This is a genomic window from Caballeronia sp. INDeC2 (genome assembly GCF_023631325.1).
In the GTDB taxonomy this organism is placed as follows: Bacteria; Pseudomonadota; Gammaproteobacteria; order Burkholderiales; family Burkholderiaceae; genus Caballeronia.
Genome location: NZ_JALQDG010000027.1, coordinates 282975 through 396415, shown reverse-complemented (window position 1 = coordinate 396415; position 113441 = coordinate 282975). Strand labels below are relative to the sequence as shown.

Below are 113441 nucleotides of genomic sequence, written 5' to 3'. Positions count from 1 at the left end.
GCCGCGCTGGCGCTCGCGACCGGCATGAGCGTCGCGGTCAGCGTCGCGGGGCCGCAAGGGCCGACCGTCGTGCGTTACGAGCGCGGCGGCTATCCGCTGCACGTCAATGTGCATGTCGGGACGGTCATGTCGCTTTCGGCGACGTCGACGGGACGCGTATTCCGCGCGTTCGACGATGACGCCCGCGTCGCCGCGATGCTCGCGCATCAGGCGGAAGCCGACGCGCCGGAGATGCGTGAGCGCATCGGCGAGCTTCGGGCGCGCGGCATCGAACGCAGCGTCGATACGCCGAGCCCGGGCGTGAGCAGCATGAGCGTGCCGGTGTTCGACGGCGCGCGCCGATTGCAACTCGCGCTAACGGTAATCGGCCCGACCGGCCTGTGCGACGTCGACTGGGACGGCCCGCTCGCGCACGCGTTGAAGGATGCGGCACGCGATATCACCGGACTGCTCTCATGACGATGCTCGAAGAAGACGCCAAGCCCCAGCGCGGCATCAACGCGCTCGACGCGACCGGCGATCTGCTACGCGCACTGGTCGCGGCGGGTCAGCCGCTCTCATTGCGCGACCTGGCAGCCGCCGCCGGCATGCCGCCCGCGAAGGCGTTCGCGCATCTGGTGAGTCTCGTGAAGGTCGGCCTGCTCGCGCGGGACGACGCGGGGCTCTTTCACGCGGGCCAGTTGAGCCGCGAGCTCGGGCTCATCGCGCTTCAACGTCTCTCGCCGATCCGCGATGCGGAAAGCGAGATCGTCGCGCTCGCCGCAAGCACGTCGATGACGGTCGCCGCCGCCGCGCTCGGACCGCTCGGCCCGACCGTGATCCGGCTGGAAGAATCGGCGCGGCCGCAGCACGTGAGCTTGCGCGTCGGCACGGCGATGTCCCTCGTCAATACGGCGATCGGGCGCGTCTACGCCGCGCATCTGCCGGCGGACATGCTCGCGTCGCTGATGGAGCAGGACCGTATCCGTCTCGCGGGCGCGGCGGCGCATGAAGGAATGGACGCCGCGTATCGCGCAAGGCTCGACGAGATCAGGCAGCGCGGCCTCGACACGGCGCTCGGCGCGCCGGTGCCCGGCATCCATACCCTGGCCGCGCCGGTGTTCGATCACACCGGCAGCGTGTGTCTCGTGATTGCGTTGATCGGCTCGTCGGGCGGCTTCGACAGCGCCGCCGACGGCCCGCTGGCGCACGCCCTTCTTGCGGCGACGCGGCGCCTGTCGTGGCGTTTCGGCCTCATGGAAGCGAATGATCAGGCAGGCTAGCGGCCCTTGGCCGTCTGCGTGCCGGTCACGCGGATCGCAGGAAAACGGTCGGTCGGCTTCGCGATCTCGTCCTGCGACGCGACGATTTCCAGCTCGTAACGCCCCGCATCGTACGTCGCCTTGACGACCGCGTTCACGGCCGCGAGCGTGTGCTCCAGCGCCGTGCGCAACGAATCGCCTTGCAGCGTGCGCGCGACGAACACCGCGCTCGTCAGATCGCCGACGCCCACCGGCTGCCGCGCGAACGGATAGAGCGGACGTTGCGCGAACCACGCCTCACTCGGCGACACGGCGAGCATGTTGAAAGTGTCGGCGCGGCTGTTGCGATCGAGCAGATGCTTGACCAGCACGATGCGCGGGCCGCGACCGATCACCTCCTGACAGGCATCGACGGCTTCCTCCACCGTCTCGATGCTGCGCCCGACGAGCTTTTCCAGTTCGACGTGATTGGGCATGATCGCATCGGCGATTTCAGGCATCGTCGTGACGAGGAAATCCTCGATGCCGGGCGCGACCGTGCAGCCGCCCGTCTGCCCCATGACCGGATCGCAGAAGTAGAGCGCGCGCGGATTCACCGCCTTCACCATCTTCACGATTTCGACGACCGCGCGAGCCTGCTCCGGCGCGCCGAGATAGCCGGACAGCACCGCGTTGCAGCGCGCGAGCACGCCGATCGCGCCGATGCCCTCGATCACGTTCTGAAGCTCGTCGGCATCGAACGCGCTGCCGGTCCAGCGGCCATACTGCGTGTGATTGGAGAACTGCACGGTGTTGAGCGGCCAGACGTTGACGCCCAGACGCCGCATCGGGAAAACCGCCGCGCTGTTTCCCGCGTGGCCGAACACCACATGCGATTGAATACTCAGGACGTTGTTCATGTTCTGCTTCCCGATTGATCGTGTCCGGTCAGGTAAAACGACGTCGCGCCGGCGCTCGTGGAGCGCAGCGCAACGGTGCCTTCTGGGAGAATGCCCGTGAACGCCATGTGCGGGCGGCGCGGGCATCGCAACCTTCATATTGTGCCGTGCCTCGACGCACTGCGGCATGGCGCTATCGATATAAATTGCCCAGTCGCGTTCAATCAAGCAATCCGGCCGACGAGAAGCGCAAAAGGTCGCGTGGTTGCAACACCGCCGCCTTCGCCAGGACAGCGCAGCACGTTCGTGCGCCGTTCGGCACGCGGCTTGCTCGGTCCGCCCGGTCGCATCGATCATGCACATTCGAGAAAAAAACGGACGACTCAGGCACACGGATTCGAATGCGCGCCGGATAATGCTTCATCGACATAGAGCGAAGACCCACGAGGACGAACACACGGCAATACATCAATAGTCGCAGGTCAAATCAGGAGGCTGGCATGGAGACGCTGTCCAAGAATCGCACCGATTTGCAGAAGTCGACCCTCGCAATCGTTCTCGCCGGCGGGCGCGGCACCCGCCTCGGACCACTCACCGACAAGCGCGTGAAACCGGCCGTGCACTTCGGCGGCAAGTACCGCATCATCGACTTCGCGCTGTCCAACTGCCTCAACTCCGGCATCCGCCGCATCGCTGTCGTCACGCAGTACAAGGCGCATTCGCTCATCCGCCATCTTCAGCGCGGCTGGGGTTTCCTGCGCGGCGAGTTCAACGAGTTCATCGATATCTGGCCGGCGCAACAGCGCGTCGATTCGAGCTGGTATCGCGGCACGGCCGACGCGGTCTATCAGAATCTCGACATCGTCCGATCGATCGGGCCGGAATTCGTGATCGTGCTGGCGGGCGATCACATCTACAAGATGGACTACACGCGCATGGTGCTCGACCATGTGGAGAGCGGCGCGGACTGCACGGTCGGCTGCATCGAGGTGCCGCGCATGGACGCCGTCGCGTTCGGCGTGATGCACGTCGACGAGACCCGCCGCGTCACGGCCTTCCTGGAAAAGCCCGCCGATCCGCCCGCTATGCCCGGCAAGCCCGACATAGCGCTCGCGAGCATGGGCATCTACGTGTTCAGCGCGAAATATCTCTACGACCTGTTGCAGGAGAACATCGAGACGTCGAACACGGATCACGACTTCGGCAAGGACATCATTCCGCGCGTCGTCACGACGGGCAAGGCGATCGCGCATCCGTTCGGCATGTCGTGCGTCACGTCGAGCAGCGATCCGGAAGCGCCCGCCTACTGGCGCGATGTCGGCACCGTCGACGCGTACTGGTCCGCCAACCTCGACCTCGCATCGACGATTCCGGAGCTCGATCTGTACGACCGCAAATGGCCGATCTGGACGAATCAGGAGCAACTGCCGCCCGGCAAATTCGTGCGCGACCTGAACGGCCAGCAAGGCGCGATCACCAATCTGCTCGTCTGCGGCGGCTGTGTGATTTCGGGATCGCAGGTGTCGAAGTCGGTGTTTTCGTCGGCGGTGCGGGTGCACTCGTTCTGTAACATCAATGAGGCAGTCTTGTTGCCTCAGGTGACCATCGGGCCGAATTGCCGATTGCAGCGCGTCGTGATCGACCGCGGCTGCACGGTGCCCGAGGGTCTCGTGGTGGGCGAAGATCCCGACGACGACGCCGCTCGCTTCTTCCGGACGGAGTCGGGCGTCACGCTCATCACGCGCGATGCGCTGGCGCGGCTGTCGCAGAGTTAGACGGCGGCGCGCCGAACGAACACGACAACACGAATCCATTCGACGGGAGCGCCGATGACCGTATGCGTGCTGCATGCCGCAGCAGAAATGTTTCCGCTGTTGAAAACCGGCGGCCTCGCCGATGTAGTCGGCGCGCTGCCGCCCGCGCAGTCGCAACTGGGCACGCATGCGCGCGTCGTGCTGCCGGGCTTTCCCGCCGTGCTCGCGGGCCTCGACGACCTTCAGCCCGTCGCCGATCTGGGCGCCGCGTTCGGCGCGAGCAACGTGCGGCTCGAGCGCGGCGTGCTCCAGCCGCACGGCGTGGTGGTGTACGCCGTGCGCGCGGACCAGTTTTACGATCGCCCGGGCAATCCGTATCTCGATGCCGCACATCGCTCATATGCCGACAACGACCGCCGCTTCGCGCTGCTCGGCTGGGCGGCGGCGCGCATCGCGACCGGCGCCGATCCGGCGTGGAAACCGCATATCGTCCATGCGCACGACTGGCACGCGGGGCTGGCGCCCGCGTATCTGCGTGCGTTCGAGCGCGGCGGCGCGGCGAGAGTCGCGAGCGTGATGACCGTGCATAACCTCGCGTACCAGGGCGTCTTTCCGGCGTCGGAGTTCGGCGCGCTGCAATTGCCCGGCGACTTTTACGCGGTCGACGGCGTCGAGTTCTACGGTCACGTCTCGTTCCTGAAGGCGGGTCTCTACTACGCGGATCGCATCACGACGGTGAGCCCGACATACTCCCGCGAAATTCAGACGCAGGCGCACGGCGCCGGGCTGCACGGCTTGCTGCAAACCCGCACGCACGACATTACCGGCATCCTGAACGGCGTCGATTATTCGATCTGGAGTCCGTCGGTCGATGAGTCCATCGCGGCGAAGTACACCGCGTCGAAGCCATCGGCAAAATCGAAGTGCAAGACGGCGCTGCAGGAACGCATGGGACTCACGCGCGACGACGACGCCCTGCTCTTCGGCGTCGTCAGCCGGCTGACCGAGCAGAAGGGACTGGATCTGCTGCTCTCGGCCGTGCCCGATATCGTGCAGCGCGGCGGCCAGCTCGTCGTGCTCGGCACCGGCGATCCGGCGCTCGAAACCGGCATGAAGAACGCGGCGGCGGCGCATCCGGGCGCGGTCGCGATCGAACTCGGTTTCGACGAGACGCTGTCGCATTCGATCATCGCCGGCAGCGACGTGGTGATGGTGCCGTCACGCTTCGAGCCGTGCGGCCTCACGCAGCTCTACGCGCTGGCGTACGGCTCGCCGCCCCTCGTGCATCGCGTGGGCGGGCTGGCCGATACCGTCGTCGACAGCTCGCTCGAAAATCTCGCCGACGACCTCGCGACCGGCTTCGTCTTCGATACCTTCGATCGCCCGGGCATCGTCGGCGCGATCCGGCGCGCGTTCGCGCTGAAGGCGCGGCGCACGGACTGGAAGGCGGTCGTCAAGCGCGCGATGAACCAGAACTTCAGCTGGGAGTCGGCGGCGCTCGCCTACGCGGACGTCTATCAGGGATTGATGAGCCGCTGAAGCGTCGCGTTCCGTGGGCGCACGCCTTGCTGCTCGGGAAGAACTGACCATCACGGAAAACGCACATGCACAAACCCCTCGCAGGCCAGATCGCGCTCGTGACGGGCGCGAGTTCGGGCATCGGCGCGGGCGTCGCCACGGCACTCGCCGATGCGGGCGCGCGCGTCGCGATCAACTACCATTCGCACGCGGAACCGGCTGAGAAGCTCGCCGCCGAGATCGCGGCGAAAGGCGGCGAAGCGTTCGCCGTCGGCGCCGACGTGTCCGACGAATCCCAGATCGACGCAATGTTCGATGCCGTCGTGAAGCGCTTCGGGACCATCGATATCGTCGTCGCGAATTCCGGGCTGCAGAAGGACGCGAAGTTCTCCGCGCTCACGCTCGCGGACTGGCACACGGTGATCGAAACGAATCTCACCGGCCAGTTCCTCACCGCGCAGCGCGCCGTGCGCACGTTCGAGCGGCGCGGCATGCGCGACGTCTCGAAGGCGCTCGGCAAGATCATCTGCATGAGTTCCGTTCACGAGGTCATTCCGTGGGCGGGACATGTGAACTACGCCGCGTCCAAAGGCGGCATCCAGATGATGATGAAAACGATCGCGCAGGAAGTCGCGCCGCAGCGCATCCGCGTGAACGGCATTGCGCCCGGCGCGATCCGCACGCCGATCAACAAGGACGCGTGGGACACGCCGGAGAAACTCGACAAGCTCCTGACGCTGATTCCGTACGGGCGCGTGGGCGAAGTGGAGGATATCGGCCGCGCGGCGGTCTGGCTCGCGTCCGACGACAGCGATTACGTCGTAGGCACGACGCTTTTCGTCGATGGCGGCATGACGCTTTATCCGGGATTCGCGGATAACGGCTGATCGCGCATCGACCAACAATACGGGAGCGGAATGAAGGAAATCAAGGTTGACGTCGCCGTGATCGGGGCGGGCACGGCGGGCATGGCCGCGTTGCGCGCGGCGCGGCTCGCGGGCGCGAACGCGGTGCTGATCGAGAGCGGCGAACTTGGTACGACCTGTGCGCGCGTCGGCTGCATGCCGTCGAAGCTGCTGCTCGCGGCGGCCAACGGTTTGCACGATGCACATGCGCTGGCCGCGCGCGGCATCGAAGGCACGCACGCGCTCGAACCGGACTACGCGCGTGTGCTCGACTACGTGCGGCACGAGCGCGATCACTTCGTGAAGGGCGTGCTCGAAGAAGTCGACCGGTTGCCCGACGGCATCCTGATGCGCGGCGCGGCGCGCTTCGAAGCGCCGACGCGGCTCGTCGTCGGCGACGACACGCGCGTCGAGGCGAAGAGCGTCGTGATCGCGACGGGCGCCGCGCCGAGCGTGCCCGACGAGCTGAAGGTGTTCGGCAACAAGCTCATCACGAGCGACGATCTCTTCGAGCTGCACACGCTGCCGAAACGCATCGCCGTGTTCGGCGCGGGACCGATCGCGCTGGAGCTGGGACAAGCGCTCGCCCGTCTCGATGTCGATATCTTCATGTTCGGCAAGGGCGGCGGCGTGGCGGCGCTCAGCGACACGCCCGTGCGCGATGCTCTCGCCGCCGCGCTCGCCGACGAGTTCTATTTCGATCCCGACGCGAAGTTCGACGAGATGTCGCTCGAAGACGGCCTGCCGACGCTGCGCTTCAAATCGCCGGATGACGAGCAGCATGTCGAGCGTGTCGATCTCGTGCTCGCCGCGACGGGCCGCAGGCCGAATCTCGAGCCGCTCGCGCTCGGCAACGCGGGCATCGAACTGAATGAAAAAGGGGTGCCGCTATTCGACGAGTCCACGATGCAATGCGGCACGAGTTCCATCTTCATCGCGGGCGATTGCGACGGCACGCGCCCCTGGCTTCACGACGCCGCCGACGAAGGCAAGCTCGCCGGAGACAACGCTGCGCGCTTCCCCGACGTGCAGGCGGTCAAGCGCAAGGTGCCCTTCTCGATCGTGTTCAGCGAGCCGCAGGTGGCGATCGTCGGCGCATCGTACGACGACCTCGACAAGCAGATGACGGTAACGGGCGAAGTATCGTTCGCAGATCAGGGCAGAAGCCGCGTGATGCGGCAGAATCGCGGCCTGCTGCACGTCTACGCCGACGCTAAAACCGGCAAGTTGCGCGGCGCGCAAGGCTGCGGACCGGCGATGGAGCATCTGGGGCACCTGCTCGCATGGGCGCTGCAACTGGAACTGACGCTCGATGAAACGCTCAAGCTGCCTTTCTATCATCCGGTCGTGGAAGAAGGCTTGCGCACGGCGCTGAAGGATGCGGACAGAAAATGCTATGAAGAGCGTTCGGAGACGCCCCCGACCTTGCCGAGCGCGGCCGGTTGTTAGCCGCGCCAAAACAAAACGCCGGTTGCGAGCAACCGGCGCTTCGTCTTCCGAATCATGGGTACCACCGTCTGGATCAGCTTCCGCTCAAACCATATTGCAGTGCAAGGTCGAAACCCAGCACGACCAGCGAACAGAACAGACCGAGCGACAGATTCGCCAGCCGGTGGCCGACGTCCTTGTGCTTCGTCAGAACGGCGCCCGCGAGGAACGCGATTTCCACGATGACCTGCATGCAGAACACGGCGATCATCAACGCGAACTCATAACCCATCGAGTTGAAGTTCATGAAGTTGAAGCCATTCACCGCGACCCAGGAACCTACTCGCCAGGCTTCGTATGCCAATAGCAGCAACGGGAAGAAATAGCTGGCTACATAAGTCGGCACCGTGGCGTGCCGCAATTCCATATTTAAGTGACGTGTTACTTGCATCGCGTACTCCTCATCTGATTGCCCGAAACGACGGGCGTTCTAACTGCACCGTGGCGCAACCGGAGCGTTCTGACCGAACGGCAGACGGGCGTCGTGCTTTTAGAATAGGACAATTTTCGGGAAAGCGAATCATCGTATTCCCGATGATCCCGCCCAGTAACGAATTACGCGACGCATTGTGCAGTGCAACTGAACAACGCAGTTATTTATACCTTGAATTCGGCACGCGCGTGCGTGCCGAATTAATACTTCGTTTGATAACTTACTGGCCGTTTTGTTGCTTTGCGTACAGCTTGATAATGCCCGAAAAATCGAGCCCGCCTAATCCTTGCTGGCTCATCGATTGATACAACTGTTGTGCCAGCGCGCCCATGAAAACCGGCTGCTTCGCGCCGCGTGCCGCATCGACGGCGAGGCCGAGATCCTTAAGCATCAGGTCCGCGCCGAAGCCGCCGGAATATCCGCGCGACGCGGGCGCCGTTTCGATGATGCCGGGGTAGGGATTACACGTATCCGAACTCCAGCAGCGCCCAGTCGATGTGTTGAGGATGCTCGCCAGTTTCGTCGGATCGATGCCGAGCGTTTCGCCGAGCTTCATCGCTTCCGCGACGCCGATCATGGAAATCCCCAACAGCAGGTTATTGCAGATCTTCGCGATCTGACCGGTGCCCGTTTCGCCGCAACGCACCATGTTTTTGCCCATGCCAGAAAGCACGGGACGTAGCGTTTCGAAGAGCGCTTCATCCGCGCCGACCATGAACGTGAGCGTGCCCGCCTGTGCGCCGACGACGCCGCCGGACACGGGCGCGTCCGCGAACGGATTACCCTGCTTCGCCGCCGCTTCGCCGATGAGTTTCGCGGTGGCCGGATCGATCGTGCTGCTATCGACGAGCGGCACGCCCTTCGCCACGCCGGCGAGCACGCCGTCTTCGCCCAGATAGACCGCCTTCACATGCTGCGCCGCGGGAAGCATCGTGATGACGACTTCCGCACCTTCGACAGCCGCGCGCGGCGATGCGGCCAGCGTCGCGCCCGCCGCCTTCGCCGCATCGAGCGCCGCCGGCACGAGATCGAACGCTGTCACCGCGTGCCCGGCTTTCAGGAGATTGGCGGCCATCGGACCGCCCATGTGCCCCAGGCCGATAAAGCCTATTTTCATCGCCGTCTCCTTTTTGTTATCGCAGCGAGATGGTCGTGTTGACGCCGTCGTTCACCGTGGCGTCGTCGAACCAGCGCGCGGTGACCGTCTTCGTCTGCGTATAGAACTGCACGACCTGCTTACCGTACGGCCCGAGATCGCCCAGCTTCGAGCCGCGCGAACCGGTGAAGCTGAACGCCGGCACCGGCACCGGAATCGGAATGTTGATGCCCACCTGACCGATGTCGATCTCGCTCTGAAACTTGCGCGCCGCCGCGCCGCTCTGCGTGAAAAGCCCCACGCCGTTGCCCATCGGATTGCGATTGACGAGCGCGATCGCATCATCGAGCGTATCGGCCTCGACCACGCAGAGCACCGGGCCGAAGATCTCGGTCTTGTAGATCGACATATCGGTATCGACGTTCGTGAAGATCGTCGGGCCGATGAAGTTGCCGTTCTCGTAGCCCTTCACGTCGATATCGCGGCCGTCGAGCGCGAGCGTCGCGCCCTCTTCCACGCCACGGCCGATCAGCCCGAGAATGCGCTCCTTCGCCGTTTTCGAGACGACCGGGCCGACATCCGTATTCGGTTCGACGCCAGCGTTCACTTTGAGCGTCTTCGCGCGTTCGACGAGCTCCGGCACCCACTCTCTCGATGCCCCGACGAACACCGCCACCGACGTCGCCATGCAGCGCTGACCCGCCGCGCCGAAGCCCGCGCCCGCGAGCGCGTTGAGCGTCTGCTCCTTATTCGCGTCGGGCAGCACGACGGCGTGATTCTTCGCGCCCATCATCGACTGGACGCGCTTGCCGTGCTGGCTCGCCAAGTTGTAGACGTGCGTGCCGACAGCCGTCGAACCGACGAACGAGATCGCCTTGATGTCGGGATGCGTGCAGATCGCGTCCACGACTTCCTTGCCGCCATGCACGACGTTGAGCACGCCCGGCGGCACGCCGGCTTCGATCGCGAGCTCGACGAGCTCCATCGTCGAAAGCGGATCCTGTTCCGACGGCTTCAGCACGAAGGTGTTGCCGCAAACGATGGCCATCGGGAACATCCACAGCGGGATCATCGCGGGGAAGTTGAACGGCGTGATCCCCGCGCAGACGCCGATCGGCTGGCGCAGTGTGTACGTATCGACGCCGCCCGCGACGTTCTCGGAGAATTCGCCTTGCTGCAAGGTGCTGATCGAGCACGCATGCTCGACGACTTCGAGGCCGCGGAAAATGTCGCCCTCGGCATCGGCGAGCGTCTTGCCCTGCTCGGCCGTGAGCGTCTGCGCGACGCGCTTCTGGTTCTGGCGCACGAGATCCTGGAACTTCAGCATCAGACGCATGCGCACGCCGAGCGGCGTCGTGCGCCACGTTTGAAACGCCTTCTGCGCGGCGGCGACGGCGGCATTCACTTCGTCGATCGTCGCGAAGGGCACGCGGCCGACCAGCTCCTGCGTCGCGGGATTGACGATGTCGCGCCATTCGGTCGACTTCGAATCGACGAACTGGCCGTCGATCAGCAACATGGCCGTGCGGACGGACGCACTCTGCGCCGGATGTTCTGCAGCGATATTCACGGATGTCTCCTTTGGCTGGATTTATGAGGAAGGGCTGGGACGGCGACGCGAGTCGAGCCGAGCGCCGGCGAGGCGCCGGGGGGAAGAAGCATGTCGTCTCCGTCATAGGAATCTGCCCGACTTTGCAGGCTCGTTCCGTTCAGTATAGTTATGCAAAAGTCCATCATGGCACCATAAAAACACCCGATCGATATGCAAAAAAACGCCGTGCAGCCCGCCAAGTTCGACCTCGCCCGCCTCAACTGGGACGATCTGCGCTTCTTCCTCGAAGTCGCCCGCACGCAGCGCGCGAGCGGCGCGGCCAAGCGCCTGGGCGTCGATTACACGACGGTCGCGCGGCGCGTGCGCGCGCTCGAAGACGCGCTCGGCACGCTCCTGTTCGACAAGTCGCGCAGCGGCGGATTCATTCTGACCGCCGAGGGTCAGCGCCTGCTCGGCTTCGTCGATTCGATCGAGACGACGGTGCAGTCCGCCACCGAGCAGATCGCCAATACGGGCCACGCGCTGTCGGGGCATGTGCGCGTCGGTTCGACCGAAGGTTTCGGCTGCTTCTTTCTCGCGCCGCAGCTCGCGCGTTTTCAGGACGCGCACCCGCACATTTCCATCGACCTGCTGCCGGTGCCGCATTTCGTGAGTCTGTCGAAGCGCGAGGCGGATATCGCCGTGACGCTCGAGCGCCCCGAGCAGGGCCAGTACGTCTACACGAAGCTCTGCGACTACCGCCTCAAGCTCTACGCGACCGCCGAGTATCTGGACGCGCACGAGCCGATCCGCACGAGCGACGATCTGCGTCATCATCGCTTCGCGAGTTATATCGACGATCTCGCGTTCAGTTACGAACTGCTGTATCTCGAACGCGCGGTGCCGGGCGCGGTGTCGCGCTGGCGCAGCACGAGCGCGATCGCGCAATATTTCGCGGCGCTGCAGGGACGCGCGCTCGCGATCCTGCCGTGCTTCATGACCTCCGCCGATCCGCGCTTCGTGCCGGTGTTGCCGGACGAGATCGTCGTGACGCGCGCCTTTTATCTGTCCTGCCGCGAAGACTTGCGCAAGTTGAAGCGCATCACAGCCGTGTGGGACTATTTGCGCGCGGCGGCCGAGGCGAACCGCGCTTTCCTGATGGGCGACGGCACGCAGATGGCGTGGGTCGACGTCAAGTCGTCCTGAGCAATCTACGTTTTTCGACAGCGAGATCGGCTCAAACATGATAAATGCCGTCACCAACGTGAGCATCACAAAATTTGACGTCGACGGATTCGTGTAATTTTGCTTCGAAATCCTTCTGAATCGTCGCCTGACGCACGAGGGTCGGGCATAATCGCCGCCCGGTCTTATCGTTTTGCCGTGGAGAGCGCGGCGCACTCCATCCCCGTGATTTTTCTTAGTTTTTCTTCCGCCGGCCGTATGGGCCGCCCCGCGCGCTGATGGCTTTCGTCATCTGGTCCAGGCGGACCATGTCCCGCCAGCGCATTCGTTTCGTCGAGGCACGCACGGCGCGCGCCATCGCGATCATCGGCGCGATGGCGCTTTTGATCGCCGCGCTGGCGCTCGGCATCGCGATCGGCACGATGTTCGCCCGCAGCCATCTCGGCGAGGAACAGGCGCTGCTGTCGCGCCGCTCGTATGAGATCGAAGAACTCGGCCGCCTCAACGCCGCGCTGATCGAGCTTGCGCCGCGTGTCGAAGGGCTGTCCGCGCAAGTAAGCGAACTGCATGAGTTCGACGCGCGCCTGAGGGCCGCGCGCGGCGCGGGCAACACGTCCAACGTGCACGACGTTCCACCGCTGCCCGACAGCGAGGAACCGGCTTCGTCGCTCGACGGCGCCGGCGGCCCGGAGCTGCCGCCGCGACTGTGCGACACCTCCCGCGCGGGATTGGGCGCGCCGCGCCAGCGTCTGAAGAGCACGCGGCGCGTCATCGATTGCCTCAACGACGAAGTCTCGCAACTGCAAACGCGCACGCTCGCGCACTATGCCGCGTACATGGCGTTTCCCGGCCGCGATCCTGCGCCCGGCGCGCGCAACGGCTCGCCTTACGGCAATCGTCTGGATCCGTTCACCGGGCATCTGAGTTTTCATCCCCGGCTCGATCTGGTCGCGCCGACCGGCACGCCGATCCTCGCCAGCGCGGGCGGGCGCGTCGTGCAGGCCGGCGAGCACAGCGGCTATGGCAACGCGGTCGACATCCGCCACGGCGACGGCACCGTGACGCGCTACGGACATGCGTCGCGCGTCCTCGTGAAAACCGGCGAGTACGTGATGCCCGGGCAGGAGATCGCGGAAGTCGGCTCGACCGGCCGCTCCACGGGCCCGCATCTGCATTTCGAAGTGATCGTCGACGGCGCGCAGATCAATCCCTCCCCTTACCTCGCGCTCTTCAAGCGCAAGCCGAATGCGCAAAGTTGATTCGAAGCGGCTGTCGCTGCAACTGACTCGCCAGTCCTATTCGCTCACGCCCAAGCGCGGTGCGGGCATCTGGCTGGGCCTGCTCGCCGCCGTGTGCGCGATCGCGGCGCTCGCTGCCGCGGGCTTCGCGCTCAAGCGCTCGAACGAGGACGCGCGCAAGCTCGACGCGCTCTGCGCGCCGCCCGCCTCCGAACAGACGCTGCGCGATCAGCTCGCGCACGCGCAGCTCGCGCTCGAACAGGAAGCGGCGAGCCGCGCGGCGCTGGAGCAGCGCGTAACCGACGGCACGGCCGAGATTCAGCGCCTTCAGACCGACCTCGCTTTCCTCAAGAAACAGCACAAACCCGATTGAGCGGCACGCATCACGCGCTCGCTTCGTGCAACCCTTTACCGCATCGCAAGGACTCGACATGTTTTCATCGAAGAAGGATTCCAACGGCATCAAGATGGCCAAGCTCGCGACGCTCGTCGCGCATAACGTTCATATTTCGGGCGATCTCGAGTTCAGCGAAGGCCTGCGCATGGACGGCCAGGTGACGGGCAACGTGAGCGGCCGCCCCGGCGAAGAGACGCTGCTCGTCGTGAGCGATCAGGGCGCAATCCGCGGCAATGTGAGCGCCTACGACGTCATCATCAACGGCTGCGTGACGGGCGATGTCACCGTCGCGCATTTCGTCGAACTTCAGTCGAATGCGCGCGTGCTCGGCAACATCTATTACCAGCAGTTGCGCATGGATATCGGCGCGACTGTCGAAGGCAAGCTCACCAAGTTCGATTCGCAGTCCGCGCATGTTCCGACGCTGCCGGCGCCGCCCGGATACACCGTCGACCTCGCGGCAAACTGAGCGCGGGCAACGAGCGCCGCACGCCCGGCGCTCGTTGGCAAGGGCGAGCCTATCCGGCTAAGATTCGGTGGATGAAGGCCACGCGCTCGCGCCCCCACGCGAATCACGCGACTTCGAGCGCCCATCGACGCGTGGCCGGTGATACCGAAATAACTATAAAGGGCGCCCCATGCTGGTCAATTGCGCGGCTTATCAGAACGGCCGAAAACTCGCGGACGTCGAGATCGACGATATCAACGCATACCGCGATCTGCCCGACTCTTTCATTTGGGTTGCGTTGAAGGAGCCGGGTCCCGGCGAGCTCGCGCACATGACGCATCAGTTCGGCCTGCATGAACTCGCGGTCGAAGATGCGCAGCACGGTCATCAACGACCGAAGATCGAGGAATACGGCGACTCGCTATTCGCGGTCTTTCATACGGTCGAGTTCGATGAAGAGGGCGAAGTGCTCGTCGGCGAGATGAACGTGTTCGTCGGCAAGAACTACGTGCTCTCGGTGCGCAATCGCACGACGCAAGGCTTTCAGGAAGTGCGCAAGCGCTGCGAGCGCGAACCGCATCTGCTCAAGCACGGGCCGGCCTTCGTGATGTACGCGCTGCTCGATGCCGTCGTCGATCGATACTTCCCCGTGCTGGAAACGCTCGGCGCGGAGGTCGACCAAGTGGAAGAGCGCATTTTCGAGCAGAAAGGCTCGGTGGAATCGCGCGAGATCATCGAAGATCTTTACTCGTTGAAGCGCCGCATGACGATTCTTCAACATCACACGGCGCCGCTGCTCGAAGCCGTCAGCAAACTGTATGGCGGGCGTTCGCCGGGCGTGTGTTCGGGCATGCAGGAATATTTCCGCGACGTGTACGACCACCTGCTGCGCATCGTGAAGACGATCGAAGGGCGTCGTGAAATGATCGTCACGGCGATTCAGGTGAATCTCGGTCTGATTGCGCTCGCGGAAAGCGAAGTGACCAAGCGCCTCGGCTCGTTCGCGGCCCTCTTCGCGGTGCCGACGATGATCGCCGGCATCTACGGCATGAACTTCAAGTCGATTCCGGAGCTCGACTGGGTTTACGGCTATCCGACCTGTCTCACCGTCATGCTGATCGTCGATCTGGTGCTCTATTGGCGGTTCAAGAAGGCCGGCTGGCTGTAGTGAGAAAGTCTCTTTCAGGAAACTTCAGGCGAATTTCATTGTCCAATCAACCGATTTGCGCGAGAATGCGGTCTGGCCTTGCAAAACGGCCAATCGACCGCACTTGACGTGAACGCACGTCGCATTTTCATCGCTTTTCGTTTCAAACCGCACGTCGGCCTTGCAGTTTGCCGATGTCGCCGTCCCGGTCATGCCGGCCCACGGCGCGCCGCCTTCGCGGTTCGCCCTGTCGTCCGGCCTATGCCGTCAAGCTCACAACGAGCCTGAATTAGAGACGCGGCGCGCTCCGATCGCACGTTTGATCGTGCCGGACGTGCCAGGCCACGCTTTGCATCGCCTCTCACGTTTCGTAGCGACGCCGCCTGCGGGCAGCGGCGCTCGACACTTCATCGGCGTTTCATGCGCGTCTCGCAGGATGCGCGGCAGCACCCACTACTAATGACCACAGGAGCCCCATATGGCGAAAGAAGAACTCATCGAACTCGACGGAATCGTTGACGAAGTGCTTCCCGACAGCCGCTATCGCGTGACGCTGGACAACGGCGTCGTCGTGGGCGCGTACGCCTCGGGCCGCATGCGCAAGAATCACATCCGTATTCTGGCCGGCGACCGCGTGACGCTGGAACTGTCGGTGTATGACCTGACGAAGGGCCGCATCAACTTCCGTCACAAAGACGAGCGCGCAAGCGGCGGCGGCCCGCGTGCACCGATGCGCCGTCGTTGATTTTCACCGCTTCATCTGATTCATCCGCAACGCGCGTGAGCCTGATCCGCAGCGCACGCTTCTGAACCCACTCGCGGATCATCCTGTACTTCGACGCGGCCGCATGCCCCGCGCCCGGCCGTATGAGGCTGCGCGACGCGTCGATGCCCCTTCCCCGCAACGCCTCAAGCCGCAGCGCGCGCCGCCAGCAGCGCGTCGATGCCGATCGCGAAGCCGTCCTCGTCGTTGCTCTTCGAGACCAGGCTCGCGCGACGCTGCACTGTGTCGGATGCCTGCCCCATCGCGATCGATACGCCCGCGATCTCGAACATCGCCACGTCGTTGCCCATGTCGCCGAGCACGGCCACGCGTTCGAGCGGCACGCCGGCTAGGCGCGCGAGTTCGCGCACCGCGGTGCCCTTGTTCGCTTCCAGGCTCGTAACGTCGAGGTAATAAGTCTGCGAGCGCGCCGCATGGCCGCGGCCTTCGAGCTGCTTCTGAAGACCGCCTTCCACGCGCGCGAGCAGCGCCGTATCGGCCGTCGAGCCGACGATCTTGTCGACCGCGCCGAGATCGAGGTCGTCGAAGCTCGTCACGCGCACGCCGTCGTAACCGACCGTGCGCGTTTCGAGCGGCACATACGTGCCTTCGGGATTCGTCAGATACCACGCATCGTCGATGAACACCCATGCGTCGACATCCGCGGCGGCGAGCCCTTCGAGCGTGGTCTGCACGACATCGCGCGGCAGCTTGTGCGACGACAACACTTCCCACGTGCCCGGCGTGACGAGGCTGCCGCCGTTATACGACGCATAAGGCATGTCGACGGAGAGCGCGTCCACGATATGCCGCATGCCCTTGCCCGGCCGGCTGCTGGCGACCGTAAAGCGCACGCCGGCTTCGCGCAGGCGGCGCACGGCGTCCTTCGCGGGTTGGCCTAGCGCCTTGTCGGTGTAGAGCAGCGTGCCGTCGCAATCGGTGACGACGAGCTCCGCTTTCGCGAGCGCATCGAAAGCGGCGGCGCCGTCGTCGCTTGCGCTATGCAAGCCGTATCTGCCTTGAGCGTTCATCAGTGCGCCCCTTCACGCTGATTGAAATGCGGCAACTGCCGCGTCTCGCGCACCGAGCGCGGATGCCACAGCCGCGCGCCGCCTTCGATTCCCGCCGCGTTCGACACGACCGCCACGTTGTCCGGCAGCTTGAACTTGATCTGCGCCGCATTGCCGCCGCCGATCCACAGCTTGTCGTAGTTCACGAGCGTCGCAAGAATGCCGATGATCTTCTCCACGCGCCGGCTCCAGCGTTTCTTGCCCGCCTTCTCGCGTGCCGCGTTGCCGATGTATTCGTCGTAAGTCTTGTCCTTCGCGACCGGATGATGCGCGAGCTCGAGATGCGGCATCAGCTCGCCGTCGCGAAAGAGCGCGGTGCCCGCGCCGGTGCCGAGCGTCAACACCATCTCGATGCCGCGCCCTTCGATCGCGGCGAGCCCCTGCATTTCGGCATCGTTGATCATGCGCGCCGGCATCCCGCCCAGGCGCTCGGAAATCAGTTGCGCGAGCGGCACGCCACGCCACGCCGGCGTGCCGAGATTCGGCGCGGTCAGCACGACGTTGTCGCGCACGACGCCCGGAAAGCCGATGGAAATATGCGTAGGCGGCTCCGCGACGATCGGCGTGACGAGTTCGATGAGCGTCTCGACTACCATGTCGGGCTTCGCCGGATGCGGCGTCGCCACGCGCACACGGTCGCTCTTCATCTCGCCATCCTCGGAAATGATGGCGGCCTTCAACCCGGTTCCCCCAATATCGATCGCGAGAATCCGTTCGGCCTTGATCGCGAGTTTGTCCGCGGAGACATGCGTTTTCTGTTTGGTTCTCGACTCTGTGCTCACGCTCGTTGTCCTTATGGTTTGCGTTCGGGTTGGATGATGTCAGTCCTGCTTGCGCGTATCGGTCAGCGTTCGCCAGGTGCGGCCGTCCTGCGCCAGCAACTGATCCGCCTGAGCCGGCCCCGCGCTGCCCGCCGCATAGCCGTGCACGGCAAGCGGGCTGTCCGGATGCAGCACGCGATCAACCGCAGCCCACGCCGTCTCGATGCTGTCCGCGCGCTGAAAGAGCGTAGCGTCGCCGAGCATGCAGTCGTAGAGCAGCGTCTCGTAGCCGACATTCGCCCGCTCCGCGAAGAAATCCGCGTAGTTGAAGGCCGAGCGCACCTTGCCGATCTGCATCACCGGTCCCGGCACCTTCACGTTGAAGTCGAACGTCGTGCCGTGCGCCGGATCGATGCGCAGCGTGAACACGTTCGGCGTGAGCGCATCGACGGGCGTATCGCGAAACAGCAGAAACGGCACGGCCTTCAGTTGCACCGAGATCTCCGTGCGCCGTTCGGTCAGCCGCTTGCCGGTCCGCAGATAAAACGGCACGCCCGCCCAGCGCCAATTCTCGACATACACGCGCGCCGCCGCATAGGTTTCGATGCGGCTGTCCTTGGCGACGCCCGCCTCGTCCCGATAGCCCGGCCCGGCCGGTCCGGTTTCGTACTGGCCGAGCACGACATCGTTCGGCGTAAGCGGACGGATCGCATCGAAGACTTCGGCTTTGCGATCGCGCACGGATTCGGCATCGAAGGAATTGGGCGGCTCCATCGCCACCATGCCGAGCAACTGAAAAAGATGATTCGGCAGCATGTCGCGAAACGCGCCCGTCTGCTCGTAGAACTTGCCGCGCCCTTCCACGCCGATCGTCTCCGCCGCCGTGATCTGCACGTTGTCGATGTACTCGCGCCGCCAGATCGGTTCGAACATCGCGTTGGCGAAGCGCACGGCGAGAATGCTCTGCACCGTGTCCTTGCCGAGAAAATGGTCGATGCGATACACCTGCGACTCGCTCGCAAACTTGAGGATGCACGCGTCGAGCGCTTGCGCCGACGCCAGATCGCTCCCGAACGGCTTCTCGATAACGAGCCGCCTGAAGTTGCCGTCCTTCTCTTCGAGCAGGCCCGCCGCACCGAGATGCTCGATGATCGGCTGGAAAAAGCGCGCGCCCACCGCGAGATAGAACATGACGTTGCCGGACTTTGCTTTCGCGAGCCGCGCCTTGAGACGCGCGAAGGTTTCGTCTTCCTCGAATTCGCCCGGGAAATATTCGAGCCGCCCGACGACCCAGTTCCACGCTTCTTCGTTCAGTTGCGACGTGTGGAAAGTGGCGGCCTCGTCGGCGGCGAAGCTGCGCAGCGACTGCGTGAGCTCGTCGCGGAATTCGGACGTCTCGCGCTCGCCATGATTCACGCCGATGATTTCCATGCCGTCGTCGAGCAGCTTGTCGGCGGCGAGGTTGTAGAGCGACGGCATCAGGAGCCGCTTGGTGAGATCGCCGCCGGCTCCGAAAATCACGAGCGTGCATGGCGGCGCGGGATGCTTGCCGGCGCATGTCGCGCTCGCCGGGTTCGCGGCATTCGCTTCGTTCGATTGATTGGCTTCGTTCGATTCTTTCGGCATGGCGTAATCGCCCCTTGTCAGTTGCGCGTGAACATGGAAAGACCTTCATCGATGCGGCACAGTTCATTTCGATGACGCGCCAAGAGACCGCGCGCCAAAAAACGTATGCTTTTTGTAATTTTTAACCTTTCGTGTCGTAAAATATGCGCGCTTGGCGCCTGCGCTCGCGGACCTTGCGACATCGAAGCCGACTCGAGGCCTGGACTACATGAACGCACACGACACTTCCATCGACCTTGCCGCTTACTTCGAACGCATCGGCTTTTCGGGACCCGCGCGGCCCGCGCCGACGCTCGATACGCTGCGCGCGCTGCATCTGCTTCATCCCCAGAGCATTCCTTTCGAAAACCTCGACGTGCTGATCGGGCGTCCAGTACGACTCGATATCCAATCGATCCAAGGCAAGCTCGTTGCAAACCAGCGCGGCGGTTACTGCTACGAGCATAACCTGCTGTTTCGCAGCGTACTGCAGACGCTGGGTTTTCGCGTGCGCAGCTTCGCGGCGCGCGTGCTCTGGGGCCGGGATGCTGCCGACATGCCGCCGCGCACGCACATGCTGCTGCTCACCGATCTCGACGAAGGCACCTTCGTCACCGATGTCGGTTTCGGCGGCATGACGCTGTCCGCGCCGCTCGCGCTCCAGACGGGCCTCGAACAGATCACGCCACACGGCGCTTTCCGCCTCGACGACGCCGGTGGCGAGCCGCCCGCCTTCATCCTGCAGGCGCTCGTGAACGGCGCATGGACGAGCGTCTATCGCTTCGACCTCGATCCGCAGTATGACGCCGACTACGAGATGGCCAACCATTTCGTGTCGACGTATCCGCAGTCGATTTTCCTGCACAACCTGCTGGCCGCGCGTCTCGCGCCGGGCAAGCGCTTCGCGCTTTTCAACCGGCGTTTCTCCGCACACGACGAACGCGAAGGCAGCGATCATCGCGAGCTCCGCAGCGTGGCCGATCTGCGTCGCGCGCTCGAAAACGAGCTCGGCATTCGTCTGCCGGACAGCACCGGTCTCGACGCCGCGCTCACCCGTCTGCCCTGACGCACAACGAAGCTTAATCACAAGACCACGATGTTCAAGAAGAAGACGCGCGGCGGCAGCGATTTCCAGACGCATCACCGCAGCACGGTGCTCACGAACCGGCTGCCCGCATGGCGCTCGCGCCTCGTCGTGATCGGCATCACGGCGGCCTTCCTGTCGCTCGCCGGGCGCGCGCTGTGGGTGCAGGTCATCGACCACGAGTTCTACCTCGGCGAAGGTCAGAAGCGCTATCAGCGCACGCTGGCGCTTTCGGCGACGCGCGGGCGCATCGTCGATCGCAACGGCGCGATGCTCGCCGTGAGCCTCGCCACTTACGAAGTCTGGGCGACGCCCAAGCTCTTCGACGGCGACTACGGCAACGAGATCGCGCGCCTGCTCGACATGCCGCCGAAGGACTTGCAGCGGCGCATCGAAGCGAACCGCGCGTTCATCCTGCTCAAGCGCCAGGTGCAGGCCGACACCGCCGAGCGCATCGCGACGATCGGGCGCGCGGGCATCACGCTCGTGCCGGACACGAAGCGCTTCTATCCCGAAGGAGAATCGGCGGCGCATGTCGTCGGCTTTACCAATAACGAGGATCACGGACAGGAAGGCGTCGAGCTTGCCGCCGATGCGCGTCTGACGGGCGAAGCCGGCCAGCGCGAGGTGATTCGCGACCGTCTTGGACGCGTCGTCTCGCAAATCGGCGAGCCCGCCATGCCGCAGAACGGCGAGACCATTCAACTGACGATCGACCGGCGCATTCAGCAGCTCGCGCACTCGCAACTCAAAACGGCGATCGCGAAGCACAAGGCGCGCGCGGGCAGCGTCGTCGTGCTCGACGCGAAGAACGGCGAAGTGCTGGCGCTCGCCAACTATCCGAGCTTCGATCCGAACGATCGCTCGCGTCTCACCGGCGAGCAGTTGCGCAACCGTGCGCTCACGGACACCTTCGAGCCCGGTTCCACGATCAAGCCGCTTGTCGCCGCGTTGTCGATCGATCTGGGCCGTGTACGTCCCGACACGCGCATCGACACGGCGCCGGGCACGTTCAAGCTCGGGCCGAACGTGATTCACGACACGTCGAACCACGGCGTCATCACCGTGGCCGAGGCGGTGCAGATGTCCAGCAACGTCGCGCTGACGAAGCTCGCGCTGCAGATTCCCGCGCAGACGATCTGGGACAAGTACCGGGAATACGGCATCGGCCGCGCGCCCGAGTTGACGTTTCCGGGCGCGGCGACCGGTCGCCTGCGTTCGCCCGAGCGCTGGAAGCCGATCGAGCAGGCGACGATGGCCTATGGCTACGGCCTGTCGCTCTCGCTCGTGCAGATCGCGCAGATCTATACCGCTTATGCCGGCGACGGACGCTTTCATCCGGCGACGCTGATTCAGGGCGAATCGCGCCGCGACTCGATGCAAGTAACGAAGCCCGCGACCGCGAAGGCCGTGCGCGACATGCTGGAGATGGCGATCGGCGACCACGGCACCGGGCGCGCTGCGGCGGTCGAGGGTTATCGCGTCGGCGGCAAGACCGGCACGGCGCGCAAGCAGGTCGGGCGCTCGTATGCGGCGAACAAGTATCGGGCATCGTTCGTCGGGATCGCGCCGATGAGCGATCCGCGCGTGATCGTCGCCGTGATGATCGACGAGCCCACGGGCGGCACCTACTACGGCGGCACGGTCGCGGGGCCGGTGTTCTCCGGCATCGTCGGCGCGACGCTGCCGCTGCTCGGCGTTCCGCCCGACGCCTGAGAGCGGACGCAGGCGGGCGCGGGCCTTGCTGCATCGATCGGGCGCACCCCGAGGCGCACCCGCAAACCTGACCGGACTGTAAAGGGCTTGTGCTCTAATGTCGTGTTCGGCACCAAGAGATCAAACGGGAAAGACCATGAAAAAACTCGCCGCGGCGCTCGCGTTGCCTGTGCTCTTCGCCGCTTGCGCCCAGTTTCATAACGAAGATGCGGGACAACCCGAAGTCGAGAAGTCATCGACGGACAACAAGGTGAACGGCATCGTCCAGTGCATCGCCGACGAGGCGAAGAAGCACGACGCCAAGTATCAGAAGACGGCCATTCCGCAAGGCGTGATGCTGGAGTTTGGCGATTCCAACGTGATCAAGGTCCGTTACGACAACGGCGAGACCACGTATCGCTTCTATCCGGGGCAGCGTCATCCGTCGAATCTGTGGATCGAGGGCGCGGGCAAGAAATGCGCGCCAGCGGACGCGACCGCCCACGACGAACCGCAGAAATAAGCAGGCACATCATGCGCTCGACCAAAGCCATCGGCGCCGTGGAACGGCTCAAGACGCGCAGCGGCAACGCGAACTACGCGGCCGTATCGATGCCGGGCGGACTCTTTTATCTCGTCGAGCGCTCGGCCGAAGGCTCGAAAAAACTCTCCGATCCCATGCCGATGGACGAGTTCGTCGCGTTCGTCAACGCGCGCGAGCCGGGCAAGCCCCGCAAGGTGAGCAAGCTCGATCTCGCGTTGGAAGAGCAAATCGGCCGCAGCGGCAAGCGCACGGCGAAAGCGTCCGCCGAGGGCGGCGAATAAGCGGCCATTCCCCCGTTCCGATCGATTCGCGCCGCTCTGGCGCGGCGCAACATCAAAATCCCCGCGTCCCCATCACATGAGTGTGCGATGACAGACGGAGCCAGCAGGCCCGCGTTGCGTACATTTTTGCTAACGATCGAACTCGCTGAGACGGGCAACGATCGGTCTACCGAAGAAAAGAGCAAGGGCCACCCGCAACGGTACAAAAATATGCGCGGGTGAACGGGGTGCCTGGACGGCGCGCGTGTCCGATGTCGGGACCATGCGCCGTATGGCCGAGAGGAAGACCAGAAAATGAAGAAGAAGAGCGAGACCAAGGGCAGCCTTTTGCCCTCGGCGATGGCGGACGTCGAGCTTCAACACATCGAACGCGCACTCGCGCAACTGCGCACGATGCACAAACAATCTTCCGGCACGCTCAACGTCGAGTACTGGCGCGAGCGTCTCACCGCGGTGATGAACGGTTATGCGCTCGTGCCCGCGCAGAAGCAGCGCATCGAGGCGCTGCGCATCGCCCTCGACACGGTCGACAGCGGCCCGCGCGACGGCTCCGGCAGCCGCAGGAAGTCGACCAACAGGCTTTGGGCGAAAGCGGCCTGACCACCGCTTTCGCCGCTCGCGCCGCGGCGCGACTCCCGCGTTGACGCCCGCGTCTCGTGACGACCGGGCACGCAACGGCTTTGCGAACTTCCGACTCCTCACGGCGCGTGCACGGCGAACGCGTTCGGCCGGCCTCCGGGCACCGTTCATGCTCGATAGCAGGTATTCGATCATGCCGGGAGTTGTCATGTCTTCACTTCGTCACGACCAGGCACGCGTCTCACGCCGCTCCCGTCCGATGCTCGCCCACGCGATCCTCGCCAGCCTCATTGCGGCGTTCAGCACGTACGGCGTCGCGCAGATCACGAACGGCAACGGCGGCGGCAGTCAGGACAACCGTCAGTCCGATTCGACATCGAGCGCAGCTCCTTCGGGCACCGCCGTGCATGAATCGCAGAAGCCGCAATCGAAGGACGCGGCGAAGGGCCGCAGCGCGACGGCGGGCAAGAACAACAAGCCCGAAGGCAGCGGCGGTTTCGACAACGGTCTGTACGGCACGGGCGCGGGCAACAACAAGTGAGTTGCGCGCGTGTTCAGTCGCGTTCCGTAATTTCCGGCGCGATCGCCGCGTGATTGACGATCGCGACGAGCGACACGCCGCCGATCACGTTGCCGATGAACGTCGGCACCAGAAACACGAAGAAGTAGTCCGGGATGCTGGCCGCGCCGATCATCACCGCGTACGCCGCTTCGACCGATCCCGCGATCACGTGCGTGAGCTTGCTCACCGCGACGGTGTACGTGACGAGCAGGATGGTCAGGAGACGTCCTGAGCGCGCGCTCGGCAGGAGCCACACCATCAGCGCGATGAGCCAGCCGGAGAACACGCCGCGCACGACAGTCACGCCGAACTCGGCGGACAGGGGCGTCATCGCGACCTTCGCGAGCGCCTCGCTCACTTCCGGCGAGAACACGCCGCGAATCTGCAGGATCGCGGCGAAGATCGTCGTGCCGACGAGGTTGAAGAAGAGCACGATCGCCCAGAGACGCAGCGCCTTGAACAAGGTTGCGAGATCGCGCCGCGTGAGCACGGGCAGCACGGCGGTCAGCGTGCTTTCGGTGAAGAGCTGCTGACGTCCGAGAATGACGAAGACGAAGCCGATCGTATAGCCGAAGCTCGATACGAGGCCGCTCCAGTGCGTCTGCGGCAGCGCGCTTTCGAGGATCGACTGGACGAGAAAGGAGAAGCCCATCGAGAGGCCGGCGGCGAGCGCGGACCACATCAGCGCGGCGAAGGTGCGCTCCATCGCGACTTCGCCTTCCTCGCGCACGATCTCATGGATGACGAGCGGATGCGGCGCGGAGTGTTCGGCGGCTTGCTCCTGTTCGTCGCTATCGAGATGCGGCGAGTCCGCGCCGGCGGCACTCCCCTTAAGCGAAGGCCCGGCTTGCGGCTCGTTCATGATCGTTCTCCCTGAACGCCGCTCGATACGGAAAGTGGATGAACGGCTGGCGCATCCACGAAGCAGGAAGAATGCCCGTAAAGCTAGCGGGCGATGGTGCCGTCGATGGCGTCGTATCCCCGCCACTTGTAGATGAGCGCGGAAACGAGCCAGCACGCGGCGAAGATCGCGACGATGCCATAGCCGAGCATCCCGAAATGCTCGGACAGCGACGCACTCGCATCCCACAGTCCGCCCTTCAGTTGCAGCCGGTCCGCGATCAGCCCGAGCGCCTCGATGCCGCCGACGAGCACCGCGATCAGCACCGACACGAGGGTGACGGTGAGGTTGTAGTAGAGCTTGCGGATCGGCTTCATGAAGGCCCAGCCGTAGGCGCCCGTCATCAGGATGCTGTCGGCGGTGTCGATGAGCGACATGCCGGCCGTGAAGAGCACCGGAAACACGAGAATCGACCAGACCGGCATGCCGCGCGCGGCTTCGGCAGCCGCGATGCCCATCAAGCCGATCTCGGTGGCCGTGTCAAAACCGAGCCCGAACAGGAAACCGAGCGGATACATGTGCCAGCTCTTGCCGATCAGCCTGAAGAGCGGACGCGCGATGCGCGCGAGCGGCCCGCCGCCGACCGCGAGCATGTCGATGTCTTCGTCGCGGCAGGACTCGCCGCGCCGCACGCGCCTGAAGGCGCGCCACACACCGCGCAGCACGACGAGGTTCATCGCGGCGATGGCGAACAGAAACAGCGACGACACCGACGTGCCGATGATCCCACCGATCTCGCGAAACTCGGCGAACCGTCCCTGCACGGCCATCGCGGTCGCGGCGATCAACGCGGTGGCCGCTACGACGATCGTCGAATGCCCGAGTGAAAAGAAGAACCCGACGAAGAGCGGCCGTTTGCCTTCCTGCATCAGCTTGCGGGTGACGTTGTCGATGGCGGCGATGTGGTCGGCATCGACCGCATGGCGCAGCCCGAGCGAATACGCGAGCAGCGATGTCCCGAGCAGGAGCGGATAGTGACGGAACGCGACGAGCGCCCAGATCCACGCGAGCACGTTGAAGGCGATCAGCCCGGCGACGAGACGCGCGGATTTGCGCGGGAGTGCGCGACGCACCGGGTTCGACGTGAAAGCAGGCTCGAGCGGTTCGGACATAATCGCGCAAGTAGGGACGGAGGGCCAAGCATACCGCGAGCGAATGCATGGCCAAAAATCGAATACTTATTGCGCCGATCGCGAATTCCTTAGCCGGATTCCTTCGTTGGGGCGCACACGGTGCGCCGCTAGGATGGCGGTTCGTCTTTATCGAAGTCCGCCATGCCCCGCTATCTCGACGACGCCCAACGCCACGAACTCCAAAGCCAACGCAGAACCTGGCACTGGCGCAGCGAATGGCCGACGTGGGCGGTGATCGTCGCGCTTTACAGCGGCTGGTTCGGCGTCGCGCTCAATGCCCGCGCGCTCGGCGTCGTGCCGGCCGTCGGGCTGCTCGCGGTGCTGTCGTGCTGGTACATGTCCCTGCAGCACGAACTGATGCACGGGCATCCGACGCGCTGGCCGCTCGTCAACATGCTCTTCGGCATCGCCCCGCTCGCGGTGTGGTTTCCGTACGAGGTGTATCGGGAGTCGCATCTTCGTCATCACGACGACGCGCATCTGACCGAACCCGGCCGCGATCCGGAAAGCTATTACGTGACGCCGGAACAGTGGGCGAGCGCGGGCCCCGTGCTGCGCGCCGCGCTCGCCGCGCGCAATACCTTCGTGGGCCGCATGCTCGTCGGGCCGTGGTTCGCGATCGCGGCATCGTGGCGCGAGGCGGCGCAGGCGGTCCTCGAGCGGCGCTGGCGCATCGTCGCGAGCTGGGCCGTGCATCTCGCATCGCTCGTGCTGCTCGCGAGCTGGCTCGAAACGCGATGCGGCATTCCGTGGCGCGCGTTCGTGTTCGGCGTCGGCTATGCATCGCTTGCGCTGGCTTCGGTGCGCTCGTTTCAGGAGCATCGCGCGGCGGAGGAAGAAAGCGAACGTACGGTCGTCAACGAAGCCGCGTGGCCGTGGCGTCTGCTCTTTCTGAACAACAACTTTCACGCCGTCCATCACGATCTGCCCGGCGTGCCCTGGTTCGCGCTCGGCCAGGTCTATGCGCGCCGACGCAGTGCCTATCGCGCGAGCAACGGCGGCTTCGTCGTGCGCGGATACGGCGAATGGGCGATCCGCCACACGTTCGCGCAGGCGGCGGAGCCGGTGCATCCCTTCGCCGCGCCGGAATCGCCGGCCGATGAACGCCGCAACGCGCGCAGCGCCGATACGGCCAGCCTCGCGAGCTGACGCGCCGCGCTGTACGATTCGTCAACGTCATCCGATAAACGTTCGCGATGCAATGGCTCGCCGCCCTGCCGATGTACAACGTCACCCGGGCGCTCGCCGCGGACTGGCGCGCGCTGCTCGTTCACGTCCGTGAGCATCTCGCCGACTGGCTGAGCGCGCGCGGCGATACGCTCGAGATCGTCGATCCCGGTCCGGATTTCACCGCCTTCTGGCTGCGCGATAACGTGTTGCTCTCGCAGACCTGCGGCTATCCGCTCGTGCATGCGCTCGCCGATCGCGTGCGGCTCGTAGGCGCGCCCGACTTCGATGTGCCCGGCTGCGACAACGGCTCGTATCGCAGCGTGATCGTCGCGGGCAGGCATGTCGATGCGCAATCGATCGAAGCGTGCCGTGGCCTGCGCGGCGCCTATAACGAGGACGATTCCAACAGCGGCATGAACCTGTTCCGGCACGCCGTCGCCCCCTTCGCTCACGACGGACGCTTCTTCGCCTCGGTGACGAAAACCGGCGCGCATCTCGCCTCGTTGCGTGCGCTCGCCGAGCGCCGCGCGGATGTCGCCGCGATCGACTGCGTGACCTTCGCGTTCACGCAATCGCATCTGCCGGAACTGACGGACGGCGTGCGCGTGCTCGGCATGACGGCGAGTTCGGGCGCGCTGCCGTACATCGCGTCGATGTGCGTGCCGCAGGACTCCCTAGGCACCATCTTCCAGGCACTCGCCGATGCGCTCGCTCACGATCCCGCGCTCGCCGCCCGGCTCAGGCTGAAAGGCGTCGTACGACGCACGCAGGCGGACTACGCGCCGATTCTCGACTACGAACGCGACGCCATCGGGCGCGGCTATCCGCGGCTTGCCTGACCGATCCGGCAGGTTTCCCGGAGTTTCGGCACAATCGGTTTTTTAGCGCGTGGCGTGCGGCGCGGTGCGGATGCATCGCGATCCGCCACGCTTTCGGAAAGCCGCAATGATCCCCTTCTCGCTACTCGACCTTTCCCCGGTTCCGCTCGGCTCGACGCCGGCCGACGCCTTCGCCCATTCGCTGGATCTCGCCCGGCACGCCGAACGCTGGGGCTATCTGCGCTACTGGCTCGCCGAGCATCACAACATGACGGGCATCGCCAGCGCGGCGACCGCCGTCGTGATCGGCCATATCGCGGCGGGCACGACGACGATCCGCGTCGGCTCGGGTGGCGTCATGCTGCCCAATCACGCGCCGCTCGTGATCGCCGAGCAGTTCGGCACGCTCGCGTCGCTGTTTCCGGGGCGCATCGACCTCGGGCTCGGGCGCGCGCCCGGCACCGACCAGACCACCGCGCGTGCGCTGCGCCGCGATCTGCACGGCAGCGCGGAATCGTTCCCGGACGACGTCGTCGAATTGCAACGCTATTTCGCCGATCCGGTCGAAGGCCAGCGCGTGCGCGCCGTGCCTGGCGCCGGGCTGCATGTGCCGATCTGGCTGCTCGGCTCGTCCCTCTTCTCGGCGCAGCTGGCGGCCGCGCTGGGGCTGCCGTTTGCTTTCGCGTCGCATTTCGCGCCGGATTATCTGCTGACCGCGCTCGAGGTTTATCGCAAGCAATTCCGCCCGTCCGCGACACTGAAAAAACCTTACGCGATGGTCGGCGTCAACGTGTTCGCCGCCGATACCGCCGATGAAGCGCGCTTTCACTTCACGTCGCTCCAACAGCAGTTCATCAACCTGCGGCGCGGCACGCCGGGCCAGTTACCGCCGCCGGTCGAATCGATCGCATGGACCGATGCCGAGCGCGCGGGCGTCGAGCACTCGCTTGCGTGCTCGGTCGTCGGCGATCCGGCCGATGTCGAAGCCGGCCTGCGCTCGGTGATCGACCAGACGCAGGCGGACGAACTGATCATCACCGCGCAGATTTTCGATCACAAGGCGCGCCTGCGCTCGTTCGAGCTCGCGAGTCAGGCGCGGGACGCGATCGGCAAAGGCGTGTGAGCGCACGCGGCGTCGGCACGAAATAAAGGGCCACAACTTCCCACGCGCCTCGCGCTGGACGCGCGCACTTTTGACAGGCAATAATGAGATACCGGAGGGCGGCGCGGGCCGCGCGGCCTTTCGCGTCCGCCTCGTTTGCCAATCTGAATCCCAATGTAGCGCGCGCGAATTTCGTGCACGCCGGTGGATGGCGCGGTGAAACAACAACAACGACGTCGCAAGACGGGAGGAAGAATGTCGATGCCGAGAAGCGCCGCCACCGGCGCCATGACGCTCCTGACGGAATACGACGATGCCAGCGGACAGGAAGTGCGTTCGCTGCGCCTCGAACCCGCAGCGGACGGCAAAGCCGTACTGTTGATTGAAATCGACGAGCGCAAACCCGGCATTCACCGCGAAGTGCGTCATGAAATTACGCCCGCGGAACTGATTGCCGCCATTCGCGCGCACGGAGCGGAATTACCGGGGGAACAACACAGTCGTTAAAACGTTTTAATAGTTGCCGCAAGCAGCATACAATAGGGTTTAGCGGGCTTGCGAGCGCCATGCCGCATGGCGGCGCGGGCTTCGCCATCGGTTCGTGGCTCCCCAACGTGACTTTCCGCGCGCATTCGATTCGCGCGTCCGTCACGGCGATGTTCGGGGCGGTCGAACGTTCGCATTCGGGGCATTGACGGCATTAAAGGCGAAGTCACCGGGCGGATTAATAGACTTGCGGTAAATACACCAATTGACGCGCGGCAAGCACTGCGTCACGCTTCATAAAACACTTATATTCGAGTCATCGAGCCGCCCCGGTCCGCGCGGGGTTTCGGTTCGTCTTCTGAAAATCAAAAGCTGAATCAGGAAAGCCGTGGACGAAAGAAAGCGAGACAGCATCATTGCGTATTTGCGCAGCCGAATGGCTGAGTTCGGCATTACGGAAAGCGCGTTGGCTGAAGCATTGGCCGAAGCGCCGGTGGTAACGCCACCGCCCTCCTTCACCAAGACCAACGGGGTTCATGGTGCGTCCAAGGCAAAACGGCCGATGCCGCAATTGCCTCTGTTTCCGCACTCGGGGGATGGCGCCGCGCCGATATTCCGCAACGCGAATGGCGATACATGGGACGGCCTCGGCGATATGCCCGAGTGGCTCAAGCGTGCCGTTCACGCCGGTCAGGACATCGAGTTCTATCGCGTTTGATACGCGCGGCGGGCGACGCATGACGCAATGTTTCTGCGCGTTGAAACGGACGTGCGTGCCATTGCATCCCACGTCGCGTCTTGTGTCCCTGGTCGCGCATCCGCTGCTAATCGGCAGCGTTCATAGGCAATTCGCCGCGATTTATCAAGCCCAAAAAATTTTCACCGATGGTTGCCCGTCGAGCCTGAAAACGTTTATTGATACTTCTCTGTCAGTCGGCTCAGGCACGTGAGCCGCGCATCGGCCGACGTCAAGCACGCCCGATCAAGTCCCGCCGTCTCCATTCGACAAGGGGGCAAGCATGAACGCCTACGGACGCCGCAACGTTGCATCGATCGCTCGCGCGCATCGACGGGCACAAGGACGAGCATCGGCTCGGGCGGCCGTGGCTGACGTCGCGGGCGATCGCACGTAATCCGAACGATCGAGCGGCGCGCGCCATGCTCTCCCGTCCCGACACCCTTCCGAGCGTCGTGCGGCGCATGACGGCTGGGCGGATGCTGCTCGATGGCGCGTCGGTCGAAGCGGTGGCCGACGAGCTGCATCTTTCCGTGCAGACGGTGCGGCGCTACAAAGCCATCGTCACCGAAGGCGGGCTCGACGCGCTCGCGAAGATGGGCGTCGGCGGGCGCGCGTCGGTGCTCGATCGCGAGGCGCTCGACTGGATCGCGGCCGCGCTGCAAGGACCGGCGCGCGAGCATGGCTTCAAGAGCGATACCTGGACCAATGCGCGTCTGCGTGAGGTGATCGAACGGCGCTATGGCGTGCGTTATTCGCGCGTCTATATTTGGCAGATCGCCACCAATCTCGGCCTGGGACATTTGTTGTCGAAATCGCGTCGCTGAAGGCGTCGCTCGTGACGGTCATCGAAGCGCTATCTTAATACACGGAGGCAACGCATGATTCGCTCGTCAACTCAACGGCCGCATCGCTTTTTCCCGCGCCTGGCGGCCTGCGCAGTACTTGCTTTCATGGCCGTCGGCAGTTCATCGGCTCAGGATGCAACGTCGGCTCCGGCGGCGCGCGGCGCGGCCGCGATCGCGCAAGTACAGGCGCGCGTCGTCGGCATCGATCCCGTGAGCAACAGCGTGTCGCTGCAAGGGCCGGCCGGCCGCGTCGTGGAAGTGGCGGTCAATCCCGAAATCGGCGATGTCAAGAAGCTTCAGTTGGGCGATGTGGTGAACATCGATTATCGGAGCGCGATACTGGTTCGCGCGACGAAGGTGAAGTCGGATGGGATACGTCAGCGTATCGATACGGAAGCGGCGATTCCGGCATCGGGCGGCGTGATGGCGCAGGCGCGCGTCGTCGAGGTGATCGGGACGATCGAGCGCGTCGATACGAAGAACCGTCGCGTGACCTTGCGCGGACCGAGCCGCACGGTGACGCTCGAGGTCGCGCCGGACGTTTCGCTTGCGGGGCTGAAGGCGGGCGATACGGTGCAAGCGCAGTTTGAATCGGCGACGGCGGTGCAGGTGTTGAGAGGTGGGCAGGCGATTAGGTGAGTGGGTTCGCCGCAAAGGCGGGGCAATATCGCCTTGGGAAAAACTAGTTTTTGTTGCCGCTCACCTTTCAGTTACTTCCCTATCCTACGATTGATGGCTTCGGCCAAAATCCTTGAGGCGCAGGACAGGCGAAGAGAGCGCCCGTGCCAAACCAAGTATGAGCGACGCCGGATTTCAACTGAACACGTAAAGTCCGAATCGACAAGCGAACAGTTGTACTGTCATAGCGGCCGCGCATGAAACGCCCCGCAGGGCGTTTCATCATCCTGTCAGCTTCGCACCAAGCCCATTAATTCAAAAATTAAAGTTATCGATATTTGCCGCATCGAACGTAGTCGGCGGCCCGAGAATCACCTCCCCGCTCTTTCCAACCGTCCGCTTGCCGAGCTTGCCCGCATCGAACGAATCGCCTTCCTTGCCGGTGATCGTCCCCGATGCGAGATTGGCCGCCGCGAATGCCGCCAGATAACCCAACTGGCCCGGATCCCACAACTGGAACGCCTTCACCGTGCCGTTCTTCACGAATGCACGCATCTGATTCGGCGTGCCCAACCCCGTCACGGTGACCTTGCCCTTCGCCGGCGAACTCGATATATAACGCGCCGCCGCCGCGATCCCCACCGATGTCGGCGCGACGATGCCCTTCAGATTCGGATACGCCTGCAACAAGCCCTGTGTCTCGACGAACGACTTTTGATCGTCGTCATTGCCGTAGGCGATCTTCACGAGCTTCATCTTCGAGTACTCGGGCTTCTTGAGTTCCTCCTGCATCCACTTGATCCAGGTGTTCTGATTCGTCGCGTTGGGCGTCGCCGACAGAATCGCGAACTCGCCCTCGCCGCCGATCAGCTTCGACAGCAACTGAATCTGCCCGCGCCCGATCGCTTCCGAATCGGCCTGATTCACGAAGATCTGCCGGCCATCCGGCGCCGTATCGGAATCGAAGGTCACGACCTTGATGCCCTGCGACATCGCTTTCTTAAGATACGGCACGACCGCGTTCGCATCGTTCGCCGCGATCACGATCGCATTCTGCCGCTGCGTGATGAGCGTGTTGATATAACTCACCTGCGACGACGCGCCCGCATCCGACGGCCCGACCACCTTGTCGTCGCCCTTCATCTCCTTGATCGCGGCCATGCCGCCGTCGTCGGCGATCACCTCGTACGGATTGTTGATCTGCTTCGGCAAGAACGCGATCTTCAAACCGCTCTTGATGTCGGCGGCGCTTGCCGTCAGCGCGACGGTCGCGGCCAGAAAGGCCGCCGCCAGCGCCGGGCCGCGCGGGAATCGAATGAGCTTTTTCATGTCGTAAAGTCTCCTGTCATTGCGCATGACTGCGCTGGTTTGCAACGGTATCCGCAACGGACATCACACTGATCAGAGCGCCCGCGTCATCAGACGTTTTTCGCGCGCGGCCCGCCAGCGCGCGACGAGGTTCGGTATCAACACCGACGAGAGCAACAGCGCGCCCGTTACGATCGTGAGCGTTTCGCTCGATACATCCGCGAGCGTCAGCGCATTGCGCAACACGCCGATGATCACGAGCGAGAGCAGCACGCCGATCATCGAGCCGCGTCCGCCGAAGATGCTCACGCCGCCGAACAGCACCGCCGCGATCACGGAAAGCTCGAAGCCCTCACCGTTGTCGCCGCGCGCGCTCGTGAAGCGCAGCGTGTAGACGATGCCCGCGAGCGCCGCCATCGCGCCCGACATCATGAAGAGTTTGAGCTTCGTCCTGGCGACGTCGATGCCCGAGAACCGCGCGGCCGTCGGATTCGCGCCGATCGCAAAGAGGCTGCGGCCGAAGGGCGTCGCTTGCAGCAATATCGTGAAGATGATCGCGCCCGCAATGACCAGGATGAACGGCATCGGCAGGAAGGTGTTGCCGAGCGTATCGATACCGAACGCCGTGTACGACGCGGGAAAATCCGCGATGGCCTGGTCGCCGAGCAACACGTAGGCAAGACCGCGAAACAATGCGAGCGTGCCGATCGTCACTGCGAGCGATGGCAGATCGAAGCGCACGATCACGAGGCCGTTGAGCAGGCCCGCGAGCGTGCCGAACACGAGCACGAGGACGACGACGAGCGGCATGGGCAAGCCCATGTGCCAGAGCACACCCATCAGCGCGCTGGATGCGCCCAGCACCGACGCCACCGACAGATCGATCTCCGCCGCAACGATGATGAGCGTCATAGGCAACGCGATCAGCGCGATCTCGGTGAAGTCCGCGAGCATGTTCGATACATTCGCCGCCGACAAGAAAAGCGGCGACAGCACGCGCCCCGCGACGAGCGAAACCACGAGCACGATCGCGAGCATCGCTTCCCATTGCAGATGGCGGCGCCGGGCCGTGGACAGAGCGGAATCCGGTTTAGCCATGATCGCGTTTCCTCATCATGCGGCGCGCGACCGAACGCGCGAGCAAGGTATCGAGCGCGATCGCCGCAACGATCAGCGCGCCTTGAATCGCCTGTTGCCAGAACGGCGACACGCGCAACACCACCAGTGCGATGTTGATGACGCCGAGCACGAGCGCGCCGAGCGTCGCGCCCGCGATCGTCCCGACGCCGCCCGTGATCGCGACGCTGCCCACCACGGCCGCCGCGACCACCTGCAGTTCGATACCCTTCGCCGTGCTGGCATCGACAGTGCCGAAGCGCGCGAGCCATAGCACGCCGGCAAGTCCCGCAATCGCGCCGGAGAGCAGGAAGCCGATCATCACGCGCCGGTTCACGCGTATGCCCGCGAGCCGCGCGGCCTCGGGGTTCGAGCCGATCGCATAGTGCTCGCGCCCGCCGCGATACTGCTTTAGATACACCGACAACGCAATCAGCACGACCAGCGCAATCAGCACGAGATTGGGCACGCCGAGCAACGCGCCTGTCGCGATAGTCGCGAACGCATCGGGCAGGCTCGTCGCGTTGATCTGGCCGCCGTGGACCCACGCGTAATCCGCGCCGCGCACGATATAGAGCGTGGAAAGCGTCGCGACGAGCGAAGGCACGCGCCCGAACGTGACGAGCGCGCCGTTGGCTGCGCCGATCGCAAGCCCGATGCCGATGCCCGCGAGCATCGCGACGATCACCGGCATATGCGGGAACATCACGAAGAGACTGCCGACCGCATACGCCGATACGCCGACCACCGACGCAACCGACAGATCGATATGCCGCATCAGCATCACGATCGTCATGCCTGCCGTAAGCAAGCCGATGATCGACACGTTGAGCAGCACGTCGCGCAGATTCTGCAGATTGACGAAGTCGGGCTTCACCGCGGCCGTCGCGCCGATCAATACGAGCAGCACGATGAAGAGCGTCAATTCGCGGCTCTTCGCGACCGAGGCCGCGAGGCTTTCGCGTTTCGTTTCGGACGGCGGCATCGCGGGTAGCGTCGGAGAGTGTCGTGTCATCATGCTGCGCGTCCCAGAGAGTCCGGCGTGGCGCCGAGCGCCGCGCTCATCACGCGTTCTTCGTTCGCATCGGCGCGCGCGATATCCGCGCTTATGCGGCCTTCGTGCATCACGAGCACGCGATCGGCCATGCCGAGTACTTCGGGCAGTTCGCTCGATATCATCAGCACGGCCATGCCCTCCCTCACGAGCTCGGCGAGCGTGCGATACACCTCGGCTTTCGCGCCCACGTCGATGCCGCGCGTGGGCTCGTCGATGATGAGCACCTTCGGATGCGTCGCGAGCCATTTACCGAGCACGACCTTCTGCTGATTGCCGCCCGATAGCGTGCCGACGGGCGCGTCGAGATCGCCGGCCTTCAGACGAAGCCGCTTGCCCCAGTCTGACGCGAGCGCCGATTCGCTCTTCGCGGTGATGAGTCCGTGACGCATCAAACGCCCGAGCACGGTGAGCGATGCATTGCGCGCGATGCTCAACTCAAGCGCGAGCCCTTGCGCGCGACGATCCTCCGGCACGAGCGCGAGTCCCGCGCGCACGGCCGTCGCCGGATGTCCCAGCGCGAGCTTCTTGCCCGCGATCTTCACTTCGCCGCCGTCGACCGGATCGATGCCGAAGATCGCGCGCGCGACTTCGCTGCGTCCCGCGCCGACGAGTCCCGCCAGCGCGACGATCTCGCCCGCGCGCACGTCGAAAGACACGTTCTTGAATACGCCTTCGCGCGTAAGATTGCGCACCGAAAGACGCACGTCGCCCGGCGCGACATCGGCTTTCGGATAGAACGTGTCGAGATCGCGGCCGACCATTTTGCTCACGATCGCATCGATGTTCATGTCCTGCGTGAGCGCGTCGCAGACCTTCATGCCGTCGCGCATGATCGTCATGCGTTGCGTCAGCGCGAAGACTTCATCGAGACGATGCGTGATGAAGAGAATCGCCACGTCGCGCTCGCGCAATGCGCGCACGATCGCGAAAAGCCGTTCCACTTCGGGCAGCGAGAGCGCGGCGGTCGGCTCGTCCATGATGAGCACGTTCGCATCGAGCGACAAAGCCTTCGCGATCTCGACGACCTGCTGATCCGCGATCGAGAGTCCTCGCACGAGGCGTTGCGCCCGCAGATTCACGCCGAGCGACGACAGCAGCGCATCGACTTCGCGATGCATCTCGTCGTAGCGAATGCGCCCGAAGCGATCGCGAGGCTGACGGCCCATGTAGATGTTCTCGGCGATCGAGAGATCCGCGAAAAGCGTCGGCTCCTGATAGATCACGGCAATGCCCGCATCGCGCGCTTCCGCCGGATTGGCGAACCGCCGCACGACGCCTTCGATGAGCAGTTCGCCCGCATCGGGCTGATAGACGCCCGCGAGCAGTTTCACGAGCGTCGATTTGCCCGCGCCGTTCTCGCCGAGCAGCGCGTGCACTTCGCCGGGAAAGAGTTGCAGGCTGCCGTCGCCGAGCGCGCGCACGCGTCCGAACGATTTGCTCGCATGCTTCAGTTCAAGACGCGGCATCGTCATAGCATGGCCTCTCAGATGCGATAAATGCGTTCTGCATTGCTGACGAAGAGCGCGTGCTTCTCGCTGTCGCTCGCATCGCCGACGATCTGCGCATACGCGTTCCATAACGCTGTATATGTGCCAAACAATCGATCCACCGGAAAGTTCGACGCGAACATCGCGCGGTCGCTGCCGAACGTGTCGATGGTTTCGTGCACGTACGGACGCAGGCTCTCGATAGTCCAGTCGTGATCGAACATCGCGAAGCCGCTCAGCTTCACGGCGACGTTCGGGCACGCGGCCAGCATGCGCATGCCTTCGCGCCACGCGCGATATCCGTGCGTCGAGTTGCGGTCCACGAACATGCCCGCATGATTGACGATGAATTGCGTGTCCGCATGCTCGCGCGCGAGTTGCGCGGCCTCTTCCATCTGCGATGGATAAAGCTGCAGATCGAACGACATGTCGAAGCGCTTGAGCAACGCGAAGTGCTTGCGCCATTGCGGTTCGCGCATGTATTGACGCCCGACGTAGTCGTAGAGCTTGTTTTCATGCACGTTGAGAATCTGGCGGATGCCGCGCGTATTGGCGAACGCCGCATGCGCTTCGAGCACTTGCTGTGCGTTATTCGCCGACAAGTCCGCGCCCGCGACGATGCCGTTCGGCATGCCCTCTTTATCCGCGATCGATTGCAGCCAGCGCGTTTCCTCGACGGGATCGGCGGGATCGTGATTCGCATCGACATGCACGAGCTTCAACACGTCGATGTCTTGTGCATCGCGCAGCAGATCGGACAGCAGATAGTCGTGCTGCAAGTCGCGCGCATCGCCGACGAACGACGTCCGCGGATTCGCGAGCCAGGGGTAATGATGCGTCTTGAGGTCCCACAGATGAATGTGCGGATCGACGACCTGCATGGTTGCTCCTCGCAAAAGCAGCGAAGGTTTCAGGGAAGATGAAAGACGGGCACGAGCGGGGTTACGACAGGCGAGTTATCCGCATGTGTCTCCATCAGCTCGGCCATGAAGTCCCACCACTTGCGCATGACGGGCAGCGCGGGCAACGCGTGCGTCGTATGCGTATCCGTGCACTGATGAATGGCGAAGAGATGTCCGGTCGATTCGTCGAGAGAGATGCGGTAATCGCGGATGCCCGCGTCGCGCAGCGCATCCGCCAGTTCCGGCCAGATCTCGCGATGGCGCTTCTCGTATTCCTCGCGCATGCCCGGCTTCAGGGTCATGCGCAATGCCACTGTCTCCATGGCGGCCCACCTTCTTTTGATTGGTGAATCCCTGTGTGGGGACTCGTTGTGCTGCGACTATAATTCGCCGACCGATAACACGACAATCCGATTGCAGGATTGGCCGATCGCAAAAACGTATCGCTGCGCCGTATCTTCGCGCGGTTCAAAGCGGACTGTCGAATGATTCAGAACGTGTCCCAAAGTGTGTCGCCGAATGCGCTCGTCAATCGGCTGAAGTTCAAGCATCTCGCGCTCTTGGTCGCGCTCGACGACGCGCGCAATCTGCATCAGGCCGCCGAGACGATCAACGTCGCGCAGCCGAGCGCAAGCCGCATGCTCGCGGATATCGAGGAAGCGTTCGGCTTTCTGCTCTTCGAGCGCAATGCGCGGGGCATGCAGCCGACGCCGCTCGGCACCGCCGCGCTCGCGTACGCTCGCCGCTCGCTCGCGGATCTGACGCGCTTCGCCGACGATCTCGACGCGAAGCGCCGCGGCGGCCACGGTCAACTCACGGTCGGCGCAATCATGGGCGCCGCGCCCGATGTGCTCGCGATGGCCGTCACCGAACTGAAATCGGAGCGGCCGCTCCTGAACGTGCGCATCCTCGGCGAGACGAGCGATCAGGTCGTGCAATTGCTGCATCGCCGCGAAGTCGATCTCGCGCTCGGACGTTTGACCACGCCCTTGCAACACAACGATTTCGATTTCGAGCCGCTTGCGCGCGAGGCGATGCGGCTCGTCGTGCGCGCGGGGCATCCGCTTGCCGGGAAGATCGGACTTACGCTCGATACGCTCGTCGGGTGGCCGTGGATTCTGCAGCCGATAACGAGTCCCGCGCGCGGTCTCTTCGAAGACGAACTCGCGCGCGCAGGGTTGTCTTCACCCGCCGATATCGTCGAATGCGCATCGATCTTCGCGACGCTGCAGTTGCTGCAAAACAGCGAAGCCGTCGCGATGCTGCCGGAGTCCGTCGTGCGCGATTATCTGCGCGCCCAATTGCTGATCGAGTTGCCGATCGAAATCGGCAAGAGCCTGTCGGGATTCGGTCTGCTGCGCCGCAAGTTCGAGACCTTGAGCGAGCCCGCCGAGTACTTCATCGCGCTGTTGCGCAAGTACTCGGCGGTGTCGCCTCACTGAAGATTGACGAAGAGGCCGCCATCCACCAGCAGCGACGCGCCCGTCACGTAGCGCGCGCGGTCCGACGCGAGGAAGACGACGCATTGCGCGACATCGTCGGGTTCGCCTAGACGCCCCAGCGGAATGCGCTTTGTCATATAGGCGCGCTTGTCCGTATCCGACAAGTCCTCGGCGTTAAGGTCCGTCGCGATGGTGCCCGGCATCACCGAGTTGCAGCGGATGCCGTACGGCCCGAGCGCGATCGCGCAGGATTGCATCAGCGAGTGAACGCCTGCCTTCGTCGGCGTGTAGTGCGTCTGCATGCCGCCGCCGACGAGCGCGCTGATCGAACTCGTCGCGACGATCGCGCCGCCCGTGCCCTGGGTCTTCATCTGGGTCGCGGCGGCCTGGGTCACGTAGAACGCGCCGTTCAGATTCACCGCAACGGTCGATTCGTAGACCGAAGCCGGCATGTCGAGAAACGCGTGAAACGGGCAAATGCCCGCGTTGCTCGATAGCACGTCGACGTGACCGAACGCATCGACCGTGCGCCGGATCAACTCGATGCCCGTATCACGCTCGGCGACGTTCCCTTCGACGGCGATCGCGCGCCGCCCCAGCGCCTCGATCTCGCCGACGATCGATTCAACCGCCGATGCCTTGCCGTACGACTCGTCGTTGTCGCCCCAGTAGTTGATCGCGACATCCGCGCCTTCGCGCGCGCTCGCGAGCGCGATCGCCCGGCCGATGCCGCGCGAGCCGCCCGTCACCACGACGACCTTGTTTTCCAGCAGCATGAGATGCCTCGTTCAGTGTGTATAGGGTCTTTCGAGCTTGCATTCCGGATTCAGCCGCACGCCGAAACCCGGCGTCTCCGGCACCTTCATGCGGCCGTTCACCGGCACGGGCTCGTCGAGCAGCAAGGGCGTGAACATCGGCACGACCTGATCCGCCTCTGGCGCCATCATCAGGAACTCGGCGAACGGCGAGTTGTGACGCGTCACGACGAAGTGGTAGCTGTACACCGACGAACCGTGGGGCACGACGAGCACGTTGTGCGCATCCGCGAGCGCCGAAATCTTGATGAGTTCGGTGATGCCGCCGCACCAGCCGACATCCGGCTGAACCAGATCCGCGCAGCCCATCTCGAACAGCATCCGAAAGCCCCAGCGCGTCGCTTCGTGCTCGCCGGTCGTGACCATCATGCCGCCCGGTACCGAACGGCGCAGTTCGGCATAGCCCCAATAGTCGTCGGGCGGCAGCGCTTCCTCGATCCATTTCAGGCCGTATTCGCGCGCCGCGTTCGCGAGGCGCTTCGCGTAGTTCAGGTCGAGACTCATCCAGCAATCGAACATGAGCCAGAAATCGTCGCCGACTTTCGCGCGCATGTCCGCGAGCTTCGCGATATTTTTCGCGAGCCCTTCCTCGCCTTCGGCCGGGCCGTGCTGCAAGGGCATCTTGCCGCCGATGAAGCCCATCTCTTTCGCGAGATCGGGGCGCGCGCCCGTCGCATAGAACTGCAGTTCGTCGCGCACCGGGCCGCCGAGCAATTGAAACACCGGCTCCTTGCGCACCTTCGCGAGCAGATCCCACAGCGCGAGATCGACGCCCGAGATCGCGTTCAGCACGATGCCCTTGCGGCCGTAGTAGAGCGTCGCGTTGTACATCTGATCCCACATCTTTTCGATGTCGGTCACGCGCTGCCCTTCGAGAAAGCGCGCCAGATGCTTCTCGACGATGAACGCGCCGATTTCGCCGCCCGTCGTCACCGCGAAGCCGACGGTGCCGTCGCTCGCCTCGATCTCGACGACGAGCGAGCCCAGCACGTTCAGCCCGAACGACTGGCGGCTCCTGCGGTACTCGGGATAGCGGGCCATCGGCGTGGCGACGTGATCGTCGATCCAGTGATCGGCGCCCTGGTCGTGATAATCGGCGCCGCCGCCGCGAACGGTGAAGGCGCGCACCTGGGCGATCGTGGGCATGGACATGATGTGGCTCCGTACGTTTGGTTTCGTTGTTCAGGACGCGTTCGCGGCGTCGGGAATGGGTGCGTGTTCGAGGCGTCCGGGCGCGCGCACCAGCGCGGCGATGATGAGCGCCGCGAGCACCATGAGCCCGGCGCTCGTCGAATGGAACGCGGCTTCGGCGGCGGTGCGGGCCATCGGCGCGAAGAAGCCGCCGAGTCCGCCGAGCGAATTGATGAGCGCGATGCCGGCCGCGGCGGCCGCGCCCGTGAGATAGCGCGTCGGAAAGGTCCAGAAGAGCGGCTGTGCGGCGATGAAGCCGCTCGCGGCGCAGCACAGCGCGACGATCGAGACGACGGGCGAGACCGCGACGCCCGACACGGCGATCGCGACGCCCGACATCGCGAGCAGCGCCACCGCGCACGGGCGATGCCTTCCGGTGCGGTCGGCGTAGCGCGGCACGATCCACGTGACGATGACGGCGACGATCCACGGCAGCGCCGTCACGAGCCCGACGCGAAAGCCCGCTTTCGTGCCCAGCAGCGCCGACACCTGTTGCGGCAGATAGAAGACGACGCCATACACCGCCGCCTGTATCAGAAAGTACACGCAGCACAGCACGAGCACGCGTGCATCGACGAGCGACGCGAGCACGCTTCGCGGACCGTGCGACGAGGCGGATCGTGCATCCTCGTCGAGACGGCCGATGAGCAGCGCGCGTTGTTCTGGCGTGAGCCATCGGGCTTTCGCGGGATCGTCGTCGAGATACCAGAATGCCCACACGCCGACGAGCGACGCGAGCAACCCTTCGACGAGAAAGAGCCACTGCCAGCCCTTGAACCCGAGCGCGCCGTGGAGATCCAGCAGCAGGCCGGAGAGCGGCGCGCCGAAGATGAACGCGAGCGGCGCGCCGAAATAAAACACGCCGAGCGCACGCGCCCGCGACGACTGCGCAAACCAGCGCGTGAGGTAGTAGACGATGCCCGGAAAGAAGCCCGCCTCCGCCACGCCGAGCAGAAAGCGCAACGCATAGAACGTGGTGGCGCTATGCGCGAAGGCCATCGCCGCGGAGACGAGGCCCCACGTCACCATGATGCGGCACATCCACAACTTCGCGCCGACGCGATGCAAAAGCAGATTGCTCGGCACCTCGAAGATCGCGTAGCCGACGAAGAACACGCCCGCGCCGAACGCGAACGCGGCATTGGTCAAACCGGTGTCCTGCTGCAGCGCCTTTTGCGCAAAGCCGATGTTCGCGCGATCCAGAAACGCGAGCACATACATGAGCAGCAGAAACGGCAGCAGCCTCTTCATCACGCGGGACGTGACGGCGCCTTCCGCTTGGGCGGAGTGATTCATCGCGATTCTCCCGAAGACGCAATCAGTACGTCGCGCGTCCGCCCGACAGATCGAACACGGCGCCGGTGCTGAACGCGCAGTCCTCGGACGAGAGCCACAGAATCAGCGACGCGGCTTCCTGAGGCATCAGGAAGCGGTTCATCGGGATCTTGGAGAGCATGTAGTCGATGTGCTGCTGCGACATCGAATCGAAGATTTCGGTTTTGGCGGCGGCGGGCGTCACGGCGTTCACGAGGATGTTCTTGCCCGCGAGTTCCTTGCCGAGCGATTTCGTGAGGCCGATCAGCCCGGCCTTCGAGGCGCTGTAGTGCGACGCGTTCGGATTGCCTTCCTTGCCGGCGATCGACGCGATATTGACGATGCGTCCGTAGCCCGCCTTCAGCATGTGAGGCACGACGGCGCGGCAGGTCAGGTACGGTCCGATCAGATTGACGTCGATCACGCGGCGCCACACGTCGGGCGCGAGTTCCCAGGTCGTGCCGTTGCCGCCGGTGATGCCCGCATTGTTGACGAGCACGTCGATCCTGCCGTGCGCGGCGAGCGTTTTTTTGGCGGCGGCATCGACGGACGATTCGTCGGTCAGCTCGACGACTGCGTCGCTGACCTTGCGCTCCTTGAACTTTGCCGAGAGTTCCGCGCTGGTTCGCGCGAGACGTTCGCCGTCGACGTCCCAGAGCGACACATCGGCGCCCGATTCGAGCGCGCGCTCCGCGACCGCGAGCCCGATGCCCCGCGCGCCGCCGGTGATGATCACGACGCGGTCGGCCAGGTCGATACGGTTCATGGATAGTCTCCTTTCGTTGTTGTCGCGTAGGTTTTATGCCGTGAGAGGCACTATAGTCCCGCGCTAATAGCGCAACAATTCGAAAGGGCGATCGTTCGATAGCAAAAGCGGATCGGGCTGCGCTGTGCGGGAGTTGATTCCTTTCTTTGCGCTAGCCCAAGAAAGTGACTGCCGCGCCACACAGGGGCGTCGCATTAACGCCGTGATTCGCGCGCCACCTCTTCAACAAGCGAATCCTTGAAGTGCCGATCCGCGAAGAGAGCGAATGCAAAAAGCGCCGCGACGCCTATCGGGCAGATTAAGAGAATAGCAACGAGCATAGAAAGCCTCCATCAACGTTGCTTCGCAGTGTATCGCCTATTACCGCGCCAATTGTCGCGAAAAACCACAATACTCCGTTCAACAATCGCGAACTTTTTGCAGGAATACGCTGATTGCCACAGCATTCAAGACATCAGGCACGGCCATTGCTTAAAGCTCCGGCCGTCGATCCTGACGCTCAATTCAACTAAAAAAACATGTTCACTCCGAAAGCCTGCACTGCCACCTGCGTACTCGACGGCAAGCCCGTCACCCTCACTTACTTCCCCCACACCACGCTCCTGCGCATCACTGACGCCAACGGCCGCTGCGTGCGCGAAACGCGCTGGCCCGCGCCCTGGCGCACCTTGCTCGCGACATTGCGCGAATTCAGCGGCCGCGACGAGCTGTCGACGCTGCTCGACGAGATTCCCGCCACGCCGAAGCCGGCCTTCGAACCCACATCGGCACTGGCTTGAACGCGTGAAAGGGCCACGTCCCGCCGGGGCATTTTGAGTACAAAGACTCGCGCCATTTACAATATTGGAATGGCTGCGCATAGCCTGCCCGCCCGCGTCACCACGCCCCGCGCAGCCCCACTTTCACGCATCCGACTGGCTGTATGGTCACTGAAACGTCTTCTTCGGAATCCCTCGCCGTCGCGGAGCGCGTGCGCGAGCTGATGGGCCGTCATGGCATCGGCAAGCGGCAGCAAACCGCCGAGTTGTGCCGCATTCTCGACCTGAGCTTTTCGCAGGGTCATCGCAAGCTGCGCGGCAACAGCCCGTGGACGCTCGCGCAGATTCGCCGCGTCGCCGATGCCTTCGACGAGCCCGCGCTCAAGCTTTTCGATTCGATCAACACGCGCCCCGACGAAACCGAAGGCACCGCGCACGACGCCGTGCTGAAGCTCGGTTCGGTGGAGATTGCCTGCATGGCGTGGATCGGCAACGCGCTGGAAGCAGGTAGCCGGCCGGATTTCATCGCACAGAAGCTCAACAATCGCTGGATCGTCACGAAGCATGAGGGCGTGCTGCTGCAGGAAGCCTCCGACGTCCACAAGATCGAGATCCAGCCGCGCCGGCCCGACACCGACAAGCCGATCATCGCCGTAGTGGACGACGACCACGCTTCCGCCGACAACCTGCACGACTATCTCGAAGCCACCGGCTTCACGGCGATGGCTTTCTACGGCCTCGACGCGTTCCTCGAAGCGCTGCAAACGCAGGTGTTCGACGCCGTCGTGATGGACTGGCTGTTCGGCATCCACACGTCGGCGGATGCGATCCGCGCGGTGCGCGCGTCGGACAATCCGGACGCGCCGGTCTTCGTGCTCACGGGCGAGCTCACCACGGGCAAGGCGAGCGAATCTGAGATCAGCCAGGTCATCCGCGACTACAACGTCACGTGTTTCGAGAAGCCCGCGCGGCTCGGTATTCTCGTCGCGGATCTCTCCAAGCGGCTGATGCGCAGTTAGCGAAGACGGTCAGGCAACGCGCCTGCGCGCGGTGACCGCGCGGTGCACAGCGCCCTTCAGCACCTCGTAGCGTACGGGCTTCAGCAGATAGTCGAAGAACAGCACCACAGCGCTCGGGTCCACGAGCTCCGGCGCGTACGCGCTCACCGCGATGATCGGCACGCTCGCCCCCGGCGCACTGCGTCCGCGATATTCGTTGGCGAACGAGTAGCCGTCCTTGCCGGGCATGTGCAGGTCCGCGAGGATCACGTCGGCGTCGTTGGCGCGCAGCCACGCGAGCGCGCTGTCGACATCGGGCAAGGCGACGGCGTAATAACCCAGGTGCGTGAGCATCTCGATCAGCGAATCGCGGATCGACTCGTGGTCGTCGATCACCAGCACGCGCGACTTGCGAAACTCGGGCGCATCGGCTTCCGGCTCGCCAGCGGGCAGCCGATCCGCGGATACCGCCGGCAGACTCACGCGAAACGCGGCGCCCTGTCCCACTTCGCTCGATACCTCGATCCTGCCGCCGAGCAGATCGACGAGCCCGCGCACGACGGCGAGGCCCATTCCCGCGCCGTCGAAACGCCGCGTGCTGGACGAATCGAGCTGCGTGAACTCCTGAAAAATGAGCGGCAACTGCTCGCGGGATATGCCCGGCCCGGTGTCGATTACCGAAATGTCGAGGCGCTCGTCGGTGCGCACGAAATGCACGTCGATGGAACCGGCCTCGGTGTACTTGATCGCGTTGGTCACGAGATTCGTCACGATCTGCCGCACGCGATGCGGATCTGATTCGATCGGCTCGTGCTTGCCGGCGTATTCGCCGCGCAATTCGAGCCCTTTCGCGGTCGCAGCGGGCGCGTTGGCATCGACGATCGATTCGAGCAGTTCAACCGGATCGAACACGCTCATCCGCAGTTCGAGCTTGCCCGCGCCCAGACGCGCGTAGTCGGTCAGATCGCGCATCTGCGCTTCGAGATGGCGCGCGCCGGTTTCCAGGCGTTGCATGATCTTGCGATCGGCGTCGCCGCGCGCGTTGAGCCCCAGCAATTCGACCGATGACACGATCGCGTGCAGCGGCGTGCGCAATTCGTGGCTGATCATGCCGAGGAATGTGTCCTTCGCGACGCCGGCCTCGCGCGCCGCGCGCGTCGCCTGATGCTCGGCCGCGAGCGCCGCGCGCTGCTGCTCGATGAGACGCGTGCGCCGATAGCCGTTCAACAGCAACAACACCGTCGCCGCCGCCGACAGCAGGCCGAGCAGGATGCCGCCGTAGATCAGATAGCGGCGCTTCGCCTCGAAGTCGCGCACGATGGCCTCGCGCTCGGCCACGTCCATGAGCCGCCGTCCGCTCGCGAGTTCCGCGACGGCGGGCGCGTTCTGACGCAGCACGCCGATCACGCGCAAGGTGTGCTGATGCTCGGCCTGCAACCCTTCGACGTCCAACTGCACGGAATCGAGCGCGGTCTGCAATTGCCGCAGAATTTCGCGCTGCCGGTTGAGCAGCGCTTCGTGTCCATCCGACAATCCCGTCGATTCCGACACCTGCTTGAGCCGCGCGCGCAGCAGCCGATAGCTCGCGCGCACCTCATCCGCATCCTCGTCGATGCCATTGCGGTACAGCAAGACGTGATTCTCGAAGCGCTCATAGGCGATCTGGAACTGCGCGGCGTCCCAGTACACGTCGTACGGCACGACGAGCCTGTGCGTCTCGCGCGCAAGCAGCCCCGAATACAGCATGTAGCCGACCGCGCCGATCGGCGGCGCGACCGCGAGCGCGATCAGCGCCGCATACCAGAGCCGGCGGAACCACGGGCGCGCGGCGGGCGCGCGCATGGAGGGTTCGGTGCGGGCGACGGCCATCCGCTACTGCAGCGCGTCGATGGCCCGGGCGGCGCGTTCGGAGGCGACCACGATCAGCTTCATCGTGGCCCGTGTCGCGCCGACGAAGACCTTGCGCGCGGCCTGCTCGTCGAGTGCTTCGAAATCGACTTCCGTGAGAATCACGCACGGCGCGGATTGCCCCTTGAAGCGATAGATCGATTCGAGCAGCACGTCACCCTCGCGATACTCCGGGTTGCCGAACAAGTCATACGTGCCGGTGAACGCGCGCAGCCGGTGCGGACCGAGTTGATCGACGGCGGTGAGCGCCGAGCCCTCGCGCCCCCGAAACGACAGCACCGCGATATCCTGCTTGCGAAAGCCGAGCGACAGCGCATGCGTGATCGCACGCTTGGTCGCCTCGATGATTTCGTCGGGATGCCCGTCCTCGTAGGTCGACACGCTCACGTCCGAGCCGTCGAAAGGACTGCCCGCGTCGAGCCGCACATCCGGCCCGACGATCTTGCGGATGAAGCCGAGCAGATCGCGCGGGCTGCGGTAGTTCGTGCTCTCGCGCAGGATGGTCCAGCCCGGCAGCGGCACGGGCTCGCGCAGATAGAGGTTTTGCATCGGATCTTCGAGCCACCACCACGCGCCGTCCGGATTGAGCAGGCGTTCGAGCGCTTCGACCCACGCCGCCTGAAAGTCCTGACCTTCATCGACGATCAGCACGTCAGTTTTCCACTGTTCCGGCACGGGCACGGCGGCGAAGCGCTCTTCGAGCGTCACGAAAACGTTCGGCTGACTGAAATCGGGCGGGCTTCCCGCATCTCGCGCGACGGCCGCGCTCAACTGATGATAGTTCGCGATCTTCGCCTCTTTAGGCGCGATGGCGCGGATGTGGTCGGCGAGCGGCCGGTTGAAGCACACGTAGAGCACGCTCTTGCCTTGCGCGAGCGCGTCGCGCATCACGCGCACGGCGAGCTGCGTCTTGCCCGCGCCGGCGGTCGCGATCACGCGCAGGCGAAACGGTTCGAATTCGAGCCGGCGCGCCCACGTCGCGAGGCCGCCCGACAGCCGCGTGACGAGCGTGTTCGCCGCGCCGACGAGCGCGTTGGTGTCGGGCGTGAGCGAGAGTTCATCGGCGAGAAAATGATGGATGCGCGCCGCCGATTCGAAGCGAGGCTCGTCGGGCGGCAGAATGTCCAGCACGACGCGCGCGAGTTGCGCCTTGCGGCTCGCATCGACGATGCGCGCGGGCGCGACGCCCGCGATCGCCGCGTTTTTCACCGTGTAGTCCGGGCAATACAGCAGTTCCTCGATCCGGTACGTGCCCGCGCCGAACGCTGCGGTGAACCGGCGGTGCAGATTCTCCAGCGTGCGCGCGAGCTGAATGGCGACGTTGCGTTCCTTCTGCAGATAGACCTTTACGAGACCCTGGCCGGTTTCGCGCAGAAAACCCGCTTTCTGCTTGATCATCAGCACGCGTCCCGACGGCGCGACGACGACGAAATCCGCCTCGCCGAACACCGAAAAGCCTTCGTTGACGCGCGTCCAGTGCACGCCGTGATACACCGTGTAGTCGTCGGGCAGCTTTTCGAGCAGCGCGAGCGTTTCGAGCTCGCGCGCGGCCGCGCCGGTCGCTTCGAGATTCTTCCAGTCGTCGGGAACGATTCGGGCCATGCGTCGCCTTTGGGCTGAGTGGTTGCGTGCGACTCATTGTACGCAACGCGTCCGCCGTGCCGGCAATAGGCCGAATGGCTAACTGGCGTAGTCGTATCGGCCGCCGCGTTCCAGCGCGCGCTGGTAGGCCGGCCGCGCGTGGATGCGTTCGAGAAACGCGCGGATATGCGGCATCGACTTCGCGCCGGCGCGTGCGCTGCCGGCTTCGAGCGGGAAGCTCATCTGCACGTCGGCGGCGCTGAACGTCTCGCCCGCGAACCACGGCGACTTCGCGAGTTCGGCCTCGATATAGCCGAAGTGCAGGCGCAGTTGCGGATCGATGAAACTGCTTTGCATCGTCTGCGCGATGCGCCGCGCGATCGGCTTCGCGAAGAACGGCATTTTCGCGCTTTCCAGCCGCCGTGCGACGAGCTTGAGCAGGAGCGGCGGCATCGCCGAGCCTTCCGCGTAGTGCATCCAGTAGTTGTAGCGCACGCGTTCCGGCGACGTTCCCGGCGGCGGTGAGAAACGGCCTTCGCCATAACGTTCGACGAGATATTCGATGACGGCGCCCGATTCGGCGAGCGTCAGGCCGTTATCGGTCACGACCGGCGACTTGCCGAGCGGATGCACCGCGCGCAGTTCGGGCGGGGCGAGCATGGTGCCTGGATCGCGCTGATAGCGCTTCAGCTCGTATTCGACGCCGAGTTCTTCCAGCATCCACAGCACGCGCTGCGAGCGGGAATTGTTGAGGTGATGCACGGTCAGCATGTTTGGCTCTTGTTAATAGTCGACGATGCCGCGCGCGGTACGCCCCTTGCATCCGGTGAACTTATGCGCGGCCGGGCGTCGAAAGGATAAGGCCCTTTCATGAAGGCCGCGCAACGATTTCTAGCACACAACGAAAAAGGAGAAGTCGATGACGTTGATCATTTACCTGATAGGCTGGCTGATTCTGATCGGAGGGGTATCGTGGGCGCTCGTCGCGATGCACGTCTCGCAGCACACGATCATGATCGTCGCCGTCATCATGCTGGGCATCGCCATCATCACGGGCGCGACACGGGCGCGTAACCGCGACCGGTCGTAGAAAACGGGGCCGCCCGTGAGCGGCGGCCCGAACGCCTCACGTCTTCACATCACTACGCGCGCTCCGACGGCGTCCTGTATCAGCGCGACCAGTTCGTCCGGATGCACGGGTTTCGTCATGAAATGCTGGAAACCTTCGCCGATGCTGCGTAATCGGTATTCTTCGCCGCCGTGTCCCGTCAGCGCGATCGCCACGGACGGCGGCAGGTTGCCGCGTATTTCGTGATCCCGCAAACGTTGGACGAGATAGAAACCGTCCATTTCGGGTAGATCGAGATCGCAGATCACCGCATCGGGAAGATGCTCGATCGCGGCTTGCGCGCCGTCTTCGGCGTCGGCTACCGCGGTTACGTCGGCACCTTCTTCTTCCAGCAACATCTGCAGCGATGCCCTGCTCTCGGGATCGTCCTCGATGAGGACGATCCGCATATGCCCCAGTCTTGCCACTTCGTTCATGATGTTCTTTTCTACTGCCCAAAAAACGGAATTCTCGCGACGGTCTCCACTTCGCCGCCGCGCGCGCCATTGCGCGCATTGATTGACACGAAAACGCGGCGGGAATTCCGAACGCACCGTTATTTGTGTCGCGTGTGCGCCGGTGCGGAACGCCTCGCGGTTTTGCGCGGTCCCGACGCGAAGATTTGCCCGGTCGCCGCGTGCCCTAACGAGCAAAAAGCGGACCGGTTGCATTGCCCGGCGCGAAAGCCGCGCGGGACGGGCATGTCGGCCGATGCGCGTCGCACGCAACCGCAATTCGAACGCACGACCGTGTAATTCCGGGAACGAGCCGTCCCTATTTCTCTTCAGATGTTTGCCTCCCGCGCTGAATCAGGGCGCGACGCGCTCGACGGACCCGCCTGCAACAGCGCCCGATATTCGCTCGGCGTGATGCCGACCGTCGCCTTGAACTGGCGCGTGAAGGCGCTGTGATCGGTGTAGCCGCACAGCGCGGCGACATCGGTGACTTTTCCGTTCGAGACGAGCAGCGCGGTGGCCGCGTCGAGCCGCGTCTTCAGCAACACCTGACGCGGCGTCAGATGAAAGACCTTGTGAAAATACCGCTCCAGCTGCGCGATCGACATGTTCGCCATCTGCGCGAGCTGCCGCATGTTGAGCGGCTGCACGTAGTTTTCCTGGATGTGCTGCACGACCGCCGCAAGCCGGCTGTAGGCCGGATGCGTGCCTTCGGCCGCCTGTAAATCGCGCGATATCCCCGCCAGCCCGACGATATTGCCTTGCGTGTCAAGCAGCGGCTGCTTGCAGGTCATGCACCAGCCAGGCTCGCGTCCCGGATACAGATGCAATTCGAGCTGGTCGATCAATTGATGTCCCTGCGCGATGATCGCCTGATCCTGCGCCGTGTAGACACGCCCGAAGCGCCGCGGGAACACGTCCTCCGCGGTCTTGCCGAGGAGCGCCGATTTGTCGTCCTTGTGGCCGCAGCGACGCGCGAGCGTGCGATTGACCATCGCGTAGCGGGCCTCGCGATCTTTCACGAAGAACACGATGTCGGGCATCGCGTCGAACACCGGCGCGAGCAGCGCGAAATGCGCGAGCATGTCGGGAAGCGTCGACGCCGGCGGTTGCGCGATCGGCGCGGTGTTCATCGTGAGGCCTGTCGTGCTCGTCATGCGTGAGGAGGTTGGTCGCGAGGGTTTCGGTCAGGCATCCGATTATAGGAGCGCGCACGCGCGGACGAAATTCGCGCTGGCCCCACTATGAAACGGGCGTTTCGGTGCGCTCGTGCGCGGCGATCAGCGTGTCGATGCGCACCGGCACGAATGGCTCACGCGCCGCCGTACGCGGCCATCCGAAGTAGATCGCCGCCGCCTCGCCGCAAATGCGCCCCTGACACGGCCCCATGCCGCAACGCGTCTGTAGCTTCGCGTCGCGCCAGTTCGCGTGCGCGGCGACTTCGCCGATCGAAACGTCTTCGCAGCGGCATAGCACGGTGTCCGGCGACGGCATCGCGCGCGCGTCGGCGCCCAGCTCGAACGCATGCGCCACGCGCCGGCCGAATGCGCGCCAGCGATCGCGCTGGCGCACGAGACGCGCATCGGCGGGAATGCTGAGCGCCGTGTGCGCCGCGAGCGCGCCTTCGACGCGCGCCAGTTCCATCCCGCCGATGCCCGTGCATTCGCCCGCCGCGAAAACGTGTTCCTGCGACGTGCGCTGCGAATCGTCGACGTGAATCGCGCCGTCGCGTTCGTCGATAGAGCAGCCGAGCGCGAGCGCCAGCGTCACGTTCGGCACGAGGCCGTATCCGCACGCGACGCGATCCGCCGCGAGCGTTTCTTCGCGTCCGCGCGCGCGAATCGCGACCGCTTCCACGCGCGAACTTCCATGCGCCCTCACGACGACGCTGCCCGTCCGATAGCACCCGACCGCGAGCCTGACGGCCTGAGCCAGCTTTCCCGGCGTCAGCGCAAGCGCCGCGACGAAGCGCGCGACGCGCGTGAGCGGCGCCTGTTCGACCACCGCGACGACATGCGCACCGTGGCGGCGCGCGGTATCGGCGGCGGCGAGCAGAAGCGGCCCGCTGCCCGCGACGACGATGCGCTCGCCGCGCACCGGCATTCCGCCCTTGACGAGCGCCTGCAAACCGCCTGCGCCCGTCACGCCGGGCAAGGTCCAGCCTTCGAAGGGCAGCAGCCGCTCGCGCGCGCCGGTCGCGAGGATGAGCTTCGAATACGCGAGCACGAGCGGCGCGCCGTCGCGTTCGAGCAGGAGCCGTTTGTCGCCCTGCGCGGCGGCGACCTTCGTCCCGTTCATGAGGACGAGGTTCCGATGCGCGCGCGTTTCATCGAGCCATTGCTGAAGTTGCGCGGCGGGCGCGAGCGTCGGACCTTGCCGCCAGATCTGACCGCCCGGGCGCGGATTGTCGTCGATGAGCGCGACGCGCGCGCCCGCTCGCGCCGCGATCTGCGCCGCCCTCAGACCCGCCGGCCCCGCGCCGACGATCGCGATATCGACATGCTCGACGTTCATCGCATCGTCTCGATGGAAAGGCCGTCGCGACACGGCGTCTGACAGCCGAGCACATGCGCGTGGCCATCAACGGTCACGCGGCATTCATGGCACACGCCCATTCCGCACAGCGCGGCGCGCGGCTCGCCGGTGACGGAGCGCCTCGTGCCGCCGACGCCGCGTATCGCGATCGCGGCCGCGACGGTCGTAAAAGGGAGCACAGCGAGCGGCTCCCCGTCGATGACCACGCGCACGCGCTCATCCATCGGCGTGCGCCCGGGCGAATCGTCGCGGCGAGAAGGCGTGCGTGGCGGGCATATCGAATGGAACCAGCTCGCCGAGCATCTGCGCGGCGACGAGCTTTGCGGTGCCGAGCGATGTCGTCACGCCGAGCCCTTCGTGGCCCGCCGCGAGCCACAGCCGGTCGCCCGGAAAACGCGCCGGGCCGATCAGCGGCAAGCCGTCCGGTGTGGCGGCGCGAAAGCCGGTCCACGCGCGGATCGCATTGAGGCCGCCGATGCCCGGCAGATAACGCGTCGCGCGTGCGAGCATCGTAGCGAGCACGTCGATCTCGACAGCCGGATCCAGCGTGCCGAACTGGCGCGACGAGCCGATCAGCACCTGCCCCGTCGGCCGCGGCTGCGCATTGAACGCGACCGACGTGCCGCGCGCGTGATGCGCGCTCTTGATGTAGCCGAGTTCCAGCACCTGGTGATGGATCGTGCCCAGATAGCGATCGGTAATGAGCAGATGTCCCTTCTTCGCTTCGAGCGGCACGGCGGCGATCAGATCCGGCGCCGCGAGCCCATTGGCGATGACGACGTGGGAAGCCGTGCGCCGGTCGCCGGTCGCGAGCGTGACGACGGCGTGCGTGTCGTCGGCATCGACGGCGCGAACCGCGCAGCCGGTCGATACGCGGATGCGCGTCGAGCGCGTCAGAAGCCATCGCGCGGCGGCGGGCGCGTACACGATGGCGTCGTCGTCGATCAGCAATCCGCCTTGCATTGCGTGGCTTATCGATGGCTCCGCTTCGCGCAGCGCGGCGCGATCGAGCATGTGCGCGCGCACGCCCGCCGCCGCGAATGCGTCGCGCATCAAGCGGGCGGCGTCGAGTTCCTCGTCGTCTTCGGCGATCCAGAGCGTGCCGCAACGCGAAAACGCCTCGCGCTCGCGCAGTTGGGACTCAAGCGCGAGCCACAGTTCGCGCGAAGCCCGCGCCAAGGCGAACTCGGCCGGCGAATCGTTCATCACGACGATGTGGCCCATGCCCGCCGCCGTCGCGCCGCCGCCGATGCCGCGCGCTTCCAGCACCTCGACCGTCATGCCGCGCAGCGCGAGTTCCGCCGCGCACGCCGCCCCGACGATTCCGCCGCCGACGACGATCACGTCAGCCTTCATGCGATGCCGCGCATGAACGGATCGCGCTCGTCGAAAACGAGACGCCCTTCGCCCATGATGTGCGCGTAGCCGGTGATCGTCGGGACGAGCGCGTCGCCGTCGATCGCATAGCTGCCTTCGAACACGCTGCCGATGATGCTTTCCTGACGCCAGACTTCGCCGGGCGCGAGCGCGTCGTCGGCGGCGAGGCACGCGAGCTTGGCGCTGGTGCCGGTGCCGCAGGGCGAGCGATCGTAGGCGCTGCCCGGACACAACACGAAATTGCGGCTGTCCACGCCCGCGACGGGCGAATCCGCGAACAGCTCGATATGGTCGATGTACGCGCCATCGGCGCCGGTGACGCCCTGCGCGTGCAAGGCATCGCGGATCGCCTCGGTGAACGCGGTCAGCCCGGCGATGCGCGCGGGCACAAGTTCGCGCGCATGATCCGCGACGAGAAAGAACCAGTTGCCGCCCCACGCGACATCGCCGGTGAGCGGGCCGTGGCCGGGCACGTCGACCGTCACCGCGCGCCGATGCCGATATGCCGGTACGTTGCGCACGCTGACGCTGCCGTTCGCGTTGAGCGTGGCATCGACGGGACCGACGGGCGTATCGATCCGGTGCCGCCCCGCCGCGATTTTTCCCGCATACGCGAGCGACGCGACGAGCCCGATCGTGCCGTGCCCGCACATGCCGAGATAGCCGACGTTGTTGAAGAAGATGACGCCCGCCGCGGCCGAAGGATCGTCGGGTTCGCACAGGAGCGCGCCGACCATCACGTCCGAGCCGCGCGGTTCGGTGACGATGGCGCGGCGCCAGTCGTCGAAGCGCGCGCGGAACGTGTCGAGCCGTTGCGCGAGTGTGCCCCAGCCCAGATCCGGGCCGCCCGCCATCACAAGGCGCGTCGGTTCGCCGCCCGTATGCGAGTCGATGATGTCGATGGTTTTCATGCCGCCTATCCTAGAAACGCGCGCGAGCTGCGTCTTGAAGCGGCTGAATCGTTTTGATGACGATATCGGCACAGGCGCGCATCGTTGAAGCAGCCTCGCCGCGCGGCGCTTTCGCGCCCAAACGGCTATGCCGAAATCGGCACGCGCCACGCGCGAAACGCGCAAGACGCCCGATTTTTCGGTGCTTACACTGCGTACCGTTCAATTACTTTCGGAGCGCTGCCGTGTCGCATATCTGGGAAGGCGTGATGCCCGCCGTGACCACCAAGTTCAACGCCGATTTCAGCATAGACCGCGCATGGACCGCGAAGAACGTCGATGCGCAAATCGAAGCCGGCGTGGACGGCATCATCGTGTGCGGATCGCTCGGCGAAGCGTCGACGTTATCGCTCGACGAAAAGCTCGACGTGCTCGACATCGCCGTGGACGCCGCGCGCGGCCGCGTGCCGGTGCTGCTGACGATCGCGGAAAACAGCACGCTCGACGGCTGCCGCCAGGCCGAGCGCGCCGCGCGTCACGGCGCGGCCGGCTATATGGTGCTGCCCGGCCTGCGCTATCTGTCGGACCGGCGCGAGACGCTCAACCATTTCCGCATGGTCGCCGACGCGAGCCCGTTGCCGCTGATGATCTACAACAATCCGCTCGCGTATGGCGTCGATGTCACGCCGAAGATGTTCGCCGAACTCGCGGAAGACACGAAGTTCGCGGCGATCAAGGAATCGAGCGGCGACGTGCGCCGCATCACCGATCTCATCAACGAAACGGGCGATCGGTACGCGCTCTTTTGCGGCGTCGACAATCTCGCGATGGAAGCGATGCTGATGGGCGCGCACGGCTGGGTCGCGGGCCTCGTTTGCGCATTCCCGCGCGAGACCGTGGCGATCTACAAGCTGATCCGCGCGGGGCGTGTCGAGGAAGCGCGCGCGATCTACCGCTGGTTCGCGCCGTTGCTCGCGCTCGACGTGTCGCACAAACTCGTGCAGAACATCAAGCTGGCCGAGGCGATCGTGGGATTGGGCACGGAGCCGGTGCGCCCGCCGCGTCTGCCGCTCGCGGGCGAGGAGCGCAAAGAGATCGAGGCGTTGATTCGCCGCGGCATCGAGACGCGTCCGGCGCTGCCGGCGGTCTGAGGCGAAGCGAAAACAAAAATGCCGTCATCGCGACGGCATTTTTCCCTGGATGGATGGCGACTTCAGGCCGCGATCTGCGCAGGAGCAGGGTCGGCGAGGCCGCCGCCCGAATCTTCGCCTTCATCGTAGAGATGCAGCAGGCGATAACCGCTCTTGTACACCGGCTGCAAACGGAAGTTGTTGACCGGCTCGATTTCGAGCGCGAGGCGCAGGCGCGACACGTGGCTGTCGATGGTGCGCGTTGTTTCGCGGAACTCGCGGCCCCAGACCATCGCGAAAATATGATCGCGCGAAAGCACACGGCCGATGTTCGAGAAGAAAAGCTGCGCGAGACGGAACTGCGTGCCGCTCAGTTGGACCGGCTTGCCGCGCACGGTCACGATTTGCTGACGTGCGTCGAAACGGTACGGACCGACTTCTAGGCACGCGCTCGACGTCGCGGGATACGCGCGGCGCAACAGCGCTTCGACGCGCGCGCCGAATTCGCCCGGACGAATGGGATAGACGGTGTAATCGTCCGCACCCGCGGTCAGTGCGCAGACCACGTTGTGCTCCGCGCCGTCGGGCGTCGCGAACATGACCGGCACGCGTTCGCCGAAGCTCGAGCGCACGGATTTCAGCAGGTCGAGGCCGCACAGGCCCGTGGAATTCCAGTCGAGAATCAGCAGATCGACCGTCGAGCGGGACAGCGCTTTCGACAGCACGAGGCCGTCGCCGAACGTCACGCACGTATGGCCGAGTCGTTTGACGACGTCGCTGATGAGATTTCGATAACTTGGGTCGGTTTGCAAAACGGCGACGCGCATGGTGTCTTACCTGATGAGTCCAAGGGACAAGGGGCGGATGCCGTACTTCAGGCGACCGCCGGGCGTCTCGTCGCGGGATGAGACGGGGATAATCAAGCTGCGCATTCTGGGCAGCGAGACGACCCTTTCCCATCGGACTCATCCGAATTGTCAACGCATGTGACTGCGCATCGCTCCGCTCCCGATGCGTGTCGTGCGCGCAACCATCTCTAAAATTGGACGGCTTTCCGCCTTTGCGCCGGCTTTCATCCTGTAACATGCCGCATCTGGCTCACAAGTTCCCGCTTCCGCCGTTTTACCGAGACGTCGCGTAGCAAGCTGCGCCGCGATTGTCCGTCGCGTCGCGCAGCGCGGATGACGGGCGGCGGCTTTCAAATCCGCGCCCCTCGACGCCTGGGTCCGGTTCGTTCCCGTTCCGAGCTTAGGCCTTCGCTTCGCCGTCCACCCGGCGCGTTCGTCACTTCCCGCAGGGCAAAGCCTCGTTCCACCGCGCGTCTCGCGTGGCTTTTCCACTTACGGGTTCCTTTTTTCGATGCAGGCAACACCTCTGTCCGACGCCCCGCGCGCGGCCGGCCGTGCGCTCACGCGCGGCGACTACAAGACGCTCACGCTCGCCGCGCTCGGCTGCGCGCTCGAGTTCTACGACTTCATCATCTTCGTGTTCTTCGCGCCGGTCATCGGCCAATTGTTCTTTCCGCCATCGATTCCTGATTGGCTGCGTCAATTGCAGACGTTCGGCATCTTCGCGGCCGGCTATCTCGCGCGTCCGCTCGGCGGGATCGTCATGGCGCACTTCGGCGATCTGCTCGGCCGCAAGCGCATGTTCACGCTCTCGGTGCTGCTGATGTCCGTGCCCACGCTCCTGATGGGCCTGTTGCCCACCTACGCGTCGATCGGCCTGATGGCGCCCGTGTTGCTGCTTCTGTTTCGCGTGATGCAAGGCGCGGCGGTCGGCGGCGAGGTGCCGGGCGCGTGGGTGTTCGTCTCCGAGCACGTGCCGGGGCGGCATATCGGCTATGCGTGCGGCACGCTCACGGCCGGACTGACGGCGGGCATCCTGCTCGGCTCGCTGATCGCCACGGCGATCAACAAGTCGTTCGCACCCGCCGAAGTCGCCGATTTCGCCTGGCGTCTGCCGTTCCTGCTCGGCGGCCTGTTCGGTCTGTGCTCCGTCTATCTGCGCCGCTGGCTGCATGAAACGCCGGTGTTCGCCGAGTTGCAGAAGCGCAAGTCGCTCGCGGCGGAACTGCCGCTCAAGGCGGTGTTGCGCGACCACGGCCGCGCGGTGATCGTTTCGATGCTGCTCACCTGGATGCTCTCGGCGGCGATCGTCGTCGTGATCCTGATGACGCCCACTTTGCTGCAGAAGCAATTCCATATCGCCCCGGCGACGGTGCTCCTCGCGAACTGCGCGGCGACGCTGTGCCTCACGATCGGCTGCGTGCTCGCGGGCGCGATCGCGGGCCGCATCGGCGCGGGCAAGACGATTTTCATCGGCGGCGTGGCGCTCGCCGTGTCGTACTGGCTAATGTTTCAGCAAGTCGCGCTCGACGCCTCCATGCTGCTGCCGTGGTACGCGATCACGGGCTTTTTCGTCGGCGTGATCGGTGCGATTCCGTTCGTGATGGTGAAGTCGTTCCCGCCCGCCGTGCGCTTCTCCGGCATCTCGTTTTCGTACAACGTCGCGTATGCGGTGTTCGGCGGACTCACGCCGATCGTCGTCTCGCTGATGATGAAATCGGACCCGATGGCGCCCGCGGTCTACGTCGGCGCACTGTGCGCGATCGGCCCGCTGACGACGCTCTTCATCAAGGAAGCCCGCTGATTCGTCGTTAGCATTTTTTCGAAGATGGCCCGCCGCTCACCCGGCGCGTCATTTTTCATTCGACTTTCACGTTTCAGGCCACGCCGAAACATCGAACGCGCACCGCGCCTACGATGAACGGCATGAACTCGAACCCTTCCTCATCCGGCACGCATTTGTCCGCGCGACAGATGCTCGTCGTCACGGCGACCAGCGTCGGCTTCGTCGTCTCTCAGCTCGATGTCTCCATCGTCAATGTCGCGCTCGCGAGCATCGGTCACGATCTGCGGGCGAGCGTCGCGAGCCTGCAATGGACCATCGACAGTTACGCGCTCGCGTTCGCCGCGCTCATGCTCTCCGCGGGCTCGCTCGGCGACCGCTTCGGCGCGCGGCGCATGTTCCTCGGCGGCCTCGCGCTCTTCGCGCTGGCGTCGCTTGCGTGCGCCTTTTCGCGCGATGCAACGCAACTGATCGCCGCGCGCGCGGTGCAAGGCATCGGCGCCGCGGGCATGCTGCCGAACTCGCTCGCGCTTTTGAACGCGTCATGCGGACACGATCGGCGTTTGCGCGCGCGAGCGGTCGGCTTGTGGACGGCGGCGGGCGCGGTATCGATCGCGGCGGGGCCGATCGTCGGCGGCGTGCTGATCGCGGCGTTCGGCTGGCGCAGCATCTTCTGGGTCAATTTGCCGATCTGCGCGGCCGGCATCGCGGCGACGCTCCTGTGGGTCGACAAGACGCGCGCGAAAGACGCCGGACATGCGCGCGGCATCGATCTGCCCGGTCAGGCGCTTGCGATCGTCGCGCTTGCGGCGCTCGTCGGCGCGGTGATCGAACTGCGTCCGCTCGGCGCGATGCATCCGCTCGTGATCGGCGGACTCGCGCTTGCGCTGGCGGCGGGCGGCGCGTTCATCGCGATCGAACGCAGAAGCCGCGCGCCGATGCTGCCGCTCTCGCTCTTCGCCGAGCGCACGTTCAGCGCGGCCGTGGTGTTCGGTATCGGCGTGAATCTCACCTACTATGGAATGGTCTTCGTTTTGAGCCTGTACTTGCAGCGCGTGCTCGGTCACACACCGTTGCAGACCGGTCTCGCATTCCTGCCGCTGACGGGCGGTTTCCTCATCTCGAACCTGGCGAGCGGCCCTGTGGTGGCGCGCTTCGGCTCGCGTGGCCCGATGATCGCCGGCGCGTTGCTCGACGCCGCGGGTTTCGCCGCACTCACGTTCGTCGATGCGACGACACCCACGGCGGCGCTGCTCGTCCCGTTCCTGCTGATTCCGTCGGGCATGGGCCTCGCGGTCCCGGCGATGACGACCGCGTTGCTCGGCACCGTGAGTCAGGAGCGCGCGGGCACGGCGTCGGCGGTACTCAACACTGCGCGGCAGGCGGCTGGCGCGATCGGCGTCGCGGCGTTCGGCGCGCTCGCGGCGCACGGCGACGGCGCGGCGGACGCGCAACATATCGTCGATGCGGTGCGCTGGTCGGCGGGAATGTCGGTGGCGCTGTTGCTGGGCGCCGCGTTGGTCGCGCGCCATGTGAACAATCCGGCGAGCGCGAAGCGGGAAGCCGCGAAACCGGCGCACGGTCCGCTTCGGGACGAAGCGGAGTGAGCACTAGCGGCAGCGGGTACGTCCGTTGCGATCTTTGGACGAAGCACGCTGAAGCACAGATCAGAGCGCGCGCCGATCCATCCATTCGAGGAAAACTCAGGAGATCACCATGTCGACGATGCCCCGCTCCCCCGAAGAACCGCTGGACCCGGATCCGGACAAGCTGCTCGACCCGGACGCCCCGCCGAATCCCGACGACCCCGATATGCCCGACGGCCCGGATTCCGCCACGCCGATGGTGCCTGCCGATCCGAAGAACGGCGAGCCGCGCATGTAAGGCGCTGAACGATCAACGGCAAGAGAACAAAGCAATGCCCGCGCGGCCGCATGAGCCGCGCGGGCATTCTTCTTTGGGCTGCCGCTTAGACGCTATAGACGGACGCTACAGACTCGTCGTCTGCACGGCGCCGGTTTCCAGCGCGCGCTCGATCAGCGCTTCCTGCTGCGCCTTGCGCACGGCATCGGCGACGAGCGTATCGGGCGCTTCGACCTCCGCCTTGATCGCACCGATGATGCCGTCGGCTTCGACGATCACGAGCGACTCCGCCGAATCCGCGCGGCTGATGATGACGCGCGCCGGTCCGCCGCCTTCCGCGATGCTCGCGCAGAACTGCATCTTTTGCCCGCCGATTACTTGCTCGAATGTTTGAATCATCGCTGTCTTCCGCATTGGTTGGACAAAGCTCACGCAAGCTGCATACCGGCTCGCGGTCTGCCTTCTCATTGATCCGCGCAGGTTCACTAGGTTCAATTCTGTAAGCATGCGCGCGGCGACGCAAGCTCAACGTCTTGCTTCGTCGAGTTCGCGGAGGATGGCGGCGGTGGCGTCGTCGGCGGGAAAGAATGCCTCGATCGCGAGCTCGGACAAGGTGATATCGACCGGCGTGCCGAAGACCGTCGTCGTGCTGAAGAACGACAGCACGCCGTATTGCGTGCGCATGCGCAACGGCACGACAACCGGATCGGTTTCCGCGCGCGCCGCGTGCCCGGCGTGCGCGGGCGCGGGATACGCTTCGAGCTCCGCAAAGAGCGCGGCGAGCGTCGCATCGCCGGAGACGTCGATTTGCCGGCGCAAGCGCGCGAGCAGATGCGCGCGCCACTCATGCCAGTTGTCGATGACATCCGCGAGACCTTGCGGATGCATCGACAGTCGCAGCACGTTCACCGGCGGCGCGAGCCGTTCCGCATGCGCCGATGCGACGAGCGGCGCGAACGCCGCGTTCGCCGCGACCATCGTCCAGTGACGATCGACGGCAAGCGCGGGATAAGGTTCGTGCCCCTTCAACACGAGATCGACCGCGCGCCGTGCCGCCGCGAGTTGCGGATCGGCCAGCGCGCGCTCGCGATACAGCGGCGCATAACCGGCCGCGACGAGCAGCGCGTTGCGCTCGCGCAGCGGCACGTCAAGCTGCTCGGCGAGGCGCATGAGCATCCCGCGGCTCGGCAGCGAGCGGCCCGATTCGACGAAGCTCAGATGCCGCGTGGAGACATCGGCGATGCCCGCGAGATCGAGCTGGCTCATGCGTCGTCGCTGGCGCCATTCGCGCAGCAGCGTGCCGACGCTCGATTGAATGGCGGAGTGTGCGAGGGTCGAGTTCATGCGAACGATGTTAGACGAAACGTGGGCAGAATCCATTACCTTCGACGTAATCGACTTCGACCGTTTCTGACCGCATAACGCACGCACGTAAGATTTACTCCGCAAACATTTGCGCAGAAAAAGTTGCGTGCGCCACCCTAAATCTCCGGCGCACGAAAGCCGATAAGCCCACAACAAGCGAACAATGCGTCGCTAGCCGTGCGCGTCTCAATTCCGAGCACGCAAGGCTCGCGGCGCCCGGACATTTGCGGAGAAATCATGTTTGTCATCATCGGATGGGTGGTGGTCATCGGCTCGGTGATCGGTAGTTTCATAGGCGTCGGCGGTCATCTCGCCGCCCTCGTGCAACCGTTCGAGCTGCTGTGTATTTTCGGCGCGGCGATCGGCGCGTTCGTCGTATCGAATCCGACAGCCACGCTCAAGAAAACCCTGCAATCCATCCCGAAGGCCTTCAAGGGCGGCGGCTACACGAAAGAGAAATACCTCGCGCTGATCGCGCTGCTTTACGAGCTGCTGCAAAAGGCGCGCAAGGAAGGGATGATGGCGCTCGAAGCCGATGTCGACGCGCCCGAGTCCAGCCCGCTCTTTCAGAAGTACGAGCACGTGATGGCCGATCATCATCTGCTCGATTTCATTGTCGACTATCTGCGCATGATGTCGGCGGGCAACGTCAATGCGCTCGAAATGCAGGATCTGATGGACGAGGAACTCGAGACGCATCACGCCGAAAGCTCGGTCGCGGCCAATGCGATCCAGAAGATGGCGGACGGCTTGCCTGCGTTCGGGATCGTCGCGGCGGTGATGGGCGTCGTGCACACGATGGGCTCGGTAGGCGCCGCGCCCGCGGTGCTCGGCGAGATGATCGCGGGTGCGCTCGTCGGCACGTTCCTCGGCATTCTGCTGGCCTATGGCTTCATCGGACCGCTCGCGGATCTGCTCAACGCGAAGGGCACGGCTGAAGCGAAGCCGTTCCAGTGCGTGAAGTCCGTGCTGCTCGCGTCGATGAACGGCTATGCGCCGACGGTGGCCGTCGAATTCGGCCGCAAGGTGCTCTTCACCGCCGACCGTCCGAGCTTCAAGGAACTCGACGACGCGGTGCGCGCGACCAAGATGCCGAAGTCGGCTTCCTAACTTCACGGCATAGATCATGGCTGAGAAACCCTCACGCGATCCGCTGCAATCGGTGCTCGCGCCTACCGTCGTCGTGAAGCGCAAGAAGAAGGCGCACGGCCACGGCCATCATGGCGGCGCGTGGAAGATCGCTTACGCCGACTTCGTCACCGCGATGATGGCGTTCTTCCTGTTGATGTGGCTGCTCGGCTCGACGTCGAAGTACGACAAGGAAGGCATCGAGCAATACTTCAATACGCCGCTCTCCGCGTTGTTCGGCAACGATGGCGGCGCATCGGCGCATACGAGCGTCATCACGGGCGGCGGCAAGGACTTGTCGAGCACGCGTCCGGGTGAAGGCAAGAAGAGTCAGGCCCAGCCCGTGCCGCAATCGATCGCGCGCGCGGCCGTCGCGATGGACGATCTGCAAAAGCTGCAGCAGCTCAAGCAGAAGCTGATGGCGCTCATCGAGCAGATGCCCGCGTTACGCGCGTTCAAGGATCAGATTCGCATCGCGATCACGAGCGAGGGATTGCGCATCGAGATCGTCGATTCGCTCAAGCGGCCGATGTTCGCTTCCGGCAGCTCGAAGCTCGAAGGCTATGTGACGACGATCCTGACCAACATCGGCGCGTCGCTGAACGATGTCGATAACCGCGTGTCGATCGCCGGGCATACGGATGCGGTGGCCTACTCGGGCAGTCAGACTGGTTATTCGAACTGGGAACTGTCGAGCGAGCGCGCCAATGCGGCACGGCGGGCGCTCGTTGCCGGTGGCATGAAGGAAAGCAAGGTGCTGCAAGTGCGCGGGCTTGCCGACGTGTTGCCGCTCAACAAGGAAGTCGTCGATGAGCCGACGAATCGGCGTATCAGTATTCTCGTTTTGAACAAGGCGGCCGAGCAGGCTTTCTTCCGCGATGGCGGACGCACCACGGTCGATGAGACGCGCCCTGTCGATGCCGCGATTCCGGCCGCTGTGGCAGCAAAATCAAATGCGCCGGTGGCGGTGGTGAAATAAGGCTTTCGTGAAATCGCCATGTACTCGACAAGTCCATGGCGGTTTCTTTAGTTCAGCCGATCCACTCCATTGCCGTCTGCACGACGAGCCACAGATTCGCCGCACTGATCACGACGAACAACATCCACGCGACGAACTTCATATGCGGCTTGTTCGCGAACGTCCCCATCAGGCTTCGATCGCTCGTCATCCTGATCAACGGATAAAGCGCGAACGGCAACTGCAGGCTCAACACGACCTGACTCGCGACGAGCAGCTTCCCGACGGCCCCGTTCCCCATCACATACACGCCGATCAAAGCCGGCACGAGCGCCAGCGCCCGCGTAATGAACCTTCGCTGATAGCAGGGAATCTTGAGCCGCAAGAACCCTTCCATGATCACCTGCCCCGCTATGGTCCCGGTGAACGTCGAGCTCTGTCCGGAAGCGAATAACGTCACTGCAAAGAGAATCGCGGCAAGCCCCGTGCCGACGATCGGCGCCAACAGCTTGTACGCATCCTCGATTTCCGTGACTTGTGTATGCCCGGTAGCATGAAACGCCGATGCCGCGAGTATCAGGATCGCCGCATTGATGAGCAACGCGAGAATGAGCGACACGATGGTGTCGAGCCGCGAGAGATTGATCGCCGACGCGAGGCTCTTCGCATCGCGATTCACCACGCGCGTCTGCACGATCGACGAATGCAGATACAGGTTATGCGGCATCACGGTTGCGCCAAGAATGCCTATCGCGAGATAGAGCGGCTCGCGATCGGTCAGCGCGTGAATGGAAGGCACGAGCCCCGCGGCCACCGACGGCCAGTGCGGCTTCACAAGCACGAGTTCGACGACATAACCCACACCGATCGTCGCGATGAGACCCAGCATGATCGCTTCGAGATCGCGAAAGTTCTTGCCCTTCAATCCGAGCACGATGAGCGTGTCGAACGCGGTGAGCACCACGCCCCACATCAGCGAAACACCGAACAGCAAGTGAAACGCGAGCGCGCCGCCGAGCACCTCCGCGAGATCGCACGCAATGATCGATAACTCCGCGAGCATCCATTGCGCATTCGCGACCGGCCTTATATAGCGTTCGCGTGAAAGCTGCGCGAGATCCTTCCCCGTGACGATGCCAAGGCGCATCGACAGACATTGCAGCACCATCGCCGCGAGACTCGACAGCACGACCACGAAGAGCAGGCTATAGCCATAACGCGATCCGGCTTCGATGTCCGTCGCCCAGTTGCCCGGGTCCATATAGCCGATCGAAATGAGCAAGCCCGGTCCCGCGAATTGCAGAAGCTTTTTCCAGAGCGGCGCGCCCGGTGAAACGGCCACCGAGCCTTTGACTTCCGATGGACAAAACGGCGCCGTGGCCGTGGTGGGCAGATTGAAAGGCAATTTATCGGTTCCTGATTTTGGCGGCTTACAAACGGCCTCACGCGGGCGAGTCTATCATCGGCTGCATGCGAACACAGACGTGTTCAGCGCGCGCTCCAGTCTGACCATAGCGCCATCTGATCGCCAGCATGTCGTCACGGTGACGCACATAGAATCCAGTGGTGGCTGTGGTAAGCGTGCCGACGCTGCACATCGCGCAACCGCACGCCGCGTTCATCCTTCACTCGCATGAGGAGTACGCCATGAAACTGGTCACACGCATCGCCATCGTCGCGCTCGCCGCCGCTCCGCTCACCGCGCTCGCGCAGTCCGACGGCCTGACACGCGCACAGGTCAGGCAAGACCTGCAACGCGTCGAGCAAGCCGGTTATAACCCGTCCGAACGCGACGCCTTCTATCCCGCCGACATCCAGGCAGCCGAAGCGAAGGTCAGCGCGCAAAGCGCATATGGCGCATCCACGGAGGGCAGCTCGTCGTCGGGACGCACGATGTCGACGACACCGCTCGGACAAACACCGCAGTAAGCGAACGAACATCCTCACCGAAGAGACACGCGCGGCTTCCATCGATCGCGAATGATCCCGCGCCGTCTTGCCACACGGAGCGTTCCCTGCGCTCGATCCGCGCTATTCCCAACGCGTTCAAAGCAAGCGTCCGGCCCTACCGCTCGCTTTCGCAAGCTTGCTTTCAAATCGCCTAATCTGACAGACACGCCATATTCAAGCCATATTGTCGTTGGCACCCGGCCACTACCATAGCGGCACGGATGGCGAGCCGCACGCATCGTTTCGTCATTGCGTCTCGCGCGCCGCATCCGCCTCTTTCGCAGCGCCCTTCCCCAGCATCTTCCGAACGACTCAATGTGGATAGTCAACGTTGCGCTTAAGCGGCCCTACACGTTCATCGTGATGGCCATCATGATTCTGCTGGCGACGCCCTTCGTCCTCGTGACGACGCCGGTGGACGTGCTTCCGGAAATCGATATTCCCGTCGTCAGCATCATCTGGAACTACACGGGCCTGTCCTCGGAGGACATGGCCAATCGCATCACGTCGGTCAACGAGCGCAGTCTCACGACCACCGTGAACAACATCGAGCATATCGAGTCGCAATCGCTGCCGGGCATCGCGATCATCAAGCTCTTTCTGCAACCGACGGCGAACATCCAGACCGCGATCGCGCAGACCGTCGCCGTCGAGCAGGCGCAGTTGAAACAGATGCCGCCGGGCGCGACGCCGCCGCTCGTCATCAGCTATTCGGCGTCGAGCATTCCGGTGATCCAGCTCGGTCTTTCCAGCCCGAAGCAGTCCGAGCAGGACCTGAACGACACCGCGCTCAATTTCCTGCGTCCGCAACTCGTGACGATTCCCGGCGCGGCCGTGCCTTATCCGTATGGCGGCAAGACGCGCCTCATCTCCGTCGATCTCGACACGCGCGCGCTGCTCGCGAAGGGTCTCACGCCGACCGATGTCGTGCAGGCCGTGAACGCGCAGAACCTGATTCTGCCGACCGGTACCGCGAAGATCGGCCCGCGGGAATACACGATCAACATGAACGGTTCGCCCGCGACCGTCGCAGGCCTTAACGACATTCCCGTGCGCACCCTCAACGGCGCGACGACTTATCTGCGCGAAGTCGCGCACGTGCGCGACGGCTTCTCGCCGCAGACCAACATCGTGCGGCAAGACGGGCATCGCGGCGTGCTGATCTCGGTGCTGAAAAACGGCAACGCGTCGACGCTGTCCATCGTCAACACGCTGCAAGACCTCTTGCCGCAAGCGCGCGCGTCGTTGCCGCCGGACCTGAAGATCAGCGCGCTCTTCGATCAGTCCGTGTTCGTGAAGGCCGCCGTGCAGGGCGTGGTGCGCGAGGCGCTGATCGCCGCCGCGCTCACCGCCGCGATGATCCTGCTCTTTCTCGGCAACTGGCGCAGCACGTGCATCATCGCGATCTCGATCCCGCTCTCGATCCTGTCTTCGCTGATCGTGCTGCATGCGCTCGGGCAGACGATCAACATCATGACGCTGGGCGGCCTCGCGCTCGCAGTCGGCATTCTCGTCGACGATGCGACGGTGACGATCGAGAACATCGAACGCCATCTGCATCTGGGCACGAATCTGCACGACGCGATTCTCGAAGGCGCCGGTGAAATCGCGGTGCCCGCGCTCGTATCGACGCTCTGCATCTGCATCGTGTTCGTGCCGATGTTCTTTCTCACCGGCGTCGCCAAGTTCCTGTTCGTGCCGCTCGCGGAAGCCGTCGTGTTCGCGATGATCGCTTCGTACATTCTGTCGCGCACGCTGGTTCCGACGCTCGCGATGCTGTTGATGGGACACGCCCACGCGCCAGATTCGAAAGCGAAGCCGAATCTCTTCATGCGCATGCATCGCCGTTTCGATCGCGGCTTCGAGCGCATGCGCGGCGCGTACATCGTCATATTGTCGACGCTGCTCGTGAAAAGGCGCCTCTTCGCCACGCTCTTTCTCGGCTTTTGCCTGCTTTCGACAGCGCTCGTCTTCGTGCTCGGCGAGGACTTCTTTCCGAGCGTCGATGCGGGCGATATCCGCATGCACATGCGCGCGCCGACCGGCACGCGTATCGAAGAAACCGCGCGTCTCGCCGATGAAGTCGAAAAGGTCGTGCGCCAGATCGTGCCGCAAGACGAGCTCGCCACGATGCTCGATAACCTCGGCCTGCCTTATAGCGGCATCAATCTCTCGTACAGCAACGCGGGAACCATCGGCACGCTCGACGGCGAAATACAGGTCGCACTCAATGCCGATCACGCGCCGACGCAGAAGTACATCGACGAATTGCGTTCGATGTTGCCGCGCCGCTTTCCCGGCGTCGAGTTCTTCTTTCAGCCCGCGGATATCGTGACGCAGATCCTGAACTTCGGCCTGCCCGCCGCCATCGACGTGCAGATTCAAGGGCAGAACGCGCAAGCGAACTTCGAAGTCGCGAGCAAGCTGATGAAGCAGGTCCGCATGATTCCCGGCAATGTCGATACGCACATCCAGCAGAAGCTCGATGAACCCGCGATCAACCTTCAAATGGATCGCACGCGCCTGCAACAGCTGAATCTGTCGGCGAGCAACGTCGCGCAGAACGTGCTCGTGTCGCTATCGGGAAGCTCGCAAACCGCGCCGGGTTTCTGGTTCAATCCGCGCAACGGCGTCGAATACAACCTCGCGGTGCAGACGCCGCAGTATCAGGTTTCATCGATCGACGAGTTGCTGCGCACGCCCGTGTCCGCATCGCTCAACGGCCCGACGCAACTGCTCGGCAATCTCGTGCGCATCTCGCCGGAGAATCAGTTCGCGGTGGTCACGCACTACAACATCCGGCCCGTGATCGATCTCTTCGTAAGCGTCGAAGGGCGCGATCTCGGCGGCGTCGCACGGCAGGTGAATCATCTCGTCGATGAAGCACGCAAGACGCTTCCGCGCGGCAGCCAGATCGTCGTGCGCGGCCAGGTCGAAACGATGCGCACGTCGTTCTTCGGTCTCGGCCTGGGCGTCGCAATGGCGATCGTGCTCGTGTATCTGCTGATCGTCGTGAACTTCCAGTCGTGGATCGATCCGCTCATCATCGTGAGCGCGCTGCCCGCCGCGCTCGCGGGCATCATCTGGATGCTCTTTCTCACCGGCACGCACTTGAGCGTGCCCGCGCTCACCGGCGCAATCATGACGATGGGCGTCGCGACCGCGAACAGCATTCTGATGGTCTCGTTCGCGCGCCAGCGTCTGAACGCCGGCATGCCGCCGCTCACTGCCGCGCTCGAAGCGGGCGCGAGCCGCATACGCCCCGTGCTGATGACCGCGTTCGCGATGATCATCGGCATGATCCCGATGGCGCTCGGTCTCGGCGAAGGCGCGGAGCAGAACGCGCCGCTCGGCCGCGCCGTGATCGGCGGCCTGCTCTTCGCAACGGTTTCCACGCTCTTTTTCGTGCCGCTCGTTTTTGCGGGCATTCATGCGCGTCTCGCGCGCCGCGCCGCGCGCAAGGGCCCGGCGCAGCATGAAGGCGACAGCGGCCAACACTGACATCACAGCAATCCGACGAACATGACCGAAAAGAACCACGCATCGCTTGCGATTCCCGCTCGCGACCCGAACGAAGGCCCCGCGCTGCCGCCGCGCCATGTCGAATGGAAGCGGGCAAAGATCGCGCTCGTCATCGTGCTCGCATTGCTTGCGATCGGCGCGACGCGCACCGTCGTCACCGATATGCTGCATAGCCGCTCGATCGCTTCGCGCACGCAAGCGAACGCGCAGCAGTATGTGAATGTCGTGTCGCCGACGCAAACCGACGGCGGCGGCGAAACGACCTTGCCGGGCACGCTGCGCGGCTTCGTCGAATCGCCGATCTATGCGCGCGCGACGGGTTATCTGCTGCATTGGTATGTCGATATCGGCGCGCGCGTGAAGCAAGGCCAGTTGCTTGCCGATCTCGACACGCCCGAGATCGATCAGGAACTTGCGCAGGCGGTCGCGCAACGCGATCAGACAGCGTCGAGCTTAGGCCTCGCGAAAAGCTCGCTCGAACGCTGGCAGCAATTGCGTCAACGCGATGCGGTCTCTCAACAGGAACTCGACGAACGGCAAAGCACGTACAACCAGGACGTCGCGAATCTCGCTGCGGCGGACGCCAACGTGAAGCGCCTGCGTCAGCTCGAATCGTTCAAGCGCATCGTCGCGCCGTTCGCGGGCGTCGTCACGCAGCGCAACGTCGATGTGGGCGATCTCATCGATGCGGGCAGCGGCACGAGCCGCGCGCTCTTCGCGCTCGCGCAGTCCGATCCGTTGCGCGTGTTCGTGCAGTTGCCGCAGGCGTATGCGCAGAATGTTTCGGTCGGACAGGACGTGACGGTCTCGCAGGCCGAGCTGCCCGGCCAGCAGTTTCACGGCAAGATCACGCACATCTCGGGCGCGATCGACGTGCCCACGCGCTCGCTTCAGGTCGAAGTGACGCTGCCGAATGCCGATGGCCGCTTGCGTCCCGGCGCGTATGTGCAGGTCGCGCTGCCCGCGACCGCGCACGCGCGCCTGCTGGTGCCGGGCAATGCGCTGCTCTTCCGCTCGGAAGGCCCGCGCCTCGCGGTCGTCGATGCGAACGGCCACGTGCGTCTGCACAAGATCGTGATCGCGCAGGATCTCGGGCAATCGCTCGAAATCGAGAGCGGCATCGAGGCGACGGACAAGATCATCATCAACCCGAGCGATTCTGTCGCGGACGGCGATCATGTCGTGATCGCGCCACGGCAGAAGCAACCGCAGCAGCCCGCTTCGGGCAGCAAGGCCGCATCATGAAAGCCGCGCTGTGCATCACGCTCGTGTCGATGCTCGCCGCGTGCACCGTCGGGCCCGACTATCGCCGGCCCGTCGCCGAAACGCCGCCGACATGGAAGACGGATTCGTACTGGCGCGTCGGCGAGCCCTCGCATGCGCCGCTCGCGCTCGACTGGTGGCAGGCATTCGAGGACATCACGCTGAACAGCCTCGAAACGCAGGCGCTCGCGCAAAACCAGACGCTCGCCGCCGCGAGCGCGAGCTACGCTCAGGCGCGCGCGACGCTTGCGCAGACATCGGCGCTCGCGCTGCCTGAAATCGATCTCGGCGCGAACGCATCGCGCTCGCGCATTTCGAGGAACCGGCCCGTCAACAACTATGCGACGCCGAACAGCTCGACCGTGCAGAACGATCTGAAGCTCGCGCCGTCCGTCGATTACGACGTCGATCTCTTCGGCCGCATTCGACGCGAGGTGGAAGGCGCGCGTGCGTCGGTGGATCAATCGGGCGACGATCTCGCGAACGCGCGCCTCGTGCTGACCACCGATCTCGCGAGCGACTACTTCTCGATGCGCGAGCTCGACGCTGAAATCGACGTGCTGAACCGCTCCGTCGATCTTCAGAAGAGAGCGCTCGACTATGTCACGGCGCAACACGATCTGGGCGCGGTATCCGGCCTCGACGTATTGCAGCAACAAGCGCAACTCGATCAGACGCACGTGCAGGCGCAACTGCTTCTGAATCAGCGCGCGCAATTCGAACATGCGATCGCCGCGCTCGTCGGCACGCCCGCGCCGCAGTTCTCGATCGCGCCCGCGCTGACCGAGCGCCCGCTTCCGCCGATTCCACTCGGCGTGCCGAGCGACGTGTTGCAGCGCAGGCCCGACGTCGCCTCCGCCGAACGCGCGATGGCCGCCGCCAACGCGCAGATCGGCGTCGCGAAGGCGGCGTTCTTTCCGAGCCTCACGTTGAACGGCACCGTCGGCTGGGAAAGCACCGCGTTGTCCAGTCTGATCTCCGCGCCAAGCCTTTTGTGGACCATCGGCACGATGGCGAGCCAGGTCGTCTTCGATGGCGGTCGGCGCTCGGCCGCCGTCGACTTCGCGAACCAGGGCTATGTCGCGGCCGTCGCGAACTATCGGCAGACCGTGCTCGGCGCGTTTGCGCAAGTGCAGGACGGCATCGTCGGATTGTCGGTGCTTAACGGCGCGCAGAAGCAATCGCACGCGGCGGTCGTCGATGCGCAGCGCTTGCTGTCGCTTGCGAACGATCGCTATTCGGGCGGCCTCGTCGCGTATCTCGACGTGATCACCGCGCAGCAGCAATTGCTCACGAGCGAGCGTCAGGACGTGCAGATTCACGGGCAGCAGCGCACCGTATCGGTGGCGCTCGTAAAAGCCCTGGGCGGCGGATGGAACGCCAATGATGCAGCGCACGAAGACGAGAACGTTGCGAGCACGACGAACAAGCCGCCTCCACGCTGATAGAACAAAACGTAAGCAAGATGCCCGCGAGGCTCGTATAGTGAGCGGTGAGACAATGCGGTAAACACACACTGAACGCGCACAGGTGCCAGGCATGAAAGTCCTGATAGTCGAAGACGAACACAAAGTGGTGGACTACTTGCGCTCGGGGTTGACCGAGCAAGGCTGGGTCGTCGACATCGCAATGGACGGCGAGGAAGGCACGCATCTCGCCATCGAATACGACTACGACGTGATCGTGCTCGACGTGATGCTGCCAAGACGCGACGGCTTCTCGGTATTGAAGGCGCTGCGCCTGCAGAAATCGACGCCGGTCATCATGCTCACCGCGCGCGATCACATCAACGATCGCGTGCGCGGCCTGCGCGAAGGCGCGGACGATTACCTCACGAAGCCGTTCTCGTTCCTCGAACTCGTCGAGCGTCTGCATGCGCTCGCGCGCCGCACGCGCGCACAGGAATCGACGCTCATTTCCGTCGGCGACCTGTATGTCGATCTGATCGGCCGCCGCGCGACACGCGACGGCGTGCGGCTCGATCTCACCGCGAAGGAGTTCCAGTTGCTCTCCGTGCTCGCGCGCCGCCACGGCGACATTCTCTCGAAAACCGCGATCACCGAGCTCGTCTGGGAAGTCGATTTCGAAAGCCATACGAACGTCGTCGAGACGGCGATCAAGCGGCTGCGCGCGAAACTCGACGGACCGTTCCGCACGAAACTGCTGCATACCGTGCGCGGCATGGGCTACGTGCTCGAAGTGCGAGAAGCCCGCGACACGCGCGAAGCCAGGGAAGACGCGAGACCATCATGAACATGCAGTGGGCATCATCGGCGCAGCGTGAATCCAATGAAACACGCACGCAGCGTTCCATCTCGCGGCGTCTTGCCGTGATGTTCGCGCTCGTCGCGCTGTTCGTCTTTTCGCTCGTCGGCTCCGGGCTTTTTCTCGTGCTGCGCGTGCAGTTGGAGCAGCATCTGCGCGACTCGCTCGACAATCGTGCGGAAGTGGCGCGGCTCATCGTCACGCACGTATCGAGCCCGGAGAAATGGAAGATCGCGAAAGAAAAGCTCGCCGACATCACGCCGCGCGACGGCTCCACGCTCTTCGCCGTGTCAAGCAACGATCCGCGCTTCGAATACGGCTCGCCGCCCGCGGGCCACGTCATCAAGCGTGTGATGGGCGGCTATGCGCGCTTTCGTCCTGAAGACCGCGCATACGACATGCTGATGACCACGCTGACGATCCCGCCGAATGCGGACAGGCCGCCCCTGCAACTCTTCGTCGCGATCGACTGCTCGCCGAACGTCCATACGATGCGCGCATTCGGGCTCGCGCTTGCCGCGTTCATGGCGCTATCGACGGTCGCGGTGCTGCTGCTGAGCTATTCGGTCGCGCGCCTCGGGCTCGCACCGCTCGCGCGTCTCACGCGCGATGCATCGAAGCTGAGCCCGAACAATCGCTCGCAGCGCCTGAACACGGTCGCGTTGCCGATGGAACTCGACGATCTCGCGAAGTCCTTCAACGGCGCGCTGGAACGGCTCGATCACGCATACGGCCGGCTCGAATCCTTCAACGCCGATGTCGCGCATGAACTGCGCACGCCTGTCACCATTCTCATCGGTCAGACCGAAGTGGCGTTGACGCGCGACCGCTCGATCGAGGAATTGCGTCATACGCTGCAATCGAATCTCGAAGAGTTCGAGCGCGTGCGCGCAATCATCAACGACATGCTGTTTCTGGCGCGCGCCGATCAGGGCGAACGCGCGACGGGACTCGTCGAAGTGTCGCTCGCGGCGGAAGTGAACCGCACGCTCGAGTTTCTGGAAATTCCGCTGGAAGAAGCGCAGGTCCGCGCAGTCGCAAGCGGCGATGCGCGCGCGTTCGTCAACACGTCGCTGTTCGGACGCGCGCTGTCCAATCTCGTGATGAACGCGATCCAGCATTGCGCGCCGGGCGCGACGATTTCCGTGTCGATCACGCGCGAGCATGGACGCATCCGTATCGCGGTGGCCAATCCGGGCGAGCTGATTCAGCCGCATGTGAAGGAGCATCTCTTCGACCGCTTCTATCGCGCGGAAAGTTCACGCACGAATAGCCGCGAGAATCACGGCCTCGGGCTCGCCATCGTCAAGGCGGTCGCGGAAATGCATCGCGGCACGGTGTCGGCGACGAGCGAGCACGGCATCAACACGTTCTCGTTCTCGGTCGCGCGCTTCGGTAACGAACCCCGGACCGCGGCAGATGTGGCCTTGCCCGTGCCGCCGGTCGTCGAAACGAAGTCCGCCACGACATGACGCCGGGGCGTCACTGACAGAAGTATTCGTCCGATGCCGCCACCGGTGCTTCGGCGCTCGCCGCCTTGAAATGGCTGTACTTGCGGTATGTCTTGCCGTTCACCGTCACGGACTCGGCAGTTTCCGTCTCGCCCGAGCTCGATGCGATGGCGCTGCTATGCGCTTCGACGTTGCCGTTGCTCCAGCTGCTCGCGCGCGCATACGATCCGCCCTTCGACGTGTCGGTCTTGCCCTGTTCCGAAATCGCGTTCGTGACGGGATTGCCGAAGGTCTTCGTATCGATCGACGACTTCGGAGGCTGATAGCCCCACTTCGACGTGAGCGTGCTAATGTCGATCTGCTGCGGTTTCCAGCCGACGATCTTCGTGCCGTTCACGAGCGGCGACAGTTCCACCGCGACGATCTGCGTGCCGCGCCGCGCGACCAGCAGGCACTTGCCGCCCGAGCTTTGCAAGGGCACGTAGCCGCTCGAAGGCAGGAGCGCGAGCGCCTGCGCAGCGGGCATCGGCTGCACGCCGACCGGGTTCGCGGCCCAGATCACGCCGGCGTTCGCATCGGCGCGCGCGCTCATCGGCATCATCGAGACTGCCGCACTCGCCGCGAGCGCGATGGCCGCCATTTTCTTGTGACTCTTCATCGCATGCCTCAGCGGGAAAACGAGGGTTGACTCTCCGGGACCAGTCTTTCAGAGCCAACCCTTCAAGGGAGAGACGCCCCGGCTGCCCAGATGCGTCTCTTCTGCTCCACAGCGACACTTTGCCCGTGGATCTACTGCTTGCTCACTTCATCAGCGAGACTGCGATCTTCTCGCCGATGGGCGTGCTCGCGACTTCGACGCCGCTCGCGCCCTCAGCCTGATCGTACACGCGCGCCGCGACGGGCGTCGGCTGAGCGACCTGCTTCGCGGGCGCCGGCTGCATCCGCTTCGCGTCGTCCTGGCTCTTCAGGTTGACTTCCGGATTGTTCGCGGCGGTCACCGGCAAGCCCAGACGCGCCCGCACCAGCGGATCGCGATACTTCTCGTCGTCCGACAGCACAGCGTCTGCGCCCGACTTCGCGAGCGGCGTGGTCGTGCCCGGGCACAGATGGCCCGTCGCTTCGACTGCGCGGCGGTTCGCGTCGCTCTGACACAGGAGCGCGAGCGCGACATCGGTCAGCCCCATCGCGCGGAACTCGCGTGCATCGAGACGGCGTACGCAAGCCTGATCGACGAGCGTCGTGCCGCCGGTCGCGCCGAAGCCCGTGATCGACAGGCCGAAGCTGGCCGAGCCCATGCAGGTGTCGGAGAGCGTCGTGGTGAGCGCGGGCGCCGCGATCGACGGCGTCGTGCGCACCGAGTACGAGCTCTGGTTGTAATCGACCGTCGTGCGCGTGTCGAATGCGCTCGAGCCGGGGCCGTTGGCCGCCTTGCCGGTCGCGTCGGCGCCGCTCGGGTCCGTGCCCGAATTCGTGAGCTGCGGCATCGACAGCGAGATGCTCACGTTCGAAGAACCGCCCTGCGCCGACGAACGGCCGCCGCTTGCCGTCGCGACACCGAGTCCGCCCACCGACGAGGAATTGGAACTGGTGTTGGCCGTCGAGTTCGCCGACGTTCCGATGTTGTTCAGGCTCGATCCGCCGCCCTGGCCTATGCCCGTGGACGTCGAACCCGAAACCGAGCCGGACGAAGAATTGGCCGCGGTGTCGGCGTGGGCCAGTTGCGCGGCGCAAAACAGAACCGCGCATGCCAGTTGCAAAGTGGTCTTGTTCATTTGGTGCTCCGGAAGAAAGGGGACGCCACGGCGCATGACGGTCCCGGACGACTTAGAGTTTTTTTATGAGGTTCGGCAAAGGCGGAATCCCGCAAGCACGCGCTCGTCATGACGCCGCCCCTGCCTTGGTCCGGAGACCGGCTTAACGCCAGCCGCCGCCCAGCTTGCTCCATGCGTTCGCCGCAGCGTCCGCACCCGAGGTGCCGCCCGCTTGCGCGTTGCCGTGACCGAAGCCGCCCACGTTCGACGTGTTGGTGTGGCTCGTCGTCGCGTTGGTGGCGTTGCCCGTCACGCCGAATGCGTTGCCGGCGACGGATTGCGCGTTGCCGTTGGCCGTGCCGTAGTTGGTGGCGGTGAAATGGCCGAAACCCGAGACCGATGCGGAGGTCGTGCCGCCCGAGGTCGAGGACGAGCTGGAGTTCGTGGTCGTGGCCATCGCGGCGACGGAGACGAACGAGAGCAGTGCAGCAGCGATCAGAGTGCGTTTCATGATTTGCATTCCTTATCGAACAAGTAAGATTGAAGTTTGTTTTATGTTCTTCGTATTACGGTCACGCCGGTTGCGGGAAAGCGAACTCCGTTGCGGCGAAGTCCGCCGTCCGCCGCCGCGTGCTTAGCGCCAGCCGCCGCCCAGCTTGCTCCAGGCGTTCGCAGCAGCGTCGGCGCCCGAAGTGCCCGTTGCCGACGAACCGCCGAAGCCCTTGCCGCCAGCCGACGACGTGTTGATGTGGCCGGTCGTCGCGTTGGTCGCGTTGCCCGTCACGCCGAAGCCTTGGCCCGCGAGCGCCGAAGCGTTGCCGTTGGCGATGCCGGCGTTCGTCGCGGTGAACGAACCGTAGCCGAACACGCCAGCCGAGGTGTTGCCACCCGAGGTCGAGCTCGAGCTGGAGTTCGTGCCCGTTGCGAAAGCAGCGGCGGAAACGAGGGAGAGGACGGCTGCTGCTGCGATCAGTTTGCGTTGCATGGTGAAGTCTCCAAGTGTAGGCGCACGGTCAATTCCAGCTACATCGACGCCGATATGTAGCGGGCACAGCGAAGAAATAATTTATTTAGTATTCCTATTTCCAATGTCTGCCTGAATTTCACTTGGATGAACCAGCGTGAAAATCAGTGGGCGTTTGGAACAGGACGCGCTTTGGGCGCGGGCTAACGGTTCAGGTGCGGTGCGGGATGCGATCATTGCGCACGTCGCGAGCTTCGATCATCCGAAGTCGACGTTCGTGCAGCAGGTCGAGGTGTGCTTGTGACGGGCTCTTGGCTTCCGTCGAGCGGATCGTGGCGCGTTGGCCTTCCGCCTGGTCGATTTGATTTGCGTTCTTCTTCATCGCAATCCCCGTATCACTTCTTATGTTTGTTTCCAGGCTTCTGGTCTTTCAATTGCCTGCGTTTTGAGTGACTGTACGGAAGATGAATCGGACGAAGCGTGGGGAAGGCCACACTACATTTCACGTCGTAACAATTCGTGAGAATTCTTGGTTTGCCACCGCTCATTCGAAGCGGCCGACGCCCCGAAACGGCCTGTTTTCGGGCGTCTCCGAGGGTTGACCCGGATATTGGGAGTGTTACAGACTGAGAAAGCGGACGGCATGCGCCCGCGAAAACGTGAAAGTCAGACCGTGCTCAAGCGCACCATCCGCGTCTCGACGATGAGTTTCTTCAGCTCCGGCACGCACGACCCGCAGTTGCCGCCCGCCTTCAGGCACGACGTGATTTCCGCTGCGGTTCCGAGTCCCTTGTCGCGGATCGCGTTGCAGATCGTGTTGCGTCCGACGCCGAAGCACGAGCACACGGTCGGTCCGGTATCCTCGCCCTTGCCTATCGGCTGGCCGAGCAAAAGGCTCGCGCGATCCTCGTCGTCGAGCCGGTCCTTGTCGAAGAGCGTCGCGAGCCATGCGCGCGCGGGCAGATCGGGCCGCTCGGAGATGAACACGCAACTCTCGATGCGCTCGTCCACGACATGCGCCGCGCGATACACGCCCGCGCTCTTGTCCTCGTATTCGATCCAGTCCGCGTGCCGATCGTCGATATGAAAGAGCGCGCGCGCCCAGTCGTGATGATCGCCGTGCGATGCATCGAAGCGATTGCGTCCCGCCATCTCGTAGCGCACGTGGTGCGTGCCGTGCACGCGCGTCCAGTGCGTGACCATGTCGAGATCGGGCGCGGCGCGAGACAACGAAAATCCATGCCACGTGACGTGAAATTTCTCGATCGCGACAGGCGTGTGCTTGAACTCCGGCTCGCCTGAAACAGGATCGACGACCGGATTGACCACCGCGCCGACGCGCGCATCCGATGCAACCTGATCGTTCCAGTGAATCGGCACGAACACGCTGCCGCGCGGCATGCCGCCGCCGTGTTGCACGCGCGCGATCATGGAGCCCCAGCGGCTCGAAACACGCGCGAGTTCGCCTTCGCGCACGCCGCATGCGAGCGCGTCTTGCGGATGCATGTCGATGAACGATTCACCGACGTGTCCCGCGAGCTTCGCGGATCGGCCCGTGCGCGTCATCGTGTGCCATTGATCGCGCACACGGCCGGTGTTGAGCACAAGCGGATAGTCTTCGTCGGGCGCATTGACGGGATCGCGCGGCGCGGTCGGGACGAAGCGCGCGCGGCCGTCGGCGTGACTGAATCGGCGCGCTTCGAAGAGCCTCGCGGTGCTGCCTTCTTCAACCGAGCGCAGCGGCCATTGCGTCGGCTGCAAGGCGTCATATTGCGCGCGCTCGAGACCCGCCAGGCCACCGATGTCGAACGCGCGATGCACGCCCGTCGACGCATCGTTGCGATACGCGGAGAGACGCGCGTGCTCGTCGAAGATCTCATGCGGACCCGCGAAGACGAAGCCTTCGAAGCCCATGCGCCGCGCGACATCGCAGATGATGCGCCAGTCCGCGCGCGCCTGGCCCGGCGCCGGAATGAACGCGCGTTGACGCGAAATGCGCCGCTCCGAGTTCGTCACGGTGCCGTCCTTTTCGCCCCAGCCGAGCGCGGGCAGCAGCACATCGGCGAATGCGTTGGTATCCGTCTTCTCGATGATGTCCGAGCACACCACGAGCTCGCATTGTTCGAGCGCCCGCTTCACGCGATCGCCGTCGGGCAGGCTCACGACCGGATTGGTACCCATCACCCACACCGCTTTCACGCGGCCGGATTCGATTGCATCGAACAATTCGACGGCCTTCAATCCGGCGCGCTCCGCAATCGCGGGCGAATTCCAGAACGTCTGCACGATCTCGCCGTGCAGCGGATTGCCGAACTCTAGATGCGCGGCGAGCGTATTCGCGAGGCCGCCGACTTCGCGGCCGCCCATCGCGTTGGGTTGGCCGGTGAAAGAAAACGGCCCCATGCCCGGCTTGCCGATGCGCCCCGTCGCCAGATGACAGTTGATGATGCCGTTGACCTTGTCCGTGCCCGCGCTCGACTGATTCACGCCTTGTGAATAGACCGTCACCACGCGTTCCGTGCGCGCGAACAGGCGATAGAACGCCATCAGGTCGTGCTGATCGAGCTTGCAGTCCTTCGCGGTTCGCGCGAGATCAGAAGGCCCTGAAGCGGCGAGTGCGGCATCGAAGCCGCGAGTGTGCGCATCGATGAAAGTTGCATCAGTCGCGCCATGTTCCGCGAGGAACGCGAGCAGGCCGTTGAAGAGCGGCACGTCGCTGCCGGGCTTGAGCGGCAGATGCAGATCGGCCATTTCGCACGTCGCGGTATGGCGCGGATCGATCACGACGATCTTCATCTCCGGCCGCTTCTCCTTCATCTTCACGATGCGCTGAAAGAGAATCGGATGGCACCATGCCGTGTTCGAGCCGACCAGCACGACGAGGTCCGCCAGTTCGAGGTCCTCGTAGTTCATGGGCACGAGGTCTTCGCCGAATGCGCGCTTGTGCCCCGCCACCGATGACGACATGCACAGCCGCGAATTCGTATCGATGTTCGCGCTGCCGATATAGCCCTTCATCAGCTTGTTGGCGACGTAGTAATCCTCGGTGAGCAACTGACCCGATACATAGAACGCGACCGCATCCGGACCATGCTCTTCGATGATGCGTGCAAAGCCGTTCGCGACCGTGCCGAGCGCATCGTCCCATGACACGTCTGCGAGCGATCCGGTGCGCCTGTCGCGCAGCTTCGGACTGAGCAGGCGGCCTTCGAGCCCGATCGTGTCGCCGAGCGCCGAGCCCTTCACGCACAGACGGCCGAAGTTCGACGGATGCGTTTCATCGCCCGCGATGGTCGCTTCGGTCGCGCTTTTCGGCGATGCCTCTACGCCGCAGCCGACGCCGCAATAAGGGCACGTCGTTTTGACGGAGGCGGATTCGATCGGGATGATGGGCATGGTCATGTTCAACGTCTCTTGCTTGGCTATCCAGTGTTGTTGTCGCCGGATGCCGTTTTCGTGGTGGGTTATTAGCGATGGGATCCGGCGACAAACCCGGATCGCTTAACCCAATGCAATCCCTTCGCAAAGCGTCTTGCCAAAAAGAAGCTTGCCGCGCAGATGCGATACGTCCGTGCGGTTCTGAATAAGGTCGAAGTACCAGCCGCCGTCCTTCACGTCGCCATACAACACAGCGCCGATCACACGTCCCGCCTGCAACACGAGACGCTTATAAACGCCGCGCCGCGGATCGCGCAGCACGAGATCCTCGCTGTCTTCGCCGCCGATGAAATCGCCCGCCGAATACAGATCGACGCCCGTCACCTTGAGCTTCGTCGCGGTCGCGCGCTGCACATAGCGCCGATGCCCCGCGCCCGCGAGATGCGCGCCCGCCACGCGCGCCTGATCCCAGATCGGCGCGACGAGACCGAACGTCGCCGAGCGATGCTGCACGCATTCGCCCACCGCATAGACGCGCGGATCGAAGGTCTGCAATGTGTCGTCGACGACGATGGCACGCTCGCAATGCAGACCGGCTTCTTGCGCGAGCGCGATGTTGGGCCGCACGCCCGCCGTCATCACGACGAGGTCCGCGTCGATCTGCGTGCCGTCGGCGAAACGCACGGCGCGCACGCGTTCCTCGCCGATGATTTCAGCGGTCTGCGCGGCCATCGCGAAACGCAGGCCTTTCGCTTCGAGCGAACGTTTGAGCAACGCGGACGCGCTCGCATCGAGTTGACGATCCATCAGGCTCTCGCCCGAATGCACGACCGTCACCGACATGCCTTGCCGTTGCAAGCCGTTGGCCGCTTCGAGCCCGAGCAAGCCGCCGCCGATGATCACCGCATGACGATGATCTCGTGCCATGCCAAGCATCGTTTCGACATCCTGAATGTCACGAAACGCGATCACGCCGGGAAGATCGCGGCCCGGCACCGGAATGATGAAAGGGTTCGAGCCGGTCGCGATCAGCAAGCGGTCGTAACGCGCTTCGACGCCCTTCTGCGAACGCACGATACGCCGCGCGCGATCGATGTCGATGACCGCATCGCCCGCATGCAGCGTGATGTCGTTCGCGTCGTACCATTCGCGCGTGTTGAGGATGATGTCGTCGACGGACTTCTCGCCCGCGAGCACCGGCGACAACAGAATGCGGTTGTAGTTGCCATACGGTTCGGCGCCGAACACGGTGATGTCGTAGAGCCCCGGCGCGATCTTCAGCAACTCCTCGACCGTGCGCATGCCCGCCATGCCGTTGCCGATGACGACGAGCCGCCGGCGCTGCGCGGTGTCGCGCAACGACGCCATGCCCGCCACCGCATATTCGGTCTTCATGCCGCGACCCACACCTTGCCGCTCGCGACCTTCACGCGATACGCGCTGACCGATAGCTCCGGCGTTTCGAGACATTCGCCCGTGCGCAGATCGAAGTGCTGTTTATAGATCGGCGATGCGACGACGACGCGCTCGCCCAGACTTCCGACGATGCCGCGCGAGAGCACCGCGGCTTGCGAATGCGGATCGAAGTTGTCGATCGCGTAGACGGTGGCGTCCTCGCCCGCGAGATGAAACACCGCGACCTGCGTGCCGTTCACGAGCGCGCAGACGCCCGTATCGGGCACGATGTCGTCGAGATCGCAAACGGCGGTCCAGTCCTGTTCGATACGGTCGTTCATGATCATTTCTCCACGATTCAAGCGGTTTCGACTGCGATGGGAATGTCGGCGAGTTTCGACTTGCGCTCTTCGAGCGTCGCAGGGCGAATCTGGCCGCGCTCCTCCACGAAGGTCACGTTCGCATCGCCCGCTTCGCTGTTGACGAAGTGACGGAAGCGCTTGCGCGTATGCGGGTCCGTGACGGCCTTCTTCCACTCGTCTTCATACGTATCGACGACGAGCTGCATCTCCGCTTCGAGTTCGGCGGCGATATCGAGCTTGTCGTTGATGATCACGTCGATCAGATAATCGAGGCCGCCTTCGAGGTTGTCGCGCCATACGCTCGTGCGTTGCAGCCGGTCCGCCGTGCGAACGTAGAACATCAGGAAGCGGTCGATATAGCGCACGAGCGTGTCGTGATCGAGATCGGATGCGATGAGTTCGGCGTGACGCGGCTTCATACCGCCGTTGCCGCAGACGTAGAGGTTCCAGCCCTTTTCGGTCGCGATCACGCCGATGTCCTTGCCTTGCGCCTCGGCGCATTCACGCGTGCAGCCCGATACGCCGAACTTGATCTTGTGCGGCGTGCGCAGGCCCTTGTAGCGGTTCTCCAGTTCGATTGCGAGACCGACCGAATCGCCGACGCCATAGCGGCACCATGTCGAGCCGACGCACGACTTCACCGTGCGTAGCGCCTTGCCGTAGGCATGACCGGATTCGAAGCCCGCCGCGATGAGCTCTTCCCAGATAAACGGCAACTGCTCGACACGCGCGCCGAACATGTCGACACGCTGGCCGCCGGTGATCTTCGTATAGAGGCCGTACTTCTTTGCGACCTGCCCGACCGCGATCAGGCCGTCGGGCGTCACTTCGCCGCCGGGCATGCGGGGCACGACGCTATACGTGCCGTCGCGCTGAATGTTCGCGAGGTAGTAATCGTTCGAATCCTGCAGGCTCGCGTGCTCCTTCTTCAGCACGAACTCGTTCCAGCACGACGCGAGAATGCTCGCGACGACCGGCTTGCAGATATCGCAGCCGCGCCCCTTGCCATGTTTCGCGAGCAGCGCGGCGAACGTGCGATGCCCTTCCACGCGCGCAATGTGATACAGCTCCTGACGCGAATACGCGAAGTGCTCGCACAGATGATTGTTCACGGCGAGACCTTGCCGCTTCATCTCCGACTTCATCACTTGCGTGACGAGCGGCACGCAGCCGCCGCACGACGCGCCCGCCTTGCACGAGGACTTGATCGCGCCGATGCTCGTCGCGCCCGCGCACACGGCCGCGCAGATTTCCGCCTTGCTCACGTTGTTGCACGAACAGATCTGCGCACCATCGGGCAATGCTTCGACGCCTAACGCGGGCTTCGCCTTGCCGTCGCTTTGCGGGAGAATCAGAAACTCGGGCGCTGCGGGCAGCTCGATCTTGTTCAGCATCATCTGCAGCAGCGTGCCGTATTCGGTGGCATCGCCGACCATCACGCCGCCCAGCAGAAACTTGCCGCAATCGGACACGACGATCTTCTTGTAGACCTGCTTGCGCTCGTCGCTGTACTGATACGTGCGGCAGCCGGCCGTCTTGCCGTGCGCATCGCCGATGCTCGCGACATCGACGCCCATCAGCTTGAGCTTCGTGCTCATGTCCGCGCCCGCAAACGCCGCTTCTTCGCCGACGATCTGCTTTGCGACGATGCGCGCCATGTCGTAACCAGGCGCGACGAGGCCGAACAACTGGCCTTTCCACAACGCGCATTCGCCGATGGCGAAGATATCGGCGTCGCTCGTGCGGCAGGTATCGTCGATCACGATGCCGCCGCGCGGGCCGATCGTAAGACCCGCCGCGCGCGCGATGTCGTCCCGCGGACGAATGCCGGCGGAGAACACGATCATGTCCGTGTCGAGATGGGTGTCATCGGCGAAATTCATGCGATTCACCGTGCCATCGCCCTCGACGATCGCGAGCGTGTTCTTGCCCGTATGCACCGTGACGCCGAGTTCTTCGATCTTCGCGCGCAGCACGCGACCGCCGCCGTCATCAACCTGCACGGCCATCAAACGCGGCGCGAATTCGATCACATGCGTTTCGAGCCCCATGTCGCGTAGCGCCTTCGCCGCTTCGAGACCCAGCAGACCGCCGCCGACCACCGTGCCCGTCTTCGAGCGCGCGCCGAACGATCCCATCGCTTCGAGATCCTCGATCGTGCGATACACGAAGCAGCCGTCGCGGTCACGGCCCTCGACCGGCGGCACGAACGGATATGAGCCGGTCGCGAGCACGAGCTTGTCGTACGGCAGCACGTCGCCGGTCGACGCCGTCACCGTGCGCGCCGCGCGATCGATGGCGACCGCGCGCGCGTTCAACTTCAGCGCATAGCCCGACCGCTCGAAGAAGCCTGCTTCGACGAGCGAAAGATCATCCGCGCTCTTGCCCGTGAAGAATTCGGTCAAGTGCACGCGGTCATACGCGGCGCGCGGTTCTTCGCACAGCACCGTCACGTGCAGCGCTTCATTGCCGCTCGCGGCGAGACATTCGAGGAACTTGTGGCCGACCATGCCGTGGCCGATGACGACGATTTTCATGACGGGCCTTCTCAGTTTGCGATGACGTTGTTCGCTGCGAGCGCGCTTTCGCGCAACGCCGCTTCGCGTGCCTTGTGCTCGGGAGAGAAGCGCACCGCGAGCGCGCACAGCGCCGTGCCCGCGACGACCACGCCGAGCATCGAGAGCGTCGCCTGCGCGTTGCCGAGTCCCTTCATCAGAAAGCCCGCCGCGACCGCCCCGACATTGCCGCCGGCGCCGATCACACCGGCCACGCCGCCGAGCGCCTTGCGATCGATGAAGGGCACGAGCGCGTAGGTCGCACCGCAGGCCATGTGCGTGAAGAGGCCGAACGTGAGCATCGATACGATCGCGAGCACGACGCTCGGCGCATGCGCGAACGCATAGAGTCCGATGCCTTCGCCCGCGATCAATGCGAAGAGCAGCGTCGCGCGGATATCGAGGCCTTTCTTCGCAGCGGCTTTATCGGAGAGCCAGCCGCCGAGCGCACGGGCGAAGAGCGCGAGCAGGCCGAAGCTGCCCGCCGCCATGCCCGCCTGACCGAGCGTGAGATCGAAGTGATCGACGTAGTACACCGCCGCCATGTTGTGGATGAACACTTCGACACCGAAGCACGCGCCATAGGTCACGAACAACATCCACACGCGATAGTTCGAGCATGCGGTGAGGAAACTCTGCCAGCCGCCCTTCTTGCCGCCATCGATTGCGATGCCTGCACGGCGCAGCGTCGCGAAATCGCCTTGCGGGCAGTCTTGCGTGTAGCGCCAGTAGAAGAAGGCCATCACCGGCATCGCGATGCCCGGCACGATCAACGCGACGCGCCATGCCGATGCTTCGCCCGTGCCGAGCGCGATCGCGGCCGCGACGAAGAGCGGAATGATCGCCTGCGCCGCGCCCGCGCCCGCGTTGCCCCAGCCCGCCGTCGTCGCGTTCGCGGTGCCGACGACGTTCGGCGCGAACATCACCGACGTGTGGTATTGCGTAATGACGAAGCTCGCGCCGATTGCACCGATCGCCAGACGGCACCACAGGAAGCTGTCGTAGCCTGTGGACAGCGCCGCGCCGAGCACCGGCACGGCGCCCGCGAGCAAGAGCGCGCTATACACCTTTCGCGGGCCGAAGCGATCGCACATCGGGCCGACGACGAGGCGCACCAGAATCGTCACGGCCACCGCCGCGATGTTGATGTTCGCGACCTGATCCGCCGTGAGGCCATATTCGCGCTTGATGAGCGGCATCAGCGGCGCGCATGCGAACCACGCGAAGAAGCAGACGAAGAACGCCATCCATGTGAGATGGAAGGCGCGCATCGGCGCGCTGCGCATGCTGAATAGATCGATCCGGGTGGCTTTGTCCATCGTCTTTCCGCAAAAAAGAAAGGCGTCCCGCGCATTCGACTGGGAAGCCGAAGCGGGGGACGCCGTTGTCCGATGCCCGCACGTTTTCACTTGCCGGGCGCTGTATTCAGGACGGATCGCCGTTGATCCGACGGCGAGACATAAGGCAAGGGCTATGCCAATGTGCGGGGCATCGGCTTGAATGCCTTATTGCTTGGGACTTTGCGTCGGGCACGCGCTGCCCGGGCGCGCGGGCGTCACGACATGTTTCGATGCAGACGGGCACAGCGATGGTGCGACGCAGCACTGATCGCGTGCGCATCGGTGTTTCACGAGGCTCGAGCTATTTGTACCGGCCGGTTCGTTCGAACGAAGCGCAGCACGCGCGCCGAATAGGCGCCGCGCGCGCAAACAGCGTGCGACCAACGCGGCCCCGGACCATGATTCATGCAATGGCCCGCTTATTGCAGTAACCAAAGCACTGCGGGCAACGGCGTTCGCGGCATCTCAATTCACAAGAGTTCACAAGAGCAAGGACAAAGGCGTCCCCATCGTGCAGCGACACGAGCGGACGCTATTGGCGTTTGCCGCGCCGATGCGCCTCACATACGCACGTTCGCAGAACAGGTACGCAACGATGAACACCGTCAAAGGCAAAGTCACTCTCTTAAGCGCAGGTCCCGGCGATCTCGACCTGCTCACGCTGCGCGCCGCGAAAGCGCTCGCCGCCGCGGACATCCTGCTCGTCGACGATCTCGCCAACGCCGATATCGTCACGCTCGCGCCGCAAGCACGCGTGATTCGCGTCGGCAAGCGCGGCGGCTGCAAGTCGACGCCGCAAGCCTTCATTCAACGCCTCATGCAGCGGTATGCGAAGAAGGGCTTGCATGTGGTGCGCGCGAAGGGCGGCGATGCACTGCTCTTCGGCCGCGCGGGCGAAGAGATCGCGGCATTGCGTGAAGCGCATATTCCCGTCGATATCGTCAACGGCGTGTCATCGGGATTTGCGGCTGCGGCGGGACTCGGCATCTCGCTCACGCATCGCGATCATTGTCAGGGCGTGACCTTCATCACCGCGCACATGCAGGATCACAGTCAACCCGACTGGGCCGCGCTCGCCGCCACCGGCACCACGCTCGCGATCTATATGGGCATGAGCCGCATCGCGAGCATCACGGCGTCGTTGATGAAAGCGCTTCCTTCGCATACGCCCGCCGCCGTCGTGCAGAACGCCGGATCGTCGAAAGAAAAACGGCTCGTGACGACGCTCGACCGTCTCGCCGACGAAGCCGTCGCCGCCGGTCTCGGCAGTCCCGCGGTGATTCTCATCGGCGGTGCAATCGGAGAAGCGGCTGAATTCAGGGCGCACGCTGCAAGCGCCAAAGGCCTGGCTCATGCGGCGTGAAGCGGGTTCTCAAAAGGCAGGCCGCGCGCTAAAGTCGTACGAGCCGCCTTCGCCGTTGTGCGCATGACCTCTTCCGCTTCCCGCATGCTGCGCGTTCTTCTCGTCACCGATACCGACAAACCCATCGGCGATTTGCGCGAGCAACTCGCGCGCATGGGCTATGACATGCTCGCCGAAGTCGCCGCGCCTTCGGCGCTGCACAAAGCTGTCGAGAGCCAGAAGCCCGATGTCGTCATCATCGATACCGAATCGCCCTCGCGCGATACGCTCGAACAGCTCGCGGTGATGAACAAGGCCGCGCCGCGCCCCGTGCTGATGTTCAGCAACGACGCGGATCAGCAATTCATCCGCGCGGCGGTCGGCGCGGGCGTCACCGCGTATTCCGTCGAAGGGCTCGCACCCGCGCGGCTCGCACCGATCATCGAAGTCGCGCTCGCGCGCTTCGCGCATGAAGCGCAGTTGCGCCAGCGTCTCGCGAAAGTCGAGGACGAACTGGAGCAGCGCAAGGTCATCGATCGCGCGAAGCGTCTCCTGATGGACAAGCGCGGCATGTCCGAACACGATGCCTATGCGGCACTTCGCAAGCGCGCGATGGATCAGGGCGTGAAGGTCGCGGAGATCGCGCGTCAACTGCTCGCGCTGTCCGATCTGTTCTAGCGCCACGGACACTTATGAACTCTTCCGACACGAATTCTTCCGCGCCCGAACGCACGCATCTGCGGCTCGGTTTCGTCGCCCTGTCCGATGCCGCGCCGCTCGCCGTCGCCGCATTGCACGAACTCGGCGCGCGGCACGGCATCACGATCGAACTGTGCCGCCAGCCATCGTGGGCCGCCGTGCGCGACAAGCTGCTTTCCGGCGAAATCGACGCCGCGCACGCGCTCTATGGGCTCGTGTATGGCGTGCAACTGGGCATCGGCGGGCCGCGGGCGGACATGGCGGTGCTGATGGTCCTCAACCGCAACGGTCAGGCGATCACGCTGTCGCGGCCACTCGCCGATGCGATTCGAAACGGCGCGAGCGTGAAGGACGCGCTGGCTTCGCTCGGGCGGCCGCCCGTCATCGCGCAGACGTTTCCGACCGGCACGCACGCGATGTGGCTCTACTACTGGCTCGCGGCGCAGAGCGTGCATCCGCTGCGCGAGGTTCAGAGCGTCGTGATTCCGCCGCCACGCATGGCCGATGCGCTCGTCGAAGGCGCGCTCGACGGCTTCTGCGCGGGCGAGCCATGGCACGCGGTGGCCGAGGCGCGCGATGCGGGCAGGACGGTCGCCTACACGAGCCAGATCTGGCCGGATCATCCGGAGAAGGTGCTTGCGTGCCGGCGAGATTTCGCAGCGCTTTTTCCGGCGACGGCGCGCGCGCTCGTGCGCACGATGCTCGACGCGTGCGCATGGCTCGATTCGAGTGCGCATCGCTCGGAGATCGCGCAGGCGCTGGCGTCGGCCGAACTGCTCGGCGTGCCGCGCGCGCTGATCGAGCCGCGTTTGGCGGCAGCGGATGGCGGCCATCCACGCGCGCTGCCTGTGCGTTTCTTCGATGGCGGCGCGGTCAACTATCCGCGCGCATCGGACGGGCTGTGGTTCATCACGCAGTATCGGCGCTGGGGCATGCTCGACGCCGATATCGACGATGCGGCCATCGCGGCGAGCGTCAATCAGACCGCGCTTTATCGCGACGCGGCGCGGGCCGCAGGCATTGCGCTGCCCGAAGAGCGGCGCACGGCGACGTTCTGCGATGGCCGCGTGTGGGACGGCAGCGATGCGGTGGGGTATCTCGCGGGGTTCGAAATTCGCGCATAGAGTGCGACCGCGGTTCAGGCTTTCTCTGGTTCGAAAGTCCATGAAACGCTCTAAATAAAGCGCCTACCATGGAATTTCCAGCCCGCACCGGAGATTCCCTATGGAACTGCTCGCCATCGCCATCGATAAGCCCGAGGACACCAATTTCATCCTCGGCCAGTCGCATTTCATCAAGACGGTCGAGGATCTGCACGAGGCGCTCGTCGGCGCGGTGCCGGGCATTCGCTTCGGGCTCGCGTTCTGCGAGGCGTCGGGCAAGCGGCTCGTGCGCACGTCGGGCACGGACGAGGCGCTCGTCGAGATGGCCGCGCGCAATGCGCAGAACATCGGCGCGGGGCACAGCTTCATCATCGTGCTCGGCGACGGCTTCTTTCCCGTCAACGTGCTCAATACGGTCAAGACCGTGCCGGAGGTCTGCCGCATCTTCTGCGCGACCGCCAATCCGACGCAAGTGCTCGTCGCGCAGACGGATCAGGGACGCGGGATCGTCGGCGTGGTGGACGGCCTGCCGCCGCTCGGCGTCGAGACGGCCGAAGACGTTCAATGGCGCAAGGATCTCCTGCGCAAGATCGGCTATAAGGCCTGATCACGCCCGAAACGCCGCAAACCCGCGCCTCGCCTTGACTTGACGGCGCAAATCGCGAGAATGAGGCCCGCCGCCGCGCGCCTCGTCCGCGCTTTTTTCCGGCCGGAGCGCGACATCATGGAAAATACCGGGATACGGTATAAACGCCGTTAGCGCTTTTCATGCTTTTGCGCGCTTTCGCGCACGGCGCGGCCCGAGCGCCGCGCGCACGGGCAACATCCCGGCATCACCCCGCCGACACGGCACCGAACACCGGCCACCCGCGCCGCCCGAGGATAGGGTCGTCCTCGCGCGGCCAACAGGAGCATCACATGACCGACATGAATCCAGGCTTTTTCGGCAGGATAGGCATTGCCTTCGGCGCCTTCTTCGGCATTCTGGGCAATGCAGCGTTCGCGGGCCGCGTGCAGCGCCTGCGCGAAGCGCCCGAAGCGCCCGAAGCGCCCGATTTCGCGGCCGAAGCGCCCAAGCCTGCCGCCGCGCCCGTTCAACCCGCGCCGTCCGTGCTGAAGGAAGCCAGTCCCATCGCCGCGCTGCAACTGCTCGGCCTTCTGCAACGCGACGCGCGTTTCATCGATTTCGTCGAAGAGGACATCGCCAATTACAGCGACGCCGATATCGGCGCGGCCGCCCGTCTCGTGCATGACGGCTGCCGCGCGGTGCTGCGCGAGCACTTCACGATCAAGCCCGTGCGCACGGAAGCCGAAGGCAGCCGCGTCACGCTGCAGGAAGGTTTCGACGCGGCCGCGGTGCGTCTGACGGGCAATGTCGTCGGCAAGCCGCCCTTCAACGGCCAGGTCAGCCATCGCGGCTGGAAGGTCGAAGACACGCGCCTGCCGAAGCTCGCGCCGTCCCATGACGCAAGCATCGTCGCGCCGGCGGAGGTGGAACTGTGAGCGATATCGACAGCAACGAAAATCAGGCGCGCTATTCGATCGGCGTCGATCTCGGCACGACGCACTGCGCGCTCTCCTACGTCGACATGAGCGCGAGCGACGGCGAAAAGACCGCGCAAGGCGTGCTGCCGATCGCGCAACTGACCGCGCCCGGCGCCGCCGAAGAGCGCGATCTGCTGCCGTCTTTCCTCTATCTACCGCATGAGAACGAGCTCGCGCCCGGCGATCTCACGCTGCCGTGGACGCAGGAGCGCAGGTTCATCGTCGGCGAGCTGGCGAGGAGCCGCGGCGCGGGCACGCCGATTCGCCTCGTCTCCAGCGCGAAAAGCTGGCTGTGCCATCCGGGCGTCGATCGGCGCGCGGCGATTCTGCCGTCCGATGCGCCCGAGGAAGTCGAGCGCGTGTCGCCGATGGAAAGCTCGGTGCGCTATCTGACGCACTTGCGCGAGGCGTGGAATCACGCGCACCCGGACGCGCCGTTCGATCGTCAGGACGTCACCGTGACGATTCCCGCGTCCTTCGATCCCGCCGCGCGCGAACTCACTGCCGAAGCCGCCGCGGCCGCCGGTTATTCGCGCATGACGCTGCTCGAAGAGCCGCAAGCCGCGCTCTATAGCTGGATCCAGAAGTCGGCCGGCGGCTGGCGCAAGCAGGTCAAAGTGGGCGATGTGATTCTCGTCGTCGATGTCGGCGGCGGCACGACCGATCTCTCGCTGATCGCGGTCGTCGAGCGGGAAGGCAATCTCGAACTGCATCGCGTCGCGGTCGGCGAACATATCCTGCTCGGTGGCGACAACATGGACCTCGCGCTCGCCCACACGGTCGCGCGCAAGCTCGCAACGCAAGGCACGCAGCCCGATCCGTGGCAGTTGCGCGCCCTCACCTACGCGTGCCGGTCGGCGAAGGAAACGCTGCTCTCCGATCCGACCGTCGAAGCCGTGCCGCTCGTCGTGCCGAGCCGCGGCTCGAAGCTGATCGGCGGTTCGCTGCGCACGGAACTCACGCGCGCCGAACTCACGCAGATCCTGCTCGAAGGCTTTTTCCCGCAAGTCGATGCATCGGCGCGGCCGGTTTCACGCGCGCGCGTCGGTCTCACGCAGCTCGGTCTGCCTTACGCGCAAGACGCCGCCGTCACGCGCCATCTCGCCGCGTTCCTCGGCCGTCAGGTGAATGCGCTCGCCGAAGTCGAAGGCCTCCAGCATCAGGCGCCGCAAGGCGCGACGCTGCTGCATCCGACCGTCGTGCTCTTCAACGGCGGCGTGTTCAAATCGCCGCTGCTCGTCGAGCGCGTGATGTCGACGTTGAATGGCTGGCTCGCCGCCGAAAACGCGCCACCCGCGCGTCTGCTCGAAGGCGCGGACCTCGATCTGGCCGTTGCGCGCGGCGCGGCCTATTACGGCTACGTGCGGCGCGGCAAGGGCGTGCGCATCCGCGGCGGCACGGCGCGCGCGTACTACGTCGCGGTCGAATCGGCGATGCCGGCCGTGCCCGGACTGGAGCCGCCCGTGCAGGCGCTGTGCGTCGCGCCGTTCGGCATGGAGGAAGGCACCGACGCCGAATTGCCCGCGCAGGAGTTCGGGCTCGTCGTCGGGGAGCCGGTGCATTTCCGCTTCTTCGGCTCGTCGGTGCGCCGTCAGGATCAGGTCGGCACGCTGCTCGAATACTGGCAGCCGGACGAGTTGCAGGAACTCGAAGAGATCGAAGCGTCGCTGCCGCCGGAAGGCCGCACGCCCGGCGAGGTCGTGCCCGTCAAGCTGCATGCGCGCGTGACCGAAGCGGGCACGCTCGAACTCGAAGCGATTCCGCGCGGTTCGTCGGAGCGCTGGAAGGTCGAGTTCGACGTGCGCGGCGGCCCCAGTGGCGACATGCGTGCCGATCAGGGCATGGGCCTGTAAGTGTCCGCGCGCAAGCAAAAGGCCTCGGGCGCGCGGTACAGCGTCGGCATCGATCTGGGAACGAGCAACACCGTCGTCGCGTATGCGCTCACCGGATCGAACGATATCCGCGTGTTCGAGATCGAGCAGTTGGTCGGCGCGGGCGAGGTCGCGGCCCAACCGCTCTTGCCTTCGCTGCGCTATCACTACGCGCCGGGCGAGCTCAAGTCCGCCGATCTGCAACTGCCGTGGGGCGAGATGGAAGCGCCCGCCGTCATCGGCCGATTCGCGCGGACGCTCGGCGCGCAGGTGCCGGGAAGGCTCGTATCGAGTGCGAAGAGCTGGCTGTCGCACGCGGCGGTCGATCGCCTCGCGCCGATTCTGCCGTGGGGCGCGGGCGACGATATCGAAAAGATCTCGCCCGTCGTCGCCAGCGCAAGCTATCTCGCGCACGTGCACGCGGCGTGGAACGAGCGCTTCCCGGATGCGCCGCTCGACGCGCAAGACGTGGTGCTGACCGTCCCCGCGTCGTTCGATGAAGGCGCGCGCGCCCTCACGCTCGAAGCGGCGCGCATGGCGGGACTGGAGACGTTGCGGCTGCTGGAAGAGCCGCAGGCCGCGTTCTACGACTGGCTGTTTCATCATCGCGAGACGCTCGCTGGCGAACTGGCCGATACGCGGCTCGTGATGATCGTCGATGTCGGCGGCGGCACGACGGACCTCACGCTCATTCAGGTCGCCATCGAAAACGGCGAGCCGGTGCTCACGCGCATCGGCGTGGGCAACCATCTGATGCTCGGCGGCGACAACATGGATCTCGCGCTCGCGCATCTCGTCGAGCGGCGTCTCGCGGGGAGCGACGCGCGCCTCTCCGCCGCGCGGCTCTCGCAACTCGTCGAACGCTGCCGCGCGGCGAAGGAGCAGTTGCTCGGCGAGAATGCGCCCGATTCCACGTCGATCACGCTGCTCGGCGCGGGCGCGAAACTCATCGGCGGCGCGCGTTCGGCTGAAATCACGCGCGACGAGATCGAGCGGATCATCGTCGAAGGCTTCTTTCCGATGGTGTCCGCGAGCGAACGTCCCGGCCGCGCGCGCGGCGGCATCGTCGAGTTCGGGCTGCCGTATGCAAGCGATCCGGCCATCACGCGGCACATCGCGGCCTTTCTCGGCCAGCACGCGGGCGAGGCGCGCAAGGCGCTCGGCGTGCCAGCGGAAACGCTCGCCGTTCCGGATACCTTGCTGCTGAACGGCGGCGTGTTTCGCGCCGGTCCGCTCGCGCGCCGCATCGCCGATACGCTTTCCGGCTGGCGCGGCGAAGCGGTCGACGTGCTCGCGAACCACGATCCCGATGTCGCGGTCGCGCGCGGCGCGGTCGCCTATGCGCTCGCGCGCGCGGGCCATGCGCCGAAGATCGGCGGCGGCTCGGCACGCAGCTTCTTCCTTTTGCTCGAAGACGACGCCAACGCGATGCGCGGCGTCTGCGTCCTGCCGCGCGGCACGGAAGAAGGCCAGGCCATCCATCTCGCCGACCGGACCTTCGCGCTGACGCTCGGCGCGCCGGTGCGCTTTCACCTCGCGTCGTCGGTGGCGCAGACGCCGTACGAGGCGGGAGAACTCGCGGAACTCACGGCTGCATCGGGCGATTTCGTGCGCCTGCCACCGGTCGCGACGGTCGTCGATCGGCACGCCGCGAACCGCGGCCGCGCGCGCGAAACGCCGGTCCAATTGACGACATCGCTCACGGAAGTCGGCACGCTGGAAATGCACTGCACCGCCGTCGACGATCCCACGCAACGCTGGCTGCTCGAATTCCAGTTGCGCCGCGAAGCGCCCGAAAGCGACGACGCCGCGAGCGAATCGCATCCGGCACTGCCGAAAGCCATCGAACTGATCGACCGCACGTTCGGCGCGAAGTCGCAGGAGGTCGGCCCGAAGGAAGTCAAACGCCTGCGCGCGCAACTCGAACAGACGCTCGGCGCGCGCGATACCTGGGACATCGCGCTCTTGCGCGAGCTGTTCGGCGCGTTGTTCGAGCGCGCGAAGAAGCGCCGCCGCAGCGCCGATCACGAGCGTCTGTGGCTCAATCTCGCGGGCTACTGCATGCGGCCGGGCTTCGGGCATCCGCTCGACGAATGGCGCGTCGAGCAGTTGTGGACGCTCTTCGATCAAGGCATCCAGTACAGCAACGAAAGCCAGATCTGGTCCGAATGGTGGACGCTCTGGCGCCGTGCCGCCGGCGGACTTCCGGAAGCGGCGCAGTTGCGGCTTCTGGACGACATGGCTTTCGTGCTCCAGCCCCCCGGCACGAGCCGTTATCGCAAGGCGGCGGGCGCGGCGCGCGCGGGCTACGAGGACATGGTGCGGCTCGCGGCGTCGCTGGAGCGCGTGCCCGTCGAGCGCAAGATCGAAGTAGGCGAATGGCTGCTCACGCGCCTGAAAAAGCCTTCGGAGAACGTGCAGAGCTGGTGGGCGGTCGGCCGTATCGGCGCGCGTGCGCCCTTCTACGGCAGCGCGCACGGCGTCGTGCCGCCGGATGTCGCCGTCGGCTGGCTCGACGCGATCCTCCTGCTCGACTGGAAGAAGATCGACCCCGCCGCGTTCGCCGCCGTGCAGATCGCGCGCATGACGGGCGACCGTTCGCGCGACCTGCCCGACGAGGCGCGTGCGGCCGTCGTGCAACGCCTGGAAACGATGGGCGCCGCGCAGGCGTGGATCGCGATGGTCCGCGAGACCGTGGAACTCGATCGCGCGGACGAAGGGCGCGTCTTCGGCGAGACCTTGCCCGCGGGGTTGAAGCTCATCCGTTGAACGTGCGGGACGCGTGGCGCATCGCATCGAAATGCTTCGTCCTCAGAAGTTTTTCGGCCGATAGGTCGCCCGCAAGCCGCCGAGTCTTGAATACCGGCTGACCGCATCCTATGGTTATCAATGTGTCGATATGGACACACACTGAAGGAGGTCAGCATGCCATCCCCACGCAAGGCTCAAGCGAGCCAACCCGCTGAAACCGAGATGTCGAGCCGCAAGAAAACGGCCGGCAGCAAGGCATCGCCCGCGAAGGTTGCAGGCGCGAAAGAAATGCAGGTCACGAAGCGCACCACCAAGGCAAAACCGAAAAGCTGAACGGCAAGCCGAAGTCCCGCCCTCGTCATCGTGCGGGGGGCATTTGATGTGGCTGTCCTTCGAATCGGCGGGCGCGGATCAGACGCTCGCCGATCGACTCCGCTGAACTCCCTCCTCCTTCGCTCCTCGCCGCATCCCTCCCGAACACGCCCTTAAAAAAAGACGCAATAATTTCCGGACTTATCGGCTGATTGCTAAAAAAAGGCGTATTTGTATGACCGCATTGGCCTAAAGTAGATATCCCGATTCCGTGAGCGAGCATGAAGATGGCCGTACCGCAGCGCGCCGCCGGCGTGCGCAATCCAGGAATTCTTCTCGCGGCAGCCCGTGAGGCCGGCGCGAGCCTGGTGCGCAATCTCTCGATTCCGGCGCCGTTTTCCGATCCCGTGCTGGAGGCGCAGTTCCTTGACGACCACAGCCAGCGCTTCTGCGCGTTCCGGCGTGCGTCGACGCTGCTCGCGCTCGCCATCTGGACATGCTTTCTCTGGTGGGACTTCAGCTTCGCGCGCGGCAATCAGGCGCTCGACTCGCGCCTCGCCGATATCCTCGCGCTGCGTTTCGCGGGCATCGCTCTGCTGTTTTTCGTCGGCGTGCTGGTGCTACGGCCGTCGTTCCGCTCGCACGCGAGCTCGCAGCGGATCATTCTCACGGGCATATACGGCCTGCTGTGCCTGATCCTCGCGATGGTGGCGATCACGCCCGCGCCCTATAACTACACGCAGCATTTCATCGGCCTGTGTCTCGCGCTGTTCTTCCAGTTCAGCTTTTTCTATCTGCGCTCGCGCGTCGCGCTGACGGCAGGCATCATCACGCTCGCGTCGATCGTCGTCCTGCAGACGACCATTCATCTGCTCAACCCCGAGGATTTCTTCGCGGGGCTGTTCTATATGTTCAACGTCGTGGTCGTGGGGCACGGCGTCTGCACGCACGCCGAACGCGTCTCGCGCGAGCGTTACAGCTCGGAGCGCGCGCTCGCGTCGCTCAATGACGAATTGCGCGCCGCCAACGTGTCGCTCGGGCGCAAGAACCGCGAGCTCGAAGTGTCGAAGAAGGATCAGGAGAACAAGACGAACGCGCTGCTCGCGCTGCGCGAGCAGCAAATGATCGCCGCGCAGACGGCGAGCCGCGAGAAGTCCAACTTCCTCGCCGCCGCGACGCACGACTTGCGCCAGCCGATGCACGCGCTCAATCTGTTTCTGCAGGCGGCTGCCGAAGCCATCCGCAACGGCGAGTTCGAACAGGCCGAGCGTCTCATCGACGAATGCGGGCGCTCGTCCGTGATCCTCGCGCGGCTCCTGAACGCGGTGCTCGATCTGTCGCGGCTGGAATCGGGCCGTGTCGTGCCGCGCTATCACGTGTTCGATGTGCGGCAGATCGTCGAGGAAGCCGCCGAGCAGTTGCGCCCGTTCGCGATGAGCCGGGGCGTCGAATTGCGGCTGCGGCTGCCGAAGGAAGACGTGGTGTGCGTGCGCAGCGATGCGCACTGGCTCGGGCGCGCGGTCGCGAATCTCGTCTCGAACGGCATCAAGTATGCGGACCAGGACAAGTCGTCGAAGCCGACGGTGATCGTGGGCGTGGTGCGTTCCGCGACGCGCGCGCGCATCGACGTGCTCGATAACGGCATCGGCATTCCGGCCGATTACTTCGACGCGATTTTCCAGCCGTTCTTCCAGGTGGACAATCCCGAGCAGGATCGCGACAAGGGGCTGGGGCTCGGGCTGTCGATCGTCAATGCGGTGATGTCGATGCTCGACCAGCATCGCATCGAACTGAAGTCCACCGAAGGGCGCGGCTCGCGCTTTTCGCTGGAAATGCCGTTGTGCGGAGCGTCGCCCGACAAGCCGTCGGCGCGTGCGCCGGTGCGTTCCGAAGCGGCCGAAATGGCGCAGCTCAAAGGGCGTTATGTGTTGCTCGTCGAGGACGATGGTCTCGTGCGTGCATCCACGGAAGCGCTGCTTTCGCAATGGGGCGTGCTTTATGACTCCGCTGCTAGCTTCGAGGAGTTCCAGTCGATCTTGGGCGAAGTGGAGCGCTTTCCCGATCTCATCATCACCGATTTCCGGCTGCGCGATGCCAAGACCGCTCGCGAAGTGGCGATGCTCGGGGCGGCGCGACTCGGTCGGCCTTGTCCGTGTCTTGTCGTCACCGGGGAACCGGCGGCGAGTATCGTGCCGCTTGCTTGTGAGCAGGACGTGCTTTCCAAGCCGGTTAGTCCGGCGGAATTGCGGCGCGGCATGCTTGCTTTGATTGCTGGCGTTTGCAATGAGATTGCTTGATTTTGTTTTCGCCGGATCCACCCCAAAGCAAAAAACGCCTAAAGAACCAGCCGCGCCCCGAGCCAACCCCGCAAAGCCTCGACCTCCTCCATACAAACCGAATGCGGCATCGGATAAGCATGCCATTCAACGTCACAACCCTGCGCACGCGCAAACTCACAAGCCTGCTCACCGAGGCTAATGTTAAGCACATCATCGAAACTGCCATGCGCGGCAAAAATCGAAATCGACCGATTCGCCTCGGAGAGCGATTCATCGATCAGTCCTTCGGAAGGAATATAGCCCGACAGCACGATCAGCCCCGCGAGCTTCTCGGGATGCGTAAGCCCCGCGTGGTAGGTCATCGCACCGCCCTGCGAAAACCCAGCGATAAAAACACGCTCGCTAGGAATCCCACGCGCGTTCTGCTCTGCGATAAGTGCCCGCACCCGCTCCACACCCCGCACGATGCCCGCCTCGTCCACGCGCCGGTTGATGCCCTCGAACGACAGAATGTCGTACCACGCGCGCATCACATAGCCATTGTTGGCGGTGACGGCAATCTCCGACGCGTTCGGAAACACGAAGCGCATGGCGGGCGCATCGGCGAGACGCAATTCGGGCACGAGCGGCACGAAGTCGTTGGCGTCGGCGCCGAGGCCGTGCATCAGGATCACGGCGAATTCGGGATTCGGCGCGGTTTCGATCTCGATGGTCGATGGTTGATCGGTCATTGCCCTTCACTCCTCTCGTCAGATGATGGGAACGAGAATCTGCACGATGCCGACGACCGACACCAGCCACACCAGCGAGCGCACGAACGGCACGCCCGCCACGTAGAGCGGAACGTACACCAGGCGCGCGACGAAGTACGCGAGCGCGCCGTAATGCGTCAGCGCGTTCCCGCGCCCCGTCACGTGCACGATCAGCACCGCGATCGCGAAAATCGGCAACGTCTCGAACAGATTCGACTGCGCGCGCATCAGCCGGCCGGACAGTCTGCCGGGCGGCGGCGTGGGCGCATCGCGCGGACCGGCCTGATATCGGAGGCCGACTTCGCGATTGCGCACCACGGCGGGGAGCAACACCTGCACCAGCGCGAGCACGAGCGTCCAGGCCAGCATCGTCAGTTCGAAACTCATGGCGTCTCCACGTTGAAAAATAGCCGGGACGGGTCGCGCCCATGATGCCATCACGATCCGCGAGCGTGTAGTCTTGAGTGCGTTTGCGCAGGAGTCTTTCATTCATGCATGCGATGACCCTTCGTCTCTCGCCCGGCGACGACCTGCGCGCCGCGCTCGACCACGCATTCCGCGCGCACGCGCTCTCGGCGGCTTTCGTGCTCCAGGGCATCGGCAGCCTGAGCGTCGCCCGGTTGCGCTATGCGGGCCGCGACGAAGCCGCGGAATTGCGCGGCGACCTCGAAATCCTGACGCTCGCCGGGACTTTGTCAGCGCAAGGTCCGCACCTGCACATGAGCGTATCCGACGCCGACGGCCGCGTGTCCGGCGGCCATGTCACGCCGGGCTGCATCGTGCGCACGACGGCGGAGATCGTCGTCGCGAACCTGCCGGGCGAGCGTTACATGCGCGAGCACGACGCCGCGACGGGCTTCACGGAACTCGTCATCCGGGCAGCGTGACGGCGATCGCGGGCTTCGCGCCGTCGAGCGCGAGTTCGTGACGCGCGATCAGCTCGAATGTTTCGCTCGTCTCCGAATAGTCCCAGCGCTCGACCGTCGTTTGCCGCGCGCCGCCGCCCGCTCGCGCATCGTGTCGAATCACGTTCACGGAATTGTCGATCGTGCCGCGCGTGCGCCACGACAGCGCCGTGCCCGCCTGCACCGCCCACATGCGACGCGCGAGACCCGCGAACGTATCGTGCAGCGGCAGCACGTAAGGCAGATGGATATGCCCGCCGAGAATCAGGTCCGCGCCCGCGCGCGCCCAGCGCTGCACCGCGCGCTCGCGTCCGTGCAGAAGGTTCTTCTCGTCCTGCGCGCGCGTGACGGCCACCGGCTGATGCGTGACCACGACGCGCAACTGCGCCGCGCTCGCCATCTCCAGACGCGCGGCGACGCGCCTGATCTGCTGCATCGACACCTCGCCGTCCTTGTGACGGTACGCGCGCGTCGTGTTCACGCCCAGCACGAGCAGTTCGGGCGATTCGAAGCTCGGTTCCAGATCGGCGCCGAACACGCGCTGATGATTCGCATACGGACGACACAGCCGCGCGAGCGGATTGAAAAGCGGAATGTCGTGATTGCCGGGGACGACGAGCGTCGGCGTCGCGCCGAGCGCATCGACGAACGCGCGCGCTGCATCGAACTGATGCGTGCGGGCGCGCTGCGTGATGTCGCCCGACAGCACGACCAGATCGGGCGACAGCGCATCGGCGAGACGCAGCAGCGCCGCGACGACCTGTGGCCGCTCGGTGCCGAAATGCGTATCGGAAATCTGCAACAGCAAGGTCATGAGCGATTCGCTTCGGCCACGGTCGGTTCGGGCTTGAGCAGGAAAAGCGGCTTGTCGGACACACGGAATTCCAGCGGCATTTGCAGCTTCGCGATCTCGCCGTCCGTCGCGATCTTGATGAGTCTGCGCCGCTTGGACGGATGCATCACCGTGATACGCTCGAAGGTCAAGCTCACGACATGATCCGAATCCGACAGACGCCCCGCCGCGCCATGCAGCGACAGCCACAGATGCATGAGCCGCCCCACCGGCCGCGGCGCAATCGCGACGAGCAAACCCTGTTCCAGCGCGCGCGCTTCTTCCGGCATGCCGATCTGCTCCATTTGCAGCCGGTTGTTGCCGACGAAGAGCGTCGACGAGCGAATCTCCGTGGTGCTGCCTTCGTGATCGATATGCAAGCGCAAATGCCGATGCGGCTTCAGCATCGTGAAGAGCGCCGACCACAGGGCGACCAGCCGGCTGCGGCCGAATTGCCGCTTGTAGATTTCGCGATCTTCGAGCAGCCGCGGATAAAGGCCGAGACTTGCGTTGACGAGAAACATGCGTCCGTTGACGAAGCCGACCTGCACCGGATAAGCGTGCGCATCGAGCAGGATTTGCGTCGATTGGTCGAGGTCGGCGGGAATGCCGTGGTCGCGGCTGAAGTAATTGAACGTGCCGCGCGGCAGCACCCCGAACGGGCAGCCCGCGTCGTGCGCCGCGTGCGCGACCGTGCAGAGCGTGCCGTCGCCGCCCGCGCCGACGAGCACGCCTTCCTGCGCGCACGCCGCCGCGGCGGTTTCGTGCGCGACGCTTTCGAGCCGCCGCGGATCGTCGACGACGCGCAGTTCGAAGCGCCGGCCCGCCGCGCCGAGCTTGCGCTCGAGCAACGTGCGGGTCGCGTCGGCCTGACGTCGGCCCGAACCCGCGTTCATCACGATGAGGAACGGCGCGTCGGCGGCGAGCGTTTTTTCCGCTCCGGCGGATGCGGCTGTCGGGGTCATCGGCGGCGCTCCTTCGTTGTCCGTGCAGAAAGTGCACGGCGACTGACTCCGCGCTCGCGCGTGGAGTCTGCCGATTATAACGAAAGGCTTACAGCCGGACCGCCCAAACTTACGTGTGCTCGCCGCGGATGTAGTACTCGAGCTGCTGGATGGTGAACTGCTGCTCGGAGATGATGTTCTTCACCAGATCCCCGATAGAAATCATGCCGACGAGCTTGCCGTTGTCGATCACCGGCAGGTGACGCATGCGCTTGTCGGTCATGAGCGCCATGCAGTCGTCGGTGGTCTGATCCGGGCGCACGTAGCGCACGTGCGAGGTCATGATGTCGCGCACGGGCGTCTGCTTCGACGCGCGGTCCATCAGAACGACTTTGCGCGCATAGTCGCGCTCGGTCATGATGCCGACGATTTCATCGCCCTCCGTGACGATCACCGCGCCGATATGCTTGTCGGCCATCATCTTGATCGCGTCGAAGACCGACGCCGTTGCGGCAATCGTATAGACCGTCTGTTCGGGTTTCGAATTCAGAACTTGTGCGACTGTTGCCATCGAGCGCCTCCGTTATGAGCGGGGAACGTTGTTGCGCCTGGGCGACGGGTTTTTCTTGCGCCTGTGTGGAGCGTAAAGCCTCGCGCAGCTTTGCCTTCATAGGCATTAACCCGACCATTCGAAAAAGTATAGGCCACAGGCGTGACGCGGATGGTGCGGCGTGCCACGCGATTCATTCTGCATGCCTTCAGTTTCGTCGTGAAATGCCGCTAATCAGGCATCCGGTGGAGAGTCATCGCCACAGGCACACACACGACGGCAACGCGGCGCGACGCACCGCTTAGAGGGAGAACGAGGTGAGCAGTTCACAACAGGATATCGAGCAGCGCGTGCGGCTCGCGGGCAGCAACATGTTCGAATTGCTTCTGTTCCGGCTCGGCGAGGCGCCGGGCTCGGAACAGCGGGAGCTTTACGGCATCAACGTATTCAAGGTGCGCGAGATTCTCGCGATGCCGACGATCACGGCCGTGGCCGGATCGAGCGATGAGATTTTGGGCGTCGCGGATATTCGCGGACAGATCATTCCCGTGATCGATCTCGCGCGCATCACTGGCTGCCGGCCGAAGAACGGGCCGAAGATCCTGCTCGTGACCGAGTTCGCGCGCACGACGCAAGGCTTCGCGGTCGAGGAAGTCGACGATATCGTGCGACTCGAATGGAATCAGGTGTTGTCGGCGGAATCGCACTCGGGTGGCAAGACCGTGACGAGCTTCGCGCGGCTCGACGGCAACGTCGACGGCTCGCGGCTCGCGCAGGTGCTCGATGTCGAGCGCATCGTGCGAGACGTGCTGCCGTCGCAGGAAACGGACATCACCGAGGCGAGCACCGGGCGTCTGCAGTTGAAGCCCGGCGCGCGCGTGCTCGCAGCGGACGATTCGGGCGTCGCGCGGGCGCTCATCGAGCAAAGCCTCACCGCGATGGGCGTGCCCTTCGTGATGACCAAGACGGGCCAGGAAGCGTGGGACGTGCTGGAAGCCGCGCTCAGGAAAGCGCAGAAGGAAGGCACCGAGGTCGCGGATCACATCGCGCTCGTGCTCACTGATCTGGAAATGCCGGAGATGGACGGCTTCACGCTCACGCGCCGCATCAAGTCGGAAACGGGGCTGATGCACATTCCGGTGGTGATCCACTCGTCGCTGTCGGGATCGGCGAACGAGCAGCACGTGCGCAAGGTCGGCGCGAACGCGTACGTGTCGAAGTTCGAGGCGTCGGAACTCGCCAACGTGATGCGCGGCGCGCTCACGCACGCCGCCTGAAAAACGATCGGCGCCCCCGCAACGCAGACCTTTTGAGTCTGCGCCGGCGGGCGCCGATTCGATCCTTCAGCCGATACGCCCGGCGGATAAGCCGGGCCAGCCAATTCGATTAGTGACCGAAGAAGACCGATTGCGGGTTGTTGTTGCTCGATTGCGCCGCACGGTTGCCCGATTGGGACAGTGTGTCGCGCGAGCCGCCGAAAGCGGTCGTGTTCACGCCGTTGGCGTTTTCCTGAGCGGCGATGGCCTGCGCGCTCGGGCCTTGTTGCGAAGCCGGCGCGCCGACGGCCGGACGGTAGAACGGAGCCGGACCGTAGCCGCTTGCGAAAGCGGGTGCGGCGAGCGTGGCGGTAGCGGCGATAAGAAGGGTAGCGATGAGGTTGCGTTTCATGGTGTGCTCCAAAGACGGTTGACGTTCAATCAGAAAGCGCCGCAGCGGTCTTGCGAGAAACTGTCTGCTACGTCGATGAAATGCAGTGTATACCCCTACTATCGCTTTTTTATCCTCATCAGTTTCAATACAGTATTCGCGCCGCGCCAACAATGGCTGGCCGCACGGGCGTGCTGATTTCGCTGAAATGCCCGCCCGACAAAGCGTTGCGCGTGTTGCCCCGCAGCACGACGCCGCGCATAGTTTCGCAGGGACAGAACAGATATTTAGCGAACGGACGTTTGATTACGCGGATCAGTGAACGAGCCGCCCGATCAGACGAACGAGTTCGGCCGGCGGATTGCCCTTCTGACAGTAGCCGTCGAATCCGGAATGAAGGCCCTCGGGCCGCACGATTTCCTCGCCTAGCGCCGTGAACGCGATGATCACCGCGTCGCGCGTGCGGGCGATCCGCCGCAGCACGCGCGCAGTGGCGTAGCCGTCGTGCTCGGGCATCGTGATATCGAGGATGACGACGTGCGGCACCCAGTTATCGACGGCATGCAGCGCATCGACGCCGGACAGTGCGAATCGGGCGTCGAAACCGTCCGATATCAGTGCGGCCGACAGCGCTTCGGCGCTGTGGGCGTTATCGTCGACGACGAGAATGCGCCACGGATCGCGGTCCACGTCGACGCTACGGTCCGTCCACAATGAGCAATGAGGAGAATGCAGGGAGACGGGCATGGGCAAAGGACGAAAGCAAACGCGTGTCCCGAAGCATGTTTCGCGCCCGCGTCCGCGGCATTCACGCGTCGCCGTCCTTCTTGTTCTTGCGACGCTTGCCCGATGCCGCTTCCGTCTCGCGTAGCCGGGCGTTCGCCTCGACGAGGGATGCCGCGTCGCACTGGCGCAACGCGAGATCGACTTCGCCGAGCGCGCCGAAAAGCGCCGCCTGCTCCGCTTCGTCCAGCGGCTCTGCGCCCGGCCCGGTCACGCGCCGCGCTTCCTTGTCGAGCCGCTTCAGCAACTTCGCGCCGAAGCGGGTATCGATCACGCCCTCGCGCGCGAGCCCAGCGATCAACGACGCCAGCCGGACGAGCCCGCCCGCCGTGGTTTGCGTCGTCGCCCCGTCCAGATCGTCACGGTCTTCCACTGCCTTCTCCCCAGGTTGGCACGCGACGCCGCGCGAGCGGCCGATTCGATGTGGGGCGCCGCGTGTGCGCCCATCTTGCGTGGCGCGATGATACGCCGACAATATGACAGTCATATTTGCACGCGCCGACGCGGCGGCGGCGATCGTTTCATCCCCGTTTGCGCGTTACGATCGCGATTCGGGGCGCGACCGATGGCACACTAGCGCGTGGCGGCGCGCTTGCGCACAGCGTCGAGGCCGCATCATCGGCAGGCACGCCGACATCCCGTGAATGCAACCGAATGCCCGCATGAATCCCGCTACCCTGCAAAGACCGCCCTACGGCTCCGATTTCTCCGGCCTCGTCTGCGGCTTCCGGTTTCATGTCGATCGCCCCGGCGAGCCGATCGATGCCGAAGCCGCGACCGAATGGCTCGCCCGCGACGACACGACCCGGGAATTCGTCTGGCTCCACTTCGATCTCGCGAATAGCGCCGGCGAGCGCTGGATGCGCGGACGCCTCGGCCTGCCCGACGCCTTTTTCGAAACGCTCAACGAAGGCTCGCACTCGACGCGCATCGAACATCAGGAAGGCGCGCTCTTCGCCGTCATCAACGACGTGATGTTCAACTTCGAGCTGACGCCCTCGGAAATCGCGACGCTGTGGGTCTACACGCATCAGAAGCTGCTCGTGACGGCGCGCCTGAAGCCATTGCGTTCGGTCGACTCGCTGCGCGAATCGGTGCGGCGCGGCGAGATCTTCCGCTCGCCTGCCGAACTGCTCGCGCATCTGCTGCGCGATCAGGCGGATCTTCTCGTGCATATCGTGCGGCGCACGAGCGTCGAGGTCGATGGCATCGAAGATCGTTTCCTCTCGATGCGCGGCGCGGCAACCCGCACCGATCTCGGCGGCCTGCGGCGCGTGCTCGTGCGACTGCAGCGCCTACTCGCACCCGAACCCGGATCCGTGTTCCGTCTGCTCGCGCGGCCGCCGCGCTGGCTGCATTCGCAGGACATTCAGGATCTGCGCGACGCGACCGAAGAGTTCTCGCTCGTGCTCAACGATCTCGCCGGGCTCGTCGAGCGTATCAAGCTCCTTCAGGAAGAAGTCGCGACGCGCATGGACGAGCAAAGCAACCGCACGCTCTTCACGCTGACGCTCGTCACCGTGCTCGCGCTGCCGATCAACATCGTCGCGGGTTTCTTCGGCATGAACGTGGGCGGCATTCCGCTCGCGGAGAATCATCACGGCTTCTGGCTGCTGGTCGTGATCGTCGCGACGTTCACCGTGCTGGCCGGATGGTGGGCGTTCCGGCGCCGCCGCGATATGTAGCGAGGAACGTCAGAAGCCCAGGTCGCTCAAGCTCGCATGATCGTCGGGCCGGCGGCCGAGCGGCCAATGATATTTGCGATCCGCTTCCTTGATCGGCAAGTCGTTGATCGACGCATGACGATGCGTCATCAGCCCCGCCTCGTTGAATTCCCAGTTCTCGTTACCGAAGCTGCGATACCAGTTGTTGGCGTCGTCATGCCATTCGTACGCGAAACGCACGGCGATGCGATTATCCTTATACGCCCACAACTCCTTGATCAGCCGATAGTCGAGTTCGCGCGCCCACTTGCGCCGCAGGAACGCCACCACTTCCTCGCGCCCGTTCGCGAACTCCGCGCGATTGCGCCAGCGCGTGTCCACGCTGTAGGCGAGCGACACGCGCTCGGGCTCGCGCGTGTTCCACGCATCTTCGGCGAGACGGACTTTGAGCTTGGCAGATTCTTCATCGAACGGCGGAAACGGTGGCTTGGATTCCATGGCGAGTCCTCTTTTTGCAAGCGATGCGTTAGGTAGACGGGTCTGTCTACTGAGGGCACTCTAGCGCAGGTAGACGAACCTGTCTACAATCGATTGCATGAATACCCCAGTCTTGCCCATCGATGTTTCCGAGCTCGCGCCGCACGCGCGCATCCTGCATACCGCGCACGATCTTTTCTATCGCGACGGCATTCGCGCAACGGGCGTCGATCGCGTGATCGCCGAATCGGGCGTCGCGAAGAAGACGTTCTATCGCTACTTTCCGAGCAAGGACGATCTGATCGTCGCGTTCCTGGATTTTCGACACGATAACTGGATGACGTGGTTCCGCGATGCCCTCGCGCGCCACGGCGGCACGCTCAAAGCGCTCGTGCCCGCAATGGCGGAATGGTTCGGCAGCGAGGCTTATCGCGGTTGTGCGTTCATCAATTCGGTAGTCGAAGTCGGGGCGACGCTGCCGCAGGCGGTCGATATCTCGCGCCGTCACAAACGCGACATGACCGCCGCGATTCGCACGCTGATGCCAGGTTCGCGCGCGGCCAAGGCGGACGCACAGGCGCTCGCGCTGGCGGTGGATGGCGCAATCGTCGCGGCGCAATTCGCCGAATCGCCCGCGGATGCGTTGAAGGCGCTTGCGCGCGTGGTGCGGGCGATCGCGGCGGCGCAGCGAAGCGTCCAGTAAGCGGCGGGCGTTACTTCATCGTTGCGCTTTCGATCGGCGAGATCGACGTTATCGCCCGCTCAACGACATCCGCGAGCCTCGTGAAGTGCGGCGCGATCTGATCGTTCGGCACGCACGCGTAACCGAGCATCAACCCCTTTCTCGCCGCGAGCCGGTTCAGGTAATAGTTGTCGAGCGGCCGCGTCACGACACCGGCGCAAAGCGCGTTGGCGGCAATGGTCCGGTCGTCGGCGAAATCGGGCAGATCGAGCACGAAGTGCAGGCCGGCTTCATCGCCCCGCACGGACAGCGAATCGCCGAAGCGCTCGCCGATCGCGTTGATCAGCAACTCGCGCCGCTCGCCGTACAGACCTCGCATGCGGCGCACATGCGAGGTCAGATGGCCATCCAGAATGAACTCGGTGAGCACGGCCTGCTGCATCAGCTGCCCCTCGCGATAAAGCTCGGCCACGCCGGTGCGAAACGAGTCGACGAGATCGTCCGGCACCACCATATAGCCCATGCGCAAGCCCGGATAAAGCATCTTCCCGAGACTGCCGACATAGATCACCTGCCCCGCGTCGTCGAGCCCTTGCAGCGATGACAACGGCCGGCTGCCATAGCGGAACTCGCTGTCGTAATCGTCCTCGATGATCCATACCTTGTGCTGACGCGCGAACTCCAGCAGTGCGCGGCGTCGCGCGAGGCTCATCACCATGCCGAGCGGATATTGATGCGACGGCGTCACGAGCGCGATGCGCGGCGGCTCGGCCATGTCGCGCGCGGCGGGATTGAGCCCTTCCTCGTCGACGGGAATCGGGACGAGCGTCAGGCCCGACGACTGCAACACGCTGCGCACGCCCCAGTAGCACGGTTCCTCGACCCACGCGCGATCGCCGAAATCGGTGAGCAGACGCACGGCGAGATCGATGGACTGATGGATGCCCGTCGTGATGATGATCTGGTCCGGCTGACACTTCACCGAGCGCGCAACGCGCAAATAATCCGACAGCGCGCGCCGCAACGGCCGATACCCGCCGCCGGGCGCGTACGTAAGCAGTTCCGGGCTCGCGCGTTTCCACAGGCGCGCCTGCAAGCGGCTCCATGTGCGCGCCGGAAATTCCGCGACGTCCGGCACGCCCGGCATGAACGCGCCCCACTGCTTCGGCGACACGCCCGCCTGCGCGATCAGCCGCTCGCCGCGGCGCGAGATCGTGCACGGCGCCTTCGTTTCCTCGGCCCGCGCCTTCTTGCCGGCAACGCCATCGCGCGGGGCGGTGTCGGCGACATAGGTGCCGCTGCCGGTCGTCGACGTGACGTAGCCCTCGGCCGTGAGCTGGTCGTAGACGTGCAGAACCGTATTGCGGGCGATGCCGAGATCGGTCGCAAGCATGCGCGAACTCGGCAGCTTGGTGCCCGGCGCGAGCTGGCCCGTCAGGATGGCCTGCTGCATGAGTTCGAGCACTTGCCGGTACATCGGCTCGGCGGCCGACCGGTCGAGCCGCGCACTAAGCCAGTCGGCCAGGATGATCGTATCCATGAAGTCTTCCAGCGCTCGGAACCACCTGGCCGAAACGCCGAAGTGGTTCTATTTTGAATATTGAAATGGCTCCCCATTGTAGAACCGTGACGGGCTATAGTTATCCCAAGCAGTGGAAATAATTTCCGGGCGTCGCAAGGCGGTCGGCAGTATCAGGGTTTTCCGAAGGAGACACGGAAGATGAAATCCGATCAGGTGATCGTCAGCTTTCGCGGTGTGCGAAAGACGTACGACGGAGAAACGCTCGTCGTCAAATCGCTCGATCTCGATATCTATCAGGGCGAATTCCTCACGCTGCTCGGGCCGTCCGGTTCCGGCAAAACCACCTGCCTCATGATGCTCGCGGGCTTCGAGTTCCCCACCGGCGGGGAAATCTGGCTCGACGGAAAGCTTCTGAACAAGGTGCCGCCGCACAAACGCGACATCGGCATGGTGTTTCAGAACTACGCGCTCTTTCCGCATCTGTCGGTGCAGCAGAACGTCGCATATCCGCTGACGGTGCGCAAGATGTCGGCCGAAGAGCGCACGCATCGCGTGAATAACGCACTCAAGATGGTACGCATGGAAAGCTTCGCGAAGCGTTATCCGGCGCAGCTTTCCGGCGGCCAGCAACAGCGCATCGCGCTGGCGCGCGCCCTCGTGTTCGAGCCCAAGCTCGTGCTGATGGACGAACCGCTAGGCGCGCTCGACAAGCAGTTGCGCGAGCACATGCAGATCGAACTCAAGGCGCTGCACGAGAAGCTCGGCGTCACCTTCGTCTACGTGACGCACGATCAGGGCGAAGCGCTCACGATGTCCGACCGCGTCGCGGTGTTCGACAAGGGCATCGTGCAACAGCTCGATACCGTCGATCATCTGTATGAAGCTCCATGCAACGAGTTCGTCGCGAACTTCATCGGCGACAGCAACCGGCTGCGCGGCACCATCGAGCAGATTCAGGGCGACTTCTGCGATCTCCGTCTCGCCGACGGCACACGTGTGTCCGGCCTCAACGTCGCGAACGCGAAACCGGGCGCGCCGGCCATCGCGTGTATCCGGCCGGAGCGCATGAAGCTCACGCAGGGCAATGGTCGCGCGAACGACAGCATCAACGCGCTCGCGGGCGAAGCGAAGAGCCTCATTTATTTCGGCGATCACGTGCGCATGCGCTGCGGCGTGCGCGAGCAGGACGAATGCTTCGTCAAGGTGCCGCTCGGCACCGCGGCGCTCGACGGCTTCCTGCCCGGCGCACCCGTCGCGCTCGAATTCGCGCCCGAGCATCTGCGTGTGTTCGCCTGACACTCCGTTCAGGCGTCGCTTCCCACTTGTAGGTCCACTGACAAAACCAAGTCGAAGAAGAGAGGAAACCATCATGAAGAAATTCGCACTGTGTTCCATGGCGGCTGCGCTCGCGTGCGTGTCGGCGGCGTCGGGCGCGGCGGAAATCACCGTCGTCAACTTCGGCGGCGCGAATGGCGACGCTCAGAAAGTCGCGTTCAATCAGCCGTTCGAGCAATCGACCAAGAACAAGGTCACGGCCGTGGAGTACAACGGCGAGCAGGCCAAGGTCAAGGCAATGGTCGAAGCGAAGCACGTGAATTGGGACGTGGTCGAAGTCGAATCGGGCGATCTCGGCCGCGGCTGCGACGAAGGTCTCTACGAAAAGCTGGACTGGTCGAAGGTCGGCAAGAAGTCGGAACTCGTGCCGGAGTCGCCGCAAACCTGCGGCGTCGGCTTCTTCGTCTGGTCGACGGCGCTCGCTTATAACGGCGACAAGCTGAAGACCGCGCCGGCGGGCTGGGCGGACTTTTGGGACACGAAGAAATTCCCCGGCAAGCGCGGCATGCGCAAGGGCGCGCGCTACAACCTCGAATTCGCTTTGATGGCTGACGGCGTCGCGCCGAAGGACGTCTACAAGGTGCTCGGCACGAAGGCCGGTGCGGACCGTGCGTTCAAGAAGCTCGACGAGCTCAAGCCGTCCATTCAGTGGTGGGAAGCTGGCGCGCAGCCGCCGCAGTTCCTCGTCGCGGGCGATGTCGTGATGTCGACCGCCTATAACGGGCGCATCGACGCGGCGCGCAAGGAAGGCAAGAACCTGAAGGTCGTGTGGAACGGCAGCATCTACGACCTCGACTACTGGGCAATTCCGAAGGGCTCGCCGAACAAGGACGTGGCGCAGCAGTTCATCGCATATTCGGTGTCGCAGAAGCCGCAGGAAGTCTATGCGAAGAACATCGCGTACGGCCCGGTGAACAAGGCCGCGATCTCCGCGCTGGACGCGAAGACGAAGGCCGACATGCCGAACTCGCCGGAAAACGCGAAGAACGCGGTGTTGCAGGACATGGCGTTCTGGACCGATCACGGCGACGAGCTCGAACAGCGCTTCACCGCGTGGGCGTCGAAGTAAGCGTGTCGAAGTAAGCGTGTCGAAGTAAAAGCATCATAAGCAGCGAACGGTCGCGCTTTTCGAAAGCGCGACCGCAAAGAAGGAGACTCAAGCGTGAATACCATGACGATGCCCGCGGAAGAATCGCGCGAATCGAGCGCGCGTCTGAAGCGCGAACTGAAGATCGCCGATGCGAAGAAGCGCGCCATGGCGCTCATGCTCATCGCGCCACTCGCCATTTTTCTGTTCCTGATTTTCGTGGTGCCGATCGGCGCGCTGCTCACCCGCGCGATCGAAAATCCCGAAGTCGCGAACGCGCTGCCGCACACCGGCGCGGCGCTCGTGAAATGGGACCGCAAGGCGGCGCCTTCGGATGAAGCCTATGCCGCGCTTTCGCAGGATCTCACGGCAATCGCCGACGGCGAATCGATGGGCGCGCTTGCGCGGCGTCTGAACACCGAAATCCCGGGCTATCGTTCGCTCGTCGCGAAAACCGCGCGCGCAATGCCCCTCAACGGCGACGACGGCAAGCCGATGCCCGCCGCGCAGATCAAGTCCAAAATCATCGAAATCGACGACCGCTGGAACGACCCCGCGTACTGGCAGGCAATCGCGAAGAACGCCGGCCGCTATTCGCCGTTTTACATCCTCGCGTCGCTGGATCACAAGCAGGACGGTTTCGGCAATATCGTTCATGCGGACCCCGATCAGTCGATCTATCTCAACGTCTTTAGCCGCACCTTCGTGATCGGCGTGGGCGTGACGCTGTTCGCGCTGCTGCTCGGATATCCGCTCGCCTACTGGATTTCGACGCTGACCGAGCGCCGCGCGAATCTCGTGATGGTGCTCGTGCTGATTCCGTTCTGGACGTCGGTGCTGGTGCGCGTCGCCGCGTGGATCGTGCTTCTGCAAAGCGAAGGGCTCGTGAACACGGCGCTGCTCGGAAGCGGGCTGATCGGCTCTCCGCTTTCGCTGCTCTTCAATCGCGTCGGCGTTTATATCTCGATGACACACATCCTGCTGCCCTTCATGATCCTGCCGCTCTACAGCGTGATGAAGTCGGTGCCGCCGACCTATCAGCGCGCGGCCGTTTCGCTCGGCAGCCATCCGTTCGCCGCGTTCTGGCGCGTGTATGTGCCGCAGACGTATCCGGGCATCGGCGCGGGCGTGTTGCTCGTGTTCATTCTCGCGATCGGTTACTACATCACGCCGGCGCTACTCGGCGGGCCGAACGATCAGATGGTCAGCTATTACATCGCCTACTTCACCAACGTGACGATCAACTGGGGCATGGCGTGCGCGCTTGGCGCACTGCTGCTCGCCGCGACACTGCTGCTCTACGTGGTCTACGGACGCTTCACGCGCGCCAACGTGAGCCTGGGGTAACAAAGATGAAACTCGCCAAACCGATGTTCGCGCCACACACGTCCGCAATCGAACGCATCTGGTATTTCGCGTTGCGCATCATCTGCGTGCTGACGCTGCTCTATCTGATCTTGCCGGTGCTCGCGATCGTGCCGCTGTCGTTTTCGTCGAGCACGTTCCTCGTCTACCCGATTCCCGGCTGGTCGATGCGCTGGTATCACAACCTCGTCATGTCCGACGAGTGGCGCATGGCTGCAAAGAACAGCTTCATCGTCGCACCGTCCGCAACGCTCGTCGCGACGATCCTCGGCACGCTCGCGGCGGTCGGACTCACGAAGGCAAACTTCATGGGCAAGAGCCTGCTCATGGCCGTGCTCATTTCGCCGATGATCGTGCCGGTGATCGTCGTCGGCGTCGGCATGTATCTGTTCTTTGCGCCGCTCGGCATCGCCAATACGTATTTCGGGCTGATTCTGGCGCACGCGGCGCTCGGCGTGCCGTTCGTCGTGACGACCGTCGGCGCGACGCTGCAGAACTTCAATTACAACCTCGTGCGCGCGAGTCAGTCGCTCGGCGCGAGTCCATTGCGGACGTTCTTCCGCGTGACGCTGCCGGTCATCGCGCCGGGCGTGATCTCCGGTGCGCTGTTCGCGTTCGCCACTTCCTTCGATGAAGTCGTGGTCACGCTCTTTCTCGCCGGCGCCGATCAGACGACGCTGCCCCGGCAGATGTTCACGGG

108 protein-coding genes and 1 pseudogene (2 of these 109 cut by a window edge) are annotated in these 113441 nt (G+C 64.4%); 57 read left to right on the top strand and 52 right to left on the bottom strand.

The window, feature by feature from the left end; translation table 11 throughout:
- Positions 1-1262 (top strand): annotated as a pseudogene (locus tag NCS28_RS17405) (IclR family transcriptional regulator) (it extends 312 nt beyond the left edge of the window).
- On the opposite strand, the gene pdxY reads toward NCS28_RS17405, so the two are convergent.
- A complete protein-coding gene (gene pdxY / locus NCS28_RS17400; protein ID WP_250514985.1) occupies positions 1259-2140 on the bottom strand; it encodes a pyridoxal kinase PdxY in 882 nt (293 codons plus the stop codon). The pseudogene NCS28_RS17405 and the gene pdxY overlap by 4 nt on opposite strands.
- Before the next feature lie 479 nt (positions 2141-2619).
- Between pdxY and glgC the strand changes: the two genes are divergently transcribed.
- The 4 genes from glgC (at position 2620) to NCS28_RS17380 (ending at position 7745) form a co-directional block, all read left to right on the top strand.
- The gene (gene glgC, locus NCS28_RS17395) at positions 2620-3894 is read left to right on the top strand and encodes a glucose-1-phosphate adenylyltransferase (protein ID WP_250514984.1); all 1275 of its coding nucleotides are present in this window, start codon (positions 2620-2622) and stop codon (positions 3892-3894) included.
- A gap of 54 nt (positions 3895-3948) precedes the next feature.
- Positions 3949-5412, top strand: coding sequence for a glycogen synthase GlgA (gene glgA / locus NCS28_RS17390; RefSeq protein WP_250514983.1), 1464 nt, complete (start codon positions 3949-3951; stop codon positions 5410-5412).
- 65 nt (positions 5413-5477) lie between these two features.
- Positions 5478-6278, top strand: a complete 801-nt coding sequence (locus tag NCS28_RS17385) for an SDR family oxidoreductase (protein WP_250514982.1) — start codon at positions 5478-5480, stop codon at positions 6276-6278.
- Positions 6279-6308: 30 nt separating this feature from the next.
- Positions 6309-7745: a dihydrolipoyl dehydrogenase gene (locus tag NCS28_RS17380; RefSeq protein WP_250514981.1), complete on the top strand. Its 1437-nt coding sequence runs from the start codon at positions 6309-6311 to the stop codon at positions 7743-7745.
- Between the two features lie 73 nt (positions 7746-7818).
- Here the strand turns inward: NCS28_RS17380 and NCS28_RS17375 are convergent, their stop codons facing one another.
- The 3 genes from NCS28_RS17375 to NCS28_RS17365 all read right to left on the bottom strand — a co-directional run bounded on the left by NCS28_RS17375 (position 7819) and on the right by NCS28_RS17365 (position 10832).
- On the bottom strand, positions 7819-8175 hold the full coding sequence (locus tag NCS28_RS17375; protein WP_035507454.1) for a hypothetical protein: 357 nt from the start codon (positions 8173-8175) through the stop codon (positions 7819-7821).
- Positions 8176-8437: 262 nt separating this feature from the next.
- Positions 8438-9334, bottom strand: coding sequence for a 3-hydroxyisobutyrate dehydrogenase (mmsB, locus tag NCS28_RS17370; protein WP_250514980.1), 897 nt, complete (start codon positions 9332-9334; stop codon positions 8438-8440).
- A gap of 16 nt (positions 9335-9350) precedes the next feature.
- Positions 9351-10832: a CoA-acylating methylmalonate-semialdehyde dehydrogenase gene (locus tag NCS28_RS17365; protein ID WP_250515047.1), complete on the bottom strand. Its 1482-nt coding sequence runs from the start codon at positions 10830-10832 to the stop codon at positions 9351-9353.
- Between the two features lie 243 nt (positions 10833-11075).
- On the opposite strand from NCS28_RS17365, the gene NCS28_RS17360 reads away from it, so the two are divergent.
- The 6 genes from NCS28_RS17360 (at position 11076) to infA (ending at position 16004) form a co-directional block, all read left to right on the top strand.
- Positions 11076-12050, top strand: a complete 975-nt coding sequence (locus NCS28_RS17360) for a LysR family transcriptional regulator (RefSeq protein ID WP_250514979.1) — start codon at positions 11076-11078, stop codon at positions 12048-12050.
- Between the two features lie 287 nt (positions 12051-12337).
- Entirely contained in the window at positions 12338-13288 is a 951-nt protein-coding gene (locus NCS28_RS17355) for a M23 family metallopeptidase (RefSeq protein WP_250514978.1), read from the top strand.
- The gene (locus NCS28_RS17350; RefSeq protein WP_250514977.1) at positions 13275-13640 is read left to right on the top strand and encodes a hypothetical protein; all 366 of its coding nucleotides are present in this window, start codon (positions 13275-13277) and stop codon (positions 13638-13640) included. Before NCS28_RS17355 ends, NCS28_RS17350 begins: the two co-directional genes overlap by 14 nt.
- A 58-nt stretch (positions 13641-13698) precedes the next feature.
- Positions 13699-14133 (top strand): bactofilin family protein, encoded by a 435-nt coding sequence (locus NCS28_RS17345; RefSeq protein WP_250515046.1) that lies wholly within the window; start codon positions 13699-13701, stop codon positions 14131-14133.
- Positions 14134-14302: 169 nt separating this feature from the next.
- On the top strand, positions 14303-15280 hold the full coding sequence (corA, locus tag NCS28_RS17340) for a magnesium/cobalt transporter CorA (RefSeq protein WP_250514976.1): 978 nt from the start codon (positions 14303-14305) through the stop codon (positions 15278-15280).
- Between the two features lie 457 nt (positions 15281-15737).
- Positions 15738-16004, top strand: coding sequence for a translation initiation factor IF-1 (infA, locus tag NCS28_RS17335; protein WP_035507474.1), 267 nt, complete (start codon positions 15738-15740; stop codon positions 16002-16004).
- Between the two features lie 164 nt (positions 16005-16168).
- Here the strand turns inward: infA and NCS28_RS17330 are convergent, their stop codons facing one another.
- From NCS28_RS17330 to zwf, 3 genes are read right to left on the bottom strand one after another with little or no spacing between them, the layout of a single operon-like run.
- Entirely contained in the window at positions 16169-17053 is an 885-nt protein-coding gene (locus NCS28_RS17330; protein WP_250514975.1) for an HAD family hydrolase, read from the bottom strand.
- The gene (locus NCS28_RS17325) at positions 17053-17874 is read right to left on the bottom strand and encodes an ROK family protein (RefSeq protein ID WP_502801201.1); all 822 of its coding nucleotides are present in this window, start codon (positions 17872-17874) and stop codon (positions 17053-17055) included. The genes NCS28_RS17330 and NCS28_RS17325 overlap by 1 nt, the downstream gene beginning before the upstream one ends.
- Positions 17875-17913: 39 nt before the next feature.
- On the bottom strand, positions 17914-19479 hold the full coding sequence (gene zwf / locus NCS28_RS17320) for a glucose-6-phosphate dehydrogenase (protein WP_250514974.1): 1566 nt from the start codon (positions 19477-19479) through the stop codon (positions 17914-17916).
- 208 nt (positions 19480-19687) lie between these two features.
- Here zwf and NCS28_RS17315 point away from each other — a divergent pair, with 208 nt between their 5' ends.
- The 6 genes from NCS28_RS17315 to NCS28_RS17290 all read left to right on the top strand — a co-directional run bounded on the left by NCS28_RS17315 (position 19688) and on the right by NCS28_RS17290 (position 24182).
- Positions 19688-20524: an arylamine N-acetyltransferase family protein gene (locus NCS28_RS17315; RefSeq protein WP_250514973.1), complete on the top strand. Its 837-nt coding sequence runs from the start codon at positions 19688-19690 to the stop codon at positions 20522-20524.
- Between the two features lie 30 nt (positions 20525-20554).
- Positions 20555-22258, top strand: coding sequence for a peptidoglycan D,D-transpeptidase FtsI family protein (locus NCS28_RS17310; RefSeq protein ID WP_250514972.1), 1704 nt, complete (start codon positions 20555-20557; stop codon positions 22256-22258).
- Positions 22259-22394: 136 nt separating this feature from the next.
- Positions 22395-22760, top strand: coding sequence for a hypothetical protein (locus NCS28_RS17305; protein ID WP_187606415.1), 366 nt, complete (start codon positions 22395-22397; stop codon positions 22758-22760).
- An 11-nt stretch (positions 22761-22771) separates the two neighbouring features.
- Complete coding sequence (locus NCS28_RS17300; RefSeq protein ID WP_250514971.1) at positions 22772-23062, top strand: hypothetical protein; 291 nt, start codon at positions 22772-22774, stop codon at positions 23060-23062.
- 294 nt (positions 23063-23356) lie between these two features.
- Complete coding sequence (locus NCS28_RS17295; protein ID WP_250514970.1) at positions 23357-23662, top strand: hypothetical protein; 306 nt, start codon at positions 23357-23359, stop codon at positions 23660-23662.
- Positions 23663-23849: 187 nt separating this feature from the next.
- Positions 23850-24182: a beta-xylosidase gene (locus NCS28_RS17290; protein WP_250514969.1), complete on the top strand. Its 333-nt coding sequence runs from the start codon at positions 23850-23852 to the stop codon at positions 24180-24182.
- A gap of 13 nt (positions 24183-24195) precedes the next feature.
- Here NCS28_RS17290 and NCS28_RS17285 read toward each other — a convergent pair whose 3' ends face one another.
- Complete coding sequence (locus NCS28_RS17285) at positions 24196-25065, bottom strand: formate/nitrite transporter family protein (protein ID WP_250514968.1); 870 nt, start codon at positions 25063-25065, stop codon at positions 24196-24198.
- Positions 25066-25148: 83 nt separating this feature from the next.
- A complete protein-coding gene (locus tag NCS28_RS17280) occupies positions 25149-26216 on the bottom strand; it encodes a HoxN/HupN/NixA family nickel/cobalt transporter (RefSeq protein WP_250514967.1) in 1068 nt (355 codons plus the stop codon).
- Between the two features lie 162 nt (positions 26217-26378).
- Between NCS28_RS17280 and NCS28_RS17275 the strand changes: the two genes are divergently transcribed.
- The 7 genes from NCS28_RS17275 (at position 26379) to NCS28_RS17245 (ending at position 32036) form a co-directional block, all read left to right on the top strand.
- Complete coding sequence (locus tag NCS28_RS17275) at positions 26379-27386, top strand: fatty acid desaturase (protein ID WP_250514966.1); 1008 nt, start codon at positions 26379-26381, stop codon at positions 27384-27386.
- A gap of 47 nt (positions 27387-27433) precedes the next feature.
- Complete coding sequence (locus NCS28_RS17270) at positions 27434-28246, top strand: phosphate/phosphite/phosphonate ABC transporter substrate-binding protein (protein ID WP_250514965.1); 813 nt, start codon at positions 27434-27436, stop codon at positions 28244-28246.
- A gap of 106 nt (positions 28247-28352) precedes the next feature.
- Positions 28353-29348 (top strand): luciferase-like monooxygenase, encoded by a 996-nt coding sequence (locus tag NCS28_RS17265; protein ID WP_250514964.1) that lies wholly within the window; start codon positions 28353-28355, stop codon positions 29346-29348.
- 240 nt (positions 29349-29588) lie between these two features.
- Positions 29589-29834 carry a hypothetical protein gene (locus tag NCS28_RS17260; protein WP_250515044.1) on the top strand — a complete coding sequence of 82 codons (246 nt, stop codon included), beginning with the start codon at positions 29589-29591 and terminating at the stop codon, positions 29832-29834.
- A gap of 367 nt (positions 29835-30201) precedes the next feature.
- Entirely contained in the window at positions 30202-30531 is a 330-nt protein-coding gene (locus NCS28_RS17255; RefSeq protein ID WP_250514963.1) for an H-NS family nucleoid-associated regulatory protein, read from the top strand.
- Between the two features lie 326 nt (positions 30532-30857).
- Positions 30858-31376 (top strand): helix-turn-helix domain-containing protein, encoded by a 519-nt coding sequence (locus NCS28_RS17250; protein WP_250514962.1) that lies wholly within the window; start codon positions 30858-30860, stop codon positions 31374-31376.
- 54 nt (positions 31377-31430) lie between these two features.
- A complete protein-coding gene (locus NCS28_RS17245; protein WP_250514961.1) occupies positions 31431-32036 on the top strand; it encodes a copper-binding protein in 606 nt (201 codons plus the stop codon).
- Positions 32037-32330: 294 nt separating this feature from the next.
- On the opposite strand, the gene rhaS is transcribed toward NCS28_RS17245, so the two are convergent.
- From rhaS to NCS28_RS17215, 6 genes are all read right to left on the bottom strand, one after another.
- Positions 32331-33344 (bottom strand): rhamnose ABC transporter substrate-binding protein, encoded by a 1014-nt coding sequence (rhaS, locus tag NCS28_RS17240; protein ID WP_250514960.1) that lies wholly within the window; start codon positions 33342-33344, stop codon positions 32331-32333.
- A gap of 72 nt (positions 33345-33416) precedes the next feature.
- Entirely contained in the window at positions 33417-34421 is a 1005-nt protein-coding gene (locus tag NCS28_RS17235) for an ABC transporter permease (RefSeq protein ID WP_250514959.1), read from the bottom strand.
- Positions 34414-35454, bottom strand: a complete 1041-nt coding sequence (locus NCS28_RS17230; protein ID WP_250515043.1) for an ABC transporter permease — start codon at positions 35452-35454, stop codon at positions 34414-34416. Before NCS28_RS17230 ends, NCS28_RS17235 begins: the two co-directional genes overlap by 8 nt.
- Positions 35454-36962: a sugar ABC transporter ATP-binding protein gene (locus NCS28_RS17225; RefSeq protein ID WP_502801202.1), complete on the bottom strand. Its 1509-nt coding sequence runs from the start codon at positions 36960-36962 to the stop codon at positions 35454-35456. Before NCS28_RS17225 ends, NCS28_RS17230 begins: the two co-directional genes overlap by 1 nt.
- 17 nt (positions 36963-36979) lie before the next feature.
- On the bottom strand, positions 36980-37864 hold the full coding sequence (locus NCS28_RS17220) for an amidohydrolase family protein (RefSeq protein WP_250514957.1): 885 nt from the start codon (positions 37862-37864) through the stop codon (positions 36980-36982).
- Positions 37865-37893: 29 nt separating this feature from the next.
- Positions 37894-38208: an L-rhamnose mutarotase gene (locus NCS28_RS17215; protein WP_250514956.1), complete on the bottom strand. Its 315-nt coding sequence runs from the start codon at positions 38206-38208 to the stop codon at positions 37894-37896.
- 162 nt (positions 38209-38370) lie between these two features.
- Here NCS28_RS17215 and NCS28_RS17210 point away from each other — a divergent pair, with 162 nt between their 5' ends.
- Positions 38371-39327: a LysR family transcriptional regulator gene (locus NCS28_RS17210; protein ID WP_284504889.1), complete on the top strand. Its 957-nt coding sequence runs from the start codon at positions 38371-38373 to the stop codon at positions 39325-39327.
- On the opposite strand, the gene lra1 is transcribed toward NCS28_RS17210, so the two are convergent.
- The 4 genes from lra1 to NCS28_RS17190 are packed head-to-tail and all read right to left on the bottom strand — an operon-like array spanning position 39321 to position 43413.
- Entirely contained in the window at positions 39321-40103 is a 783-nt protein-coding gene (lra1, locus tag NCS28_RS17205; protein ID WP_250514955.1) for an L-rhamnose 1-dehydrogenase Lra1, read from the bottom strand. The genes NCS28_RS17210 and lra1 overlap by 7 nt on opposite strands.
- Before the next feature lie 12 nt (positions 40104-40115).
- Complete coding sequence (gene rhmD / locus NCS28_RS17200; protein ID WP_250514954.1) at positions 40116-41294, bottom strand: L-rhamnonate dehydratase; 1179 nt, start codon at positions 41292-41294, stop codon at positions 40116-40118.
- Between the two features lie 30 nt (positions 41295-41324).
- Positions 41325-42629 carry an MFS transporter gene (locus NCS28_RS17195; RefSeq protein WP_250514953.1) on the bottom strand — a complete coding sequence of 435 codons (1305 nt, stop codon included), beginning with the start codon at positions 42627-42629 and terminating at the stop codon, positions 41325-41327.
- A 22-nt stretch (positions 42630-42651) separates the two neighbouring features.
- Entirely contained in the window at positions 42652-43413 is a 762-nt protein-coding gene (locus tag NCS28_RS17190) for an SDR family oxidoreductase (RefSeq protein WP_250514952.1), read from the bottom strand.
- 518 nt (positions 43414-43931) lie between these two features.
- Here NCS28_RS17190 and NCS28_RS17185 point away from each other — a divergent pair.
- A complete protein-coding gene (locus NCS28_RS17185; protein WP_250514951.1) occupies positions 43932-44192 on the top strand; it encodes a hypothetical protein in 261 nt (86 codons plus the stop codon).
- Positions 44193-44335: 143 nt separating this feature from the next.
- Complete coding sequence (locus tag NCS28_RS17180) at positions 44336-45190, top strand: helix-turn-helix domain-containing protein (RefSeq protein WP_250514950.1); 855 nt, start codon at positions 44336-44338, stop codon at positions 45188-45190.
- 9 nt (positions 45191-45199) lie between these two features.
- Here the strand turns inward: NCS28_RS17180 and NCS28_RS17175 are convergent, their stop codons facing one another.
- From NCS28_RS17175 to NCS28_RS17165, 3 genes are all read right to left on the bottom strand, one after another.
- On the bottom strand, positions 45200-47011 hold the full coding sequence (locus NCS28_RS17175; protein ID WP_250514949.1) for an ATP-binding response regulator: 1812 nt from the start codon (positions 47009-47011) through the stop codon (positions 45200-45202).
- Positions 47012-47041: 30 nt separating this feature from the next.
- The gene (locus NCS28_RS17170; protein WP_250514948.1) at positions 47042-48679 is read right to left on the bottom strand and encodes an ATP-binding domain-containing protein; all 1638 of its coding nucleotides are present in this window, start codon (positions 48677-48679) and stop codon (positions 47042-47044) included.
- A 78-nt stretch (positions 48680-48757) separates the two neighbouring features.
- A complete protein-coding gene (locus tag NCS28_RS17165) occupies positions 48758-49429 on the bottom strand; it encodes a glutathione S-transferase family protein (RefSeq protein WP_250514947.1) in 672 nt (223 codons plus the stop codon).
- 148 nt (positions 49430-49577) lie between these two features.
- Between NCS28_RS17165 and NCS28_RS17160 the strand changes: the two genes are divergently transcribed.
- A complete protein-coding gene (locus NCS28_RS17160) occupies positions 49578-49748 on the top strand; it encodes a hypothetical protein (protein ID WP_250514946.1) in 171 nt (56 codons plus the stop codon).
- Positions 49749-49792: 44 nt separating this feature from the next.
- Here the strand turns inward: NCS28_RS17160 and NCS28_RS17155 are convergent, their stop codons facing one another.
- The 6 genes from NCS28_RS17155 to NCS28_RS17130 form a co-directional block, all read right to left on the bottom strand.
- Positions 49793-50203 (bottom strand): response regulator, encoded by a 411-nt coding sequence (locus NCS28_RS17155; RefSeq protein ID WP_250514945.1) that lies wholly within the window; start codon positions 50201-50203, stop codon positions 49793-49795.
- A 347-nt stretch (positions 50204-50550) separates the two neighbouring features.
- On the bottom strand, positions 50551-51354 hold the full coding sequence (locus NCS28_RS17150; RefSeq protein ID WP_250515041.1) for an AraC family transcriptional regulator: 804 nt from the start codon (positions 51352-51354) through the stop codon (positions 50551-50553).
- Between the two features lie 109 nt (positions 51355-51463).
- Positions 51464-52735, bottom strand: coding sequence for an NAD(P)/FAD-dependent oxidoreductase (locus tag NCS28_RS17145; protein ID WP_250514944.1), 1272 nt, complete (start codon positions 52733-52735; stop codon positions 51464-51466).
- The gene (locus NCS28_RS17140; RefSeq protein WP_250514943.1) at positions 52732-52980 is read right to left on the bottom strand and encodes a (2Fe-2S)-binding protein; all 249 of its coding nucleotides are present in this window, start codon (positions 52978-52980) and stop codon (positions 52732-52734) included. Before NCS28_RS17140 ends, NCS28_RS17145 begins: the two co-directional genes overlap by 4 nt.
- Positions 52973-54112 (bottom strand): NAD(P)/FAD-dependent oxidoreductase, encoded by a 1140-nt coding sequence (locus NCS28_RS17135; protein ID WP_250514942.1) that lies wholly within the window; start codon positions 54110-54112, stop codon positions 52973-52975. Before NCS28_RS17135 ends, NCS28_RS17140 begins: the two co-directional genes overlap by 8 nt.
- Complete coding sequence (locus NCS28_RS17130; protein WP_250515040.1) at positions 54109-55053, bottom strand: 4-hydroxyproline epimerase; 945 nt, start codon at positions 55051-55053, stop codon at positions 54109-54111. Before NCS28_RS17130 ends, NCS28_RS17135 begins: the two co-directional genes overlap by 4 nt.
- 215 nt (positions 55054-55268) lie before the next feature.
- Here NCS28_RS17130 and NCS28_RS17125 point away from each other — a divergent pair, with 215 nt between their 5' ends.
- On the top strand, positions 55269-56174 hold the full coding sequence (locus NCS28_RS17125; RefSeq protein WP_250514941.1) for a dihydrodipicolinate synthase family protein: 906 nt from the start codon (positions 55269-55271) through the stop codon (positions 56172-56174).
- Between the two features lie 62 nt (positions 56175-56236).
- Here the strand turns inward: NCS28_RS17125 and NCS28_RS17120 are convergent, their stop codons facing one another.
- Complete coding sequence (locus NCS28_RS17120; protein WP_250514940.1) at positions 56237-56980, bottom strand: response regulator transcription factor; 744 nt, start codon at positions 56978-56980, stop codon at positions 56237-56239.
- 532 nt (positions 56981-57512) lie between these two features.
- On the opposite strand from NCS28_RS17120, the gene NCS28_RS17115 reads away from it, so the two are divergent.
- The 3 genes from NCS28_RS17115 (at position 57513) to NCS28_RS17105 (ending at position 60668) form a co-directional block, all read left to right on the top strand.
- Positions 57513-58805 carry an MFS transporter gene (locus tag NCS28_RS17115; protein ID WP_250514939.1) on the top strand — a complete coding sequence of 431 codons (1293 nt, stop codon included), beginning with the start codon at positions 57513-57515 and terminating at the stop codon, positions 58803-58805.
- A 122-nt stretch (positions 58806-58927) separates the two neighbouring features.
- Entirely contained in the window at positions 58928-60391 is a 1464-nt protein-coding gene (locus NCS28_RS17110) for an MFS transporter (protein WP_502801200.1), read from the top strand.
- A 109-nt stretch (positions 60392-60500) separates the two neighbouring features.
- On the top strand, positions 60501-60668 hold the full coding sequence (locus tag NCS28_RS17105; protein ID WP_250514938.1) for a hypothetical protein: 168 nt from the start codon (positions 60501-60503) through the stop codon (positions 60666-60668).
- 105 nt (positions 60669-60773) lie between these two features.
- On the opposite strand, the gene NCS28_RS17100 is transcribed toward NCS28_RS17105, so the two are convergent.
- Both NCS28_RS17100 and NCS28_RS17095 read right to left on the bottom strand, forming a co-directional pair.
- Positions 60774-61046, bottom strand: coding sequence for a hypothetical protein (locus tag NCS28_RS17100; RefSeq protein WP_250514937.1), 273 nt, complete (start codon positions 61044-61046; stop codon positions 60774-60776).
- 126 nt (positions 61047-61172) lie between these two features.
- The gene (locus NCS28_RS17095; protein WP_250514936.1) at positions 61173-61991 is read right to left on the bottom strand and encodes a helix-turn-helix domain-containing protein; all 819 of its coding nucleotides are present in this window, start codon (positions 61989-61991) and stop codon (positions 61173-61175) included.
- A 258-nt stretch (positions 61992-62249) separates the two neighbouring features.
- Here NCS28_RS17095 and motA point away from each other — a divergent pair, with 258 nt between their 5' ends.
- A complete protein-coding gene (motA, locus tag NCS28_RS17090) occupies positions 62250-63122 on the top strand; it encodes a flagellar motor stator protein MotA (protein WP_250514935.1) in 873 nt (290 codons plus the stop codon).
- Between the two features lie 16 nt (positions 63123-63138).
- On the top strand, positions 63139-64119 hold the full coding sequence (gene motB / locus NCS28_RS17085) for a flagellar motor protein MotB (protein ID WP_250514934.1): 981 nt from the start codon (positions 63139-63141) through the stop codon (positions 64117-64119).
- Positions 64120-64171: 52 nt separating this feature from the next.
- On the opposite strand, the gene NCS28_RS17080 is transcribed toward motB, so the two are convergent.
- Entirely contained in the window at positions 64172-65503 is a 1332-nt protein-coding gene (locus tag NCS28_RS17080; protein ID WP_250514933.1) for an Nramp family divalent metal transporter, read from the bottom strand.
- A gap of 242 nt (positions 65504-65745) precedes the next feature.
- On the opposite strand from NCS28_RS17080, the gene NCS28_RS17075 reads away from it, so the two are divergent.
- From NCS28_RS17075 to NCS28_RS17050, 6 genes are all read left to right on the top strand, one after another.
- Positions 65746-66027, top strand: coding sequence for a DUF4148 domain-containing protein (locus NCS28_RS17075; protein WP_250514932.1), 282 nt, complete (start codon positions 65746-65748; stop codon positions 66025-66027).
- Between the two features lie 336 nt (positions 66028-66363).
- The gene (locus tag NCS28_RS17070) at positions 66364-69549 is read left to right on the top strand and encodes an efflux RND transporter permease subunit (RefSeq protein ID WP_250514931.1); all 3186 of its coding nucleotides are present in this window, start codon (positions 66364-66366) and stop codon (positions 69547-69549) included.
- 21 nt (positions 69550-69570) lie between these two features.
- Positions 69571-70815, top strand: a complete 1245-nt coding sequence (locus NCS28_RS17065; protein WP_250514930.1) for an efflux RND transporter periplasmic adaptor subunit — start codon at positions 69571-69573, stop codon at positions 70813-70815.
- Entirely contained in the window at positions 70812-72278 is a 1467-nt protein-coding gene (locus NCS28_RS17060; RefSeq protein ID WP_250514929.1) for an efflux transporter outer membrane subunit, read from the top strand. The genes NCS28_RS17065 and NCS28_RS17060 overlap by 4 nt, the downstream gene beginning before the upstream one ends.
- Before the next feature lie 94 nt (positions 72279-72372).
- Positions 72373-73086: a heavy metal response regulator transcription factor gene (locus NCS28_RS17055; protein WP_106852845.1), complete on the top strand. Its 714-nt coding sequence runs from the start codon at positions 72373-72375 to the stop codon at positions 73084-73086.
- Entirely contained in the window at positions 73083-74570 is a 1488-nt protein-coding gene (locus tag NCS28_RS17050; RefSeq protein ID WP_250514928.1) for a heavy metal sensor histidine kinase, read from the top strand. Before NCS28_RS17055 ends, NCS28_RS17050 begins: the two co-directional genes overlap by 4 nt.
- Positions 74571-74580: 10 nt before the next feature.
- On the opposite strand, the gene NCS28_RS17045 is transcribed toward NCS28_RS17050, so the two are convergent.
- From NCS28_RS17045 to NCS28_RS17000, 10 genes are all read right to left on the bottom strand, one after another.
- On the bottom strand, positions 74581-75207 hold the full coding sequence (locus NCS28_RS17045; RefSeq protein WP_250514927.1) for a hypothetical protein: 627 nt from the start codon (positions 75205-75207) through the stop codon (positions 74581-74583).
- A gap of 142 nt (positions 75208-75349) precedes the next feature.
- On the bottom strand, positions 75350-76321 hold the full coding sequence (locus NCS28_RS17040; RefSeq protein ID WP_250514926.1) for a hypothetical protein: 972 nt from the start codon (positions 76319-76321) through the stop codon (positions 75350-75352).
- Positions 76322-76463: 142 nt separating this feature from the next.
- Positions 76464-76811 (bottom strand): hypothetical protein, encoded by a 348-nt coding sequence (locus NCS28_RS17035; protein WP_250514925.1) that lies wholly within the window; start codon positions 76809-76811, stop codon positions 76464-76466.
- A gap of 123 nt (positions 76812-76934) precedes the next feature.
- The gene (locus tag NCS28_RS17030; protein WP_250514924.1) at positions 76935-77285 is read right to left on the bottom strand and encodes a hypothetical protein; all 351 of its coding nucleotides are present in this window, start codon (positions 77283-77285) and stop codon (positions 76935-76937) included.
- 190 nt (positions 77286-77475) lie between these two features.
- Positions 77476-77646 (bottom strand): hypothetical protein, encoded by a 171-nt coding sequence (locus tag NCS28_RS17025; protein ID WP_250514923.1) that lies wholly within the window; start codon positions 77644-77646, stop codon positions 77476-77478.
- Positions 77647-77930: 284 nt separating this feature from the next.
- Positions 77931-80666 (bottom strand): nitrate reductase, encoded by a 2736-nt coding sequence (locus NCS28_RS17020; protein ID WP_250514922.1) that lies wholly within the window; start codon positions 80664-80666, stop codon positions 77931-77933.
- Between the two features lie 99 nt (positions 80667-80765).
- Positions 80766-82037, bottom strand: coding sequence for an NAD(P)/FAD-dependent oxidoreductase (locus NCS28_RS17015; protein WP_250514921.1), 1272 nt, complete (start codon positions 82035-82037; stop codon positions 80766-80768).
- Positions 82034-82378: a nitrite reductase small subunit NirD gene (nirD, locus tag NCS28_RS17010; RefSeq protein ID WP_250514920.1), complete on the bottom strand. Its 345-nt coding sequence runs from the start codon at positions 82376-82378 to the stop codon at positions 82034-82036. Before nirD ends, NCS28_RS17015 begins: the two co-directional genes overlap by 4 nt.
- Positions 82379-82395: 17 nt before the next feature.
- A complete protein-coding gene (nirB, locus tag NCS28_RS17005) occupies positions 82396-84936 on the bottom strand; it encodes a nitrite reductase large subunit NirB (protein ID WP_250514919.1) in 2541 nt (846 codons plus the stop codon).
- 11 nt (positions 84937-84947) lie between these two features.
- Complete coding sequence (locus NCS28_RS17000; RefSeq protein WP_250514918.1) at positions 84948-86273, bottom strand: MFS transporter; 1326 nt, start codon at positions 86271-86273, stop codon at positions 84948-84950.
- Positions 86274-86889: 616 nt separating this feature from the next.
- Between NCS28_RS17000 and cobA the strand changes: the two genes are divergently transcribed.
- The 9 genes from cobA to NCS28_RS16955 all read left to right on the top strand — a co-directional run bounded on the left by cobA (position 86890) and on the right by NCS28_RS16955 (position 98214).
- Positions 86890-87657, top strand: a complete 768-nt coding sequence (gene cobA, locus NCS28_RS16995; protein WP_250514917.1) for a uroporphyrinogen-III C-methyltransferase — start codon at positions 86890-86892, stop codon at positions 87655-87657.
- Positions 87658-87741: 84 nt separating this feature from the next.
- On the top strand, positions 87742-88314 hold the full coding sequence (locus NCS28_RS16990; RefSeq protein WP_250514916.1) for an ANTAR domain-containing response regulator: 573 nt from the start codon (positions 87742-87744) through the stop codon (positions 88312-88314).
- A 14-nt stretch (positions 88315-88328) separates the two neighbouring features.
- On the top strand, positions 88329-89459 hold the full coding sequence (locus NCS28_RS16985) for a CmpA/NrtA family ABC transporter substrate-binding protein (RefSeq protein WP_250514915.1): 1131 nt from the start codon (positions 88329-88331) through the stop codon (positions 89457-89459).
- Between the two features lie 100 nt (positions 89460-89559).
- Positions 89560-90045 (top strand): adenosine-specific kinase, encoded by a 486-nt coding sequence (locus NCS28_RS16980; protein ID WP_250514914.1) that lies wholly within the window; start codon positions 89560-89562, stop codon positions 90043-90045.
- A gap of 311 nt (positions 90046-90356) precedes the next feature.
- Positions 90357-90941, top strand: a complete 585-nt coding sequence (locus NCS28_RS16975) for a DUF2760 domain-containing protein (RefSeq protein ID WP_250514913.1) — start codon at positions 90357-90359, stop codon at positions 90939-90941.
- On the top strand, positions 90938-92836 hold the full coding sequence (locus NCS28_RS16970; RefSeq protein WP_250514912.1) for an Hsp70 family protein: 1899 nt from the start codon (positions 90938-90940) through the stop codon (positions 92834-92836). Before NCS28_RS16975 ends, NCS28_RS16970 begins: the two co-directional genes overlap by 4 nt.
- Entirely contained in the window at positions 92837-95623 is a 2787-nt protein-coding gene (locus tag NCS28_RS16965; protein WP_250514911.1) for an Hsp70 family protein, read from the top strand.
- A 156-nt stretch (positions 95624-95779) separates the two neighbouring features.
- Positions 95780-95938: a hypothetical protein gene (locus tag NCS28_RS16960; RefSeq protein WP_250514910.1), complete on the top strand. Its 159-nt coding sequence runs from the start codon at positions 95780-95782 to the stop codon at positions 95936-95938.
- 260 nt (positions 95939-96198) lie between these two features.
- Positions 96199-98214, top strand: coding sequence for a hybrid sensor histidine kinase/response regulator (locus NCS28_RS16955; RefSeq protein ID WP_250514909.1), 2016 nt, complete (start codon positions 96199-96201; stop codon positions 98212-98214).
- 38 nt (positions 98215-98252) lie between these two features.
- On the opposite strand, the gene NCS28_RS16950 is transcribed toward NCS28_RS16955, so the two are convergent.
- Positions 98253-98927 carry an alpha/beta hydrolase gene (locus NCS28_RS16950; protein WP_250514908.1) on the bottom strand — a complete coding sequence of 225 codons (675 nt, stop codon included), beginning with the start codon at positions 98925-98927 and terminating at the stop codon, positions 98253-98255.
- A gap of 18 nt (positions 98928-98945) precedes the next feature.
- On the bottom strand, positions 98946-99335 hold the full coding sequence (locus NCS28_RS16945) for an MAPEG family protein (RefSeq protein WP_250514907.1): 390 nt from the start codon (positions 99333-99335) through the stop codon (positions 98946-98948).
- Between the two features lie 104 nt (positions 99336-99439).
- Between NCS28_RS16945 and NCS28_RS16940 the strand changes: the two genes are divergently transcribed.
- Entirely contained in the window at positions 99440-99835 is a 396-nt protein-coding gene (locus tag NCS28_RS16940) for a PPC domain-containing DNA-binding protein (protein ID WP_250514906.1), read from the top strand.
- Here NCS28_RS16940 and NCS28_RS16935 read toward each other — a convergent pair.
- The 3 genes from NCS28_RS16935 to NCS28_RS16925 form a co-directional block, all read right to left on the bottom strand.
- Positions 99819-100667, bottom strand: coding sequence for a metallophosphoesterase family protein (locus NCS28_RS16935; RefSeq protein ID WP_250514905.1), 849 nt, complete (start codon positions 100665-100667; stop codon positions 99819-99821). The two genes, NCS28_RS16940 and NCS28_RS16935, sit on opposite strands and share 17 nt — an antisense overlap.
- The gene (locus tag NCS28_RS16930) at positions 100664-101650 is read right to left on the bottom strand and encodes a diacylglycerol/lipid kinase family protein (RefSeq protein ID WP_250514904.1); all 987 of its coding nucleotides are present in this window, start codon (positions 101648-101650) and stop codon (positions 100664-100666) included. The genes NCS28_RS16935 and NCS28_RS16930 overlap by 4 nt, the downstream gene beginning before the upstream one ends.
- A 109-nt stretch (positions 101651-101759) precedes the next feature.
- A complete protein-coding gene (locus NCS28_RS16925; protein WP_035501590.1) occupies positions 101760-102200 on the bottom strand; it encodes a CBS domain-containing protein in 441 nt (146 codons plus the stop codon).
- 296 nt (positions 102201-102496) lie between these two features.
- Here NCS28_RS16925 and NCS28_RS16920 point away from each other — a divergent pair, with 296 nt between their 5' ends.
- A complete protein-coding gene (locus NCS28_RS16920) occupies positions 102497-103456 on the top strand; it encodes a chemotaxis protein (protein ID WP_250514903.1) in 960 nt (319 codons plus the stop codon).
- 109 nt (positions 103457-103565) lie between these two features.
- Here the strand turns inward: NCS28_RS16920 and NCS28_RS16915 are convergent, their stop codons facing one another.
- From NCS28_RS16915 to NCS28_RS16905, 3 genes are all read right to left on the bottom strand, one after another.
- Positions 103566-103847: a hypothetical protein gene (locus NCS28_RS16915; RefSeq protein WP_250514902.1), complete on the bottom strand. Its 282-nt coding sequence runs from the start codon at positions 103845-103847 to the stop codon at positions 103566-103568.
- Between the two features lie 294 nt (positions 103848-104141).
- Entirely contained in the window at positions 104142-104573 is a 432-nt protein-coding gene (locus tag NCS28_RS16910; protein WP_250514901.1) for a response regulator, read from the bottom strand.
- Between the two features lie 61 nt (positions 104574-104634).
- Positions 104635-104982 carry a hypothetical protein gene (locus NCS28_RS16905; RefSeq protein WP_250514900.1) on the bottom strand — a complete coding sequence of 116 codons (348 nt, stop codon included), beginning with the start codon at positions 104980-104982 and terminating at the stop codon, positions 104635-104637.
- Between the two features lie 289 nt (positions 104983-105271).
- Here NCS28_RS16905 and NCS28_RS16900 point away from each other — a divergent pair, with 289 nt between their 5' ends.
- Positions 105272-106294 (top strand): transporter, encoded by a 1023-nt coding sequence (locus tag NCS28_RS16900; RefSeq protein WP_250514899.1) that lies wholly within the window; start codon positions 105272-105274, stop codon positions 106292-106294.
- 9 nt (positions 106295-106303) lie between these two features.
- Here the strand turns inward: NCS28_RS16900 and NCS28_RS16895 are convergent, their stop codons facing one another.
- Complete coding sequence (locus NCS28_RS16895) at positions 106304-106771, bottom strand: nuclear transport factor 2 family protein (RefSeq protein WP_250514898.1); 468 nt, start codon at positions 106769-106771, stop codon at positions 106304-106306.
- A 97-nt stretch (positions 106772-106868) separates the two neighbouring features.
- Here NCS28_RS16895 and NCS28_RS16890 point away from each other — a divergent pair, with 97 nt between their 5' ends.
- The gene (locus tag NCS28_RS16890) at positions 106869-107453 is read left to right on the top strand and encodes a TetR/AcrR family transcriptional regulator (RefSeq protein WP_250514897.1); all 585 of its coding nucleotides are present in this window, start codon (positions 106869-106871) and stop codon (positions 107451-107453) included.
- Between the two features lie 10 nt (positions 107454-107463).
- On the opposite strand, the gene pdxR is transcribed toward NCS28_RS16890, so the two are convergent.
- Positions 107464-108972 carry a MocR-like pyridoxine biosynthesis transcription factor PdxR gene (gene pdxR / locus NCS28_RS16885; RefSeq protein WP_250514896.1) on the bottom strand — a complete coding sequence of 503 codons (1509 nt, stop codon included), beginning with the start codon at positions 108970-108972 and terminating at the stop codon, positions 107464-107466.
- Between the two features lie 180 nt (positions 108973-109152).
- Between pdxR and NCS28_RS16880 the strand changes: the two genes are divergently transcribed.
- From NCS28_RS16880 to NCS28_RS16865, 4 genes are all read left to right on the top strand, one after another.
- Positions 109153-110250 (top strand): ABC transporter ATP-binding protein, encoded by a 1098-nt coding sequence (locus NCS28_RS16880; protein ID WP_250514895.1) that lies wholly within the window; start codon positions 109153-109155, stop codon positions 110248-110250.
- Positions 110251-110323: 73 nt separating this feature from the next.
- Complete coding sequence (locus NCS28_RS16875; protein WP_250514894.1) at positions 110324-111358, top strand: ABC transporter substrate-binding protein; 1035 nt, start codon at positions 110324-110326, stop codon at positions 111356-111358.
- 93 nt (positions 111359-111451) lie between these two features.
- Positions 111452-112723: an ABC transporter permease gene (locus tag NCS28_RS16870; protein WP_250514893.1), complete on the top strand. Its 1272-nt coding sequence runs from the start codon at positions 111452-111454 to the stop codon at positions 112721-112723.
- Positions 112724-112728: 5 nt separating this feature from the next.
- Positions 112729-113441: the 5' portion of an ABC transporter permease gene (locus tag NCS28_RS16865; RefSeq protein WP_250514892.1), read on the top strand. Its footprint extends 124 nt past the window's final position; only the first 713 of its 837 coding nucleotides appear in the window; it begins with the start codon at positions 112729-112731; its stop codon lies beyond the right edge, outside the window.

What these genes read in the sequence shown, in the direction of transcription:
- nirB (WP_250514919.1), bottom strand. Translation starts at nt 84,936, where the DNA reads ATGAAAATCGTCGTCATCGGCCACGGCATGGTCGGCCACAAGTTCCTC.
- NCS28_RS17155 (WP_250514945.1), bottom strand. Translation starts at nt 50,203, where the DNA reads ATGAACGAAGTGGCAAGACTGGGGCATATGCGGATCGTCCTCATCGAG.
- NCS28_RS17045 (WP_250514927.1), bottom strand. Translation starts at nt 75,207, where the DNA reads ATGAAGAGTCACAAGAAAATGGCGGCCATCGCGCTCGCGGCGAGTGCG.
- NCS28_RS17220 (WP_250514957.1), bottom strand. Translation starts at nt 37,864, where the DNA reads ATGCAGGTCGTCGATCCGCACATTCATCTGTGGGACCTCAAGACGCAT.
- NCS28_RS17235 (WP_250514959.1), bottom strand. Translation starts at nt 34,421, where the DNA reads ATGGCTAAACCGGATTCCGCTCTGTCCACGGCCCGGCGCCGCCATCTG.
- NCS28_RS16980 (WP_250514914.1), top strand. Translation starts at nt 89,560, where the DNA reads ATGGAACTGCTCGCCATCGCCATCGATAAGCCCGAGGACACCAATTTC.
- NCS28_RS17030 (WP_250514924.1), bottom strand. Translation starts at nt 77,285, where the DNA reads ATGCAACGCAAACTGATCGCAGCAGCAGCCGTCCTCTCCCTCGTTTCC.
- NCS28_RS16875 (WP_250514894.1), top strand. Translation starts at nt 110,324, where the DNA reads ATGAAGAAATTCGCACTGTGTTCCATGGCGGCTGCGCTCGCGTGCGTG.
- NCS28_RS17290 (WP_250514969.1), top strand. Translation starts at nt 23,850, where the DNA reads ATGTCTTCACTTCGTCACGACCAGGCACGCGTCTCACGCCGCTCCCGT.
- glgA (WP_250514983.1), top strand. Translation starts at nt 3,949, where the DNA reads ATGACCGTATGCGTGCTGCATGCCGCAGCAGAAATGTTTCCGCTGTTG.
- NCS28_RS17380 (WP_250514981.1), top strand. Translation starts at nt 6,309, where the DNA reads ATGAAGGAAATCAAGGTTGACGTCGCCGTGATCGGGGCGGGCACGGCG.
- NCS28_RS17260 (WP_250515044.1), top strand. Translation starts at nt 29,589, where the DNA reads ATGCCGAGAAGCGCCGCCACCGGCGCCATGACGCTCCTGACGGAATAC.
- NCS28_RS16950 (WP_250514908.1), bottom strand. Translation starts at nt 98,927, where the DNA reads ATGACCGATCAACCATCGACCATCGAGATCGAAACCGCGCCGAATCCC.
- NCS28_RS17075 (WP_250514932.1), top strand. Translation starts at nt 65,746, where the DNA reads ATGAAACTGGTCACACGCATCGCCATCGTCGCGCTCGCCGCCGCTCCG.
- NCS28_RS17210 (WP_284504889.1), top strand. Translation starts at nt 38,371, where the DNA reads ATGATTCAGAACGTGTCCCAAAGTGTGTCGCCGAATGCGCTCGTCAAT.
- mmsB (WP_250514980.1), bottom strand. Translation starts at nt 9,334, where the DNA reads ATGAAAATAGGCTTTATCGGCCTGGGGCACATGGGCGGTCCGATGGCC.
- NCS28_RS17175 (WP_250514949.1), bottom strand. Translation starts at nt 47,011, where the DNA reads ATGCGCGCGCCCGCCGCGCGCCCGTGGTTCCGCCGGCTCTGGTATGCG.
- NCS28_RS16960 (WP_250514910.1), top strand. Translation starts at nt 95,780, where the DNA reads ATGCCATCCCCACGCAAGGCTCAAGCGAGCCAACCCGCTGAAACCGAG.
- NCS28_RS17230 (WP_250515043.1), bottom strand. Translation starts at nt 35,454, where the DNA reads ATGACACGACACTCTCCGACGCTACCCGCGATGCCGCCGTCCGAAACG.
- NCS28_RS17140 (WP_250514943.1), bottom strand. Translation starts at nt 52,980, where the DNA reads ATGGATGAGCGCGTGCGCGTGGTCATCGACGGGGAGCCGCTCGCTGTG.
- NCS28_RS17060 (WP_250514929.1), top strand. Translation starts at nt 70,812, where the DNA reads ATGAAAGCCGCGCTGTGCATCACGCTCGTGTCGATGCTCGCCGCGTGC.
- corA (WP_250514976.1), top strand. Translation starts at nt 14,303, where the DNA reads ATGCTGGTCAATTGCGCGGCTTATCAGAACGGCCGAAAACTCGCGGAC.
- NCS28_RS17280 (WP_250514967.1), bottom strand. Translation starts at nt 26,216, where the DNA reads ATGTCCGAACCGCTCGAGCCTGCTTTCACGTCGAACCCGGTGCGTCGC.
- NCS28_RS17215 (WP_250514956.1), bottom strand. Translation starts at nt 38,208, where the DNA reads ATGGAGACAGTGGCATTGCGCATGACCCTGAAGCCGGGCATGCGCGAG.
- NCS28_RS17305 (WP_187606415.1), top strand. Translation starts at nt 22,395, where the DNA reads ATGAAAAAACTCGCCGCGGCGCTCGCGTTGCCTGTGCTCTTCGCCGCT.
- NCS28_RS16895 (WP_250514898.1), bottom strand. Translation starts at nt 106,771, where the DNA reads ATGGAATCCAAGCCACCGTTTCCGCCGTTCGATGAAGAATCTGCCAAG.
- NCS28_RS17345 (WP_250515046.1), top strand. Translation starts at nt 13,699, where the DNA reads ATGTTTTCATCGAAGAAGGATTCCAACGGCATCAAGATGGCCAAGCTC.
- NCS28_RS17015 (WP_250514921.1), bottom strand. Translation starts at nt 82,037, where the DNA reads ATGAAGACCGAATATGCGGTGGCGGGCATGGCGTCGTTGCGCGACACC.
- NCS28_RS16935 (WP_250514905.1), bottom strand. Translation starts at nt 100,667, where the DNA reads ATGACCTTGCTGTTGCAGATTTCCGATACGCATTTCGGCACCGAGCGG.
- NCS28_RS16945 (WP_250514907.1), bottom strand. Translation starts at nt 99,335, where the DNA reads ATGAGTTTCGAACTGACGATGCTGGCCTGGACGCTCGTGCTCGCGCTG.
- NCS28_RS16900 (WP_250514899.1), top strand. Translation starts at nt 105,272, where the DNA reads ATGAATCCCGCTACCCTGCAAAGACCGCCCTACGGCTCCGATTTCTCC.
- lra1 (WP_250514955.1), bottom strand. Translation starts at nt 40,103, where the DNA reads ATGCTGCTGGAAAACAAGGTCGTCGTGGTGACGGGCGGCTCGCGCGGC.
- NCS28_RS16975 (WP_250514913.1), top strand. Translation starts at nt 90,357, where the DNA reads ATGACCGACATGAATCCAGGCTTTTTCGGCAGGATAGGCATTGCCTTC.
- NCS28_RS17170 (WP_250514948.1), bottom strand. Translation starts at nt 48,679, where the DNA reads ATGGCCCGAATCGTTCCCGACGACTGGAAGAATCTCGAAGCGACCGGC.
- NCS28_RS17365 (WP_250515047.1), bottom strand. Translation starts at nt 10,832, where the DNA reads ATGTTGCTGATCGACGGCCAGTTCGTCGATTCGAAGTCGACCGAATGG.
- NCS28_RS16915 (WP_250514902.1), bottom strand. Translation starts at nt 103,847, where the DNA reads ATGAAACGCAACCTCATCGCTACCCTTCTTATCGCCGCTACCGCCACG.
- NCS28_RS17315 (WP_250514973.1), top strand. Translation starts at nt 19,688, where the DNA reads ATGAACGCACACGACACTTCCATCGACCTTGCCGCTTACTTCGAACGC.
- NCS28_RS17165 (WP_250514947.1), bottom strand. Translation starts at nt 49,429, where the DNA reads ATGCTGACCGTGCATCACCTCAACAATTCCCGCTCGCAGCGCGTGCTG.
- NCS28_RS17385 (WP_250514982.1), top strand. Translation starts at nt 5,478, where the DNA reads ATGCACAAACCCCTCGCAGGCCAGATCGCGCTCGTGACGGGCGCGAGT.
- NCS28_RS17245 (WP_250514961.1), top strand. Translation starts at nt 31,431, where the DNA reads ATGATTCGCTCGTCAACTCAACGGCCGCATCGCTTTTTCCCGCGCCTG.
- NCS28_RS17310 (WP_250514972.1), top strand. Translation starts at nt 20,555, where the DNA reads ATGTTCAAGAAGAAGACGCGCGGCGGCAGCGATTTCCAGACGCATCAC.
- NCS28_RS17065 (WP_250514930.1), top strand. Translation starts at nt 69,571, where the DNA reads ATGACCGAAAAGAACCACGCATCGCTTGCGATTCCCGCTCGCGACCCG.
- NCS28_RS17055 (WP_106852845.1), top strand. Translation starts at nt 72,373, where the DNA reads ATGAAAGTCCTGATAGTCGAAGACGAACACAAAGTGGTGGACTACTTG.
- NCS28_RS17330 (WP_250514975.1), bottom strand. Translation starts at nt 17,053, where the DNA reads ATGAACGCTCAAGGCAGATACGGCTTGCATAGCGCAAGCGACGACGGC.
- NCS28_RS17020 (WP_250514922.1), bottom strand. Translation starts at nt 80,666, where the DNA reads ATGACCATGCCCATCATCCCGATCGAATCCGCCTCCGTCAAAACGACG.
- NCS28_RS17265 (WP_250514964.1), top strand. Translation starts at nt 28,353, where the DNA reads ATGATCCCCTTCTCGCTACTCGACCTTTCCCCGGTTCCGCTCGGCTCG.
- NCS28_RS17120 (WP_250514940.1), bottom strand. Translation starts at nt 56,980, where the DNA reads ATGCGCGTCGCCGTTTTGCAAACCGACCCAAGTTATCGAAATCTCATC.
- NCS28_RS17180 (WP_250514950.1), top strand. Translation starts at nt 44,336, where the DNA reads ATGGTCACTGAAACGTCTTCTTCGGAATCCCTCGCCGTCGCGGAGCGC.
- NCS28_RS17225 (WP_502801202.1), bottom strand. Translation starts at nt 36,962, where the DNA reads ATGCCGCGTCTTGAACTGAAGCATGCGAGCAAATCGTTCGGACGCGTG.
- NCS28_RS17190 (WP_250514952.1), bottom strand. Translation starts at nt 43,413, where the DNA reads ATGAACCGTATCGACCTGGCCGACCGCGTCGTGATCATCACCGGCGGC.
- NCS28_RS17350 (WP_250514977.1), top strand. Translation starts at nt 13,275, where the DNA reads ATGCGCAAAGTTGATTCGAAGCGGCTGTCGCTGCAACTGACTCGCCAG.
- motB (WP_250514934.1), top strand. Translation starts at nt 63,139, where the DNA reads ATGGCTGAGAAACCCTCACGCGATCCGCTGCAATCGGTGCTCGCGCCT.
- NCS28_RS16910 (WP_250514901.1), bottom strand. Translation starts at nt 104,573, where the DNA reads ATGCCCGTCTCCCTGCATTCTCCTCATTGCTCATTGTGGACGGACCGT.
- cobA (WP_250514917.1), top strand. Translation starts at nt 86,890, where the DNA reads ATGAACACCGTCAAAGGCAAAGTCACTCTCTTAAGCGCAGGTCCCGGC.
- NCS28_RS17035 (WP_250514925.1), bottom strand. Translation starts at nt 76,811, where the DNA reads ATGAAACGCACTCTGATCGCTGCTGCACTGCTCTCGTTCGTCTCCGTC.
- NCS28_RS16930 (WP_250514904.1), bottom strand. Translation starts at nt 101,650, where the DNA reads ATGACCCCGACAGCCGCATCCGCCGGAGCGGAAAAAACGCTCGCCGCC.
- NCS28_RS17185 (WP_250514951.1), top strand. Translation starts at nt 43,932, where the DNA reads ATGTTCACTCCGAAAGCCTGCACTGCCACCTGCGTACTCGACGGCAAG.
- NCS28_RS17050 (WP_250514928.1), top strand. Translation starts at nt 73,083, where the DNA reads ATGAACATGCAGTGGGCATCATCGGCGCAGCGTGAATCCAATGAAACA.
- NCS28_RS17145 (WP_250514944.1), bottom strand. Translation starts at nt 52,735, where the DNA reads ATGAACGTCGAGCATGTCGATATCGCGATCGTCGGCGCGGGGCCGGCG.
- NCS28_RS17040 (WP_250514926.1), bottom strand. Translation starts at nt 76,321, where the DNA reads ATGAACAAGACCACTTTGCAACTGGCATGCGCGGTTCTGTTTTGCGCC.
- NCS28_RS16990 (WP_250514916.1), top strand. Translation starts at nt 87,742, where the DNA reads ATGCTGCGCGTTCTTCTCGTCACCGATACCGACAAACCCATCGGCGAT.
- pdxY (WP_250514985.1), bottom strand. Translation starts at nt 2,140, where the DNA reads ATGAACAACGTCCTGAGTATTCAATCGCATGTGGTGTTCGGCCACGCG.
- NCS28_RS17135 (WP_250514942.1), bottom strand. Translation starts at nt 54,112, where the DNA reads ATGAAGGCTGACGTGATCGTCGTCGGCGGCGGAATCGTCGGGGCGGCG.
- NCS28_RS16940 (WP_250514906.1), top strand. Translation starts at nt 99,440, where the DNA reads ATGCATGCGATGACCCTTCGTCTCTCGCCCGGCGACGACCTGCGCGCC.
- NCS28_RS17095 (WP_250514936.1), bottom strand. Translation starts at nt 61,991, where the DNA reads ATGAACTCGACCCTCGCACACTCCGCCATTCAATCGAGCGTCGGCACG.
- NCS28_RS17195 (WP_250514953.1), bottom strand. Translation starts at nt 42,629, where the DNA reads ATGAATCACTCCGCCCAAGCGGAAGGCGCCGTCACGTCCCGCGTGATG.
- rhaS (WP_250514960.1), bottom strand. Translation starts at nt 33,344, where the DNA reads ATGAAAAAGCTCATTCGATTCCCGCGCGGCCCGGCGCTGGCGGCGGCC.
- NCS28_RS16985 (WP_250514915.1), top strand. Translation starts at nt 88,329, where the DNA reads ATGAACTCTTCCGACACGAATTCTTCCGCGCCCGAACGCACGCATCTG.
- NCS28_RS17150 (WP_250515041.1), bottom strand. Translation starts at nt 51,354, where the DNA reads ATGAACACCGCGCCGATCGCGCAACCGCCGGCGTCGACGCTTCCCGAC.
- motA (WP_250514935.1), top strand. Translation starts at nt 62,250, where the DNA reads ATGTTTGTCATCATCGGATGGGTGGTGGTCATCGGCTCGGTGATCGGT.
- zwf (WP_250514974.1), bottom strand. Translation starts at nt 19,479, where the DNA reads ATGCCGAAAGAATCGAACGAAGCCAATCAATCGAACGAAGCGAATGCC.
- NCS28_RS17270 (WP_250514965.1), top strand. Translation starts at nt 27,434, where the DNA reads ATGCAATGGCTCGCCGCCCTGCCGATGTACAACGTCACCCGGGCGCTC.
- NCS28_RS17100 (WP_250514937.1), bottom strand. Translation starts at nt 61,046, where the DNA reads ATGATTCAAACATTCGAGCAAGTAATCGGCGGGCAAAAGATGCAGTTC.
- NCS28_RS17115 (WP_250514939.1), top strand. Translation starts at nt 57,513, where the DNA reads ATGCAGGCAACACCTCTGTCCGACGCCCCGCGCGCGGCCGGCCGTGCG.
- NCS28_RS17105 (WP_250514938.1), top strand. Translation starts at nt 60,501, where the DNA reads ATGTCGACGATGCCCCGCTCCCCCGAAGAACCGCTGGACCCGGATCCG.
- nirD (WP_250514920.1), bottom strand. Translation starts at nt 82,378, where the DNA reads ATGAACGACCGTATCGAACAGGACTGGACCGCCGTTTGCGATCTCGAC.
- NCS28_RS17375 (WP_035507454.1), bottom strand. Translation starts at nt 8,175, where the DNA reads ATGCAAGTAACACGTCACTTAAATATGGAATTGCGGCACGCCACGGTG.
- NCS28_RS16880 (WP_250514895.1), top strand. Translation starts at nt 109,153, where the DNA reads ATGAAATCCGATCAGGTGATCGTCAGCTTTCGCGGTGTGCGAAAGACG.
- NCS28_RS17275 (WP_250514966.1), top strand. Translation starts at nt 26,379, where the DNA reads ATGCCCCGCTATCTCGACGACGCCCAACGCCACGAACTCCAAAGCCAA.
- NCS28_RS16925 (WP_035501590.1), bottom strand. Translation starts at nt 102,200, where the DNA reads ATGGCAACAGTCGCACAAGTTCTGAATTCGAAACCCGAACAGACGGTC.
- NCS28_RS17285 (WP_250514968.1), bottom strand. Translation starts at nt 25,065, where the DNA reads ATGAACGAGCCGCAAGCCGGGCCTTCGCTTAAGGGGAGTGCCGCCGGC.
- infA (WP_035507474.1), top strand. Translation starts at nt 15,738, where the DNA reads ATGGCGAAAGAAGAACTCATCGAACTCGACGGAATCGTTGACGAAGTG.
- NCS28_RS17070 (WP_250514931.1), top strand. Translation starts at nt 66,364, where the DNA reads ATGTGGATAGTCAACGTTGCGCTTAAGCGGCCCTACACGTTCATCGTG.
- pdxR (WP_250514896.1), bottom strand. Translation starts at nt 108,972, where the DNA reads ATGGATACGATCATCCTGGCCGACTGGCTTAGTGCGCGGCTCGACCGG.
- NCS28_RS17355 (WP_250514978.1), top strand. Translation starts at nt 12,338, where the DNA reads ATGTCCCGCCAGCGCATTCGTTTCGTCGAGGCACGCACGGCGCGCGCC.
- NCS28_RS17300 (WP_250514971.1), top strand. Translation starts at nt 22,772, where the DNA reads ATGCGCTCGACCAAAGCCATCGGCGCCGTGGAACGGCTCAAGACGCGC.
- NCS28_RS17025 (WP_250514923.1), bottom strand. Translation starts at nt 77,646, where the DNA reads ATGAAGAAGAACGCAAATCAAATCGACCAGGCGGAAGGCCAACGCGCC.
- rhmD (WP_250514954.1), bottom strand. Translation starts at nt 41,294, where the DNA reads ATGTCCATGCCCACGATCGCCCAGGTGCGCGCCTTCACCGTTCGCGGC.
- NCS28_RS17295 (WP_250514970.1), top strand. Translation starts at nt 23,357, where the DNA reads ATGAAGAAGAAGAGCGAGACCAAGGGCAGCCTTTTGCCCTCGGCGATG.
- NCS28_RS17360 (WP_250514979.1), top strand. Translation starts at nt 11,076, where the DNA reads ATGCAAAAAAACGCCGTGCAGCCCGCCAAGTTCGACCTCGCCCGCCTC.
- NCS28_RS17110 (WP_502801200.1), top strand. Translation starts at nt 58,928, where the DNA reads ATGAACTCGAACCCTTCCTCATCCGGCACGCATTTGTCCGCGCGACAG.
- glgC (WP_250514984.1), top strand. Translation starts at nt 2,620, where the DNA reads ATGGAGACGCTGTCCAAGAATCGCACCGATTTGCAGAAGTCGACCCTC.
- NCS28_RS17000 (WP_250514918.1), bottom strand. Translation starts at nt 86,273, where the DNA reads ATGGACAAAGCCACCCGGATCGATCTATTCAGCATGCGCAGCGCGCCG.
- NCS28_RS17160 (WP_250514946.1), top strand. Translation starts at nt 49,578, where the DNA reads ATGACGTTGATCATTTACCTGATAGGCTGGCTGATTCTGATCGGAGGG.
- NCS28_RS16955 (WP_250514909.1), top strand. Translation starts at nt 96,199, where the DNA reads ATGAAGATGGCCGTACCGCAGCGCGCCGCCGGCGTGCGCAATCCAGGA.
- NCS28_RS16890 (WP_250514897.1), top strand. Translation starts at nt 106,869, where the DNA reads ATGAATACCCCAGTCTTGCCCATCGATGTTTCCGAGCTCGCGCCGCAC.